Origin of the sequence: Pseudarthrobacter sp. NPDC080039 (genome assembly GCF_040702335.1) — a bacterium.
GTDB lineage: Bacteria > Actinomycetota > Actinomycetes > Actinomycetales > Micrococcaceae > Arthrobacter > Arthrobacter enclensis_A.
Genome location: NZ_JBFBKY010000013.1, coordinates 1 through 106,143, shown reverse-complemented (window position 1 = coordinate 106,143; position 106,143 = coordinate 1). Strand labels below are relative to the sequence as shown.

Annotated in this window: 107 protein-coding genes, 1 tRNA gene and 2 pseudogenes; 37 read left to right on the top strand and 73 right to left on the bottom strand. The window is 66.1% G+C overall.

The annotated features are described in order from the left end of the window. Positions 1-174 precede the first annotated feature (174 nt). Positions 175-1,068: a putative protein N(5)-glutamine methyltransferase gene (locus AB0313_RS14735; protein WP_366306362.1), complete on the bottom strand. Its 894-nt coding sequence runs from the start codon at positions 1,066-1,068 to the stop codon at positions 175-177. A 157-nt stretch (positions 1,069-1,225) separates the two neighbouring features. Here AB0313_RS14735 and AB0313_RS14730 point away from each other — a divergent pair, with 157 nt between their 5' ends. Then, positions 1,226-2,302, top strand: a complete 1,077-nt coding sequence (locus AB0313_RS14730) for a beta-propeller fold lactonase family protein (protein ID WP_366306360.1) — start codon at positions 1,226-1,228, stop codon at positions 2,300-2,302. Positions 2,303-2,387: 85 nt separating this feature from the next. On the opposite strand, the gene malQ is transcribed toward AB0313_RS14730, so the two are convergent. Beyond that, a complete protein-coding gene (malQ, locus tag AB0313_RS14725; RefSeq protein WP_366306358.1) occupies positions 2,388-4,613 on the bottom strand; it encodes a 4-alpha-glucanotransferase in 2,226 nt (741 codons plus the stop codon). A 170-nt stretch (positions 4,614-4,783) separates the two neighbouring features. Then, entirely contained in the window at positions 4,784-5,518 is a 735-nt protein-coding gene (locus AB0313_RS14720) for a GAF and ANTAR domain-containing protein (RefSeq protein WP_366306356.1), read from the bottom strand. Between the two features lie 177 nt (positions 5,519-5,695). Here AB0313_RS14720 and AB0313_RS14715 point away from each other — a divergent pair, with 177 nt between their 5' ends. From AB0313_RS14715 to AB0313_RS14705, 3 genes are all read left to right on the top strand, one after another. Next, positions 5,696-6,742, top strand: a complete 1,047-nt coding sequence (locus AB0313_RS14715; RefSeq protein WP_366306354.1) for an aldo/keto reductase — start codon at positions 5,696-5,698, stop codon at positions 6,740-6,742. Positions 6,743-6,857: 115 nt separating this feature from the next. Beyond that, positions 6,858-7,382: a DUF488 domain-containing protein gene (locus tag AB0313_RS14710; RefSeq protein WP_366306352.1), complete on the top strand. Its 525-nt coding sequence runs from the start codon at positions 6,858-6,860 to the stop codon at positions 7,380-7,382. An 89-nt stretch (positions 7,383-7,471) separates the two neighbouring features. Continuing rightward, positions 7,472-7,768 carry a DUF3040 domain-containing protein gene (locus AB0313_RS14705; protein ID WP_307309745.1) on the top strand — a complete coding sequence of 99 codons (297 nt, stop codon included), beginning with the start codon at positions 7,472-7,474 and terminating at the stop codon, positions 7,766-7,768. On the opposite strand, the gene AB0313_RS14700 is transcribed toward AB0313_RS14705, so the two are convergent. From AB0313_RS14700 to AB0313_RS14680, 5 genes are read right to left on the bottom strand one after another with little or no spacing between them, the layout of a single operon-like run. Beyond that, on the bottom strand, positions 7,679-8,749 hold the full coding sequence (locus AB0313_RS14700; RefSeq protein ID WP_366306350.1) for a DMT family transporter: 1,071 nt from the start codon (positions 8,747-8,749) through the stop codon (positions 7,679-7,681). The genes AB0313_RS14705 and AB0313_RS14700 overlap by 90 nt on opposite strands. After that, positions 8,746-8,901 carry a hypothetical protein gene (locus tag AB0313_RS14695; RefSeq protein ID WP_366306348.1) on the bottom strand — a complete coding sequence of 52 codons (156 nt, stop codon included), beginning with the start codon at positions 8,899-8,901 and terminating at the stop codon, positions 8,746-8,748. Before AB0313_RS14695 ends, AB0313_RS14700 begins: the two co-directional genes overlap by 4 nt. Continuing rightward, positions 8,898-9,971, bottom strand: a complete 1,074-nt coding sequence (locus AB0313_RS14690; RefSeq protein ID WP_366306346.1) for an L-idonate 5-dehydrogenase — start codon at positions 9,969-9,971, stop codon at positions 8,898-8,900. Before AB0313_RS14690 ends, AB0313_RS14695 begins: the two co-directional genes overlap by 4 nt. After that, positions 9,971-10,741, bottom strand: a complete 771-nt coding sequence (locus tag AB0313_RS14685; protein WP_366306344.1) for an SDR family oxidoreductase — start codon at positions 10,739-10,741, stop codon at positions 9,971-9,973. Before AB0313_RS14685 ends, AB0313_RS14690 begins: the two co-directional genes overlap by 1 nt. Next, complete coding sequence (locus tag AB0313_RS14680; RefSeq protein ID WP_366306342.1) at positions 10,738-11,679, bottom strand: 2-hydroxyacid dehydrogenase; 942 nt, start codon at positions 11,677-11,679, stop codon at positions 10,738-10,740. The genes AB0313_RS14685 and AB0313_RS14680 overlap by 4 nt, the downstream gene beginning before the upstream one ends. Before the next feature lie 407 nt (positions 11,680-12,086). On the opposite strand from AB0313_RS14680, the gene AB0313_RS14675 reads away from it, so the two are divergent. Further along, positions 12,087-12,386, top strand: coding sequence for a DUF4193 domain-containing protein (locus AB0313_RS14675; RefSeq protein ID WP_141944270.1), 300 nt, complete (start codon positions 12,087-12,089; stop codon positions 12,384-12,386). Between the two features lie 86 nt (positions 12,387-12,472). Here AB0313_RS14675 and AB0313_RS14670 read toward each other — a convergent pair whose 3' ends face one another. The 5 genes and pseudogenes from AB0313_RS14670 to AB0313_RS14650 all read right to left on the bottom strand — a co-directional run bounded on the left by AB0313_RS14670 (position 12,473) and on the right by AB0313_RS14650 (position 19,275). Further along, positions 12,473-12,955: a hypothetical protein gene (locus AB0313_RS14670; protein WP_141944272.1), complete on the bottom strand. Its 483-nt coding sequence runs from the start codon at positions 12,953-12,955 to the stop codon at positions 12,473-12,475. Then, a pseudogene (locus AB0313_RS14665) lies at positions 12,952-15,416 on the bottom strand (nitrate reductase). Before AB0313_RS14665 ends, AB0313_RS14670 begins: the two are co-directional and overlap by 4 nt. A 92-nt stretch (positions 15,417-15,508) precedes the next feature. Next, the gene (locus AB0313_RS14660) at positions 15,509-16,510 is read right to left on the bottom strand and encodes a bile acid:sodium symporter family protein (protein ID WP_141944277.1); all 1,002 of its coding nucleotides are present in this window, start codon (positions 16,508-16,510) and stop codon (positions 15,509-15,511) included. A gap of 315 nt (positions 16,511-16,825) precedes the next feature. After that, entirely contained in the window at positions 16,826-18,223 is a 1,398-nt protein-coding gene (locus tag AB0313_RS14655) for an MFS transporter (RefSeq protein WP_366306339.1), read from the bottom strand. Positions 18,224-18,339: 116 nt separating this feature from the next. Then, positions 18,340-19,275: a dihydrodipicolinate synthase family protein gene (locus tag AB0313_RS14650; RefSeq protein WP_366306337.1), complete on the bottom strand. Its 936-nt coding sequence runs from the start codon at positions 19,273-19,275 to the stop codon at positions 18,340-18,342. Between the two features lie 166 nt (positions 19,276-19,441). On the opposite strand from AB0313_RS14650, the gene AB0313_RS14645 reads away from it, so the two are divergent. Then, positions 19,442-20,467 (top strand): LacI family DNA-binding transcriptional regulator, encoded by a 1,026-nt coding sequence (locus tag AB0313_RS14645; RefSeq protein WP_366306335.1) that lies wholly within the window; start codon positions 19,442-19,444, stop codon positions 20,465-20,467. A gap of 62 nt (positions 20,468-20,529) precedes the next feature. Here AB0313_RS14645 and AB0313_RS14640 read toward each other — a convergent pair whose 3' ends face one another. Genes AB0313_RS14640 through AB0313_RS14630 form a run of 3 tightly spaced genes read right to left on the bottom strand, consistent with a single transcriptional unit; the run spans position 20,530 to position 23,166 of the window. Beyond that, positions 20,530-21,117 (bottom strand): AAA family ATPase, encoded by a 588-nt coding sequence (locus AB0313_RS14640; protein WP_366306333.1) that lies wholly within the window; start codon positions 21,115-21,117, stop codon positions 20,530-20,532. A gap of 48 nt (positions 21,118-21,165) precedes the next feature. Continuing rightward, positions 21,166-22,461 carry an MFS transporter gene (locus AB0313_RS14635; protein ID WP_366306331.1) on the bottom strand — a complete coding sequence of 432 codons (1,296 nt, stop codon included), beginning with the start codon at positions 22,459-22,461 and terminating at the stop codon, positions 21,166-21,168. A gap of 57 nt (positions 22,462-22,518) precedes the next feature. Further along, positions 22,519-23,166, bottom strand: a complete 648-nt coding sequence (locus AB0313_RS14630; RefSeq protein WP_366306329.1) for a hypothetical protein — start codon at positions 23,164-23,166, stop codon at positions 22,519-22,521. Between the two features lie 91 nt (positions 23,167-23,257). Between AB0313_RS14630 and AB0313_RS14625 the strand changes: the two genes are divergently transcribed. Next, positions 23,258-24,064 (top strand): DeoR/GlpR family DNA-binding transcription regulator, encoded by an 807-nt coding sequence (locus tag AB0313_RS14625; protein ID WP_307309710.1) that lies wholly within the window; start codon positions 23,258-23,260, stop codon positions 24,062-24,064. A 66-nt stretch (positions 24,065-24,130) separates the two neighbouring features. On the opposite strand, the gene menE is transcribed toward AB0313_RS14625, so the two are convergent. The 6 genes from menE to AB0313_RS14595 all read right to left on the bottom strand — a co-directional run bounded on the left by menE (position 24,131) and on the right by AB0313_RS14595 (position 30,719). Then, positions 24,131-25,705, bottom strand: coding sequence for an o-succinylbenzoate--CoA ligase (menE, locus tag AB0313_RS14620; protein WP_307309706.1), 1,575 nt, complete (start codon positions 25,703-25,705; stop codon positions 24,131-24,133). Between the two features lie 7 nt (positions 25,706-25,712). Further along, complete coding sequence (locus tag AB0313_RS14615; RefSeq protein ID WP_366306327.1) at positions 25,713-27,038, bottom strand: MFS transporter; 1,326 nt, start codon at positions 27,036-27,038, stop codon at positions 25,713-25,715. A 119-nt stretch (positions 27,039-27,157) separates the two neighbouring features. Next, positions 27,158-27,613, bottom strand: a complete 456-nt coding sequence (locus tag AB0313_RS14610; RefSeq protein WP_141944295.1) for a MaoC family dehydratase — start codon at positions 27,611-27,613, stop codon at positions 27,158-27,160. A gap of 43 nt (positions 27,614-27,656) precedes the next feature. Then, positions 27,657-28,883 carry an acyl-CoA dehydrogenase family protein gene (locus AB0313_RS14605; RefSeq protein ID WP_366306324.1) on the bottom strand — a complete coding sequence of 409 codons (1,227 nt, stop codon included), beginning with the start codon at positions 28,881-28,883 and terminating at the stop codon, positions 27,657-27,659. 1 nt (position 28,884) lies between these two features. Next, the gene (locus AB0313_RS14600) at positions 28,885-29,775 is read right to left on the bottom strand and encodes an amidohydrolase family protein (RefSeq protein WP_366306322.1); all 891 of its coding nucleotides are present in this window, start codon (positions 29,773-29,775) and stop codon (positions 28,885-28,887) included. Between the two features lie 2 nt (positions 29,776-29,777). Next, entirely contained in the window at positions 29,778-30,719 is a 942-nt protein-coding gene (locus tag AB0313_RS14595; protein WP_366306320.1) for an SDR family NAD(P)-dependent oxidoreductase, read from the bottom strand. Between the two features lie 130 nt (positions 30,720-30,849). On the opposite strand from AB0313_RS14595, the gene AB0313_RS14590 reads away from it, so the two are divergent. From AB0313_RS14590 to AB0313_RS14580, 3 genes are all read left to right on the top strand, one after another. Next, on the top strand, positions 30,850-31,317 hold the full coding sequence (locus tag AB0313_RS14590) for a MarR family winged helix-turn-helix transcriptional regulator (protein ID WP_307309780.1): 468 nt from the start codon (positions 30,850-30,852) through the stop codon (positions 31,315-31,317). A gap of 175 nt (positions 31,318-31,492) precedes the next feature. Further along, positions 31,493-31,852 (top strand): hypothetical protein, encoded by a 360-nt coding sequence (locus AB0313_RS14585; RefSeq protein WP_366306318.1) that lies wholly within the window; start codon positions 31,493-31,495, stop codon positions 31,850-31,852. A gap of 198 nt (positions 31,853-32,050) precedes the next feature. Further along, entirely contained in the window at positions 32,051-32,752 is a 702-nt protein-coding gene (locus AB0313_RS14580; protein WP_366306316.1) for a hypothetical protein, read from the top strand. A gap of 488 nt (positions 32,753-33,240) precedes the next feature. Here the strand turns inward: AB0313_RS14580 and AB0313_RS14575 are convergent, their stop codons facing one another. The 5 genes from AB0313_RS14575 to AB0313_RS14555 all read right to left on the bottom strand — a co-directional run bounded on the left by AB0313_RS14575 (position 33,241) and on the right by AB0313_RS14555 (position 38,750). Next, positions 33,241-33,978, bottom strand: a complete 738-nt coding sequence (locus tag AB0313_RS14575) for a Pr6Pr family membrane protein (RefSeq protein WP_366306314.1) — start codon at positions 33,976-33,978, stop codon at positions 33,241-33,243. 232 nt (positions 33,979-34,210) lie between these two features. Then, on the bottom strand, positions 34,211-35,032 hold the full coding sequence (locus AB0313_RS14570) for a class I SAM-dependent methyltransferase (RefSeq protein WP_366306311.1): 822 nt from the start codon (positions 35,030-35,032) through the stop codon (positions 34,211-34,213). A 106-nt stretch (positions 35,033-35,138) separates the two neighbouring features. Beyond that, positions 35,139-35,606, bottom strand: coding sequence for a DUF3237 domain-containing protein (locus AB0313_RS14565; RefSeq protein ID WP_366306309.1), 468 nt, complete (start codon positions 35,604-35,606; stop codon positions 35,139-35,141). Then, positions 35,603-37,348: a CocE/NonD family hydrolase gene (locus tag AB0313_RS14560; RefSeq protein ID WP_366306307.1), complete on the bottom strand. Its 1,746-nt coding sequence runs from the start codon at positions 37,346-37,348 to the stop codon at positions 35,603-35,605. The genes AB0313_RS14565 and AB0313_RS14560 overlap by 4 nt, the downstream gene beginning before the upstream one ends. A 31-nt stretch (positions 37,349-37,379) precedes the next feature. Beyond that, entirely contained in the window at positions 37,380-38,750 is a 1,371-nt protein-coding gene (locus AB0313_RS14555) for an MFS transporter (RefSeq protein ID WP_366306305.1), read from the bottom strand. Positions 38,751-38,920: 170 nt separating this feature from the next. Between AB0313_RS14555 and AB0313_RS14550 the strand changes: the two genes are divergently transcribed. Beyond that, positions 38,921-39,856 carry a PaaX family transcriptional regulator C-terminal domain-containing protein gene (locus AB0313_RS14550; protein ID WP_366306303.1) on the top strand — a complete coding sequence of 312 codons (936 nt, stop codon included), beginning with the start codon at positions 38,921-38,923 and terminating at the stop codon, positions 39,854-39,856. 43 nt (positions 39,857-39,899) lie between these two features. Here the strand turns inward: AB0313_RS14550 and manD are convergent. Next, positions 39,900-41,066 (bottom strand): annotated as a pseudogene (manD, locus tag AB0313_RS14545) (D-mannonate dehydratase ManD); the annotation flags it as partial. Positions 41,067-41,155: 89 nt separating this feature from the next. Here manD and AB0313_RS14540 point away from each other — a divergent pair. Then, the gene (locus AB0313_RS14540; RefSeq protein WP_366306370.1) at positions 41,156-42,406 is read left to right on the top strand and encodes an IS256 family transposase; all 1,251 of its coding nucleotides are present in this window, start codon (positions 41,156-41,158) and stop codon (positions 42,404-42,406) included. A 175-nt stretch (positions 42,407-42,581) separates the two neighbouring features. Here the strand turns inward: AB0313_RS14540 and AB0313_RS14535 are convergent, their stop codons facing one another. The 6 genes from AB0313_RS14535 to AB0313_RS14510 form a co-directional block, all read right to left on the bottom strand. After that, a complete protein-coding gene (locus AB0313_RS14535) occupies positions 42,582-43,553 on the bottom strand; it encodes a sugar kinase (RefSeq protein WP_366306301.1) in 972 nt (323 codons plus the stop codon). Then, positions 43,550-44,227 (bottom strand): bifunctional 4-hydroxy-2-oxoglutarate aldolase/2-dehydro-3-deoxy-phosphogluconate aldolase, encoded by a 678-nt coding sequence (locus AB0313_RS14530; RefSeq protein ID WP_366306299.1) that lies wholly within the window; start codon positions 44,225-44,227, stop codon positions 43,550-43,552. The genes AB0313_RS14535 and AB0313_RS14530 overlap by 4 nt, the downstream gene beginning before the upstream one ends. 5 nt (positions 44,228-44,232) lie before the next feature. Beyond that, entirely contained in the window at positions 44,233-45,381 is a 1,149-nt protein-coding gene (dgoD, locus tag AB0313_RS14525) for a galactonate dehydratase (protein ID WP_141944311.1), read from the bottom strand. 10 nt (positions 45,382-45,391) lie between these two features. Further along, positions 45,392-46,267 carry a carbohydrate ABC transporter permease gene (locus tag AB0313_RS14520; RefSeq protein WP_366306297.1) on the bottom strand — a complete coding sequence of 292 codons (876 nt, stop codon included), beginning with the start codon at positions 46,265-46,267 and terminating at the stop codon, positions 45,392-45,394. Further along, positions 46,264-47,217, bottom strand: a complete 954-nt coding sequence (locus AB0313_RS14515; RefSeq protein WP_141944315.1) for a sugar ABC transporter permease — start codon at positions 47,215-47,217, stop codon at positions 46,264-46,266. The genes AB0313_RS14520 and AB0313_RS14515 overlap by 4 nt, the downstream gene beginning before the upstream one ends. Before the next feature lie 94 nt (positions 47,218-47,311). Continuing rightward, positions 47,312-48,610: a sugar ABC transporter substrate-binding protein gene (locus AB0313_RS14510; RefSeq protein ID WP_141944317.1), complete on the bottom strand. Its 1,299-nt coding sequence runs from the start codon at positions 48,608-48,610 to the stop codon at positions 47,312-47,314. Between the two features lie 139 nt (positions 48,611-48,749). Between AB0313_RS14510 and AB0313_RS14505 the strand changes: the two genes are divergently transcribed. Continuing rightward, entirely contained in the window at positions 48,750-49,520 is a 771-nt protein-coding gene (locus tag AB0313_RS14505) for an FCD domain-containing protein (protein ID WP_141944319.1), read from the top strand. 14 nt (positions 49,521-49,534) lie between these two features. Here AB0313_RS14505 and AB0313_RS14500 read toward each other — a convergent pair whose 3' ends face one another. Then, on the bottom strand, positions 49,535-50,686 hold the full coding sequence (locus AB0313_RS14500; protein ID WP_366306368.1) for a cation:proton antiporter: 1,152 nt from the start codon (positions 50,684-50,686) through the stop codon (positions 49,535-49,537). A 97-nt stretch (positions 50,687-50,783) separates the two neighbouring features. Continuing rightward, on the bottom strand, positions 50,784-51,710 hold the full coding sequence (locus AB0313_RS14495; protein WP_366306294.1) for a LysR family transcriptional regulator: 927 nt from the start codon (positions 51,708-51,710) through the stop codon (positions 50,784-50,786). Positions 51,711-51,830: 120 nt separating this feature from the next. On the opposite strand from AB0313_RS14495, the gene AB0313_RS14490 reads away from it, so the two are divergent. After that, the gene (locus AB0313_RS14490) at positions 51,831-52,172 is read left to right on the top strand and encodes a hypothetical protein (RefSeq protein WP_366306366.1); all 342 of its coding nucleotides are present in this window, start codon (positions 51,831-51,833) and stop codon (positions 52,170-52,172) included. 30 nt (positions 52,173-52,202) lie between these two features. Here the strand turns inward: AB0313_RS14490 and AB0313_RS14485 are convergent, their stop codons facing one another. Together AB0313_RS14485 and AB0313_RS14480 are read right to left on the bottom strand one after the other, a co-directional pair. Beyond that, positions 52,203-52,667 (bottom strand): phage tail protein, encoded by a 465-nt coding sequence (locus tag AB0313_RS14485; protein ID WP_366306292.1) that lies wholly within the window; start codon positions 52,665-52,667, stop codon positions 52,203-52,205. 57 nt (positions 52,668-52,724) lie between these two features. Further along, on the bottom strand, positions 52,725-53,162 hold the full coding sequence (locus tag AB0313_RS14480) for a universal stress protein (protein ID WP_366306290.1): 438 nt from the start codon (positions 53,160-53,162) through the stop codon (positions 52,725-52,727). 544 nt (positions 53,163-53,706) lie between these two features. Here AB0313_RS14480 and AB0313_RS14475 point away from each other — a divergent pair. Continuing rightward, entirely contained in the window at positions 53,707-53,997 is a 291-nt protein-coding gene (locus tag AB0313_RS14475; protein ID WP_307309669.1) for a hypothetical protein, read from the top strand. Here AB0313_RS14475 and AB0313_RS14470 read toward each other — a convergent pair. After that, the gene (locus AB0313_RS14470; RefSeq protein ID WP_141944340.1) at positions 53,982-54,731 is read right to left on the bottom strand and encodes a GAF and ANTAR domain-containing protein; all 750 of its coding nucleotides are present in this window, start codon (positions 54,729-54,731) and stop codon (positions 53,982-53,984) included. The genes AB0313_RS14475 and AB0313_RS14470 overlap by 16 nt on opposite strands. Before the next feature lie 101 nt (positions 54,732-54,832). Between AB0313_RS14470 and AB0313_RS14465 the strand changes: the two genes are divergently transcribed. Then, the gene (locus AB0313_RS14465) at positions 54,833-56,386 is read left to right on the top strand and encodes a carboxylesterase/lipase family protein (RefSeq protein WP_366306287.1); all 1,554 of its coding nucleotides are present in this window, start codon (positions 54,833-54,835) and stop codon (positions 56,384-56,386) included. Here AB0313_RS14465 and AB0313_RS14460 read toward each other — a convergent pair. From AB0313_RS14460 to AB0313_RS14435, 6 genes are all read right to left on the bottom strand, one after another. Then, entirely contained in the window at positions 56,364-56,804 is a 441-nt protein-coding gene (locus AB0313_RS14460) for an SRPBCC family protein (RefSeq protein ID WP_141944346.1), read from the bottom strand. The two genes, AB0313_RS14465 and AB0313_RS14460, sit on opposite strands and share 23 nt — an antisense overlap. Then, complete coding sequence (locus tag AB0313_RS14455; RefSeq protein WP_141944349.1) at positions 56,801-57,073, bottom strand: hypothetical protein; 273 nt, start codon at positions 57,071-57,073, stop codon at positions 56,801-56,803. The genes AB0313_RS14460 and AB0313_RS14455 overlap by 4 nt, the downstream gene beginning before the upstream one ends. 21 nt (positions 57,074-57,094) lie before the next feature. Next, positions 57,095-57,586, bottom strand: a complete 492-nt coding sequence (locus AB0313_RS14450) for an RpiB/LacA/LacB family sugar-phosphate isomerase (protein ID WP_307309658.1) — start codon at positions 57,584-57,586, stop codon at positions 57,095-57,097. Continuing rightward, positions 57,586-59,331 (bottom strand): dihydroxyacetone kinase family protein, encoded by a 1,746-nt coding sequence (locus tag AB0313_RS14445; RefSeq protein ID WP_366306284.1) that lies wholly within the window; start codon positions 59,329-59,331, stop codon positions 57,586-57,588. Before AB0313_RS14445 ends, AB0313_RS14450 begins: the two co-directional genes overlap by 1 nt. Before the next feature lie 53 nt (positions 59,332-59,384). Further along, positions 59,385-60,158 (bottom strand): SDR family NAD(P)-dependent oxidoreductase, encoded by a 774-nt coding sequence (locus AB0313_RS14440; protein ID WP_366306282.1) that lies wholly within the window; start codon positions 60,156-60,158, stop codon positions 59,385-59,387. A gap of 100 nt (positions 60,159-60,258) precedes the next feature. Further along, positions 60,259-61,083 (bottom strand): sugar phosphate isomerase/epimerase, encoded by an 825-nt coding sequence (locus AB0313_RS14435; protein WP_366306280.1) that lies wholly within the window; start codon positions 61,081-61,083, stop codon positions 60,259-60,261. Between the two features lie 186 nt (positions 61,084-61,269). On the opposite strand from AB0313_RS14435, the gene AB0313_RS14430 reads away from it, so the two are divergent. From AB0313_RS14430 to AB0313_RS14410, 5 genes are all read left to right on the top strand, one after another. Next, positions 61,270-62,607 (top strand): MFS transporter, encoded by a 1,338-nt coding sequence (locus tag AB0313_RS14430; protein ID WP_307309648.1) that lies wholly within the window; start codon positions 61,270-61,272, stop codon positions 62,605-62,607. Positions 62,608-62,643: 36 nt separating this feature from the next. Continuing rightward, positions 62,644-63,540, top strand: coding sequence for a transketolase (locus tag AB0313_RS14425; RefSeq protein WP_366306278.1), 897 nt, complete (start codon positions 62,644-62,646; stop codon positions 63,538-63,540). Next, positions 63,537-64,556: a transketolase C-terminal domain-containing protein gene (locus AB0313_RS14420; protein ID WP_366306276.1), complete on the top strand. Its 1,020-nt coding sequence runs from the start codon at positions 63,537-63,539 to the stop codon at positions 64,554-64,556. The genes AB0313_RS14425 and AB0313_RS14420 overlap by 4 nt, the downstream gene beginning before the upstream one ends. Before the next feature lie 119 nt (positions 64,557-64,675). Continuing rightward, on the top strand, positions 64,676-65,335 hold the full coding sequence (locus AB0313_RS14415) for a GntR family transcriptional regulator (RefSeq protein ID WP_141946618.1): 660 nt from the start codon (positions 64,676-64,678) through the stop codon (positions 65,333-65,335). Between the two features lie 86 nt (positions 65,336-65,421). After that, entirely contained in the window at positions 65,422-65,871 is a 450-nt protein-coding gene (locus tag AB0313_RS14410; protein ID WP_141944363.1) for a DapH/DapD/GlmU-related protein, read from the top strand. A gap of 149 nt (positions 65,872-66,020) precedes the next feature. Here the strand turns inward: AB0313_RS14410 and AB0313_RS14405 are convergent, their stop codons facing one another. From AB0313_RS14405 to AB0313_RS14355, 11 genes are all read right to left on the bottom strand, one after another. Next, on the bottom strand, positions 66,021-66,851 hold the full coding sequence (locus tag AB0313_RS14405; protein ID WP_307309640.1) for an urease accessory protein UreD: 831 nt from the start codon (positions 66,849-66,851) through the stop codon (positions 66,021-66,023). A gap of 224 nt (positions 66,852-67,075) precedes the next feature. Further along, entirely contained in the window at positions 67,076-67,690 is a 615-nt protein-coding gene (ureG, locus tag AB0313_RS14400) for an urease accessory protein UreG (RefSeq protein ID WP_366306273.1), read from the bottom strand. 13 nt (positions 67,691-67,703) lie between these two features. Continuing rightward, the gene (locus tag AB0313_RS14395; protein ID WP_366306271.1) at positions 67,704-68,372 is read right to left on the bottom strand and encodes an urease accessory protein UreF; all 669 of its coding nucleotides are present in this window, start codon (positions 68,370-68,372) and stop codon (positions 67,704-67,706) included. 149 nt (positions 68,373-68,521) lie between these two features. Next, positions 68,522-69,007: an urease accessory protein UreE gene (ureE, locus tag AB0313_RS14390; protein WP_366306269.1), complete on the bottom strand. Its 486-nt coding sequence runs from the start codon at positions 69,005-69,007 to the stop codon at positions 68,522-68,524. An 18-nt stretch (positions 69,008-69,025) separates the two neighbouring features. Next, on the bottom strand, positions 69,026-70,756 hold the full coding sequence (gene ureC, locus AB0313_RS14385; protein ID WP_307309632.1) for an urease subunit alpha: 1,731 nt from the start codon (positions 70,754-70,756) through the stop codon (positions 69,026-69,028). Further along, a complete protein-coding gene (locus tag AB0313_RS14380; RefSeq protein ID WP_141944375.1) occupies positions 70,753-71,106 on the bottom strand; it encodes an urease subunit beta in 354 nt (117 codons plus the stop codon). The genes ureC and AB0313_RS14380 overlap by 4 nt, the downstream gene beginning before the upstream one ends. An 11-nt stretch (positions 71,107-71,117) precedes the next feature. Continuing rightward, positions 71,118-71,420 carry an urease subunit gamma gene (locus tag AB0313_RS14375; RefSeq protein WP_141944377.1) on the bottom strand — a complete coding sequence of 101 codons (303 nt, stop codon included), beginning with the start codon at positions 71,418-71,420 and terminating at the stop codon, positions 71,118-71,120. Between the two features lie 72 nt (positions 71,421-71,492). Beyond that, positions 71,493-72,071: an isochorismatase family cysteine hydrolase gene (locus AB0313_RS14370; protein ID WP_366306266.1), complete on the bottom strand. Its 579-nt coding sequence runs from the start codon at positions 72,069-72,071 to the stop codon at positions 71,493-71,495. Between the two features lie 98 nt (positions 72,072-72,169). Continuing rightward, positions 72,170-73,174: a LacI family DNA-binding transcriptional regulator gene (locus AB0313_RS14365; RefSeq protein ID WP_366306264.1), complete on the bottom strand. Its 1,005-nt coding sequence runs from the start codon at positions 73,172-73,174 to the stop codon at positions 72,170-72,172. After that, complete coding sequence (locus AB0313_RS14360) at positions 73,174-73,761, bottom strand: HhH-GPD-type base excision DNA repair protein (protein ID WP_366306262.1); 588 nt, start codon at positions 73,759-73,761, stop codon at positions 73,174-73,176. The genes AB0313_RS14365 and AB0313_RS14360 overlap by 1 nt, the downstream gene beginning before the upstream one ends. Positions 73,762-73,798: 37 nt before the next feature. Then, the gene (locus AB0313_RS14355; protein WP_366306260.1) at positions 73,799-75,325 is read right to left on the bottom strand and encodes an alpha-N-arabinofuranosidase; all 1,527 of its coding nucleotides are present in this window, start codon (positions 75,323-75,325) and stop codon (positions 73,799-73,801) included. 308 nt (positions 75,326-75,633) lie between these two features. Here AB0313_RS14355 and AB0313_RS14350 point away from each other — a divergent pair, with 308 nt between their 5' ends. After that, a complete protein-coding gene (locus AB0313_RS14350; protein WP_366306258.1) occupies positions 75,634-76,578 on the top strand; it encodes an ANTAR domain-containing protein in 945 nt (314 codons plus the stop codon). A gap of 50 nt (positions 76,579-76,628) precedes the next feature. On the opposite strand, the gene AB0313_RS14345 is transcribed toward AB0313_RS14350, so the two are convergent. After that, the gene (locus AB0313_RS14345; protein WP_141944389.1) at positions 76,629-77,648 is read right to left on the bottom strand and encodes a LacI family DNA-binding transcriptional regulator; all 1,020 of its coding nucleotides are present in this window, start codon (positions 77,646-77,648) and stop codon (positions 76,629-76,631) included. Between the two features lie 135 nt (positions 77,649-77,783). Between AB0313_RS14345 and AB0313_RS14340 the strand changes: the two genes are divergently transcribed. Then, positions 77,784-78,125, top strand: a complete 342-nt coding sequence (locus AB0313_RS14340; RefSeq protein WP_366306256.1) for a transcription initiation protein — start codon at positions 77,784-77,786, stop codon at positions 78,123-78,125. Further along, positions 78,125-78,739, top strand: a complete 615-nt coding sequence (locus tag AB0313_RS14335; RefSeq protein WP_366306254.1) for a M23 family metallopeptidase — start codon at positions 78,125-78,127, stop codon at positions 78,737-78,739. The genes AB0313_RS14340 and AB0313_RS14335 overlap by 1 nt, the downstream gene beginning before the upstream one ends. An 87-nt stretch (positions 78,740-78,826) precedes the next feature. Here AB0313_RS14335 and AB0313_RS14330 read toward each other — a convergent pair. Beyond that, positions 78,827-78,899: transfer RNA gene (locus AB0313_RS14330), tRNA-Lys, on the bottom strand. Between the two features lie 209 nt (positions 78,900-79,108). Here AB0313_RS14330 and AB0313_RS14325 point away from each other — a divergent pair. The 4 genes from AB0313_RS14325 to AB0313_RS14310 all read left to right on the top strand — a co-directional run bounded on the left by AB0313_RS14325 (position 79,109) and on the right by AB0313_RS14310 (position 82,297). Further along, positions 79,109-79,768, top strand: coding sequence for a hypothetical protein (locus tag AB0313_RS14325; RefSeq protein WP_141944395.1), 660 nt, complete (start codon positions 79,109-79,111; stop codon positions 79,766-79,768). A 313-nt stretch (positions 79,769-80,081) separates the two neighbouring features. Continuing rightward, entirely contained in the window at positions 80,082-80,699 is a 618-nt protein-coding gene (locus AB0313_RS14320; protein WP_307309614.1) for a nuclease PIN, read from the top strand. A gap of 1 nt (position 80,700) precedes the next feature. Continuing rightward, a complete protein-coding gene (locus AB0313_RS14315) occupies positions 80,701-81,711 on the top strand; it encodes an inorganic phosphate transporter (protein WP_141944399.1) in 1,011 nt (336 codons plus the stop codon). A gap of 178 nt (positions 81,712-81,889) precedes the next feature. Then, a complete protein-coding gene (locus AB0313_RS14310; protein ID WP_366306253.1) occupies positions 81,890-82,297 on the top strand; it encodes a hypothetical protein in 408 nt (135 codons plus the stop codon). A gap of 21 nt (positions 82,298-82,318) precedes the next feature. Here AB0313_RS14310 and AB0313_RS14305 read toward each other — a convergent pair whose 3' ends face one another. From AB0313_RS14305 to pstS, 5 genes are all read right to left on the bottom strand, one after another. Beyond that, entirely contained in the window at positions 82,319-82,768 is a 450-nt protein-coding gene (locus AB0313_RS14305; RefSeq protein ID WP_307309608.1) for a hypothetical protein, read from the bottom strand. A 92-nt stretch (positions 82,769-82,860) separates the two neighbouring features. Beyond that, complete coding sequence (pstB, locus tag AB0313_RS14300) at positions 82,861-83,640, bottom strand: phosphate ABC transporter ATP-binding protein PstB (protein ID WP_307309605.1); 780 nt, start codon at positions 83,638-83,640, stop codon at positions 82,861-82,863. A gap of 82 nt (positions 83,641-83,722) precedes the next feature. Further along, a complete protein-coding gene (gene pstA, locus AB0313_RS14295; RefSeq protein WP_141944406.1) occupies positions 83,723-84,835 on the bottom strand; it encodes a phosphate ABC transporter permease PstA in 1,113 nt (370 codons plus the stop codon). Further along, positions 84,836-85,768, bottom strand: coding sequence for a phosphate ABC transporter permease subunit PstC (pstC, locus tag AB0313_RS14290; protein WP_141944408.1), 933 nt, complete (start codon positions 85,766-85,768; stop codon positions 84,836-84,838). It abuts the gene before it with no gap. A gap of 104 nt (positions 85,769-85,872) precedes the next feature. Then, entirely contained in the window at positions 85,873-86,994 is a 1,122-nt protein-coding gene (gene pstS / locus AB0313_RS14285) for a phosphate ABC transporter substrate-binding protein PstS (RefSeq protein ID WP_307309598.1), read from the bottom strand. Positions 86,995-87,245: 251 nt separating this feature from the next. Between pstS and AB0313_RS14280 the strand changes: the two genes are divergently transcribed. From AB0313_RS14280 to AB0313_RS14270, 3 genes are all read left to right on the top strand, one after another. Continuing rightward, a complete protein-coding gene (locus AB0313_RS14280; RefSeq protein ID WP_141944412.1) occupies positions 87,246-88,373 on the top strand; it encodes an FUSC family protein in 1,128 nt (375 codons plus the stop codon). Between the two features lie 29 nt (positions 88,374-88,402). Beyond that, entirely contained in the window at positions 88,403-89,776 is a 1,374-nt protein-coding gene (radA, locus tag AB0313_RS14275; RefSeq protein WP_366306250.1) for a DNA repair protein RadA, read from the top strand. A gap of 242 nt (positions 89,777-90,018) precedes the next feature. Continuing rightward, positions 90,019-91,584: a HAMP domain-containing sensor histidine kinase gene (locus AB0313_RS14270; protein WP_366306248.1), complete on the top strand. Its 1,566-nt coding sequence runs from the start codon at positions 90,019-90,021 to the stop codon at positions 91,582-91,584. A gap of 57 nt (positions 91,585-91,641) precedes the next feature. Here the strand turns inward: AB0313_RS14270 and AB0313_RS14265 are convergent, their stop codons facing one another. Next, the gene (locus AB0313_RS14265) at positions 91,642-91,881 is read right to left on the bottom strand and encodes a hypothetical protein (protein ID WP_141944418.1); all 240 of its coding nucleotides are present in this window, start codon (positions 91,879-91,881) and stop codon (positions 91,642-91,644) included. 135 nt (positions 91,882-92,016) lie between these two features. Between AB0313_RS14265 and AB0313_RS14260 the strand changes: the two genes are divergently transcribed. Next, on the top strand, positions 92,017-92,505 hold the full coding sequence (locus AB0313_RS14260) for an NUDIX domain-containing protein (protein WP_366306246.1): 489 nt from the start codon (positions 92,017-92,019) through the stop codon (positions 92,503-92,505). A 104-nt stretch (positions 92,506-92,609) separates the two neighbouring features. Here AB0313_RS14260 and AB0313_RS14255 read toward each other — a convergent pair whose 3' ends face one another. Further along, the gene (locus tag AB0313_RS14255) at positions 92,610-93,839 is read right to left on the bottom strand and encodes a beta-ketoacyl-[acyl-carrier-protein] synthase family protein (RefSeq protein ID WP_307309586.1); all 1,230 of its coding nucleotides are present in this window, start codon (positions 93,837-93,839) and stop codon (positions 92,610-92,612) included. Between the two features lie 6 nt (positions 93,840-93,845). Next, positions 93,846-95,459, bottom strand: coding sequence for a peptide chain release factor 3 (locus AB0313_RS14250; RefSeq protein ID WP_141944424.1), 1,614 nt, complete (start codon positions 95,457-95,459; stop codon positions 93,846-93,848). A gap of 181 nt (positions 95,460-95,640) precedes the next feature. On the opposite strand from AB0313_RS14250, the gene AB0313_RS14245 reads away from it, so the two are divergent. From AB0313_RS14245 to disA, 3 genes are all read left to right on the top strand, one after another. Then, complete coding sequence (locus AB0313_RS14245; RefSeq protein ID WP_366306243.1) at positions 95,641-95,871, top strand: hypothetical protein; 231 nt, start codon at positions 95,641-95,643, stop codon at positions 95,869-95,871. A gap of 60 nt (positions 95,872-95,931) precedes the next feature. Then, positions 95,932-96,420, top strand: a complete 489-nt coding sequence (locus AB0313_RS14240) for a 2'-5' RNA ligase family protein (protein WP_366306241.1) — start codon at positions 95,932-95,934, stop codon at positions 96,418-96,420. 269 nt (positions 96,421-96,689) lie between these two features. Further along, positions 96,690-97,766, top strand: coding sequence for a DNA integrity scanning diadenylate cyclase DisA (gene disA, locus AB0313_RS14235; RefSeq protein WP_141944430.1), 1,077 nt, complete (start codon positions 96,690-96,692; stop codon positions 97,764-97,766). A 147-nt stretch (positions 97,767-97,913) separates the two neighbouring features. On the opposite strand, the gene AB0313_RS14230 is transcribed toward disA, so the two are convergent. After that, positions 97,914-98,621 (bottom strand): hypothetical protein, encoded by a 708-nt coding sequence (locus tag AB0313_RS14230; protein ID WP_366306239.1) that lies wholly within the window; start codon positions 98,619-98,621, stop codon positions 97,914-97,916. Positions 98,622-98,796: 175 nt separating this feature from the next. On the opposite strand from AB0313_RS14230, the gene AB0313_RS14225 reads away from it, so the two are divergent. Both AB0313_RS14225 and AB0313_RS14220 read left to right on the top strand, forming a co-directional pair. After that, the gene (locus AB0313_RS14225) at positions 98,797-99,723 is read left to right on the top strand and encodes an A/G-specific adenine glycosylase (protein WP_366306364.1); all 927 of its coding nucleotides are present in this window, start codon (positions 98,797-98,799) and stop codon (positions 99,721-99,723) included. A gap of 58 nt (positions 99,724-99,781) precedes the next feature. Next, positions 99,782-100,213 (top strand): DUF3592 domain-containing protein, encoded by a 432-nt coding sequence (locus AB0313_RS14220; protein ID WP_141944434.1) that lies wholly within the window; start codon positions 99,782-99,784, stop codon positions 100,211-100,213. A gap of 26 nt (positions 100,214-100,239) precedes the next feature. Here AB0313_RS14220 and AB0313_RS14215 read toward each other — a convergent pair whose 3' ends face one another. The 6 genes from AB0313_RS14215 to AB0313_RS14190 all read right to left on the bottom strand — a co-directional run bounded on the left by AB0313_RS14215 (position 100,240) and on the right by AB0313_RS14190 (position 105,941). After that, positions 100,240-100,413 (bottom strand): hypothetical protein, encoded by a 174-nt coding sequence (locus AB0313_RS14215; protein WP_174237547.1) that lies wholly within the window; start codon positions 100,411-100,413, stop codon positions 100,240-100,242. 35 nt (positions 100,414-100,448) lie between these two features. Then, positions 100,449-101,174: a dihydroxyacetone kinase phosphoryl donor subunit DhaM gene (dhaM, locus tag AB0313_RS14210; RefSeq protein ID WP_366306236.1), complete on the bottom strand. Its 726-nt coding sequence runs from the start codon at positions 101,172-101,174 to the stop codon at positions 100,449-100,451. Continuing rightward, a complete protein-coding gene (dhaL, locus tag AB0313_RS14205; protein WP_141944438.1) occupies positions 101,171-101,803 on the bottom strand; it encodes a dihydroxyacetone kinase subunit DhaL in 633 nt (210 codons plus the stop codon). The genes dhaM and dhaL overlap by 4 nt, the downstream gene beginning before the upstream one ends. 2 nt (positions 101,804-101,805) lie before the next feature. Next, a complete protein-coding gene (gene dhaK / locus AB0313_RS14200) occupies positions 101,806-102,807 on the bottom strand; it encodes a dihydroxyacetone kinase subunit DhaK (protein WP_366306234.1) in 1,002 nt (333 codons plus the stop codon). A gap of 249 nt (positions 102,808-103,056) precedes the next feature. Then, positions 103,057-103,566: an amino-acid N-acetyltransferase gene (locus tag AB0313_RS14195; protein ID WP_141944441.1), complete on the bottom strand. Its 510-nt coding sequence runs from the start codon at positions 103,564-103,566 to the stop codon at positions 103,057-103,059. Positions 103,567-103,820: 254 nt separating this feature from the next. Beyond that, positions 103,821-105,941, bottom strand: coding sequence for an alpha/beta fold hydrolase (locus AB0313_RS14190; protein WP_366306232.1), 2,121 nt, complete (start codon positions 105,939-105,941; stop codon positions 103,821-103,823). Positions 105,942-106,143: the final 202 nt, after the last annotated feature.

Sequence of the window (106,143 nt, the reverse complement as noted above, 5' to 3'; positions counted from 1 at the left end):
ACCCACAACACACCCACATTCATCCCGCCACCCCACATCGACCCCACCCAAACACCCCAACAAAACCACTACTTCAAACCACCCCCACCACCCCACCCACAAGAAGGACATGGGAGCGCAAAGCTGCCTTGAATCAACAGCCCGCTGTCACAACCCGGACAGACACAAGGCTGTTCAGGTTAGTGATCTAGTGCTGCGGGTTCCTTCCGGCGCACGTCCTACCACCACAGTCCCATCCAGTTCCTCCGAATGAACCGTCTCCACGGCGAACCCGGCTGCGGCAAGAAGTGCGGAGGTTCCGGCCGCCTGCCGTTGGCTGGTTTCGATCAGCAGATGACCACCAGGCGAGAGCCATGCCCCAGCTTCTGTGGAAACCCGGCGGTGGAAATCCAGCCCGTCCGGGCCGCCGTCGAGCGACGCAACAGGTTCGTACAGGCGTGCCTCCGGCGGCATGGTGCAAATTGCTTGGGTAGGGACATATGGAGCGTTGAGGGCGAGGACTGCCACATGGCCGTGGAGCGCGGGCGGAAGTGCTTCGAACAAGTCACCCTCGTGGACGTGGCCGCCCAGGGGTTCGAGGTTCCGGCGGGCACACCGCACTGCTGCTGGTTCCACATCAGCCGCATGCAGTTCCAGCTGCGGGACGCATTGAAGGATTGCCGCTCCCACGGCCCCGGATCCGCAGCAGAGGTCAACCACCACCGGGGCTTCTGGCAGTAAGTGGTTCTGCAACAAGGCAAGAGCGCCGTTGACCAGCAGCTCCGTTCGGCGCCTGGGCACGAAGACGCCGGGCTCAACCAGGACACGCAGCCCCGCAAATTCTGCCCAGCCCAGGATGTGCTCCAAGGGGACGCCCTCCATCCGACGCTGGACATTGCGGGAAAGTTCCGCAGGACTGGCCGCTTCCGCCAGCAGGAGCCGGGCTTCCTCTTCGGCGAAAACACAACCCACAGACCTCAACAGGGGGACGATCCGGTCGAAGTCCGCGGGCGGGTACGGGCCATGAATACCCCGTACTCGAAAAGGATCCGGAGCAGCGCCTCCCGGGTAGCGGATGGGCACCTCCATGCCGGCTAGGCCCGGATCTCCGAAGGGCGGAGGGAGGGGTAAGCCAAAACTGGTGCAGCAATAATCGCACCCACCTCCTTCAGCTTTGGCCGGAATTTTATGCTAATCGGTGGCCTGATGCACGGGAATAGGATCAGGGTGTTGGCAGGATGGGACCATGACCACCGGCGCAGCCCACGACAATGCAGCCAACAACAATGCGGCCAGCAGCATCATTTGGATCGGCACCTATACTGCGGACGGCGGCGGCCTCGCAGACGGCATCGGCGCTGTCCGCGAGCGCCAGGACGGCAGTCTCGAATGGCTGGGTACGGCGGTCCAGGCACCTTCGCCGTCGTTCCTGGCCGCCCACCCGCGACTGCCCGTGGTGTACGCGGCAGCAGAGCAAAGAAAGACGGTCCAGGCATACCGGCGCTTGGGTGACTTTGTCCTTGAACAGTCCGGTGCACCGCAGCCGGCCGGCGAAGCCACCTGCCATGTTGCCGTCGACCCACGCGGCCGCTTTGTTACCGCCGCTTGTTGGGGTGACGGGCAGGTCCTCCTTTACGAGTTGGATGCCGACGGCGGCATGACAAGGTGGTACCCCGCTGCGCCGTCGGTTGATCCCCACGCCGGCGTTTCTCCCGGCAGCCCGAGGCAAAGCCGCGCCCACGCCAGCCTGATGCTGCAGGATGGCCGCATCATGACCACCGATCTGGGCCACGACACCCTCCGGATTTGGAAGTACGAGCCGGGCACCGGACTGGCGGCTGACCACGAGGTGGTTCTCCCCTGCGGCAGCGGTCCGCGGCACATGGTGGAGCACCCGAACGGAAATGTCTTCATCGTGTCGGAGTACTCCGTGGAAGTCTTCGTGGTCCGCCCCGAGGCCGGCATATACGAGCTGGTATTCCGCGGACCTGCCACTGCGGGCGGCAGCCAGGAAGGCGACTCCGCCGCTGAGATCTGCCTGGACCTGCAGGGACACTTCGCCTACGCCGGTGTCCGCGGCTCCAACCTCATCAGTGTCCTTGAAGTTGCAGCGGACGGCGCCGAACTGATCCCCGTCAAGGACTTTGACAGCGGCGGGAACTGGCCGCGGCACCACCTGGTCCGGGGAAGATGGCTGCACGTGGCCCATGAACGGTCACACACCATTGCCACCTTCGAACTGGACCCCGCCACCGGCCTTCCCGGCCCGGTGCTGCACATGCTGTCCACCCGGTCTCCGACCGCCCTCGTCGCCGCCAGTTGATCACTGCCGGCCAGGTTAGCCGCCTGACAAGCATCGTGGCCCCGCCGCTTCCAGAGCGGCGGGGCCACGGCGCTTAAGCCGTTACTCAAGACCCGTGCAGGGATCCCTCCACCGCCGCGAGCAGCGCGTTGAACCGCTTGTTGCCGGGAAGGTCATCCAGATAGACGGGTTTGCCGTCCGGTCCGCCCAGCGGAACCTGCCAATTGGGATACAACGCCTCGGTGGTACCTGGCTGGTTTTGCACCCGCCGCTCCCCCACGGCGTCCACCAGGGCCACACCAAGCAGCACGGACGGCGCCTGGGCCAGGAGCAGGTGCAGCGCCTCGATGGTGTGCTCCTCGGCCGCCGCCTGGGCCGACCCGGCGCCGGCAGTCCCCTCGGAGAGGTAACCGCGCTCGCGCAGCAGGGCAAACATCTTTTCAAGGGATGCGTTGTGCTCAGCGCGTTCCTCCTGCTCGGACCGCTCCAGCAGGCCCAACCTGCTTCGCAGCGCCACGTGGTCCCCTGCCAGGTAGCCGGCCGTGGGCGGAAGGTCATGGGTGTTCACGCTGGCGAGCGCCTGCATCCGGTACTTTTCCGGCGCAAGGGGCGAATCGCCGTCGTACTCAAACCACAGGATGGACGTCCCCAGGATGCCGCGCGCCGCAAGGTAGTCGCGCACCCACGGCTCGAAGGTGCCCAGGTCCTCCCCGATCACCACTGCCCCGGCACGGTGCGCCTCGAGGGCGAGGATGCCGATGAGTGCCTCGTGGTCGTAGCGGACGTAGGCGCCGTCCCCCGGGGCGTTCCCCATGGGGATCCACCACAGCCGGAAGAGGCCCAGGATGTGGTCCACGCGGATGCCGCCGGCGTGGCGGAGGACGTTGGCCAGCATTTTGCGGAACGGCTCGTAACCCGCCTCTGCCAGCCGGCCGGGGTGCCATGGCGGCTGGCCCCAGTCCTGGCCCTGCTGGTTGTACATGTCCGGCGGCGCGCCCACGCTGGTGTTCGGGGCCAGGACTCCCCGCAGTGTCCAGGCGTCGGCGCTGCTGTGATCCACGCCGACGGCGAGGTCGTGCACCACTCCGAGCCGCATCCCGGACCGCAGGGCAGCCCGCTGGGCGTTCTCCAGTTGCTCGTCGCAGATCCACTGCAGCCAGCGGTGGAAGCCAATCCGGTCAGCCAGCTTTTCCCGGAGCGCCTCCACCTCCGGCGTCCCAATGGCATAGGCCGGGTCCTTCCACAAGGGATCGCCGGGGGCCAGGTCCTCGCGGATGGCGGACCAGAGCGAAAAATCCTCCAGCCCCTTGCCGGAGATGCGGCAGAACTCGTCGAAGGCGGCCTGCCGGGCGGGCGACCGGCGCGTGTGGTACAGCATTTCCAGGGCCTGCAGCTTGGCGGCATACACGGCGTCCCGGTCCAGGTGTCCGCCTTCCTTGTTAAGGCCCGCAACTTCCTCGTGCAGCTTTTCCAGCGCCGCGCGTTTGCGCGGCCGGAGGTAGGCCAGTTCCGGGATGGCCTCGATGCGGATGTACAGCGGGTTGAAGAACCGGCGGGTGGACGGCGAGTACGGCGAGGGCTGGACCGGCGGAACAGGCTCCGCGGCGTGCAGCGGGTTCACCAGCACGTAATCGGCGCCGCGGGCTCCGCTGATGGCCGCCAGGTCTGCCAGGTCGGCAAAGTCGCCGATGCCCCATGACCTCTTTGACCGGACCGAATACAGCTGCGTGGCCAGTCCCCAGCCGCGACGCTCCTCCAGCGGCTTGGCGGTGGCCAGCCGCGCCGGCGTCACCACCAGCGTGGCAGTGGCCGTGCGGCCCTCCGACTCTGCATGAAGGGTATGCCAGCCCAACGGCAGGTCGGCGGGAAGGGAGAACGTGGCACGGCCGGTGGAGACGCCGTCCACGTCCCTGGGCTGGACCCAGACATCCTGCTGGACGGCCTCCCGGGATCCAACTCCCCCCTCAAGGGCAATGGTCAGGCGTGCGGTGGCACCATCCCGGACATGGACCGGCACTTGGGCGGGCTCACCCTGTTTGATGACGACGGCGGGCGGCAGCACCTGCCGCCAGGGCGCCAGGTCTGCCTCCGCCAATGCAGCTTCAATGTCCCGGTTGGTGCGTGCATCCACGCCCAGGGCGGCCAGCACCTTGACCAGGGTCTCCTGGGAAACGGAGTGTGGCAGCCCGTCCCAGCCCTGGAAGGATGTCCCGACGCCGTGCGCGTCGGCAAGCTGGTGCAGGAGGTGGGGATTCACCGGCTCAGGGGCAGCGGCGGGAGGGTCTGCGGGCAAAGCTGGCCGTGGTGCGTGCTGCTGGTCTGAAGCCGTCATGGGTATCCGCCTCGTCTGTGATGGTCCCGGAACTTACAGTGCTGCTGTTGTACCCGGGCGCTGACACCCCCGTGCACATCCGTTGGTTCAGATTATTGCAGGGCGGCGTGGTGGCGAAACCGGCGCGGTATATGTCCGGGGCAGGACCGGAATGGAGGCGGCGGCCGTTTCTAGGGATCGAAGTGCGTGGTCACCGTTCCGTCACTGACCCGGCCGATGACCTCCCCCGCGAGGTCCCGCAGCTTCTGGTTCCGGTGGCTGGACGCCTTGGTGAGCATGGCCATTGCCTCATCCTGGGTACACCGGTTCTGCGCCATGATCACCCCGCAGGCCAGGTCGATTGCGGTGCGGTTGGCCATGGCAGACTTCAGGTCCTCCGCCAGGGTTTGGGCGTCGGCGATCCGGAGCGCCAGCCTGAGCGCCCGTCCGGCCAGGTCCGCGAACCCCTCCGCACGGCCGATGACGTTGGGGGCAAAGACGTTGGGTTCTGAGGCGAAGAAATTCAGTGCCGCCGCCTGGTTCTCGTCCAGGGCGAGGGGAACACCCAGCACGCTGCGGCAGCCGTTTTCGGCCAGCACCTTCTGGTAGTCGGGCCACCGGGTGTCGGTTTTCACGTCAGGAAGGACCACCGGCTTCATGGCTTCCAGCGATGCTATGCAGGGACCGTCCCCCAGGGCCTGCTCCAGCTTGTCGAGGAGCGCCGCACGTTCGCTGCTGCCGGCGATCGTGGTGCTGCGTTTGCGGCGGCGGAGCGTGACGCCGCATTCGATCAAGACGCCAGCCGCATCGCTGAGGTTTGCAGCGGCCACCGCGGAAAGCTCAGCAACGAGGTCAGCCACGTTGCTGCTGCCGATGACGAGGTCGTGCAGCTGGACGAACTGATCATCGCTCTTAGGGTTGCCCATGCCTCAATATAGGCGCTCTTGCCTGCTGTGTGCGCGCCACAAAACGTCATTCGGACGGCCCCGGTTACTCCGCGCGACGAAAAGAGAAGGACTAAGGCGGAAGTCTGGGGCGGCCCTTCAAATCTGTGTAGCCTCATGACGATCCAGGGCACGGCGATTACATGGAGGAGACCGGAAATGAGCCTTAGCGAACTGCGGTTGTTCGGACGGTCGGGGACGCCTATCAGTCCGCTCACCCTTGGCACCATGAATTTCGGCGAGGGTGCCGGCGGCCCGCACAGCGCCCCGACGGGAGCGGATGAGAGCATCCGCATCATCCACGCGGCACTGGATGCCGGCATCACCGCGATCGATACGGCGGATGTCTACTCCCAGGGAGAATCCGAGCAGGTGGTAGGCCGTGCGCTGCGCGGCCGCCGGGACGACGTCTTCCTGGCCACCAAGTTCCACGGCCAGATGAGCCTCAACCCGGCACACTCCGGAAACTCCAGGCGCTGGATCACGCAGGCCGTGGAGGGCAGCCTCCGGCGGCTGCAGACGGACCGCATCGACCTGTACCAGGCCCACCGGCCGGACTACAACACCGACCTCCTGGAAACCATCACCACCCTCAACGACCTGATCCGCCAGGGAAAGATCCTGTATTACGGAACCTCAGTGTTCACTCCGGCGCAGCTGGTGGAAGCGCAGTGGCTGGCCACCACCAACCACCTCATCCCGCCGGTGGGCAACCAGGTCCCGTACTCCATGCTGGTCCGCGGCAACGAGCGCGATGTCCTGCCCATCGCCCAGCAGTATGGCCTGGGCGTCCTGGCATACGGACCCCTGGCAGGTGGCTGGCTGTCCGGCAGCTTCGTCCTTGAGTCCGGCAGGCCGCCCACACGGGTCCACACCCTGCCCGGCCGGTACGACATCTCCGGGCCTTCGAGTGAGCGGAAGCTGCTGGCCGCTGACTCCTTGGCGCGCCTTGCGGACAAACTGGAGATGCCCCTGGTGGACCTGGCCGTCGGCTTTGCCCTCACCCACCCAGCCATCAGCAGCGTGATCATCGGGCCCCGCAGCGGCGAACACCTCCAGGCCTACCTCCGAGCGGCAGACGTCCAGCTTGGCGAGACGGTCCTCGACGCGATTGACGACCTGGTGCCGCCGGGCACCAACTTCGTGGAGCGGGACGCGGGCGCCATCGTGCCCTCCATCGAGTTCGCGGAATTACGACGGCGGTAGCAGGCATCCGCCCGCCACGCCCCAAGGTGCCGTACCCCGGGAAGGCCAGTGCCGCCGTCGTACGTTCTGATGCCCGCCGGCAGAGCTGCACGGTCCGATGCCTATGATGGCTTCGATGAAGGCCCTGTTCACCGTAGGTCACGGCACCGCGTCCCAGGAGGATTTCACCAGCCTGCTCAGCAGCGCAGGGGTGGCGTCGCTGGTGGACGTCCGGATTGGGCCGGGCAGCCGCAAGTATCCCCATTTCGGCAAGGACCGCATGGCCGAATGGCTGCCCGCCGCCGGCATCAGCTACCGCTGGGAGCGGCGGCTGGGCGGCTTCCGGAAGCTGCCTTCGGACTCCCCTGATACGGCCCTGCGCAATGACTCCTTCCGCGCCTATGCCGCGTACATGCGCAGCGAAGACTTTACGGCGGCCGTTGCCGAACTGGTTGCCGGATCCCAAGCGGCCCGGACGGCCATCATGTGCAGCGAAACCCTCTGGTGGCGCTGCCACCGCAGGCTGATCTCCGACCACTGCGTCCTGCTGGCCGGCCTGCCGGTTGAACACCTGATGCCGCCAAACAAAGCGGTTCCGCACGTTCCCACCAAGGGGGTGCGGGTGCTGGGCACCCAACTGCGCTACGACGTTCCGGAGTGACCGGCGGTTGGCGGCGCTATTGACTAACCGGTAGAAGACTCCTACGGTCGATACCGAATACCGCCTCCCAGGGGAAACAGGGGCCCGCCATGCCGATGTCCGATGAGGAGCGACGCCTGCTCAAGGAGCTGGAACTGGGGCTGATTGCAGACGATCCCCACCTGGCCATGGAACTGCTGTCCGGCTATCCCACGCGCCGCTTCCCCGCCGGCCTGTTCCCGGGGATTGCGGCCGCGCTGATCGGCCTGGTGCTGGTCCTTGCAGGGGCAGGTATCCCCGCCCCTGGCGCGGTGGTCTTAGGGATTCTGCTGCTGGGGCTGGGCGCCTGCTTGTTGCTGGGCTCCACCGTCCTGGCCCGAAGCGCGGGACGGCAGCCCACCGGCTGACCGCTGTCGTCCCCTGCCTCGTCCTGGCACTTCGCGCGGCCGGCGCGGCCCCGGCGTCAGGATGAAAAGGCTGGCCAGTACGACGGCGGCGCCAAGCCAGCCGAGTGCAGGGAGCCTCTCGCCCACCACCAACACGGCCAGAACGGCAGCAACCACTGTCTCCAGCAGGGAGATGCCCGTGGCCGTACTCGCTCCCACCCGGACCAGGCCCCAGCCGAATAGGAGATAACCGGCAAACATGGGCACCGCAGCCATGTACACGCCCACGGCGGCATTGCCCCAGGACTCCATCAGCGGGGCGCCGGTAACGGCCAGGACCGGCAGGAGGAGGAGCCCGCCCGTTCCGAAGACGGCGCCCATGGCAGCCCTGGAAGACAGGCCCTGCCCGGTCAGGCGGTGAGCGGCCCAGGAATACAAGGCATAGGTGGTGCCCGCCAGCAACCCAAGGAGGATTCCCGCCGTCGAACTCCGACCATCGGGGGGCAGACCTGCGCCCGGCAAGCCTCCGGTTTGCATCGCCGCTGCCGGAGCGTGCCCGGCGAAGGACAGCAGGGCGGCCCCGCCTACTCCCAGGAGCGCCCCGAGGATCCATTGGCGGCCCAGGGGTTTCCTGTCCGCGAACCGTTCGATGAGGGCAGCCGCCACGGGGGCGGAGCCGATGGAGACTACGGTTCCCACGGCCACGCCGGAGAGGTGCATTGAGCTGTAGAAGGCCAGTGGGTATACGGCGACGGCCATGGCGCCGAGCAAGACCAGGCGCCACTGTTCGAGCAGGCTGCCCTTTTGGATGGCGATGTGGCGCGCAGCGTACAGCGCCTGGAACAACCCGCCCAGGCCCATCGCAGCGGCGCCGATGGCCAGCGGGCTCACGCCGGCGGCGAAGGTGGCGGCGGTTCCGGTGGTCCCCCAGAGGACGGACGCAGCCACAACCGCCAGCGCTCCCCGCAGTTGGGCCTTCCGGTGGGTTGGGGCAGGGTTCACAAGGCATCCAGGATTTCAGCGGCGATGACCCTGGCCTCCTTGAGCGGGGCGTCGTGTCCTTCCAAGCCTGCCCTGGCTATGGCACCCTCGACAGGGGATTTGCCGCACCCGGAAACGCCCATCACCACCAGTGGTGGCAGCTGCCCGCTCACTGGCCTTCCCCCGGTGCGCCGAAGCTGAGGAGGACCTTGCCGGAGGCTGTGGAGTCCTTCGCTACTTCGAAGGCGTGCAGTGCGTCGGCCAGCGGGAACTGGTGCGTGATGACGGGCTCGATGTGCAGGGAGCCGTCTGTGAGGGCGGCGATGACCTGGTCGATTTCGTCGTTGAAGCGGAACGAGCCCTTGAGGTCCAGTTCGCGGGTGATCGCCAGCGAGATGGGGACCGGTTGCATGCCGGTGGGCAGCAGCCCGACCATGACCACGGTCCCGCCGCGCACCGCACCCTGGATGGCGGAGGCAAGGCCGTGGTGGTTTCCGGATGATTCGATCACGACGTCGGCCTCCACGGCCGCGATCGCCGTGGTGTCCGCGGCGTTGATCACCTCATCCGCGCCGACCGCCGTGGCGATCTCCAGGGGCTTAGGATGCAGGTCGACGGCGGTGATGCGGGCGGCGCCGGCACGCTTCAAGACGGCGACGGCGAGGGCCCCGATGGGCCCGGAGCCGACGACCAGCGCGGTCTTTCCCCGGACATCCCCCGCCCTGGACACGGCATGCCAGGCGACGGACGCCGGTTCGATCAGCGCCGCGGTGCGCAGGCTCATGCCCAGTGGGAGGGGCCGGAGCATCCGCACCGGCAGGGTGACGTACCGGCTGAAGGCGCCGTCGGTGTGCGGGTAGCGGGCCGCGCTGCCCAGGTAAGTGCAGCCCGGGGACAGGTTCGGCCGGTCCGCCGGGTACTTCGCGGCACCAGGGCCCGGTGTTGCGGGATGCACGGCGACGGCGGTCCCGGCCTTCGGGCCGGTACCGTTGGCCGCCGGGCGCACCACCACGCCGGAGATTTCGTGGCCCAGGACCAGCGGGGCCTTCAGGATGGACTCCCCCGCGGCCCCGTCCAGCCAGTAGTGCAGGTCCGAGCCGCAGATGCCGCCGAACGCGACCTCCACCACGGCTTCGTCCGGTGCGGGCTGGGGCAGCGGGACCTCGTCGATGCGCAGGTCCCCGGCGGCATGGGCCACCAGGGCCGGCCCGAAGGCAGGGAGGCTCTCAGTATTCAGCGTCATCAGACCACCACCGTCATTCCGCCATCGATGAAGATGGTCTGTCCGTTCACGAAGTTGGAGCCGTCCGAGGCCAGCCACACCACAGGACCGGCGAGGTCCTGGACGGTGCCCCAGCGGTGCGCGGGCGTCCGGCCCAGGATCCAGGCGTTGAACTCCTCATCGTCCACCAGGTTCTGCGTCATTTCGGTGTGGATGTAGCCGGGAGCGACAGCGTTGATCTGCAGCCCGGAGGCGGCCCATTCGGCGGTCATGGCGCGGGTGAGGTTCCGCAGCCCGCCCTTCGCCGCGATGTAGGGGGCGATGGTGGGACGGGCCAGGTCAGCCTGCACGGAACAGATGTTGATGATCTTGCCCCGGCCACGGCCGATCATGTGCCGGGCGGCCTCCCGGCCCACCAGGAATGCGCTGGTCAGGTCCGTGGAGAGCACCCGTTCCCAGTCCGCCACATCCAAATCCAGCATGGGCACCCGGTGCTGGATCCCGGCGTTGTTCACCAGGATCTCCAGCGGACCCACGTTCTCCTCGATCCACTGAATGCTCCGGGCGGCGGCGACGTCGTCGGTCACATCGAACGCTGCGCTGTGGATCCGGCCCGGCGGAAAATCAGCCGCCATGGCCGCGGCGGCAGCCTTCAGCCGTTCCTCGTTGACGCCGTTGAGCACCACCGTTGCTCCGGCGTCCGCCAACGCCCGCGCAAGGGCCGAACCGATACCCCTGCTGGAACCCGTCACCAGGGCAACACGGCCCGTCAGGTCAAACAGCGCGCTCATGCGAAGGGTCCCTGCTGGACAAGGTTGACGGGGGTTTGGCCGGCGGCCAGGGCCTCGAGCTGGCGCTTCAGGAGCTTGAGGATCCGTGGTTCGAAAGCGGAGGCATTACCGCCAATGTGAGGGGTAATGAGTGCGTTTTCCGCTGACCACAGCGGGTGGCCGGCGGGCAGCGGTTCGGGATCGACGACGTCGATGGCGCACTGCAGGCGCCCCGAGACCACTTCCCGGGTCAGGGCGTCGGTGTCCACCACGGCGCCGCGGCCCACGTTCACCACCAGCGCACCACCGGGCAGGGCAGCCAGGACATCCCGGCCCACCAGGTGGTGGGTCTTGTCGTTCAGGGGCAGGACGGAGACGAGGATGTCGTGGTCCGCGGCGAGCTCCACAAGTTCGTCCGGGCCGTGGACCTGCCCGCCAGCGTCCGTGCGGGCCGCGCTTCCCACCCGGGTCACGGTGACTTCAAAGGGTTCCAGCCGGCGGGCGAGTTCCTTGCCGATCCCGCCGATACCCAGCAGCAGGACCTTGCGGTCGGCCAGGGACTGGCGGCGCTGGGGCTTCCAGCTTTCAATCTGCTGGTCCTTGACGGCCTGGTCGATGCCCCGCAGTTTCGCGAGGATGAGCCCCACTGCCAGCTCGGCCGTGGCAGCTGCATGGACGCCCGAGGCGTTTGCCACCGCGGCGCCCCGCCCGGCAGCCTCGCACACGCCGTCATACCCCGTTGACTGTGTCTGCACGAACTTCAGGCCCGGGACCCTGCCAAGGTTCCCCAGCACTTCCCCGGCGTTTATGTAGGGCAGGATGACGCCGTCGATGCCACCCAGCTCCTCCCCCGGAACGTCCTTCATGTCCCACACCACGCCCCGCAGCCCTTCGGGGAGTGGCGACAGGTCAGCCAAGAGCTGGGGATCCGGGAAACTAACGGTGTGCACGTGCTGCATGGGCGGGCCTATCGGTTGATGGTTGACGTACGGGAGTCACGGGGCTGGCCCGCGACGGCTGAAGGTCAGGCCGCCCGGAACCTGGAACGTGGGCTTGGGTCCAAGCATGCCAACATTTACGTGCGGCGGCGTCTCAATCGCGTCATCGGGGCGTTGACGATGTCATGGATGGTCACCAGCCCGGAGTGCCACCCGTTTGCGGGAGGGCTGCCCCGGCCCATTGCCGACTACGGCATGGCGGGCGCGGGACCCGGTATGTGTATGGGGTCCGCCGGCCCTGGTCCAGGCGGCGCTCGCCATGCGCGGAAACAACCCTGGCCGTCGCGGGAATTTGTTGTCCCCGTCCGGCGTTGTCGATCTGTCCGGAACAATCCGGACACCAGCAGCTGGACAGGAGAACACACCACATGTCAGTTGACTACGACGCTCCGCGGGTGACTCCCGAGGAAGAGCCGAACGTCGCTTTGGAGGAGCTGAAGTCCGACAAGTCCGGCCGGCGGGAGGCCGCCCCGGACCTGGACGAGACGGACCTCGCGGACAGCTTTGAGCTGCCCGGCGCCGACCTCTCCAACGAGGAGCTCCTCATCCAGGTGGTCCCGGTACAGGCAGACGAATTCACCTGTATGTCCTGCTTCCTGGTCCATCACCGCAGCCAGTTGGCCCGCGAGAAAGACGGTAAGAAGTACTGCAAGGAATGTGAGGGATAGCAGGGGGCGAAGGCCGGCCACGGTCGGGTTTCAACTATTGGAATCCATACTCGTGGCCGGAGCGATCAACAAGGTTGGAGATACCCCTAACTGACCAGGACCTGGGTGGCTGACTCCTTCAACTTGCCGTTTGCCCACTTCATCTGGCGGATTGTCTGCGGATGGCATCTCTCGGCCAGGGCCAGCAGGTTCTTGTCCTTCATGCCCTGCGCGGCCTGAGCCAGCAGTTCCCAGTCGGCAGAGACTCCGCAGGCCTTCAGGTAGAGTTCGCGCAGGTCCCGGAGCAGCAGCATGCCGGTTTCGGGGCGCCGTCCCACCATCTCGCTGCCTTTCTCCCGGACAGTTTCCATCAGCCCCATTTCGCCCCGGGGCTCCGGGTCCAGGTCCTGTCCGTAGTTCCCGGCGATGTCCGCGATCTCCCGCACGTGCTGCTGGGACCAGCGGGCCAGGTCCCGGGCCAGGTGGTAGATCTCGTGGTCCACCTTGTGCCGCTCCGAGATGACCAGCAGGTGGTGCGCCAGGTCGTTTTCGGAGCGGTGCATCTCCTCCAGTACCAGCCCGAATTTCATCGTTCCCCTCCTGCCGTTTCAGTGGCTTCATCGGCCAAGGCTGTGGCTATTCCCCTGGTCCTCGCGTCGTCCGGGAAGTCGCCGGCCGGCGCCGACGCTGTGGTGGTGGGCGCCGGGGACGGGCCGTCACCACCGGCAACCCTGGTAATCCTTGCCGCCGCCGTCTTGAAGATGGGCTGCTTGGACGCGGCATCCCAATCGGTGATGGTCAGTTCGTTCGCCGCCCTGCCTGCACCGTCCGGCTGGTGTCCGCCGTCAGTGTCCCAGTAGCCGTAATGGAACGGCAGGAACAGCACGCCGTTCCGGATGCCGCTGATCCGCACCTTGGCACGGACCGAACCGCGGGGTGTCTCCACCTCCGCAAGGTCGCCCTCGGCAATCCCGTACGCGCCGGCGTCGTCCGCCGACAACTCAACCCAGACGTCAGGCGCCGCTGCCTGCAGCTCCGGCGCCCGGCCGGTCTTGGTGCGCGTGTGGAACTGGTAAAGCGTGCGCCCTGTGATGAGCTGGAGTGGGAAGTCCTGGCTGGGCAGCTCGTGCGGCGGCATGTATTCGGCGGCCTTGATGATGGCTTTACCCTCGGGGTTCAGGGCCTTGTACTCCTTCGGCTCCACGGGCGCGCCGGTGATGAGGTCACGGCCATAGGTTTCGCAGTACTCCGGGTGCGCCCAGAACTTCCCGTCCGCGTAGATCCGCTCGGTGCCGTCCGGGTTCTCCTCGTTGCACGGCCACTGGATGCCGGAACCGCCGCGCAGTTTGTCATAGGTGATGCCGGTGTAGTCGCAAGGGCGTCCCCGGGTGCATTCCTTCCAGGCTTCGAAGGCGGACTCGGGATCGTGCCACTTGATCAGGGGCTGCCCGTCCTTGTCCTGGAGGCCCATCCGGTGCGCGTAATCGATGAAGATCTCCAGGTCCGGCTTGGCCTCGCCGGGCGGGTCCACGGCCTTCTCCGAAAGATGGACGGTGCGGTCCACGTTGGTGAAGGTGCCCGTCTTTTCGCCCCAGGTTGCGCGGGAAGGACGACGTCGGCCAGCTGGGCGGTCTCGGACAGGAAGATGTCCTGCACCACCAGGAACAGGCGGTCCTGCTCCAGGATGCTGCGGATGCGTGCCAGTTCGGGGAGCGAGACGGCGGGATTCGTTCCGCTGACCCACAGCATTCGGATGGAGCCGTCCTCCGCGTACCGCATCATCTGCATCACATGCGTGGGCGGGGAGTAGTGCGGGATGGCCATGGGGTCGATGTTCCAGACCTTCGCCAGGTCCTGGATGTGTGCGTCGTTGGACCAGTTCCGGAAGGCGGCCAGGTCGCCGTCGGCCCCGCATTCGCGGGTGTTTTCCGCCGTGGGCTGGCCGTTCATCTGCAGGATGCCGCAGCCGGGCTTGCCCAGCATGCCGCGGATGATGTTGACGTTGTTGACCTGCACGGCGGCAGCGGTGGCCTGGTTGGACTGGTAGAAGCCCTGCAGCACCGTGGACAGCAGCCGCTCGGCGTGGCCGATAATGCTGGCGGCCTCCTGGATCTGCTCCGCCGGGACGCCGCAGATCTGCGCCACCAGGGCCGGCGGATAGTTCTTGACTTCTTTTTCCAGCTCGGAGAACCCCACGGTGTGGGCCTGGATGTACTCCTGGTCCACCCAGCCGTTGGTGATGATCTCGTGCAGGATGCCGTTCATCAGGGCCACGTTGGTGCCTGGCCGCGGAGCGAGGTGCACGGTGGCTGCCTTGGCCACCGGCGTCATGCGTGGGTCCACGCAGATGATTTTGGGCGGGTTGGGACCGGCCAGCCGGTCCAGCATCCTGGTCCAGAGGACCGTCTGGGTTTCCGCCACATTGTGCCCGTACAAGGCGATCACATCGGCATGGTCCACGTCCGTGTAGGAGCCGGGCTGGCCGTCGCAGCCGAACGATTCCTTCAGCGCCTCGCCTGCCGTTGCCGTACACAGCCGGGTGTTGCCATCCACGTGGTTGGTGCCGATGCCGCCGTGCGCCAGCGTGCCCAGGGTGTAGTACTCCTCGGAGAAGAGCTGGCCGGTGGTGTAGAAGCCGAGGGCGCTGGGGCCCTGCTCCGCGAGCAGCGCCTTGGACCTGTCCACGATGCGCTGCATGGCGGTGTCCCAGTCGGTTTCCACCAGCTTCCCGCCCTCGCGGATGAGGGGTTTGGTGAGCCGGTCCGGGGAGGCGTTCGCCTGCCAGCCGAAGAGGTCCTTGGGGCCCAGGCGGCCGTGGTTGACGCGGTCCACCGCCCGTCCACGCACGCCAACGATCCTGTTGTCCTTGACTGCAATGTCCATGGCGTCACCGTTGGAATGCAGGAGTGACGCCGTCTGGACCCAACGGTCCACGTCCTCCTCGGCGACCCCCTCGGCCAGGCGGGTGTCCACCCTGACCGGCCACTGGGCGCCGCTGCCATACGGCGTCCGTGTCCCCCATGGTTCAGCTATTCGGTCAATCCGAGCCATCCGTCCATCTCCTTACAGGAACCGGCGGGCAGCGTCGACGGCGCTGTCCCTACAGGAACCTTTACCCTGAATGGAGGGCTGGAAACGGGAGCTTAGGCCTGTTTGTCCTCCAGCGGGCGCCGCGCCAGCCAGGCGGCCACGATGGCGCCGGAGATGTTGTGCCACAGGGAGAAGACGGCGGACGGCAGTGCGGCCAGCGGCGTGAAGTGGGCGATGGCCAGTGTCGATGCCAGGCCGGAGTTCTGCATGCCCACTTCGAATGCGAGGGCGCGGCGGGCCTTGTCGTCCAGGCGGCCCAGTTTGCCGGCGAGGTAGCCGAGGCCCAGGCCGAAGCCGTTGTGCAGCACCACGGCGAGGAACACGATGGCGCCGGCGTCGATGATCTTGCCGGCGCTGCCGGCCACCACGATGGCCACGATCAGGGAAATCACGACGGCGGACGCCCACGGCAGCGCCGGCAGCACCTTGGCCACGAGCTTCTTGAGGAACAACCGGGCGAGCAGGCCCGCGACCACCGGCAGCAGCACGGTCTTGACGATGTCCTGGACCATGCCGGCGGCGTCGATCTGCAGGTACGAACCGGCAAGGAACAGGACCAGCAGCGGGGTGACGATCGGGGCGATCAGGGTGGAGACGGAGGCCACCGCCACGGACAGGGCAACGTCGCCCTTGGCGAGGAAGGCCATCACGTTCGAAGCCGTGCCGGAGGGAGCGCAGCCCACCAGGATCACGCCGACGGCCAATTCAGGCGGGAGGTTGAGGGCGCCGGCGATGAGCCAGCCGGCGCCGGGCATGATGACATAGTGGGCAACGATGCCCAGCGCCACGGCCCACGGGCGCTTGGCCACGGCGGCGAAGTCGGGCGGGGTCAGGGTCAGGCCCATGCAGAACATGATGATGCCGAGCAGGTAGGGCACGCCCGGCCCCATGGGCTTGAAGGCTCCGGGGAGCAGGAAGCCGAGGATACCTGCGACGACCACCAGGATGGGAAACACCGTCACCGCGATGCGGGCAATCCTGCTTTCTACTTCGAGAGCGGGGTTGACGGGCGTTGTTCCGTCCGGGGACTTCTGGGGTTTAGTTGCCTCAAGCATCCAATAATGGTGGCACCCGCCTATAGGATTCTGCCAATCGATGACCGTGACGGGTCATAAGCGGCCTCACCTGCAGCCCTGCGCCTTTGAGGCCGACGTTTTGCCCGTCTGGGAGCAGCGCGAGCGCCCGCTCACGACGGCGATGCGCCAGCCGTATCGATTCAGCCAGTAGGCCAGGGCCGGCCCTGCGATGCTCGCACTTGCGATCAGGGCAGACCGGGAAGCCATGTTCCGGGCGTAGTCCTTGACTGACAACGGCAGCGCCACGGACCGGAGTTGGTGCGTGGCGCTGCCATTGAGGCGGGTTCGACGGAGTTAGGGCGAGAGTTCCTCAAGGACCCGGCCTTTAGTTTCGATGGCGAAGAAGATAGTCACCAGGCCACCGATGAGGGCGACGGCTGCGAAGACGGTGAATACGAGGCTGATTCCGTAGTTGTCCACGATCCAGCCGACCAGGATGGGGCCGATGGCGGAGCCTGCCCGGAGCCAGGCGCTGCCGAAGCCGGTGCCGATGGCGCGGAGCCGGGTTGGGTACAGCTCGGCGGAGTAGAGGTAGAGCGAGAAGGAGATGGTCTGCAGGATGGCGTAGGCGATGCTGGCGAACACGACCACCTGGGTTGCTGAGACGGCGCCGAGGGCGGTGAGAATGACGAGCGGGACGGTCGCGGCCAGGAAGGCGACGGTGTACCAGCGTTTACGGCCTACGCGGTCGATGAGCAGCGCGCAGAGGACGGAGGCCACAACGCCGACGGCGGACGTGACCCAGCCGTAGGCGAGGCTGGTTTGCAGGGGCAGGTTGAAGGTTTGCTTGTAGAGTGTCGGCAGCCAGGTGACCAGGCCGTTGTTGACCATGTAGACGCAGATCCAGAGCATCCAGATCATGAAGGTGCGCTTTTTGTATATCCCGGAGAACAGTTCGCGCCAGTCGGTGCGGGCCGTGGCCTTGGGGTCAACGGGCCGCACCACGGGTTCGGAGAGTGTATGTCCTGCCTTGACTGCTTCCTTTTCGAGCATGGCGACGACCGTCTCGGCCTTGTGGACGTGACCCCTGGATGCGAGCCAGCGCGGTGATTCAGGCATCAGCCAACGCATGGGGATTGTGAGCAGGGCCGGCACGATGCCGACGATGAACATGGCTTTCCAGCCCACGACAGGGACCAGGAAGTAGCCGGCGATGCCGGCAAACATCAGCCCGACCGGGAAGATCACCTCGTAGAGGAGGAAGAACCTGCCGCGCTTCCTCGCCCCGACGAATTCGTTGATGTAGGCGCTGGCGACCGGTACTTCGCCGCCGGTGCCGATGCCTTGGATGAAGCGGAAGATGATCATGGACGTGGCGCCCCAGGCGAACAGGCAGGCGATGTCCATGGAGACGAAGAGCAGGATCGTAAAGAGCAGGACGGGCAGTCGCCCGATTCTTTCGGCGAGGTGCCCGAAGAAGAGGGACCCGAAGATCTGGCCGACGTACCCGGCGGAAAGGATCATTCCGATTTCCCCGGCATTCAGGTGCCATTCCGAGGACAGTTGGGGCATCGCGAAGGCGATTGCCAGGACGGTGTAGGCGTCGAAGAATGTGGCTGACCCGATGACCACGCGGATCAGGGTCAGGCGGCGGGTGAGCGGGAGCCGTTCGAGTCGGGCTACAAGCTCGGCATTGATCCTGGCGGCATTGGGGCCGCCGGCCATGGTTTTGGTGTTGTTCGGCTCGCGCATGGCGAGTCCTCCTTCTCCAGCAGCGATGCTGGGGTCCTCATTGACCAAGAGTGGAGATGGCTAAAGCTTAGGGGAGGATGGCGGGAGTTGCTCCCGCCATCCTCAGGATCCGTGGATCAGGCGCTGACGGTGACCTTGCCGATGTTTGCGGCGGCGAAGGCTTCCGCAATCTCGGTGTCTGCGCCCTCGGGCAGGGGCAGGAGGGGTGTGCGCACTGTGGCGTGGTCCAGAATGCCGCGGTTCACGAGGCCCCACTTCAGGGCGACGGTGCCCTCCATGTGGGACCCTCGGTGGTAAACGTTCTTGGTTACCGGCAGCAGCCGCTCATGAATGGCGTGGGCACGCGGGTAGTCCTGCGCCTTGCCGGCTTCGATCAGTTCAACGAGCAGTTCGGGAGCAATGTTGCCGTAGCCAACGAGCAGACCATCGACATCGAACATGGTCGGCAGCAGGTACTCATCATGGCAGGACAGCACCTGCAGCTCGGGGTACGCGGCGCGCAGCGCGGGGATCTCGGTGTACCACCGGCGCATGTTCCGGACACCGTTCTTCGTCGCAAAGACCCCCTCCTGGCCGGCGATTTCCAGCTGGGTGTCGAGGTCGTAGCTTGCCTTGGTGTTGTCCGGGTACTGGAACAGGATCAGCGGCAGACCGGATTCGTCGTAGATCTCCTGATAGCGCGACTGGGGCGCGCCCTTCTGGTAGCCGAAGCGCAGCCACCCGTGCGAGGGGTAGACGAGACCAGCTGACGCGCCGGCCTCGACGGCCTTCCTGGCTTCGAGGGCCGCCGTCTTGTTGCCCTCCTTCGTGATGCCAGCCACAACCGGTACCCGGCCGTCGGTCGATGCCACGAACGCGCGGATCACGTCCAGCTGCTCCTCTTCGGTGAGGAACGTGCCTTCGCCGGCGTGCCCCAGAACGACGAGGCTCTTCACGCCCTCAATCGATCCGAGCCACGAACCCAGGCGCTGGATTGCAGCGAAGTCGACAGCGCCATCTTCGGTGAACGGGGTGACAGGTGCGGGGTTAAGTCCCCGGAGATCGAGTGCCATTGCAGCTACCTTCTTGTCTTCTTTGATGTTCGGTAGTCCCGCTATGATGAGAACGTTTGCGGGAACGTTTTCAAGTTTGCGCGTGTCGCAGCTCACTGTCAAGAGAACGTTTGCAAGAAGGAGGAATAGAGTGGCTGTTACACCTTTGCTGAAGAGGAGAACCGCGATGGAACGTCCCGCCCCCGCAGGGATTGTCACGCTCAAGGATGTCGCGGCTGCCAGTGGCGTGAGCATCTCGACCGCCAGCCGTGCCCTTGATGAACGCACAACCTCCAGATCCGCGGCGGCAGCCCATGTCCGTAAGATCGCGGAGGAACTCGGATACCGCCGGAACTCTTTTGCTTCAAGCTTGCGGCGTGGTGAGACCCGAACCCTTGGTGTCCTTGTCCCGCGTCTGAGCGACACCGTTATGGCGCTGATGTTCGAAGAACTCGAAAAGGCAGCGTCCTCCCGGGGCTACTTTGCGATGGTCGCCACCAGCGGAGATGATCCCGTGGATGAGCGCAGGGCGGCCGAAACACTCCTCGATAGAAACGTCGACGGGCTGATTCTGGCCACGGCGCGACTCGATGACGAACTGCCCCGGCTGCTGCGCGAGCGCCGTGTAGCGCATGCGCTAGTGCTCCGAACTGACGGCATCAGCCCCTCGGCGCTCGGAGACGACGAGGTTGGCGGCTACCTCGCCACACGCCACCTCATCGACCTGGGCCATCGCAACATTGCTGTCGTTACCGGCCCCGCCTTCACCTCCACCGGAACTGCACGCTTGGCAGGGGCACGCAAAGCACTCCATGAAGCAGGCATCCAGCCGCGCGAAGAATGGCTTATCGCTGCCGGGTACGGCATCGAAAATGGCTACACGGCCGGCGAAACGCTCCTCGCAGGAACACCGCAATCCCGCCCGACAGCTATCTTCGCCGCCAATGACAACATCGCCATGGGTGTAATGGCGGCGGCCCACCGCCACGGGGTCAGCATCCCCGACCATCTGGCATTGGTCGGATACAACGACACCCCGCTGTCCGCCCGGCTGCCGACGCCCCTAACCTCGGTGCACGTTCCCCTGGACCAGATAGCAGCCACCGCCATCGATCTCATCGTCAATCCAGGTACCGAACCCCTCATCCGCCGATCCATGCCCACACTCATCCCACGCCAATCCAGCGGAACGCCCCAGCGCACCGGTACATGAAACAGCACCCCGGCTGACGACGGCAGTTCGTCCCGCCGTCGTCAGCCGGGGTGCTCGTGACCCTACGCAGCCCCTGCGGTCACCTGGGTTGCGAAGTCGTTGACATCCACGGATGCACCGCTGTTGTCGAAATCGAGGTGGCGCGCCTGCTTCCACCGGCAGGAGTCGCCCTGGGCCCCCGCCCAGAACGATTCCCAGTTGGCAAGCTTCCACTCGTCCCGCGGATAGCCTCTGGCAAGCAGCCGCTGGCGCAATGCGTCCCCGGCGAGCCGGACGTGGACCACAATGAGTTCAGCCTCCGGCCACTGGTGCCGGTCCTTGACCTTCGCCAGATAGTCATCGTCGGAGAAGAACTTACCGAAGGGGGCGTCGAGCACCACAGAGTTGCCCGCCCTCAGGTTGTCGCGGCTGAGGTCAAGGATGGCCCCGTACTCCAGCGGCATTATGGTGTTCTGGTAGAACTCATTGTTGTCCCGCTCGTTGGGATCCGAGCCATTGAGCTTCAACAGCAGCTCGGTGAAGCGGATGGTTGCGGTGTCCTTGTCGATGTGAGCCGCGCCAAACCGCTCCGCAAGGTGCCGGCTGACGCTTGATTTTCCCGAACCTGCCGGGCCGATCACAAAGAACACTCTGGGGATGATACTGGTCAACTGCTTGTTCTTCCTTGAACTGACGGGCCTGGGTTACCAAGGGTCCGGCTACGCGGCGGCGGGGGTGCGGCGGTCCTTGACGAACAAGCCGTAGGAGACAGCGCCCACGATCAGAAGCAGGCCGCCGATCAGGAACACCATGGTGTAGTTGCCGCCGGTCGAATCAAGGATAAGACCGGTGACGATCGGGGCCACTGCGGCTCCCAGGAATCCGCCGAAGTTCTGGATGGCACCGAGGGATGCCACCTGGTTGGGCTCGGCAATGTCCGAGGCCAGGGTCCACAGCACGCCGATGGGCACCTGCGCCGCGAAGTAGCCAAGGGACAGCAGGACGATTGCCAGGGCCGTGTTCTCCACATAGGCAACGGGCAGCACGGCTGCCGCCGCGAGGAGCGCGCCGCCCACAATCGGGATCTTGCGGGCGCGTACCACGGGCACGCCGCGGGCTATTGCCTTGCCTGAGAAGATGCCGCCCGCGAGCACGCCGAGGATGCCACAGAGGAAAGGCAGCCCTGCCAGCCAGCCGATCTGGCTGAGGCTGAATCCGCGCGCGGTCTGCAGGTAGCTGGGCAGCCAGGTGAGGTAGACCCAGACGGTGTAGAAGATGCCGAAGGCTCCGATGACCATGAACCAGGTGTTCTTCTTGGTGAGGAGTTCGCCCCAGCCGGCCTGCTTCTCCTTGGGCTGAAGCTGTTCCTCGAACTCTGCACCCTTGATGATGAGCTGCTCCTTCAGCGTGGGGTCGCGGTAGACGCGGAGCCAGACCAGGGCGATGACAATGCCCAGGGCGCCGATCACCAGGAACATCCCGCGCCAGCTCATGGTGAGCATGAGGAACGTCAGCAGCGGCGGGGCGATCGCGTTGGCAATCTGTGAACCCGTGTTAACGATCGAGACCGGGAGGGCACGTTCGGTCTTGTTGAACCACTTATCCGCAACCTTGAGCCCGGACGTAAAGAACGGCGACTCTGCAACGCCCAGTGCAACCCGGGCCGCGTAGAGGAACCCGAAGGAGTTGGCCATTGAGGACAGCATGGACACAATCGACCAGAGGCCGGCGGCCCAGGCAAACATCTTCTTGGGGCCAAACCGGTCCACCAGGTAGCCGGCGGGAAGATTCGCGATGGCGTAAGGCCAGGAGAACGCGGACAGCAGCAGGCCCATCTGCAGGGCGTTGAGGCCGAACTCCTTGGCGATGGTGGTGTTCGCAATACTCAGGTTGTTGCGGTCCATGTAGTTGATGATGCCGCCAATGACGAGCAGGGCGATCAAGTACCACCTGACCCGCACGTTCTTGACTGGCTGGTCCGGGGCGGTACCTATTTCTGCTGAAGCTTGGCTCATGCAGCTCACTCCTTTGTGTTCTGACGGCACGGGTGCCGGTCTGGGGGGTGCCCGGCCTTAGCGGCGGGCGTCTTCTATTGCTGCGAGGAAGGTGCGGGCAGCCTTCGCAACCCGGCCATAATCGCCGTCCTCCTGGGCGGCCTTGGTGACGAAGCTGCCGACCCCGACGGCGGTGACGCCAGCCGCGAACCACGCTTCAACGTTGGCCGGGCTCACGCCCCCGGAAGGCATCACGGGCGCCTGGGGCAACGGCGCCAGGATGGTCTTGACGTAGGCAGGGCCGCCGAGCTCGGCCGGGAACAGCTTGACTATGTCCGCGCCAGCTTCGAGGGTGTTCAGCACCTCCGTGGGCGTGAACGCGCCGCTGGCGGTGACCACCTGGTAGCGGTTGGCAGTGGCGATCATCTTCGGACTCAGCTGCGGGCTGACCAGCAGCCGCGCCCCCGCGGAAATGGAGGCATAGGCGGCTTCGGCGTCGAGTACGGTCCCTGCTCCAACCACGATCCCCTGGTCGCCGTACTTGTCGGCCAGGCGCCCAATGACGCCCAGGGCGCCCGGAACGGTCAGTGGAACTTCCACGGCGCGGATACCGCCCTCGATGGCAGCTTCAGCCACACGGTAGGCCTCATCAGCAGAATCCAGCCGCGCAATGAGCAGGGCTCCGGTGCGGATGATCGTTTCCTGGGTTTCAAATTTATTTAACATCGCTTAAGAGATTAGACCAAAGATTCACAAAGCGGAACACCCTGTGAAAACTTGTTAAGCTGGAGCTACTTCATTCAAAGGAGAAACGTCTGTGAGCCCGACAGCCCGTCCCCTGATCCCCGAGCAGCGCCACCAGGAAATCCTGCGCCTGTTGCGCCGGGAGGGCGTCCTCAGTATCCGCAGCCTCACCGACTACATGAACGTGTCCCACATGACGGTCCGGCGGGACATCACGGCCCTGGAGGATCAGGGACAAGTGATATCAGTGCAAGGCGGAGTGCGGCTCGCGGACTGGACCAGCCAGGAACCCCCGCGGGAGCGCGAGTTCCGCGCACAGCTGGAACTCCCGCGCAAGCAGGCCATTGCCGAGCTTGCTGCCGGTTCAGTGGAAGACGGCATGGTGGTATTCCTCGACGCCGGCACCACCTGCCAGTCGGTGGTGCCCTACCTCGCCGGGCGCCAGGGCCTTACCGTGGTGACAAACGATTTCTACGTGGTCACCAGCCTGTTCACGTACCCGCACATCGAGACGATCCACACCGGCGGGGCTGTGGATCCGTCCAGTGCCTCGAGCTGCGGAAAAATCGCCGCTGACGTGGTGAAGTCCATCAACATCGACCTGTGTTTCCTGAGCACAGGCACGTGGAACATGGCCCGGGGCATCACCACGCCCGTCATGGACAAAGTCGAGGTGAAGCTGGCTGCCCTGGAGGCCTCGTCGTCGTGCTTCCTCCTGGCGGACAGCACCAAGTTCGGCACGGTGTCGCGTTTCAACGTGGCCCCCCTTGAAAAGCTGGACGGCGTCGTCACCGATGACCAGCTGCCGCAGGAGATGCAGGAGAACATCCGCGATCTCGGAGTCACCGTCCAGGTAGCCGCCCTTGGAAAGGCCGCCTGACAGGGCCCGCTGCCCTAAACCGAACGCCCGCCCCGGGACACCGGGGCGGGCGTTGTACAGCGAACGTCAAAGCTGCTTGCGAAGCTCCATTTTCCGGATCTTGCCGCTGGCTGTGCGTGGCATGTCGTCGACCACCACCAGCGTTTTGGGGATCTTGTAGCGGGCAAGCCGCCCGTCAAGGAATCCGCGCAGTTGCTCCGCGGTCAGCGATTCACCCTCGCGCAGGGTCACGATCGCCTGGGGGACCTCGCCCCATTTGTCATCCGGGACGCCGATGACAGCCACGCTCCCCACGGCACGGTGCTCTGAAATGACAGCCTCCACCTCCGCCGGGTAGATGTTCTCCCCGCCGGAAATGATCATGTCCTTGAGACGGTCCGAGACGAACAGGAAGCCTTCCCCATCCCGGTAGCCCATGTCACCGGAGCGGAACCAGTCCCCGTCCGAGTAGCTTGCCGCGGTGGCTTCGGGCCGGTTCCAGTACTCCATAATGACGTTGGGGCCGGAGATCTGGATTTCCCCCACCTCCCCCGGTGCCACCACGCCGCCCAGGGGATCGGCGATCCGGACGTCCGTGAAGAAGTGCGGCAGGCCCGCCGAGCCGGCCTTGTCCCTGGACCGGTCCACGGGAAGCATGGTGACGCCGGGAGCCGTCTCCGTCATGCCGTAGCAGCTGGTGAAGCCGATGCCGCGGTCCTCGTACGCGTCCAGGACCCTCTGGGGAATGGCGGAGCCGCCGCAGGTTAGCTTGTCCAGGGAGCTGAGATCTGCGGTGTCCCATCCTCGGTCCTCGCAGAGCAGCTGGAACGTGGTGGGCACCCCGTTCAGGGTGGTCACCTTGTGCTCCCGGATCAGTTCCAGGACGCGGGCGGGATCGAACTTGGCCTCGAGCACCACGGTGGCACCCTTGAGGAGCATTGGCAGCAACCCCATGTCCAGCGACGCCACGTGGAACAGCGGCGAGATCATCAGCGCCACGTCGTTGCGGTTGATGTCCATGTCCACGACTGTGTTGATGCAGTTCCACGTAATGTTCCCGTGGGTCAGCAGGGCGCCCTTGGGCTTGCCCGTGGTTCCGGAGGTGTACAGGATCATGGCGCCATCGTCATGGCCCACGGCCACGTCCGGGTGGTCCGGAGTTGCTGCCTGCAGCGCCTCCCCGTAGTGCTCCACCGTGACGGAGTGTCCGACGGCGGCAGGCGGCTCAGCGGCGGAAGGTTCCGTCCCGCCGTCGTCGGCGATGACAAGGCGGTGGGTCACCCCGGTGGCTTCCACGGCGGCGGAGGCGGAGGGCTCGAGGGAACTGGCGTTGACCAGGAGCCGGGCACCGGAATCCTGCAGCTGAAACTGCAGCTCGGGCGGCGCCAGCCGGGTGTTGAGCGGCACGAAGATGGCGCCCAGGAGGCCGCACGCGAAGAAGGTCTCCACGAAGGAGGGATGGTTCTCCCCCAGGTAGGCCACCCGGTCGCCCTTTGCCACTCCCCTGACACGGAGTGCGTTGGCCAGGCGGTCGGTCCGGTCGGCGAGCTCTTCGTAGGTGAGCGTGCCGGCTGCCGTACCGGCAGCGAAAAGAAGCGCCGTCCTGGCACCAGACTTCCGGCGGCGGCGGTGCAGCCAGGAGCCAACTCCGTTGTTGTCCATGGTTCTCCTAACGGACCGTGGTGAGGTCGTTGTTCTTAGATTCCCGCGTCAGGGCGATGAAGACAATCGAGACGAGGGCCATGACGGACAGGAACACCACCACCGGGAGGATGTCCTGGCCGGAGTCCTTGTAGAGTCCTGCGACGAGGCCCGGGGTGAACCCTGCGCCGATGAGCGTGGCCAGCTGGTAGCCCACCGCGGCACCGGTATAGCGGGAGGTGGTGCCGAACTGCTCTGAGACGAACGCCGCCAGCGGTCCATACAGGGAGGAGTGCAGGATGAGCGCCACGGTGAAGGCCAGGAAGACCAGGCCCACATTGCCCGAGCCGAGCATCCCGAACATCGGGAACAGGTAAGCGATGAACAGGGCCAGGCCGGCGATCATCACCGGGCGGCGGCCGAAGCGGTCGGACAGGCGGCCGCCCAGCAGGACGAAAATGATGGAGATGGCCGAGGCTCCCGCGAAGGCGTACAGCACGCCCTGCTGCGGTGCGCCCTTGGACACGGCGTACGTCACGGAGAAGGTGGGCAGCACCACCTGGAGGCCGAACCCGGCGGCGCCGGCGAACATGATCATGATCAGCGCCTTGGGCCGGCGGAGGACGTCCAGCAGCGGGATCTTGCGCTTGGTGCCCTGTTCGCTTTCCTTGGCCACGGCCTCGGCGAAGATGGGGCTTTCGGAGACCCGCAGGCGGACAAACATGCCCACGATCAGGAGCACGAAGGACAACAGGAACGGCACCCGCCATCCCCAGGCCAGGAATGCGTCCTGGGGCAGGGCAGAGAACATGCCCATCACCACCGTGCCCAGCACGGCGCCGGTGGGGGCGCCGGCGTTGACGAAGGAGGCGGCGAAGCCGCGGCGCTTGGGATCTGCGTGCTCCAGCGCCATCAGCGCGGCACCGCCCCATTCACCGCCGACGGCGATGCCCTGGAAGACCCGCAGCAGCACCAGCAGCACGGCTCCCCACGGACCGATCACGCCGGCACCCGGAATCACGCCGATAAGGGTGGACGCGACGCCCATCATGGCCATGGAGATGATCAGCATGCCCTTGCGGCCCACCTTGTCGCCGAAGTGGCCGAAGATCATCCCGCCCAGCGGCCGGGCAACGTACCCGGCGGCGAAGGTGGCGTAGGCAGCGACGACGCCCACCCATTCGTCCGTGCCGGCAAAGAAAACCTTGGGGAAAGCGACTGCTGCGGCCGTGGCGTAGAGCAGGAAGTCGTAGAACTCGATGGTGCTGCCCAGATAGCTGGACAGGATGACCGTACGCGCTTCCTTGCGCTTGGCGGCCGTGCCCGCGGGTGCGAGCGTGGTGTGTCCGGACATGGCTGTTCCTAAAGACGGAGGAATGGGGTGTGAAGGTAAGGCTTTTGGGGTTGCCTGGGGAGGCGGTGCCGCCGGGGCGCCGCCTGTGGCGTGGGACTGCTGTTACGTGAGGAAGCGGCCTACTTGTAGAAACGTGCCAGGAATTCGGCGACGACGGCCGGGCGTTCCTGGCCTTCGATCTCGATGGTGGCGTTGACCTTGATCTGGGCACCGCCCTTGACCTCGGTCACCTCAGCGATAGCGGCCTGCATGCGGACCTTGGAGCCCACCGTCACCGGGGAGGTGAAGCGGACCTTGTCCAGGCCGTAGTTGACCTTGGTGGTGACGCCCTCGACGTCGAACAGCTCGCCCCAGAACGGGATGATCAGGGACAGGGTGAGGAAGCCGTGTGCGATGGGTGCACCGAACGGGCCGTCCTTGGCGCGTTCGGGGTCGGTGTGGATCCACTGGTGGTCATCCGTGGCGTCGGCGAACAGGTTGATCTGTTCCTGGGTGATCTGGCGGTAGTCCGTGGTGCCGAGGTCCTTGCCGGACAGGGTGAGAAGGGTGTCGAAATCGACGACGAGATTGGGCATCGTTGCCTCCTGGCAGTTGTTTGTTGCGTGAGGAAGTAGTGGTTCAGCGGGTGAAGGCACTTTCGCCGGTGAGGGCGCGGCCGATGATGAGGGCGTTAATGTCGTGGGTGCCTTCGTAGGAGTAGACGGCCTCGGCGTCGGCATGGAAACGGGCGACGTCGGCCGCGAGGGTGATGCCGTTGCCGCCCACCACTTCGCGGGCCAGGGCGACGGTGTCGCGCATGAACAGGGAGGTTTGCATCTTGGCCAGTGCGGAGTCCTGGTCGCGGTAGATGCCTCTTGCCTGTTGTTCCGTGAGCCTGACGACGAGGGACAGGCTGGCGGTGACATTCCCCAGCATGCGGGCCAGTTTTTCCTGGACCAACTGGAAGGAACCGAGGGTGCGGCCGAACTGTTGGCGCTGGTTGACATAGCCGAGGGCGGCCTCGAACGCGCCGGCGGCGATGCCGGTGGCGATCCAGGCAACGTCCGAGCGCATGGCCCGGAGCATCGCGGCAACGTCCTTGAAGGAGTTGACGTTCTGCAGCCGCATGGCCTCCGGCACGCGGACACATTCCAGCGTGATGTGGGCGTTCTGCATCATGCGCAGGGCGGTCTTGCCGTGGATTTTGTCCAGGGTAACGCCGTCGGCTGTCCGATCCACCAGGAAGGCCTTGACCTGCCCGTCCGCGGTGTCCCGGGCGAATACTGCGAGGACGTCCGCGGTGGAGGCACCGCCGATCCAGCGTTTGGTGCCGTCAAGGATCCAGCTGCCGTCGGGCTGCCGCCGGGCGGTGGTGGACAGGCCCCCGGCGATGTCCGAGCCATGTTCGGGCTCAGTCAGGGAGAAGACGCCCTTGAGCGAGAAGTCGATGACTTTGGGCATCCATTCGGCCTGCTGTTCCGCCGAGGCACCCACGCGGATGGCCGTGCGGAACAGGCCGGCCTGGGCGGTGTACCAAGTGGCCAGCGACGCGTCGGTGCGGGCAAGCTCGAAGATCCGGAAGCCCTGGTAGATGCCGCGGGCCGGGCTGTGTCCTGCACCGGGGACGCCCGCGAGTTCGGCCGGTTCCATCAGGTCCAGGTCGATCAGCGGCCGGGCCAGCTGCTCCGGAAACTCGCCGCGTTCCCAGTACTCGGCCAGGAGCGGCTTGGCCTCCGTGTCCAGGAAGGACCGCAGCCGGGCCAGGACCTGGCGCTCTTCGGGCGTGAGGAGGGACTCGGCGTCATACCAATCCGCCGCTTCGTACAGGCGGGCACCCAGGGCGGCCTCCGCCGTCGTGCTTCCCATGTCAGTCCCCCAGCCCGAGGAGGCGGACCGCGTTGTCCTTGAGGATCTTGGGCCGGACCTCGTCCTTCAGCGGCAGGTCGCCAAACGCCCCGAGCCATTTCTGTGGGGTGATCAGCGGGAAGTCGGTGCCGAACAGCACCTTGTCCTGAAGGTAGGAGTTGGCGGCCTTCACCAGGGATTCCGGGAAGTACTTGGGCGACCAGCCGGAGAGGTCGATGAAGACATTGGCCTTGTGCGTGGCGATGGAGTTGGCCTCGTCCTGCCAGGGCACGGACGGGTGGGCCATGATGATCTGCAGGCCGGGGAAGTCGGCGGCCACGGCGTCCAGGAGGAGGGGGTTGGAGAAGGCCAGCTTGATGCCGAAGCCGCCTGGAAGGCCGGCCCCCATGCCGTTCTGGCCGGTGTGGAAGACGGCGGGCAGGCCCAGTTCCTGGAGGGTTTCCCACAGCGGGTAGAAGCGCTCGCTGGACGGGTCGAAGCCCTGCAGGGATGGATGGAACTTGAAGCCGCGGGCGCCGAGTTCGATGGCCTGGTGCTTGGCTCCGGCGATGGCGTCCTCGCCGGTGCGCGGGTCCACGCTGCCGAACGGGATCAGCACATCGTTGTTCCGGGCGGCGCCGGCGATGAGTTCCGGAATGCTGTTGGGCTCGTGCCTGAGCTGGGTGCGGGCGTCCACGGTAAAGACGACGGCGGCCATGTTCAGTTCGCGGTAGATGTCCGCGATCCGGTCCAGGGACGGGGTCCGGTCCTCGGCTTTGAAGTACTTGGCCGAGGCTTCGGTCAGTTCCTCCGGCAGGGAGCCGTGGCCGCAGCTGTCCACCTCGAGGTGGACGTGCATGTCGATGGCGTCGAGCTTGGTGGGGTCGACGCCCAGTTCGTAACGGTCGGCCATGGTCAGCGGGCCTCGGCGGGCTGTGCGGGCTTCAGGTCCTCGGGCAAAGGCAGGAATTCCTCACCGTAGCTTTGGAGGGTTTCCGCGGTGAACAGCGTCCCCGCATTTTCCTGCAGTGCCTCGTAGCTCCAGCCGCCCTCGCGGTACTCCGTGGTAGCGGCCTCCGGGTGGGTCCACACCTGCAGGCGGTCACCGCCGGCACCGATGGCCTGGCCGGTGATGTTGGCTGCCTCGTCGGAGGCGAGGAAGGCAACCAACCCCGCAACGTCGTCGGCCGTTCCAAAGCCCAGGTCGTGGCGGAAGAAGGACGGCATGGCTTCACCGCGTTCGTCGGCTTCAACGGCCTTCTGGAAGTAGGGCACGGTCTTGGTCATGGCGGTGGCTGCCACGGGGATGACGCTGTTGACTGTCACGCCGGCCTTCTTCATTTCCAGCGCCCAAGTGCGGACCATGCCCACGATGCCGGCCTTGGCGGCGGCGTAGTTGGTCTGGCCGAAGTTGCCGCGCTGGCCCGTCGGAGAACCGATGGTGATGATGCGGCCCCGGACGTTGTGTTCCTTGAAGTAGGCGTGGGCCTCGCGGACGCAGGTGAAGGTGCCCTTGAGGTGGACGTTGATCACCAGGTCGAAGTCCTCGTCCGTCATCTTCAGCAGGGACTTGTCGCGAAGGATGCCGGCGTTGGTGACCAGGATGTCCAGGCCGCCGAAGGTGTCCACGGCTCCGGCCACCAGCGCCTTGGCGGCGTCAGTGGTGCCCACCGGAACCACCACGGCGGTGGCACGGCCGCCGTCGGCCTCGATCTGCGCGACGGCCTGCGCGGCGGTTTCAGCGTTCACGTCATTAATGACGACGGCGGCACCCTGGCGGGCCAGTTCCCTTGCGTAGGCAAGGCCAAGGCCCTGCCCGCTGCCGGTGACGATTGCAACCTTGCCGTTCAAGCTCATGGCCTGCTCCTTCGCATGCGCCGGCCGAAGCCGTTGGGATGGTCCCACTGCGGTGTGAGATCCTTGTTGAGATCAATGAAATTACGCATCATTGAAAAAGTCAACGATTGTTTTTTACACCGGAGTTGTGATGGCCACCTTGGGCACGGAAGTTCAGACCCCCCGCCTTGCGGCAGCAAGGATTGGCAGCGATGTGGGCTTGCTGCTCGCCAAGCTGCATGCCGCCGGCTCGGTGTTGAACAACAAGGCCCTGGCCGACTTCGGCCTCAGGGAGCGCTCGTTTTCTGTCCTCACGCTGGCGTGCAGCGGGCTGGAGCCTACCCAGCGGGAGCTGGCGGACTTCCTCAGCCTCGACCCCAGCCAGGTGGTCACCCTGGTGGACGACCTGGAGCACCGCGGCCTGGTGGAGCGCGCACAGGGAAAGCAGGACCGGCGCGCCAAGATCATCGTCTCCACCGCGGAGGGGCGGAAGATGCACGCCAAGGCCCGCGCTGCCATGGACGCAGCGGAACTGAATCAGCTGGCCGTGCTGTCAGGGGAGGAGTCGCAGGAGTTGAAGCGGCTGCTGCGCAAGGCACTGTGGGGCGCGGCGGAGTAGGCAGGAGCCCCGAGGCCAAGAGTACGGGTTGGGACCGGCGAATGCGCTCTTTGAGGTTTGAAGTGAGACAAGTGCTTCATGTCCGGTGAGGGATCCGTCAACGATCCACTTCAAGTCAGTCGAACTGTCGCCCCGGAACCTTCAATGCCGACGCAAGAAGTGAAAGACTCCACGCATGGCGAATGCTCCAAATTTTGCGATCTCCAGTGATCGGGAAATACGCAAATACATTCTCGTTTTGCAGTGGCCAGCAACATCTGAGGCCGACTTTGATGCGCTTATCTCGATGGAGGAGGCTCTGCTTCAGTCCGATCTCCTGGGCCCGTACAGCATCGTAGACGGGCACGACTTTGGCGCCGGCGAGATGAACATCTTCATCCATACTGATCAACCACTGGAAGCCTTCCAGCACGCGATGACATCACTGGCTACCAACCGGCGATGGGTCAGCGTACGGGCGGCATATAGGCCGATAGATGGCGAACGTTTTGTGGTTGTGTGGCCGAAGGAGCTTGAGGTCTTCTCAATGAGGTGATGCCAGACGTACTAGGGCCGAAAGGAACCTTGCAGTGCGAGCATTTTCGGCATGAGGACGCATTCGTACCTGCTTTAGGACCGGATTCTTTCCCTCGGGCTGAAGAATTGCCACCGGTAAGCCGGTGGCTCAACGAATGCCACTGTGTCCCTTTGAGGATGGCCTTCGGGACGCGTTGCGGCAGGTAGAGTGCGGCCCATGACATTGGGGGATGCCACGCCGAGCCATAGCCAGCACCCGTGGACCTTCGCCGCCGTTTGCGTGATGGTCGCCTCGCTGACACTGTTGGTGTTTGGACTGTCCCAGGCGCCGGTGATCCGACTGCTTCCTTGGTATGCGGCCGCTTATCTCCTGATCGGTGCTTGCATCTTTGTCCCGACCGGGAAGCTTCCGTCGCTGCGACAAGCCGCGGCATTCCTGCTGCCTGGTGCCCTGCTCGTGGTCCTGGCGTTGCTGAACTTGGGCCTCTGGGCCGGTGGCTGGCTGCTTGGACTGCCGGCCTGGGGGCTGATGCTGAACCGATGGACACCGGAGAACCGCCTCCCTGTGCTGCAGGTCCTGAAGTTCTTGGGCCTGCTGGTGCTCGGCCTGCTCATCTTCATGTTCAACGTGATCTTCGTGGTCTTCAGCCCCGGATTATTCGTACTGCAGATCATCCCCTTGGTCCGGCTGGCCTACCCCGAGTACCGCTCCCGGCCATTGCAGGCCGGTGTGGAGGTTCTGCTGGGGCTCGCGGTGGTGGTGGTTGCCTTTGCGATTCCCGCCCCGGGAGGATCTTGGTCGTCGTCCTGGATTGACGCGGGAGGGGCCGCGACAGCCGGGCTTATGATCACATTCTGGGCAGGCGGACTGCCCCGCCGCTCCAGGCGTCTACGGCTTAACAACGGGGCCGTCGTCTAGCCCATGCCCATGCCCATGCCCATGCCCATGCGGATCTCATCGGCTCCCGGTAAGGGATCCCCCTGGCATGACAGGTGCGACCGTCGTTGCACACCTCGCCATCGCTTCAGGACCGGGCGCCGGAGCCGACGCACCAGAGTGCTTGGCGACCTTTAAGCCCACTCACCCAGGCCCTCATCATGCAGCTTTCCTTATCACGGCCCTTGCCAGCGAGATGAGCGAATTTGCCAGAACGCGGATGCTCTCGGGCCTTGCTGACACCCTCAAATCCATCAGCGTCACGCAAGGCACGGCACATCACGTGAACATCGACGGCGGGCCTGTCCTCGGTTGGGCCCTAATCGCGGCCGGTGCCACCGGAATAGCTTGCCAATACCTTGATCGGGTAGTCATGTGGCTTGGAACGGAGCAAGCGGTCATGCCCGGGTCGATCCGTACGACGATGGGCATGCCCCACATGGCGGGGCGTATCTTCTGAGTCCTGCCAGTCAGTGTGCCGGGACTGCCGGCTGGGCAGGGGTTTCCTTTCCGGGTCCGCGGGCGAGACCCACCCGGGCATTGCCGGCGACGTGCACGAGTATGCCGACCGCGAGAAACGCGGCGAGAACCAGAGCGCTGGTGGCGATGACCGCCGGCCAGCCGCCGTCGAGGCTCGGGTTGAGGAAGTCGTAGGGGTACCAGCCGTCCAGGGCACCGCGCACCCAGGAGAAGATCAGGAACACCCCCGGGTAGCAAAGCCAGACGACGGGCCGTCGCCACGGGCCTCGGACGGTGCGCGTGACCAGGAGCCAGTCGAGCCCTGCGACCAGCGGTGCGATGCGATGGGTGACCATCCACGGCCAGTACATGTCCAGCGTCCACCATGGTTCGTCAGGCGGAGCCACGAGCACCACATAAATAATGCCCGTCATCACCAGGTAGAACGCGAGTGCGCCGAAGAGGTGATCCCACCATTGCGGCAGCCGCGCACGCGGCCGCGCGGCAGACACAAGGAACACGAGCCCGAGGACGAGGTTTGACTGGAATGTGAACTGGGAGATGAGCTGGGGGATGTCGACGGAGTTGCCGGGCTGGGTGGCGTCGTATAGCTCCTGGCCGAGGGCCGCGAGCATGGCAAGTCCGGCGCCGCCGCGTACTAGACGGATCCAGAGACGGTCCGGATGCAGCGCCCGGTTGGCGCCCACGTTGCGTTCAACCGGAGGACTCAGCGTCAGCACGTCGCTCATGGCATCAGCGTAGTGTTGCGCCAAGCCGGGCCCCAGGGTCAAAAGGACCGGATTGCCACCGACCGCCGCGTCCGCCACGAGTCCTGTCAGGAGACACGCGGCTTGGGCTGGTGCTGTGACACCCTCCCCAGCTCCGCGAAGCCACAACCCCGCGCACGCGACTGGGAGCACACCCTAAAGGCGGGCGGAAGCTATGCGATCGGGCGGCTTGGTGAGGCGGCGGCTTTGACGATCAGGGCTTAGAGCACGCAAACATAACGGTCCGGATGCGCCGCTCGGCGAGGTTGGCCACCTGGTTGGCCGTCATCTGCGCGAAGCTGGCGCCAAGGAAGGTCGCGAAGGTCACCGGCGGCGGCCCCTCCCGCTCGATTTTGGCACGCATGTGCTGAAACCAGGCAAGGCTTTCGTCTGACGAGTCGACTTCCGAGGCGACATCGAAACCTGCCGACGGGAGGAGGTGGCGCATGTCTTCCAGGGTCGCGGGGAAACTTGTTGACGAGTCAGTGGCCCACGGCACTGGGTAATGCACCTCGCCGCCTTCACCCTGCAGCACGTCGTAAACCACAAACCTTCCTCCCGGCCGGAGGACCCGGAAGGCTTCCGCGTACAGCGCGTGCTTGTCCCGGATGTTCATCGCCACGTGAACGGTCATCGCCGCATCGACAGACCCGTCGGGCAGACCGGTCGCTGTGGCGTCCCCAACCTGGAAGCGGGTGCGGTCCGCCAGGCCTGTCCACTCAGAGAACGCCGTCGCTACATGGCAGAACTCCGGCGTGAGGTCGACGCCCGTGACCGTGCACCCGGTTAACTCGGCGAGCGTCCGCGCGGGGCCGCCCAGTCCGCTGCCGAGGTCAAGTACGTGGGAGTCGGGAGAGAGGGCCAGAGCCTCGACGATTTCCAGAGTCGCCCGACGTCCCCGGATGTGGAACTCGTCAACAGCAGCGAGGTCGGCCGGCCGCAGCGCCGTACGTTCCACGCCGGCCGCATCCAGGGCAGAACTGATGGCCGCCAAAAGCTGACCAGGGCCGGTGTAAAAGGCAGAAACCTCATTCATGGCGCCATCCTCACACCGGGTGACGGCGGGGTCAACGGGAAGCCTTTGCCAGGTGGCGGCGCGGAGCAGGAATGGAGCCCGACGGCGACAAAGCTCCGTCACGGCGTCAGCGGACGATGAAGACGGCGATCCTCACTTCGTCCGGGTACCGCTCGCCGGTACCGACGGCCACCACGTGGTTGAGCCACGACCATTCCTTGGACGCCGAGGAAAACCGGAGTGAACACCGGAAATAGATGGCGGCCGGATCCACCGCTTCACCCCGGTTGAGACTTGCGATGTCCGCCGCCGAGCCATGCCGCAAGGCGCTGTTGTGCACGTGGATCAATGCCCCGTCACCGGTTTGGAGCATGTAGCGGGCGTCGAGCTCGGTCAGTTCCGGGCTGTGCAGGAGCTGGAAGTCGGCACCGCCGGGCAACACTGTGCCGGTGAGCGAGGGCCCGGTTACGGTTCCCCCGGTGATCGGCACAATCCTGCGGTGGCCGGTGGGGGCCGGCCCGGCGTCGATGGGTGACTGCACGTTGACGCTGAGCTCGGCGAGGAACTCCAGCGGCGGCGGGGCGGGCGCCCTCACAGGATCCCCACCGTCAGGCGGCTGGGGAACGCGGCGCCCACGTGGATCCGCTGGTTGGCGGTGACAGCCGCCCCCGAGTCATACGCCAGCATGCCGGTATTGAGGTTCCGGTCCCAGCGCGGATGGCAGCTCGAGGTGACCTGGACCCGGAGCCGCTCCCCCGGGGCGAAGGTCAGGGCTGTCTCCCACAGGCTAATGGTGTACTCGTAAATCCGGCCGGGCTCGATGGGTGCCGGCGGACGCCCCTCCGAGAAAAGCCCGGTTCCGGCATAGGCATTCCGCCAGGACGCGCGGACGATTCCGTCGGCGATTCCAAGGGAGACCCCGTCTGCCGACACTCTGCAGAGCCTGACCACCCAGTCAGTGTCCACGGCGCTCGACGATGCGAAAAGTGTGGCGGTCACGGCGCCAAATATAGTGGTTTGTTCCTCGAACGGCCGGGAGGTAAAGACTGCCACATCGGCGCGCGCCTCGACCACGTCCTGCCGCGCCGGACCAGCCGGAAACGCTCCGGCCAGCATGGTGGCCCCTCCCGTGGTGGGCACTGGATCCAGAGGATCGTAGGCGTAGTCGATGGCACCATCATCCGGGGCGTCGCCAAGCAGCTCCCCGGCGGCGGAAAGGAACCACGACTGTTCTCGTGACGGTTCCGGCAACGCGTCGAAGGCCCGCCAGCGGTTCTCGCCCAGGAAATAGACCAGCACGTTGGGGACGTCCGCCATTGCTTGTTCATCCGCTTTGAGGACGGCGTCAAACCATGCGGTGTGAAGGGAAGAAAGGTCTCCGTGGCCATCGACGATGCCGGCGGAAGCGGCCGCCCCGAAGTGGATGTCCGGATAGCCGCCGGAGAGGTTGGTGTGCGTCCAGGGCCCCAGGATGAGGCGGGGTTCGATGCCGCCGCGGGTGCGGCTGAGGGCTGCCTGGCGGCGGTATTGATCCAGGGTATTCGGCGCGAAGATGTCGAACCATCCTCCGATGTGGAGGGTTGGCAGCGGCACGGGTTCGGCCGACTCGGCATCCCACAGCCGGCAGGAGCTGCTTCCCGGATCCTGGCCGGCGGACGGCGTCACATGGGTGCGGAGGAAGGTCCCCACCCGGGGTTCAAGGTCCCGCAGCGGCAGGACCCCGTAGCAGGAACCGTCGGCGAAGCCAGCGTCCAGGGCAAGCCATTCCCGGAGTTCCTTGCCGCGCCGTTCGGGATCGTCGCCATGCTCACGCATGAGCTCGTTGAGCGATATCGAGGCGTGGCCCCACGCGAGGCGGCTGCCGAGCTCGTGCGCGCCGCCACGGTACAGGCCACCGTTGTTAGCATTGCCGCCCGCCGAGACACCCAGCGCCAGGGCCTTGAGCCCGGCGGGGGCCAAGCAGGCGGCCCGCCACTGCGTTTCCGCGAAGTAGGACCGGCCCCACATGCCAACCGTGCCGTTGGACCACGGCAGGTGCGCGGCCCACTCGACCGTTGCGGCGCCGTCGGATGCTTCATTGACGGACGGTTCAAAGATGCCGTCCGAGCCGAACCTGCCGCGGCAGTCCTGCATCACCACCACGTACCCGGCCGCCGCAACGGTGACGGGATTGAAGTAGGCCGAGTTGACCGCCAGGTCCCGCCCATAGGGAGTCCGCGTCAGCAGCACCGGGAAGGTGCCGCCCGGCGCGTCCGGCCGGTAGACGGTGGACCGGAGGATGGTTCCGTCGGTCATGGTTGCTTCAATATCGCCGTCGACGACGACCGGGTAGCGCACGTGCGTGCCTTTCGTTTGCGTTGTGGGGTGCCTAGGCCGTGGCGGCAGGCTGCCTGCCAAGGTCTTCGGTGCGGGTACGGTATGTTTCCTTGACCCACACGGCTGTCACGAGGGCCGAGATGAGGCAGCATGCGGCGGTGAAAATGGCCACCGGAAGCCAGCCGACGGGGCCGGGCTGGACAATTCCCGCGGCAATGGCGGGCGCGAAGCCTGTCACCACCAGGCCCAGCTGGGATGCGGTGGCGGCCCCCGTGTAGCGGATCCTGGTTTCAAACATTTCCGCTGTCATGGACGGGCCCAGCGGGTTGACCATGCCGTAGCCCACCGTCATGAAGAGGATGGCGGTGGCAAAGATCAGCGGGACCGATCCGATGCTGATTGACCAGAAGAAGGCGAAGGCTGCCAGCGCACAGATGATGTTGCCTGTGATGAACACCGGTTTCCGTCCGCTCCGGTCCGCGAGGATGCCGGCGTAGGGCTGGACGACGATGCCTAGGGCGGCGGTGACGATGGTGACGGTGAGCATCACGGCGGCGGGAACTCCGAGCTTTCCGGCGTAGGCGAGGCCAAAAGCCGCAAACACCGAGGAGACGACGCTCCACAAGCCGAACAAGATCACCTTGAGGATGGTTGCCCAGTGGTCGCGAAGCACTACCTTGATGGGCAGCTCCCGCTGGCTTCCTGTTTCCTTGGCGGCTTCGAAGACTTCGGATTCGGGCAGGCGGAGGCGGATGTAAAGGCCGATGCCGACCACCAGCAGGCTGGCCAGGAACGGGAGCCGCCATCCCCAGGAAAGAAGTTCCTGCTCCGGAAGGAGTGACACGGCCAGGAAGGCGAGGGACGCGAGCATGATGCCTGCCACGGCGCCGGTATTGACCCAGCTGGCATAGAAGGCGCGCTTGTTGCTGGGGGCATGCTCCATGGTCATGGTCACGGCGCCAACGGATTCGCCGGCGGCCGATGCCCCCTGCACGGCCCTGAGGAAGACAAGCAGGACTGGCGCGGCGGCCCCGATGGCCGATGCCGGCGGCAGGCAGCCGATCAGGAACGTCGCGATGCCCATCAGGACGAGTGTCAGGACCAGCATCTGCCGCCTGCCAACGCGGTCACCAAAGTGTCCAATCACGGTTGCGGCAACGGGCCGCACAACATATCCGATACCGATGGTGGCCATGGAAAGCACCATGCCCAGTGACGGGTCGATGCCCGGGAAGAAGATCTTGTTGAAGATCAGGGCTGAGGCTGATCCGTAGATGAAGAAGTCGTAGTACTCAAGGGTGCTTCCGATGAAGCTGGCCATGGCGGCCCGGCGGGCGTTGGCGCTGCCTGCCTCCGCTGGTGTGGAAACTGGTGTGGCACTCGGGGACAACGGTGTCACCGGGCCGATGGGACCTGCGGTCATTGCGGATCTCCTGGAAAGTGATGATTCAGCAGGCGCCTGCTGGGGACTGTGCGTGCCGGCGCGGGATGTGGGCCGGATCACTGGGCTAAATGTTATGCGCTTATTAAGACGACCGTCAATAAATGTGCAAAGTAAATTTGCTGCGCCTTGTCCGCCTGCGAAGATGGGGTGTGACTTCTGAGCCGCATCCTTTCCCTGGCGGGCCCACCGAGCCCCGTGTTGCCGCCGAGGAAGTCAACTTCCCGCGCCCGTTGAAGGGCTCGGCGTCGCAGCACCTGGTGGTCACGATGCTGGCGGACTATTGGCGCGACTACACCGGCTGGCTGCCCTCCCGGCTGATTGTGTCCCTGGCCACGGCCCTGGGCCTCAGCTCTTCCGCTGCCTCAACAGCCCTCAGCCGGCTCGCAGGGCGCGCCGTCCTGGAACAGTCGAGTGCGGGGCGTGCTTCCCGCTACAGGTTCACTCCCGAGGCGAGGGCCCGCCTGGAAATCGGGGTGCGCCAGATCAGCGGCTTCGGCTCCGAGGACCGCCCCTGGGATGGCATGTGGACCGTGGTTGCCTTCAGTGTTCCGGAGCGCTCGCGCGAACTGCGCGAACTGCTGCGCAGCAGGCTCAAATGGCTGGGGTTCGCTCCCCTGTATGGGGCGGTGTGGGTTTCCGCGTGGGACACCGCGGACGATCTGGAGGATTCCTGCCGGCACCTGGGCGTGGAGAACTACGTCATCTTCCGCACTGCCGGGGAAGGGCTCCGCGGGCGGCCGCTGATCGAGGCCTGGGACTTGGACGAAGTGCGCCGGCAGTACACCCCCTTCATCAACGCCTACCGCCAGAAAGCGGAGGCCCTGGCCGGTGGACGCCTCCCGGGGGAAGAGGCTTTTCGGCTGAGGACCCAGGTGATGGACGCCTGGCGGGCATTCCCCTGGGAGGACCCCGGCCTCCCCCCGGAGCTGCTGCCCCGCGATTTCCCCTTGTTCGAGGCGCGCCGCATCCTTGTCGCCCTCTACAACCCGTTGCTGGAGGATGCCCGTTCCTTCGCGGAGGAGGAGGCTGCGAGGCTGGCGCCCGAGGTGGCCGGGCACAGCAGGGCCTTCGTGCTGAAGGGCTAAAGCCTCCCTGTCGGTGGGCCGCTTTTACCAGTCGTGGCTTGTTTTACCAGTCGTGGACGGTGCCGTCGACGAGGCGGTTGTAGGGCAGGTAGGCCTGCTGGTACGGGTAGGCTGCGGCGGCTTCTTCGTTGAATTCGACCCCGATGCCGGGCTTGTCGCCCGGGTGCAGGTACCCGTCCACAAAGGTCATGGACTGCTCGAAGACCTCGTTGGTCTTGTCCGAGTGCTGCATGTACTCCTGGATCCCGTAGTTATGGATCGCCAACCCCACATGCAGCTGCGCCGCGAACCCCACCGGGGAAATATCCGTCGGCCCATGGAACCCCGACTTGATCTGGTACTGCGCAGCGAAATCCATCACCTTCTTCAACGGCGAAATCCCGCCAAAATGCGTCGACGCCGCCCGGACGTAATCGATCAATTGTTCCTTGATCAGCGTCTGGTAATCCCACACGGTATTGAAGATCTCCCCGATCGCCAACGGCGTCGTGGTGTGCTGCCGGACCAGCCGCAAACCTTCCTGGTTCTCCGCCGGCGTACAGTCCTCCAACCAGAACAAGTCATACGGCTCCAACGCCTTGCCCAGCTTCGCCGCCTGGATCGGCGTCATCCGGTGATGCCCGTCATGCAGCAACGGGATCTCCGGACCAAACTCATTCCGCACCGCCTCAAACACCCCCGGCAGGTGCCGCAAATAAGCCCGCGTGTCCCAGTCCTCCTCCACCGGGAACGCACCCCGCCCGGCCGGCTCATAGTCATACCGCTCCCCCGACGCCTGCGCCTGCGCCGCAACCCCATACAACGCCTTGATCCCCGGCACCGCTGTCTGGATCCGGATCGACTTATACCCCAGTTCCAAATGCTCCCGCACCGAATCGAACAACGACTCAATATCCGCCCCCGAGGCGTGCCCGTACGCCCGCAACCCATTCCGCGACGCACCCCCCAGCAACTGATACACCGGCATCCCCGCCAGCTTGCCCTTGATATCCCACAACGCCATATCCACCGCAGCGATCGCCGCCATCGTCACCGGACCACGCCGCCAATACGCACTCCGGTACAGGAACTGCCACGTGTCCTCGATCCGGTGCGGATCCTTCCCGATCAGCAGCTGCGCCACATGCTCCTTCAAATACGCGGCAACAGCCAACTCACGCCCATTCAGCGTCGCATCACCAATACCCCTCACACCCTCGTCCGTGGTGATGGGACTGTAAGAAAAACGGTGTGTGAGGGTCCGGCCTGATCCGAAAGGAGACGGCCGTGTCAGAGTCTACGACCGAGATGACAGGGGTGATGATCGATCCTGTGACGGGAGAGATCATCGATCAGAAGGAGCTCGCGGAGCGGTTGCTCGCGCAGGCCAAGGAGCAGGGCGTGAGCCTGGTGGGCCCTGGCGGGCTGCTGAACCAGCTCACGAGGAATGTGCTGGAGACCGCGCTGGAAGCGGAGCTGACCGAGCACCTCGGGCACGAGCATGGCCAGACGCCGATCGCAGCCAACATGCGCAACGGCACCAGGTCAAAAACCGTGCTGACCGAGATCGGACCGGTCGAGATTGAGGTGCCCCGGGATCGGGACGGATCGTTCGAGCCGGTGATCGTGCCCAAGCGAAAACGACGTTTGGACGGGATCGACCAGATCGTCCTCTCGCTCTCTGCCCGGGGATTGACCACGGGGGAAATCGCCGCGCACTTCGAGGAGGTCTACGGGGCCAAGGTCTCCAAAGACACCATCAGCCGCATCACAGAAAAGGTTGTTGGCGAACTCACGGACTGGTCAGCCCGGCCGTTGGATCCGGTCTATCCGGTGCTCTTCGTGGACGCGATCGTGGTCAAGGTCCGTGACGGGCAGGTGCGCAACACCCCGTTCTATGTCGTCATGGGCGTCACCGTGAACGGGGAGCGGGAGATTCTGGGGATCTGGGCCGGCGACGGCGGCGAGGGTGCACGGTTCTGGCTGCAGGTGTTCGCCGAGCTGAAGAACCGCGGTGTCGAGGATGTGTTGATCGCCGTCTGTGACGGGCTCAAGGGCCTGCCGGAGGCGATCACGACCACGTGGGAGCGGACGGTCGTGCAGCAATGCATCGTGCACCTGATCCGCAACAGCTTCCGCTACGCCGGGCGCCAGCACCGCGACGGCATCGTCAAGGCACTCAAGCCCGTCTACACCGCCCCGTCCGAGCAAGCGGCGAAGGACAGGTTCGCTGAGTTCACCGCCGAATGGGGCCAGCGGTATCCGGCCATCGTGCGGCTCTGGGAAGCCTCGTGGGCCGAGTTCGTGCCGTTCCTTGAGTATGACGTGGAGATACGGAGGGTGATCTGCACGACGAACGCAATCGAGTCGATCAACGCCCGCTACCGGAGGGCGGTGAGGGCCCGCGGGCACTTCCCGAACGAGACCGCTGCCCTGAAATGCCTGTATCTGGTTACCAGGTCTCTTGATCCGACCGGCGGCGGCAGGGCACGCTGGGTCATGAGGTGGAAGCCTGCGCTGAACGCATTCGCGATTACCTTCGCCAGCCGGATCGAAAGAACCACTAACTAATGAAAACCGGCCGGACCCACACACCGTTTATCGGACAGTCCCGTGGTGATCCGCAAGGTCACGAAGTTGCGGGTGGGGCTGGTAACGAACACTTCGGCGGCAATGATCTTCATGGCTGGCTTTCGGGTCGGGTTGGTTGGGAGAGTGCGGAAGTTCGGGGAACGACGGCCTTAGGTCAGCGAAGGGTGCTGCCCCGGACGGCGTCGAGCAGGGCAAGTTCGTCGGGTCGGGGCAGCCCCTCCCAGTCGCCGCGGGTGCTGACGGCGAAGGCTCCGGCCAGGACGCCGCGGTGCAGGCGGCCCGGGACACCGTCGCCGTCGAGCAGTGCTGAAAGGTAGCCGGCGGTGAACGCGTCGCCTGCTCCGACGGTGTCCACACAGGTCACGGCGATGGCCGGGGCCTCAATGACGGCGTCAGCGGTGTACACCGCAGCGCCCGCTGCGCCGCGCTTCACCACCACTTCCCGGACTCCGGCCTCCAGCAGCCGGCTGGCAGCGGCAGCTTCGCCACCAGCAGCCCCTGCCGCCCCGTTACCCGCCTGGGGTGGGGCAATCAGGTCGAGTTCGTCGTCGGACGCAATGACAATGGTGGCGTGCCGCGCCAAAGGACCAAGCACCGACCGCGCCTGGTCCCGGGACCACAGCTTGCTGCGGTAGTTCACGTCGAGGCTGACCACCATCCCGTCACCGGCAGCCCGTTCGGCCGCGTACTCCACCGCGTCCCGCGCCTCCGCGCTGAGCGCCGCGGTGATGCCGGTCAGGTGCAGGATCCGGGCCCCGCAGTCCATGGCAGCCGCAACCTGGCTGCGTGCGATGGCGGCTCCGGCCGATCCGGCACGGTAGTAATAGGCCCTGCTGAGGTCTGCGGTTCGCTGTTCCAGGAACATCACGCCCGTGCTGCGCTCCGGGTGGACGCTGAGGTGCAGGTGGACGCCCTCGCCGCGCAATTGCTTCAGAATGAATTCACCGTGCGGATCCGCTCCCACGGAGCCGGCCCAGGACGCCGTGTGGCCAAGCCGTGCAACACCGATGGCAACGTTCGATTCCGCGCCGGCCACCTGCATGTTCAGTGTTCCGCCGGAGGCCAGCGGGCCGGTGGACCGGAGCGAGACCATGGACTCGCCGAAGGTCAGCAGGTCCACAGTCATGAAGGGGTCCCGGTACGGGCTGCGAATTCGGCAGCGAGGCCCAGGAAGCTCCGGGCCCGGTCCCGCATGTCCGTGAGGTCGCCGCCGGATGCTGCCTTGCCGAAGAGCGGACCACCGAGGCCGACGGCGATGGCCCCGGCTTCCCAGTACCCGGCGGCTTCATCGAGGCCCACGCCGCCCACGGCGATGAAGGGAATGTCCGGGAACGGATCGCGGACGGCTTTCAAATAGCCGGGGCCGCCGATGGATGCGGGGAAAAGCTTGATGGCGGTGGCGCCGCGCTCCATCGCCTCGTAGGCCTCGCTGGGGGTCAGCGCGCCCGCCAGGACCGGGATGCCGGCGCCGGCCGCCTCGCTGATGGACGGGGCCAGGGAGGGGGTCACGATGAACTGGCCGCCGGCAGCCGTGACGTGTTCGACGTCGGCCTGGCTCAGGACGGTGCCGGCGCCCACCAGGCAGCCGGCCGGGGCAGCCGCACGGACTTCGCGGATTGCCTCCAGCGCGTTGGGCGTGGTGAGCGCGATCTCCACGTACCGGAAGCCTTCCTCCATCGCGGCCAGCGCGGCCTTGGCGGCAGCACCGCCGGCGTTCCCGCGGACGATGCCCACAAGCCGGGCCTGCCTGATGCCGTCCAGGAGGCCGGCCGGGGTGACAGCTGAATTCGGGGATGTCATGGGGTTCACCATTCTGCGAAGGATCCGTCGGGGTGGCGCCACACCGGTCCGCGCCAGGCATGGCCGCGCTTGTCCGCTGCACGGACCACGGCCTCGTCGATGTCGACGCCGAGCCCGGGCCCGGTGAGCCGCTCGATGTGGCCGTTCACGAATTTGAAAGGCGTCTTGTCAACCACGTAGTCCAGGACTTCAGCGCCCTGGTTGTAGTGGATCCCGATGCTCTGTTCCTGGATGAGGAAGTTCGGCGTGGCAAAGCCGACCTGCAGGCAGGCCGCGAGCGCCAGGGGGCCGAGCGGGCAGTGCGGGGCGAGCTGGACTTCGTAGACCTCGGCCAGTGCGGCGATCTTGCGCACCTCGGTGATGCCGCCGGCATGCGAGAGGTCCGGCTGGGCCACGGCGATGCCTGCCTGCAGTGCAGGGAGGAACTCCTGCCGGCTGTAGAGCCGCTCCCCCGTGGATACGGGAGTGGTGGTGGATGAGGTAAATTCCCGCAGCAGGTGGGTGTTTTCCGGAACCACCGGCTCTTCGAGGAAGAAGGGCCGGAACGGCTCCAGCAGCGGCGCTACCCGCCTGGCGTTGGCCAGGCTGAACCGGCCGTGGAAGTCCACTGCCACGTCCCGGTGGTCGCCCAGCACTTGGCGGGCCGCGGCGACACGGCGGATGACGCCGTCGATCTCCGCCACCGAGGCCACCGGGCTCATCTTGCCGCTGGCGTTCATTTTGACCGCGGTGAGCCCCACTTCCAGCTGGGCGCTGATCTGGTCGGCCACCTCGTTCGGTTCGTCGCCGCCCACCCAGCCGTACATCCGGATGCGGTCGCGGACATGGCCGCCAAGGAGCTGGTGCACGGGGGTGTTGAAGTGCTTGCCCGCGATGTCCCACAGCGCCTGGTCCAGGCCCGAGACGGCGCTGGCCAGGATGGGGCCGCCGCGGTAGAAGGACCCCTTGGTCATGACCTGCCAGTGGTCTTCGATCCGGAGGGCGTCCCTGCCGACGAGCAGTTCGGAAAGTTGTCCGACGGCGGCGCGCACCGTCTCGCTGCGGCCCTCGCAGGTTGCCTCGCCCCACCCCACGATGCCGCTTTCGGTTTCGACCCGCACAAAGAGCCAGCGGGGTGGAACGAGGAATGTTTCGATCCGGCTGATGACGGTCACGCGGTGGTTCCTAACCCTTGGTGGCGCCGGCGGTCAGGCCGGAGACGATGTACTTCTGCGTGAAGAGCGCAATGATCATGATGGGGATGGTCACGACGGTTGCCGCCGCCATCAGGCCGCCCCAGTCGATGCTGGCGTAGGAGACGAAGTCGAAGATCGCCACCGGCAGGGTCTTGGTCTTCGCCCCGGAGAGCACCAGCGCGAACATGAAGTTGTTCCACGAGAAGATAAAGGACAGGATTCCGGCGGTTGCGATGCCGGAAACGGCCAGCGGAAGCGTGATCAGCCGGAACGCGCCGATGGGCGTGAGGCCGTCCACTTCCGCCGATTCCTCGAGCTCCAGGGGCAGCGAGTCGAAGTAGCTCATCATGATGTACACGATCAGCGGCAGCGCCACGAACATGTGGCTGAGGATCAGGACTTCGAACTTGCCCACCATCCGCAGGTTGGAGAAGACGTAGTACCAGGGCACCAGGAGCGAAACCCCGGGGATGACGCGGGCCATGAGGACCACCAGCGCGGAGCGGTGCATGGTGAACCGGCTCATCGCGTATGCGGCAGGGACGCCCAGGACGATGGACAGCGCGGTGGAGACGAACGCCACCCAGAAGCTGTTGACCACGAAGACGAAGTAGTTGTTGCGCTGCAGCACGTTGGCGTAGTTCTCGAAGGTGGGCGAGAACACGAAGGCCTTGGCGGTGTCGTAGATGTCCACGTTGGTCTTCAGCGAGGCCAGGAGCATCCAGAACAGCGGTGCCAGCAGGAACAGCACCACCACGATGAGCGCCACCACCCGGAAGACCTTGTAGGCGCGGGTGCCCAGGGGCTTGCGGCGGCGCGGGGCCCTGTTGATGGTGGGTGCGGGGGAATCTGTCATGACGGTCATTTGCTTACCGCTTTCTTGCGCATGGTGAGCAGCCACATGGAGCCGATGATGATCATGAAGAACAGGATCAGCACCGCGGAGGAGAGCCCGTACTGGTTGTAGTCGAAGCTCAGGCCGTAGGCGTAGACGTTCAGCGTCTCCACTTCGTGGAAGGAGCCGCCGCCCTTGCCCTTGGTGGCGTAGAGGATGTCGAAGGTCTTCAGGGCATCGATGCCGCGCAGCAGGATGGCCACGATCACGGTGGGCATCATGAGCGGCAGGGTGATGTAGAAGAACCGCTGGAAGGCGTTGGCGCCGTCCACGCGGGCGGCCTCGTCCGGTTCGTCGGACAGCGAGGTCAGGCCGGCCAGGAGGATCAGGACAACCATGGGAGTCCACTGCCATACGTCCATGAAGATGGTGGTGCCCAGGGCGGTGTCCTGTCCGGAGAGCCACGGCTGGGGCGGGATGCCCACCATGCCCAGGAGCTGGTTGGCGAAGCCAATGTTGGGATCGAAGATCAGGCGCCACATCATGCCGACGGCGACGGGGGTGGCCACCAGCGGCAGCAGGATGGCAACGCGGACCCACTTTTCGCCCCGGAAGGGCCGCCACAGGAGCAGCGCGACGCCCATTCCCAGCACCACTTCAAAGGCCAGCGCGACGCCGGTGAAGGAGAGGGTGCGTCCCACGGCAGGCCAGAAACGCTCGGTGTCACTGAGGACCGTGAGGTAGTTCTGCAGCCCGATGAACTCGGTCGCGGCCCGGACAGAGCCCTGGGAATCGGTGAGGCTGAGGTACAGGGTCCAGGCGAGGGGGAAGACGATCAGGACGCCGACAAAGATCATGGCCGGCGCGGCGAACAGCCACTTGCGGTGCCGGTTGGCCCAGGCGGAAAAGCTGCCCCCGGAACGGGCGGGGCCACCGGTCCGGCGGGTGCCGGCGCTGCGGGGCGGGTTCAATACAGACATGGTTCACCTAAGGAGTTTGGGGGTGAAGTGGGCCGCGCCGGGACGGCCGTGGAGCCGTCCCGGCGCGGGATGTGGCGCATGGGGCGCCTGTCGCCTACTTCTTTTCGCTGTCCAGGAAGCTCTGGAAAGCGGTCTGGGCGTCGTTGGCAGCGGCGGCAGGGTCCGATCCGGTGATGGTGGACACGATCGGAGCTCCCACGATTTCGCGTGCCTTGCCTACCGTGACAACCTCAGGGCGGTCATGGCCCACGCCGTTCTTGGCGCTGGTGGAAATCGCGTCCGCGAGGTCCTTCGGGTAGGTGGAGGTTGCGTCGGGGTTGGCCCAAACGGATGTGCGCGGGCCGGGGACGCCTGCCTTCTGGGCTTCCAGCGTGCGCTCCTTGCTGGTTGCCCACTGGATGAACTTCCAGGCGTTCTCCTGGTTGCTGGAGTTCTGGTTCACGCCGAGGGCCCAGGAAGGGATGTTGTACGGTTTGGAACCGGCCGGGCCGGCGGGCAGCGGGGCGAAGCCCACCTTGTCAGCCACCTTGGACTTGGCGGGGTCGGTGGCGTTCTTGTAGAGCGAATCAGCCTCGGTGTAGAAGGCCGCGCCGCCCTGGGTGAAGATGGCCATTGCCTCCGGCCAGCTCATGTCGGTGCTGACGTTGGCGGGGCCGTAGTTGCGGATCAAACCGCCGTAGAAGGAGTAGGCCTTCTTGGCTGCATCGGTGTTGACGGAAGCCTTGCCGTTGGAGTCGACGAAGTCACCGCCGAAGCTGTACAGGAAGCTGGAAAACTGGGTAACTGCGGCAGATTTGTTGGTGCGGGCCACAAAGCCGGCGGTGCCCGGGTTCGATGCCTTGATGGTCTTCGCCGCCGCTTCCAGTTCATCCATGGTCTTGGGGACCTGGAGCCCTGCGGCCTGCAGCAGGTCCTTGCGGTAGTACAGGACCTCGCGCTCGGTGATGATCGGAACGCCAACCACCTTGCCGTCAGCGGTGGTGGCCTTGACCGGGCCCTCCTGGTAGTCCTTCCAGTCCCAGTTGGGGTCCGCGGAGACATTCTTGGTCAGGTCGGCGAGGTAGCCGTTCTTGGCGAAGGCCTTGCCTTCCTGCAGCGGGCGGTACATCATCACGTCGATTTCATCGCTGCCTGCGTTGAGTTTGACGTTGTACTGGTCCGAAAGCTGGTCCTCGCCCAGCTGGGTGAGCTCAACCTTCAGGCCCGTGGACTTTTCGAACTCCGGGATGGCGGCCTTGATGCCGTCGGTCCAGACATGGTTGGCCAGGGTAACGCGGACAGTCCCGGACTGCTTCGCCTGGTCGCTGCCACCTCCGCCGCCACCGCAGGCGGTCAGCCCCAGCGACATGGCCGCGGCCACTGCCGCGTACTTCACAATCGAACGCCGCTTCATTACGACTCCCTTTGCCTTCAGGGCCCGCAAACTTCGCGGGCCGGATGCAAACGCCTCTTTACGTCTGCTGTGTTCTGCGAGCATAAACAAATAAGGCAGACATATACAAGGGCTTGCGGTAGCCCCATATGATTTATTCATGACAATCCCAAAGGCGGCATTGGCCCCGGACCTGCACTCGTCGCTGGTCGAGAACCTGGGGCTCGCCATTGCCGAGGGAACGCTGGCACCCAATTCCATCCTGCGGCTGGATGAGCTGGAGGCGCAGCACAAGGTGTCCCGCTCCGTAATCCGGGAAGCCACCCGGGTCCTCTCCTCCATGGGGATGCTTGAGTCCCGCCGGCGCCTGGGAACAGTGGTCCGGCCTGAGGCAAGCTGGAACCTCTACGACCCCCAGGTGATCCGGTGGCGGCTGGCATCGGCCAAGCGGCTCGAGCAGCTGCGGGCCTTGAATGAACTGCGCGGGGCCATCGAGCCACAGGCTGCCCGCCTCGCAGCCGAACGCGCCTCCCTGGACCAGGCCAGCGACCTCGTGTCCATGGCCGCGCGGCTGTGGGCCGCCGGGCAACGGGGGGACCAGGATGAATTCCTGCGCCTGGACATCGAGTTCCACGCCGCAGTCCTCAACGCCTCCGGCAATCTGATGTTTTCGCAGCTCCATAAACTCGTGGCCGAAGTGCTGGCGGGCCGCACCCAGCACGGCCTGATGCCCCATCTTCCGGACCATGAGGCACTGCAGATGCATGTGGACGTGGCCAGCGCCATCCAACACCGTGATGCCGGCGCCGCCCACGCGGCCATGAGCCGGATCGTGGAGCAGTCCACGGAGGAAATGGGCGACATCTGGTCAAGCAGCCACGCGTCGGATACGGATGGCGGCCCGTCGGAGGGCGTCACCGCAGGCACATAGCGCGGAGGAACCCGCTACCCCGCCGGCGCCGGGGCCTTCCGTGCGAATGAACGGGCAGCACCTGAGCCAGCCGCGGCGCTTGCCCCGATGGTGATGAGGGCACCCAGGATCAAGGCCGAGGCTTCACCCGGCTTCAGCAGATCCGTCTGGGACCCGATGGCGGCCGCCGCAACCGGCACGCCCAGCTGGGAGGCCGAAAGCACCGCGAGCGGGAGCGGTTGGCCGAGCAGGCGCAGGCTTCCGTGGACCAGGAGGGTCCCCGCTCCAAGGCAAATGCCGAGAAGCACCATTCCTGGAGTGCCGGCGAGCGCGCGGAGGTCCAGCGATGCGCCGAGCCAGACGAAGAACACAGGCCCGAGGAAACCATCACTGACCGCGAAGAGCTGGTGCGCCAGGCGCCGGGGCTCACCCACTGCCGCCACCACCAGTCCAAACGAGAACCCGGCGAGCATGACCGACACGTGCCCTGCAACGGCGATGCCGGAAAGCGCGAAGAGCAAGGCAAGCTGGATGCGCAGTTCCAGGGCGAACTTCCGTTCCTCGGACACGTCATGCACCCGCCCGCGGGTGCCGCTGCGCTCCAGCCACCGGAGCCCGAAGAACAACACCACGGAACATGCCGCGACGGCGGCCGCCCCTGCTGCTGCCCTCGGAGCGTTGGGCGGGTCCACGGCCAGCGGAAGGGCCACAATGCAGGCGATGTCCGCCACCGCCACCTGTGCCGTCGTCGTAAGGACTTTCGGTCCCTCCAAGCGCAGGGAGTCGACAATCGGCAGGACCAGTGCCGCTGACGAGGATGCCAGCAGGACGACGTAGAGCGGGGCATGTCCGGTGCTGAAGACAAACGCAATGATGGTTCCTACGGCGGCCGCAAGGGCCGCGGCGATGGCAGCACGCAAAGCGCCGCCGCCCAGCGCTGGTCGGATGGCACGGTCCCGTACCGGCACATGCGTTCCGGCGACGAACATGATGAGGGCGAATCCCACGTCGGCGACGAACGTGAACGTCGGATCTGCGGAATCCACCAGCCCCAGGCCGGTCCGTCCGATGGCGATGCCGGCCAGCAGTTGCCCGAGCACCATGGGAAGGTGCCATGTCCGGGGGAATGCCAGCAAAGGTCCGAGGAGCGCGACGGCGGCGATCAGGGAAAGCTGGAAGAACGACACCTGCCTCCTTTTTGCCGGCGCCCGGCGGACGGCTGGTGCGGCCACAGTACTCATGCCGCCGCCTTCGGTCAACGGGGCTGGCAGGCCTGCAGGCAGGTCAGGATGCCGACCGCGTGTCGAACGCCGCCGCTGATTCGCGCAGCAGCCGTGCCACGGTATCCACGGGCAGGCTGCTGCGCCGGCGGCGTCCGCCGAACCGCCGCAGGACGATGCGCCGCGTACCCAGCCCGGGAACGTCCAGGACCTCCACCCCGTCCTGGACCACGCCGGTCAGGGCAAGGGTGGGGACGATTGCGACGCCTTCGCCCGCGGCGACGAGAGCGAGCGCCGTCAGGGTGTCCAGGTACTGGTGGACCGTTTCCATCTGCGTTCCCGCGGCGCGGCCCAGCCGGCTGAGCACGGAAACGTTGGCTGCCGAAGGTTCCACTCCCAGCCATGGAAGCGGCAGGCGCCCGAGGTCGATGTTCTCGGTGGTGAGCAGGGAGCCGGACGGCACCACCAGTTTCCACGGCTCATCCAGGAGTGGCTCCTCAATCAGTCCCGCCCCAAGCGCACGCTGCCCGGCCGCCGTCGAATCAAGCTCCACCACGACGGCGTCAAGCTCGCGCTGGCGCAGCAGCCGCATGAGGACGGGAAAGTCGTCTTCCACAATGTGGATCTGTAACTGGGGGTACTGGGTGCGCCATGCCGGCAGCCACGGGATCACGACGGTCCGTACGAAGCTGGTAAATCCGCCCACGCGCACCACCCCTGCCACCTTGGCCCCTCCTTCCATCCGGGCCAGGGCAGCGCTGAGCGCGCGTTCGATCTCTTCACCTGCTTCTGCTATCGCCACGCCCGCCGGCGTCAGCACTGAGCCCTTCGGCGTGCGCAGCACCAGGGCATGACCGGTTTCGTCCTCCAGCTTGCTGAGTTGCTGGGGCACAGCCGAGGGGGTGATTCTCAGTTCCTCGGCGGCCGCCAGGACGCCGCCGTTCCGGGCAACCGCGAGAAGGACGCGCACGCGGCGCGGATCGATGTCCATGTTAAGTAGTTCTAAACCATAGCTTCAGAAGAAAGCAATTGAACTAAATGAATTACGGAGCCAATAATGGCCATGGACCGGACTGAAGGCCGAAGGAGAATTCGCGTCGGGAGGCAACGCATGGAACTGGTATGGGAAATTTCCGGTTGGGCCGGTGCGGTTGCGATTCTCAGCGCCTACCTGGCCGTTTCGATGGGATGGCTCAAAGCCGGCAAGGGCTTCCAAACCGCCAATCTTTTGGGGTCCTGCGCCTTTATCGTCAACGGCGCCTTCCACGAGGCGTGGCCGTCGGTGGTCAGCAATGTCGCCTGGTTCCTTATTTCCGCCACGGCACTTTTCCGCATGCGGGCTGCCCGGGTATCTGCTGTTGATGAGACGGCGCCGGTGCAGCTTCCGGGCGTGCCCGAGACAACAGGCCAGCTTGCCGTCATTGAACCGCCGCGGGCGGCCTGTCCCCTGTAAGTTCGGCCTGCACCGGGGAAGCCGAACGTTTCAGTACTCGCCCTTGATCACGAAGTAGGAGCCGCGGATGGTGCCGGCGAGCTTGGATTTCTGGCGGGCGAACTTGAAGCTGGCGGCCAGCTCTTCCGGGACTTCCATCCCATCGGAGAGCTTAAAACCCACGGCCCGCTTGCCGCCCTCCTCGATCGCGTACATGACGTTGATGGCCAGCCCGGATTCGTAGAACACGTAGGCCATCCGCAGCCCGTCCACTTCGAAGGCGGATACCTCAAGCGGCTTTGATGCGATGACCAGGTTCCGCTCGGTGGACAGGATGGTGTTCACGTAGTCCAACACCTCGGGAGCCTCGGCCGCCGGGACTACAGTGAAATCGTGGCCGTACTTGTTCTTGTAGTACCGCGCCTCGTTGGCCCGCAGGCCGGCCAGCGCGTCCGCCACCGGCGATGATTCCAATCCGGCGGTGGACACGTTTTTGAAATCCACGGTGTACGGCATCGGTCCTCCTGGGGATGGTTTTTCGCCCATCCTTCCAGACGCAGCCCCATGCCGCAGCTAGTCCGTGCCTGGCTCCCGGATCACCAGCACCGGGCAGTGCGCGTGGTGGATTGTCTGGTGGGATACGGAGCCGAGCAGCATCCCGGTGAATCCGCCGTGGCCGCGTGATCCCACTGCCACAAGGTCGGCGTCCCTTGAGGCATCGATGAGCGCCGCGGCCGGATTGCCCTCCACAATGCGGCCCGTGAGGGGCACGCCGCGGTCTTTGACGCGTTCGAGTTCCGCTTCGAGGATGGCCTGCGCATCCTTCTGGAAGATTTCGTAGTCCCAGGCTGTGCCCATGGCGTCGCTGACATAGGGGAAGCTCCAGGCGGTTATTGCCTGCACCTCACCCTTGCGCAACCTGGACTCCTCCACCGCCCAATCCATGGCCGCCTTGGACTGGGCGGAGCCGTCCACGCCCACCACGATTTTGAAACTTCCGCTGCCAGCCACAGTCTTCCTTTTCCTCCTGCGCCGATGGGATCGGGGCTATCCCTGGCCCGTTGATGGGCCTTGCGCCGGCACGGCCACTGTCGAGTGTTCCGCCGCAGCTGCCTTGTGGGGGTTGCCTGCTTCCCTGGCGCAGTGCAGGCAACAATAGACTCCGGCTTCGCTCTGGACCGGGTGCCCCAGGATGCGGCAGCCGCAGTGCTCGCATGCGGGAGCCATCATATGAATGGCGCACTCAAAGCTGTCGAACGTGCCGGTCTGGTTCCCCATACTGACGGTGAACATGCGGCCCTCGCTGCTGCCGCAGACATCACATGCGCCCATGGTCCCTGCCTCCTGTTGTACTCGCCTGCTCCAGACACTCAAGTTGACTGCGCGGGCGGGTTTCCTGCCTAGGGGCGAAGGTCCCACGGCATCCGCACTGGGCAGGACAGCCGGGTATGCCAGAAGGTGGTTTACCGGAAGAAATTTTTCGGATCCCGCCCATCCGGCGGGCGGCTGGCTTCGAAACCCAATTGACGGAGTACAACCAAGCTAGGACGGGACAATGGATGCCTTGGACCAGCAGGCCCTGACCGGTGCTGTCATCAAGGAACACCGGCTGGATCTGGCGCAGCTGTGGCTGGAATTTGTTGGGCTGGGCGGGGACGCCTCCGAACAGCTTCTCCGGGATTATTGCGCGGGTGAAGCCGGCCTCTCCACGAAGGAGCGGGACGCACTGGCGCAGGCCGTTAATGAACACTGCGCCGCGGAGGGGCTGCCGCTGCGGGCTCCCCTCAGCAGCTCCGCCCTGTTCCTCTGCCAGCCGAAGCGGCAGGACCCCTACTCGTCAAAGTAGGTGAAGGTGTCTGCGGCGCCGGCCACAGAGGCGACCACCGCCGCGGCAACCTCGCGGAGCTTCATGTTCCTGCTGTTGGACGCGTCCCGGAGCAGCTTGAATGCTGCGGCCTGGCTGCAGCGGTTCTGCGCCATGATGGCCCCTGTCGCAAGGTCGATCACGGTACGCGTCTGCATTGCAGCGCTCATGCCTTCCTTGATCTCCTCAAGCTTCAGCATGCGCAGGGCCAGCTTGAGCCCCTTGGACGCCTGCCGCACAAAGGCCTCGGCAACATGGATTTCGTCCCTGATGTCGACAGGCTGTGAGCAGTAGAACGTCAGCACGCCCCGGGCATCGCCCTCAAGCATCGCGGGAATGCTCAGCACCGAAAGGATGCCCTGCCGCCGGAGCGCGCGGACGTACTCCGGCCAACGCTGTTCCCGCCGCAGGTCTGCCACCAGGACAGTACTGGCGGTCCGTATGGCCAGCAGGCCCGGTCCGTCACCGTGTTCGGATTCCAGCGGGCTCAGCAGCGCTGCACCGGTGTTGCTTCCGGCAGTTGCTGCGGGTTTCTTGGGCCGCAGCACCGTAATCTCGCAGAAGCATTCATGGTCCGGCGGAGCCAGCCTGAACGCGGCATACGCGGCAAGGTCCCGGAGGAATGCCTCAACCTCAGGGTTCTGCAGGAACGACTCCTGGAGATGCAGGGCAACGTCTGCGAAGTCCCCGCGTTCGGGGACGCCGGCGTTGGGCACGGTCTTACCTCCCGGACAGTAGTTAAAGCAACAGCACTGTGGCCGCACACTGCCGAACGGTGATGACAGCCTACCCCTGGTGAGGCCGTAATCTGTCAACCATGACGCGCCTCTCCACGCCCAGTGGGCCTGTCCGCGGGAGCCATCTGGAAACTGACGGGACCACCATCCACCGGTTCCTTGGCATTCCCTACGCCGGGCCGCCGTCGGGAGCCAGCCGCTTCAGGCCTCCTGTCCCGGTCGTCCCCTGGACCGAAGTCCTGGATTGCCTGGCACCCGGCCCCGCTGCGCCCCAGAACCCGGAGTCCCCTGCGCCTCCCGGGACCGAGCCCCGACGCTGGAACGAGGGAGGCTGCCTCAACCTCAACATCTGGACGCCGGGGACGGATGCTGCCGCCAGGCCGGTGATGGTGTGGATCCATGGCGGCGCGTTCCTTGTGGGCGGCAACGCTGACGGAATGTACGACGGCGCCCGGCTCGCCGCCTCGGCGGGCGTGGTGCTGGTGTCGGTCAACTACCGCCTTGGCGCCCTGGGTTTCCTGCACCTGGCCGACCTGCTGGGCGCCGCGTATGAGGACTCGTCCAACCTTGGCCTGCTGGACCAGCTGGAGGCCCTCCGCTGGGTGCGCCGGAACATCGGCGCGTTTGGCGGCGACCCGGACAACGTCACCGTTTTCGGCGAGTCCGCCGGCGCCGCAGCGGTCGGCACCCTGCTGGGCATGCCGGCGTCGGAAGGGCTGTTCCGCCGCGCCATCATGCAAAGCGGCACCGCGGAACGGTTCCGCCCGCCGGCGGACTCCGCCCGGGTCACTTCCCTGTTCCTGGAACTGTGCGGGCTTGGGGCCTCCTTCGCCAGGGAACTGCCCGCCCTCCCCGTGGAGCAACTGCTGGGCGCCCAGCAAAAGCTGGAACGGCGCATTGCAGCTGAATCCTTCGCGGTTCCGTTGCCGTTCCAGCCAACGGTGGGCACACCATCGCTGCCGGCCCCGCCGCTGGACAGCATCCGCAACGGGCTCAACGGCGGCGTGGACCTGCTGATCGGGACCAACCTCAATGAGGGCTCCTTCGCCGTCGAGATGCGGCCGGCTGCCGGTGACCCGGCCTACCCTGAGCGTGCTGCAGCCGTGCTCGCAGGCTCAGGGATCCCCGCCACCGAAGCACCCGGCTACGCGTCGGCTCTTGCACAGGTGCTGAAGCGCGAGCCATCAGGAAAGGAACTCCTGGAGGCCGCCATTGCCGATTCCATCTACCGCCAGCCCAGCAACCGGCTCCTGGCCACCCGCCACCTGGCTGTGGAAAACAGCGCTGCCGGACACACTTTCGCCTACTTGTTCACGTGGCGCAGCCCGGCCATGGGCGGAAAACTCGGCGCCTGCCACGCGCTGGACATCCCCTTCGTGTTCCGGCACCTGGATGCGCCCGAAGCCGCCTTCCTCACCAGAGGCAAGGCACCCCACGCCCTGAGCGACGCCATGAGCGGTGCCTGGGCCGCCTTCGCGCGCACGGGAAGGCCAGGCGTCCCGGGGCTTGAGTGGCCCGGGTACGGGGAGCAGCGCACCACCATGGTGCTCGACGCCGACACCCGGCTTGAGGATGATCCGCGCCGGGAGATCCGGGAGTTCTTCGAGTGGGTCAGGCCGCTGCCAGCGAATTGAGCTTGTCCCGGATCCCGTTCAGTGCGGGATCGCGCAGGGAATTGAAGGCAGGCTTCAGGAGCGGCTGGATGATCCTGGCCGGCCCGTGGATGCTGAACTCGGCCGTGTACTTCACTACCGAACCTGTCCCATTGGGGCTGACGTCAATGGAATCGAACGAGGTAACGGTCTTGTTTTCGCCGCGCAGCTTGATGTGATTGGCGGTCAGCTCGATGACTTCGTATTCCAGGGACTGGCGCTTTCCCCGAAACTCGGACTCCGCGTGATACTTGTGCCCCACCGCCACCGGCCCCGGGGTGATCTTGTCCATGACAGGGGTGTTGGGGTCCCACTCGCTGGTGTTTTCAAACTCACTCAGGAAGGCAAAGGCCTTCTCCGCGGACAGATTGGTTTCCACACTTCCGGTGACTGTGATCATCGTCCCAGTGTAGGAGCAGGATGCAACTGGGCGGCAGCCATTTTGTAGCAGAGCCTGCCGCCAAGCGCCTGCGGCCTGATCCATGCCTCGTAGCCTTCGGCGGCGGTGAACAACGCCCGGCCACCGGACGCGTCGGCGGCGAGCCACAGGGCGGCCGGGAACGGCATGGCATCATCCACCACGCCGGCCCGGACCACCTCTGAGTCCTTCCGGATTTCCACGGGAACACCGATCAACCGGGCCCAATCGTGGGAGGGGTAGGGCTTCATGGCGTTCCCTGATGCTTCCGGCTAGCAGGACTCGAAGTCAGTGAGGACCTTAACCTTGCCCGCCGAGGCCGACGACGGGTCGAAGGTGTAACCAATCCATTCCTTGGCAAGCCGGCGGGCGAGTTCGACGCCCACCACGCGCTGGCCCATGGTGAGGACCTGGCAGTCGTTGGACAGGATGGACCGTTCGACGGAGAAAGAGTCGTGCGCGGCGGCAGCGCGGATGCCTTCCACCTTGTTCGCGGCGATGGCCACGCCGATGCCCGTCCCGCAGAAGAGGATGGCCCGGTCCGCTTTGCCGTCCCGGATCATCTCGCCGGCTGCAATGCCCACATAGGGGTAGGGCCTCGTGAAGTCGTTGGGTGCATCGGTCCGGTTGACGCCGATGTCGATGACCTCAGAGACGCGCGGATCGTTGCGCAGATCCGCCAGGACCTTGTCCTTGTAGTCGACGCCGGCTTCGTCCGCGCCGACAATGAGCCTCAGCCCCATGGTGGTTTCCTCCGTCGTCATTACTTAGCTCCTGCCTGGGCAGCGGTTGTGCTTGCGGTGAAGTGTGGGCCCATCACGGCGAACACCATCGCCAGGGAGGTGGCGCCGGGGTCCGGCGTGCCCAGGCTCTTCTCCGCCAGGGGGCGGGCGCGGCCCTTCAGGGGCAGCAGGTCGGCTGTTGCCTCTGCCGCGCAAGCAGCTTCGCGTGCAGCGTCCTGCCAGGCTTCGCCCGGGTCCGCCCCGCCGGCCACGGCATGGCCGAATGTGGACGCGAAGGGCAGCAGTGCGTCCACCATGGTCTTGTCCCCGATTTCGGCCTTGCCCAGCTGGACAATGCGGTCCGCGAACGCGGTCACTGCGGCCGCGAGGACGGCAGCTTCGGGCGCGGAGGCATTCCCCACGGTCTCACCGAAGGCGCGCAGCCCGGCACCCCACAGCACCCCGGAGGTTCCGCCGGCTTTGTCCGCCCAGGCATCGCCTGCAGCGGCGAGGACATCGCCCGCTCCGGCGCCTTGACCGACAGCATCCGATGCTGCCGCGGCTGCGGCGTCTACGCCCCGGACCATGCCGCGGCCGTGGTCGCCGTCGCCGGCAATCGCATCCATCCGGCCCAGCCGTTCCTCGGCCCCGTGCAGCGACTCCCGGGCGGCAGCAATGGCCTCGACGCAGGCGGCGGCGTACTCACGGGAGGCGTCCGTGGCGACGAACGCGGCCGCGGAGGCGCCGCCGTCGGCCGCTTCTTCTTCGGCGGAAGTGCCCGTCTGGGCCGGGACGGCACCCCGCCGGTACGCCGGGGTCTCCGCGGGGGCAACCCACAGCGGCTCCAGTTCCTCATCAAGCCAAGTAACGGTCAGCGAGACGCCGGCCATGTCCAGGCTGGTGACCAGTTCGCCCACTTCCGGCATGACCAGGGTGTAGCCGGCGGCGCGCAACAGCGGCGCCACGGTCCCCCAGAGGACGAACAGCTCCTCATGTTTGGTGGAGCCAAGCCCGTTCAGGATGACCGCGATCCGCTGGCCCGCGTTGGCCGGGGTCTCGGAGAGCACGCGGGCCACCAGCTCCTGGCCCAGTTCCTTGGCGGAGGGCAGGCCGGTGTCGTGCAGGCCCGGTTCGCCGTGGATGCCAAGGCCCAGGCCCATTTGCCCTTCCGGCAGGGTGAACAGCGGGGCGTCGGCGCCCGGGAAGGTGCAGCCGGCGAAGGCACTCCCAATGGTGCGGGTCAGGCCGTTGGCCTTGCGGCCCAGGCGGACCACCTCGGCGAGGTCAGCACCGTTTTCGGCGGCGGCGCCCATCACCTTGAAGACGGTGAAGTCACCGGCGATGCCGCGGCGCTTGGCGGATTCCGACGGCGCGGCGCTGGCGATGTCGTCCGTCACCAGGACGTTCTCCACGGCGATGCCCTCGGCGGTGAGCCGCTCGCTGGCCATGCCGAAGTTCATCACGTCCCCGGCGTAGTTGCCGTAGGTGAAGACGACGCCGGCCCCCGACTCGGCGGCTTTGGCCACGGAGTAAGCCTGATGGGCGGAAGGTGAGGTAAAGATGTTGCCCACCACCGCGCCGTCCGCGAAGCCGGTGCCGATCAGGCCGGCGAAGGCGGGGTAGTGGCCGGAGCCACCCCCGGTCAGGACGGCAACCTTGGGCTGCGCTGGCCGGTAGCGGCGGACGGCACCTCCGGGGACCTGGCGGACCAGGTCCGAGTGGACGTCGCAGAAGCCGGCCAGGGCCTCCTCGGCAAACTCTGAGGGGTCATTGAAGATTTTGGTCATGGTGGATTCTCCGCCGTCCGGGGTGCTGTCAGTGCTGGGGCTGTCAGTGGCTGCTAGTGGATGTGGCTGCCGCCGTTGATGTCGATGGTGGTGCCGGTGAGGTAGGCCGACTCCTCGGAGGACAGGAAGGCGATCACGGAGGCCACTTCCTCGGTGGTGGCGTTGCGGCCAAGCGGGATCCCGGCGTTGATGGCCGCTTCCTGCTCTTCGGTGCTGCCGACGCGGATGTTGGTGTCCACGGCGCCGGGAGTAATGGCGTTGACGGTGACGCCGGTGGTGCCGAGTTCACGGGCCAGGGCCTTGGTGAAGCCGAGGATGGCTGCCTTGGCGGCTGAGTACGGGACCTTGCCGAAGACGCCGCCGCCGCGCTGGGCGGACACGGAGGACATGTTGACGATCCGGCCCCAGCCGTTGGCGATCATGTCCGGCAGGAATGCCTTGGTCACCAGGTAAGTGCCGGTGGCGTTGACGTCCATGACCTTGTGCCACAGCTCGAGGGTGGTCTCCAGGAACGGGATGGGCGAGGTGATCCCGGCGATGTTGGCCAGGGCGCCGACGGGCGGGAGGTTGCCAGCGGCCACTTCGGCGGCGACGGCGGCCTGGGCGGCGGTGACGGAGGCCTCGTTGGCGACATCGATCTCGTGGCCGAAGGCGGGAACGTTGAATTCGTTGCCGATTTCAGCTGCGACCTTGGCGGACTTCTCGCCGTCGAGGTCCAGGATGACGATGCCCCAGCCGTCACGGGCGTAGCGGCGGGCGGTGGTGATGCCGATGCCGCGGTCCGAGGTTGCTCCGGTGAGGACGGCGGTGCGCTGGATGGTGGCCATGGTGGTGCTCCTTGAATTGTTATTTGTGGATCGATTGCTCCGTATTTGTCGTTATGAGGCGTCAAAACGACGTTTACGGAGCAATCGATGAGGGTTCAGGTCAGATGAGGTCGGTGATGAAGCTGGCTGCCTTCGCGGCGGCTGCAGGGCGTTCGTCGTTGGTGACGTCCCGGGTTTCCAGTTCGAGCGAAAAGTGGCCGGTGTACCCGTCCGCGGCGAGCCGCTTCAGGCCGTCGGCGAAGTCAGCGTCGCCGTTGCCGATGCTGAGGTTGATGTTCCCGGGCACGGCGTCGCGCAGGTGGACATGGCTGATGCGGCCCCGGTGCCGGTCCAGGTAAGCCTGGATGTCCTCGCCGGACGCCACGATGTGGCTGAAGTCCATGACGATTCCCACGCCGGACCCGGCCAGCCGGTCTGCGAGCCGCCCCGCGCGGTCCAGGTTCCAGCAGAACCGCAGAAAGTGCAGGGATTCAGTCCAAAGTTCGACGCCGAACCCGGCCGCGCGCCGTCCGGCGGCAACGAGCTGGGCGGCAACGAGGTCCAGGTCCTCTTCGACGCTGCGGACCGGGGTGTGGTCCAGGGCGCCGCAGGGAAGGACCAGTGCCTTCGCACCGGTGTTGGCAGCGAGCGTGAGCAGGGCGTCAAGGTGGCGGTGCCGCGCTGCCCGGGCATCAACGTCGAGCACCCTGTTGAGGTCCCCAATGTCCCCGTTGACCGAACGGACCCGGACGCCGGCGGCGTTGACCTCGGCGGATACGGCTTCCACGGCGGCGGCGTCCAGTTCATAGGGAACGTGGTCGCAAACGCCGGGAAGCGCGCCAAGGTCGATTTCGTCGAAGCCCAGGCCTTTCATGGTGCGCAACGCACTGGCCAGGTCCTGGTGCCGGAAGCTGATGGATGAGCACCCGAGTCTGGAATGGAACATCGTTGATCCTCTGGTTCGTGCCGAGCTTTAGTGATGGGGACCACAATAGCTTCGTTAACTGTCAACAGTCAACTCCTAGAGTCGACTGTTGACAGTGGAGATGATGTGGGTCACACTGGGGCATATCATTTGTTAACAGTCGACAGCGGCGGACTTCCTTCAGCCGCTTTTCGAAAGGGAACCACCATGAGCAAAGATGCTCTGACCATGCGCGGTCCGGTCCACGGCACCAAGGACGCCAGGCGAGTCGCCATCGGGTCCGGCGTGGGGGCCGTAATCGAGACGTATGACTTCATCGGCTTCGGCACCGCTGCCGCACTGTACTTCGGCACCGCATTCTTCCCCGGAAGCGATCCGGTTACGGGCACCCTCGCGTCCTTCGCCACCCTCGGCGTCGGCTTCGCCGCCCGCCCCCTGGGCGGCATCATCGGCGGACACCTCGGTGACAAGGTGGGCCGCAAGCCCGTCCTGGTCGCCTCCCTGATCCTGATGGGCCTGGCCACTTTCGCCATCGGCCTGCTCCCCACCTACGCGGCGGTTGGACTGCTGGCCCCCGCACTGCTCGTGTTCGTCCGCATTGTCCAGGGCCTGGCCTTCGGCGCGGAGTGGGGCGGCGCCATCCTCATGAGCTACGAGCACGCCCCGTGGAAGACCAAGGGCAAGTACACCGGCATCGTCCAGGCCGGCTTCCCCGTGGGCCTGCTGCTGGCCAACCTGACCTTCCTGGCAAGCACCGGCCTTGGCGGTGAGCTTGCCTGGCGCGTCCCGTTCCTGGCCAGCATAGTGCTGGTCATCGTCGGCCTGATCATCCGGTCCAAGGTCCCGGAGTCCCCGGTCTTCGACGAGGTCAAGGACACCGGCACCATCGTCAAGGCACCCATCGTCGAGGTCATCAAGACGGACTGGCGCAACATCGTCAAGGGCATCGGCCTCCGTATCGCCGAGACCGCCGGCTACGCCGTATCCATCACCTACATGATTTCCTACCTCAACAGCCAGCACCTGGCGGACAAGACCCAGACCCTGATCGCCCTCTGCATCGCCTCCGCCATCGGCATCTTCGCCACCCAGGCCTGGGCTGCGCTGACGGACCGCATCGGACGCCGTCCCCTCTACGTGTGGTCCACCGCGTTCGCAGCCCTGTTCGCGATCCCCATGTTCCTGCTGGTCAACACCGGCCTGTTCATCGCCATCATCCTCACCATCGTGATCTCCTACGCGGTCTGCCAGAACTCCCTGGCCGGCGCCCAGGGTGCCTGGTTCCCCGAGCTCTTCCAGGCCAAGACCCGCGCCTCCGGTGCCAGCCTGGCCTACCAGATCTCCGCCATGGTGTCCGGCTTTACCCCCTTCATCACCACCCTGCTGTTCGTCAGCTTCGGCTGGATGGGCCCGGCGCTGCTCTTCGGCGCCTACGCCCTGATCGGCCTCTGGGCCGCCGTCGCCACCAGGGAAACCTGGGGCAAGCGGGAACGCGAACTGGCGGATGAAGCCACCAAAAGCACCCCGAACACGGTCAACGCCTGAATGATCACCACGTACAAAACGACCACGGAGCCAGCAATGCCTACAGATACCGTCCATGACACCGCACTGCAGACCGCAGTGACCCAGGAGCGGGTGGACAAGATCAGCGCCGCCGCGTACCGGATTCGGCACCACGCCCTGAACATGGGCGAGGTACAGGGCCAGGGGTATGTGGGCCAGGCGCTCGGCGCCGCCGACATGCTCGCCACGGTGTACGGGGACCAGCTGCGGTTCCGCGCCGAAAACCCGCACTGGGAAGCCCGCGACCGCTTCCTGCTCTCCACCGGCCACTACGCCATCGGCCACTACGCGGCACTGGCCGAAGCCGGCATCGTCCCGGTGGAGGAACTGGAAACCTACGGCTCGGATGACTCGCGGCTGCCGATGTCCGGGATGTCCACCTACACGCCCGGCATGGAAATTTCCGGCGGCTCGCTGGGCCACGGCCTGACCATCGCCGTCGGGATGGCCCTCGGCCTCCGCTACCAGGGCTCCGGTGCCCGGGTGTTCAACTTCCTCTCCGACGGCGAGCTGGACGAGGGCTCCACGTGGGAGGCCGCCATGGGCGCGCACCACCACCAGCTGGGCAACCTGACCGCCATGGTGGACATCAACGCCCTGCAGGCGGACGGCAAGACCGACACCGTGCTGCGCACCGAGCCTGTGACGGAGAAGTGGGAATCGTTCGGCTGGTACACCCAGCGGGTGGACGGGAACGACGTCGCCGCGCTGCTGGCGGCGTTTGACAACGCAGCTTCCCAGGCGGCCGCCGTCGGACGTCCCTCCGTAATCCTGTGCGACACCAAGGTGGGCCGCGGCGTCCCGCTCCTCGAAAACCGCGAAAAGGCGCACTTCATGCGCATCGAAGAGAACGAATGGCAGATCTGCCGCGAGCAGCTCACTGCCGGCTATGAAGGAAAGGCTTCAGCATGAGCACCACCACCGAGGCCCCGGACACCGCAGCGGCGGCCAAGCCAAAGCTGAAGACCTCGGCGATGATCGCATCGTTCGCCGACCCCGGCCAGAAGACCTCCTCCGCGCCGTTCGGGCACGCGCTGGTCAAGGCCGCGCAGGAAAACGACAAGATCGTTGGCCTGACCGCAGACCTGGGCAAGTACACGGACATGCACATCTTCGCCAAGGCCTTCCCGGAACGGTTCTTCCAGATGGGCATGGCGGAGCAGCTGCTCTTCGGGGCCGCCGCCGGCCTGGCCGAGTCCGGCCTGGTGCCGTTCGCGTCCACCTACTCGGTGTTCGCCGCGCGCCGCGCCTACGACTTCCTCTGCCTGGACGCAGCCGAACCGAACCTGAACGTCAACATTGTGGGCGGACTGCCCGGCTTGACCACAGGCTATGGCCCCAGCCACCAGGCCACCGAGGACATGGCGATCTTCCGCGGCACGCCCAACCTGACCATCGTGGACCCCTGCGACTCGGTGGACATCGAACAGGCCGTCCCGCAGCTTGCTGCCTCAGAAGGTCCCACCTACCTGCGCCTGCTGCGCGGCAATGTGCCCACGGTCCTGGACGAGTACGGCTACACGTTCGAACTCGGCAAGGCCAAGGTCCTTCGCGGCGGCAACGACGTCGTGTTCATCTCCTCCGGGCTGATGACCATGCGCGCCCTCCAGGCAGCCAAGGCGCTTGAAGCACACAACGTGGACGTCGCCGTCGTGCACACCCCCACCATCAAGCCGTTCGACGCCGAAACCGTCCTCAGGGAGGTCAACACGGACCGCCTGGCCGTCACCTTGGAAAACCACTCCGTGGTGGGCGGCCTGTTCGAAACCGTCGCCTCCGCCGTCGTGACGGCCGGCCTGGGCAAGCGCGTGGTGCCCGTGGCTCTGCCGGACCAGTTCCTGGACGCCGGTGCCCTGCCCACGCTGCACGACCGTTACGGACTGGCGGTGGACCGCATCGTGGCCAAGGTCCTCGCGGAACTCGGCTAAGGCAGTATCCAATGCAGAAAGCACGGCACCGGTCCTACGCCGGAGCCGTGCTTTCTGCCGTACTATCGAAACCACTACCGACTGTAAACAGTCGACTTATGACATTGAGGACAGAAGCCATGGCCGGACTGACCGCCCCGCTGCTGGGACTGGAAAAGAAAAGCCTGCGCGAGCAGGCGCTCTCGGCGCTGAGGACCGCCATCACCAGCGGCGAACTGGAACCCGGCCGGCACCTGGTGGAAACCGAACTGTCCGAAATGCTGCAGATCAGCCGCGGCACCCTTCGCGAGGCCCTGCGCCAGCTGGAACAGGAAGGCCTCCTGTCCGCCGGGCCCCGCGGCCGCCTCTCCGTCCGGCACCTGGATGAGAAAGAAATCCGGGACATCTACGCCGTCCGTGCCGCCCTGGAGTCCCTGGCGGCCCGGACCCTGTGCGAGCTGCCGGACCGGCAGCACGTCACCGAATCGCTCCACCAGGCCATCGACGCGATGACCGCGGCAACCGGCGGAAGCCTTGAGGAACGCATCGAATCCGATCTTGAGTTCCACCGCACCCTCTGCCGCCTCACCGGCAACGAAACCCTCCTGCATTCCTGGGAATCCCTGGAGGGCTCCATTCGCATGTCCATCATGTTCGCGGGCCTGGAAAAGGGCGTCAGCAACATGAGTGTGGACCGCCACAAGGACATCGTGGCCGCCATCGACACCGGCGACGCCACCCTGGCACGCAAAACCATCCTGGAGCACATGGACACCGCAGCGGCCAACCTGGTTGCCTGACCCCTCTTGACAGCCGGGAATCCCAGCGCGGTCCCGGCCGTTAACTTACTGCGCGGTAAATAACCGCGGCGTTAACGAGGGATGGTATGACCGCAAAGTTTGTGTCATTTGAGGACGACGCCGGCAAGGTCACCCGGTATGCCCGCCATGACAACGGCGGCGGGCTCATTGCTCCGGGAGCCAGGGTGGCAGACAGCGCCCGGATTGGTCCCATGACCTACATCGAACACGGCGCCCAGGTGGGCGCCGGCTGCCGGATTGGACACGGCAGCTGGATCGACCGGGACGCCACCATCGGTGACCGGACCGTTATCGGCGACGGCGTGCATATCGGCCGGGGCACGGTCATCGGCAACCGCGTGCACATTGGCAGCCACTCAAGGATCGGTTCGAGCGTCCTGATAGAGCATGGTGTCCACCTGGATACCGACAGCAGGGTGCCGGACGGCAGCGAGATGCTTGCCGGGGCACACTCACGCCTGGCACGGGCAAAGCACCGGCCGCACCGCAAGGCGAAGGGCGGGCTGGCCGCCTGAGCCGCCCTTGGCGCGTGGCCCGGCGTTGCCTGCGGGCAGGAGTACGACGGCGGCAGCGTGCGGCGCGGCCACCGCACCGGAAGTGCACAGCACCCGGGTCCGCAGCGGCAGGGCGTCCCGGTCCCGGTAGAGGGCGCCGATGCTGGTCGTCAGTGCTTCCTCAGGTCCAGCGCTCCCTGGCCGTACCAGCGCTCCCGGAGGAGGTTGGCGCAGGTGCCGAGCAGGCGGTTCAGTCCACCGGTGCTGTTGGACAGGGCGCGAAGCACCAGGCCGGTAGTTCCTCCGACGGTCCGGGTCAGCGATATGCCGGTCAGCGCGTCGAAGCCGGCGGTGAGCCGGTGCAGTTCGTCGGCGAGCGCCTGGTCCACCCTTGCGTCCACCACCACCAGCGAGCCCAGATGGCTGTACCCCTCCATGAAACCAAGCCCTGCGACGTCGCCGAGCGGCGGCCGGATCAGCAGGTTGTCCAGCGCCAGCAGTTGCGTGCCATGGCCTGATTCAACCCGGATCTCGTTGCGCAGCCGGACCTCCTGGTACCGGAAGGCGGCTCCGTCGGGCGACCAGCCGGGAGTCACCACCTCGGCCATGACCAGCGACGACGACGGCCGCAGGGTCACCGAGGTCCGTTGCCGGTAGCTGGCTTCCCGGTAGGCGATGAGCTGATCGGGCATGAGTTCCAGCCGCGCCCCCTCCCCCAGCCGTACGGTCATGCACTGCTCGGCAAAAGACCCGGGGGTCCGATAAACCTTCGTCGCGGACTGAGTGGTCAGCAGCAGGGAAGCAGAGTCCTCCACCTCAACATCAATGAGAAAGAGGTCCGCCCCCAGATAAGCCCCGCCAGGATTGACGACGACGTAGCAAACCTGCCCGGAGTCATCCAGGTAATGAGGCCGGAGCACCCGAAGCGCCCCTTGATGAAACTGGTGCGAGGCAACCGACCTGCCGTGCCGCAAACTGACGCCCAACTCAAGCCGCCCCATCGGTGACTTCTCAGCGCGAGCGGAGTCGGGGATAGGGGGCCGCGGCGTGGCGGGCCTCGTGGGGGGCCCACTGGCGCGAGGGCCCCGACCCGAGCTTGCGAGGGTTGGGAGCGCCTGGGGACGGGCACGGCCCCCTGTCCCCGGCGAAGCGCCGGAAGCGGACTCACCCGCGGGTGGAAGCCCCGGTGAGGTGCCTTCTTGAGGTGATCCGACCGCCGTCGTGCTCATGCCAAATCGAGCATCAGGACGTCGTGCCGGATCCATTCGATGACCTTGTTGAGCCCCTCGTCAGTCTTGAGGTTCGTGAAGCAGAACGGTTTGTTGCCGCGGAACTCTTTGGAGTCCCGTTCCATGACGGCGAGGTCCGCGCCGACGTGGGGTGCGAGGTCGGTTTTGTTGATGATGAAGAGGTCGGACTTGATCATGCCCTGGCCGGCTTTGCGGGGGATCTTCTCGCCTTGGGCCACGTCGATGATGTAGATGGAGAAGTCGACGAGTTCGGCGCTGAAGGTGGCGGAGAGGTTGTCGCCGCCGGATTCGACGAAGATGACCTGCAGGTCCGGGTGCCGGGCCTTGAGTTCCTCGATGGCGGCGGTGTTCATGGAGGTGTCTTCGCGGATGGCGGTGTGCGGGCAGCCACCGGTTTCGACGCCGATGATCCGGTCCACAGGGAGGATGCCGTTGGCGGCGAGGATTTTGGCGTCCTCGATGGTGTAGATGTCGTTGGTGATGGCGGCCATGGAGATGTCGCCGCTCATGTGCCGGGTGAGCCGTTCCACGAGCTGGGTCTTGCCTGCTCCGACGGGTCCGCCGATGCCGATTTTGATGGGCTCAGTCATGGTGTTCCTCCTGCTAGCTCATGAACATGCGGGCACGTTGGCGTTCGTGCCGCATTTGCGAAATTTCCAGTCCGGGGCTGACGGCCCCAAGGTCGTCCGGCGTGAGGCGGGCGATCGTGTCGGTGGCGGCAGCGACGTCGTCGTGCGCTTTCCGCAGCACCCGCTGCCCGGCGTTCTGGCCGAGCGGGATGGCCCGGACGGCGTTCTGGGTGAGGGACGTAACGGTGGCGAAGAGGTAGGCGGCGAGCGCCTCCTGCAGCGGCACTCCCAGGGAACGGGCGACGACGGCGAACGCGAGGGGCTGGTGCCCGGCGGCCCGGCCGGTGGCCACCAGGTCCCGGTAAAGTTCCAGCGCGGGCGAGAGAAACACCTCAGCCCCGATCTCCAGCAGCCGGGACCCCATCTTGAGGCTGGCCTCCCGAACCTGCCGCGGCAAGAGTGAAGCAGACAAAAGCGAATCCAGCTCCCCAAGATCACCCCCCTCATACAGAAGCCGAACAGCCAACCCATCCGAATAAGTCAGCGACTGCGCCACAAAAGCCGAGAGCCAGTTTCCAAATGACACTTCATCAAAAACGAGCTCCCGCTCGATGTACGTCTCAAACCCAAGGGAGTGAGCAAAAGCCCCAGTAGGAAGCGCAGAGTCAACCAACTGCTGCAAAGCAAGCTGGTAACTAATCACCGCACTGCCGCCCAACGGAACGGAGCATCGCGACGGCCCGGATTGGGGGCCGCGGCGTGGCGGGCACCGCGAAGCGGGCACGGCCCCCAATCCGGGCCGGCGCACCCAAGCGACGCCTCCCGTGGAGCCCCAGCGCTGCCCCAGGGTTACTAGTGCGAGTGTTCAGCATGGCGGAAAGGCACAGGCATGACGCGTTCCTGGCGGGTGTAGGGCACGGAGTTGTGGCGGAGGTAGTCCTCGACGGTGTGGTCGTAGGCGCACACCATGACGTCTGCTTCATACTCCGAGGACGCGTCGAAGAACTGTGCCTGGAGGTGCCGGTTGCCGAGGGAGTGTGCGGTGACGCCCATTTCGTGGATGGTCTGTGGCGCGATGACCAGGACGTCGGTGGGCAGGACGGATACCACGATCATGTTTGTTGCTTCGACGTGGAGGATGTCGCCGTCGCGCAGGTCGCCGCAGCCGGAGGGGAGGCGGATGCCGATTTCCTTGCCGTGGTCGGTGGTGGCGCGCTGGATGCGTTTGACCAGGGAGGCGCTGGGCAGGATGACTTTTTCGCGGTGCAGCCCGGCGTAGGCGGCGGCTTCGGTCTCGGGCAGGTCGTGCAGGTTGCCGAGGACTTTGTCGATGATCATGGGGATTCTTTCGAGGTTCTAGAAAAGGAAGTAGCGCTGCGCCATGGGGAGCACATCGGACGGCTCGCAGGTGACGTCCTCGCCGTCGACCGTTACTTGGTACGTTTCCGGGTCCACCTGGATGTCGGGGGTGGCGTCGTTGTATTTGAGGTCGGCTTTGGTGAGATGCCGGATGCCGGCGACGGGCCGGATCACCTTCTCGAGCCCCAGTTCCTCAGGGACGCCGGCCTCGATCGCGGCCTTGGACAGGAAGGTGATGGAGGACTGGTGCACGGCCTTGCCGAAGGTGGCGAACATGGGCCGCATGGTCCGTGGCTGCGGGGTGGGGATGGACCCGTTGGAGTCACCCATCAGGGCGTAGGCGATCTGGCCGCCCTTGAGCACCAGTTCGGGTTTGACGCCGAAGAACGCCGGATCCCACAGCACCAGGTCGGCGAACTTGCCCACTTCCACGGACCCCACGGAGTCGGCGATGCCCTGGGCGATGGCCGGGTTGATGGTGTACTTGGCCACGTAGCGCTTGAGGCGGAAGTTGTCGCTGTCCGAGCTGCCGTGCGTGCCGCCGTCGGAATCTTCCAGCACCCCGCGCTGCCTCTTCATCTTGTCGGCCACCTGCCAGGTGCGGGTGATGACCTCGCCCACCCGGCCCATGGCCTGGGAGTCGGAGGAGGTGATGGAGAAGATGCCCAGGTCCTGCAGGACGTCCTCGGCGGCGATGGTCTCGGCGCGGATGCGGGAATCGGCGAAGGCCACGTCCTCGGGAATGTCCGGGTTGAGGTGGTGGCACACCATCAGCATGTCCAGGTGCTCTTCGATGGTGTTGCGCGTGTACGGCAGGGTGGGGTTGGTGGAGGCAGGCAGGACGTTGGGCATGCCCGCGATCCTGATGATGTCCGGGGCGTGGCCGCCGCCCGCGCCCTCCGTGTGGAAGGTGTGGATCACGCGGCCGTCGATGGCGCGGATGGTGTCCTCCACGAACCCGCACTCATTCAGGGTGTCGGTGTGGATGGCCACCTGGACGTCGTACTCGTCGGCCACCCTCAGCGAGGTGTCGATGGAGGAGGTGGTGGCGCCCCAGTCTTCATGGACTTTCAGCCCGATGGCACCGGCGCGGATCTGCTCGGCGAGGGGTTCGACGGCGGACGCGTGGCCCTTGCCGAACAGGCCGATGTTCATGGGCAGCCCCTCGGCTGCCTGCAGCATCCGTTGGATGTGCCACTTCCCGGGGGTGACCGTGGTGGCTTTCGTGCCCTCGGCAGGGCCGGTGCCGCCGCCGATCATGGTGGTGACGCCGCTGGCCAGGGCGGTGGGGACCTGCTCCGGGGAGATGAAGTGGATGTGGGTGTCGATGCCCCCGGCGGTGAGGATTTTCCGCTCCCCTGCGATGATCTCCGTACTGGAGCCGATCACGATGTCCACGCCGTCGGTGATCTGCGGGTTGCCGGCCTTGCCGATGCGGAAGATATGTCCGTCCTTCAGGGCTAGGTCGGCTTTGTAGATGCCGGTGTAGTCAAGGATGACGGCGTTGGTGATGACGGTGTCCGGAATGTCCTCTTCGCGGGTGGCCTGGCCGTTTTGGCCCATGCCGTCGCGGATCACCTTGCCGCCGCCGAACACCACTTCCTCGCCGTACACGGTGCGGTCCTGCTCGATCTCGAGGAAAAGGTCGGTGTCCGCAAGGCGGATTTTGTCACCGGTGGTGGGCCCGTAGAGGTCTGCGTACTGCCGGCGTGGAATCTCGAAGCTCACTTGCCATTCCCTTCCGCAACGGCCGCACCCTGGTGGGTGCCGCCGTCGAGCTTTCCGTTGACAGCGTTGCTGAGTCCATACACCTCGCGGGCGCCTGCCAGTTCGATGAGCCGGACGCTGCGGGAGTCGCCGGGTTCGAACCGGGCTGCCGTTCCTGCCGGGATGTCCAGCCGCCGCCCGTACGCAGCCTGCCGGTCAAAGGACAGGGCGGCGTTGGCCTCGGCGAAGTGGAAGTGGGAGCCCACTTGGACGGGCCGGTCGCCGGTGTTGGTCACGGCAACCTCGATTGCCTCCCTGCCGGCGTTCGCGGTCACGGGATCCGGCCGCAGGACGTATTCGCCTGGAATCATGGCTGCGCTCCTCAGCGGATGGGGTTGTGGACGGTGACCAGCTTGGTGCCGTCCGGGAAGGTTGCCTCGATCTGGACGTCGTGGATCATCTCCGGGACGCCTTCCATCACATCGTCGCGGGTGAGCAGCGTGGTGCCGAAGCTCATCAGGTCGGCAACGCTCCTGCCGTCCCGGGCCCCTTCGATCAGCTCGTAGCTGATGATGGCCACGGCTTCGGGGTAATTGAGTTTGAGGCCGCGGGACTGCCTGCGCCGGGCAAGGTCGGCGGCCACCACGATCAGGAGTTTTTCCTGCTCACGCGGCATCAGATGCATGGGGTTCCCTTCGACGGCCTGGGGCGTGCTGCCAGAGTAAGCGTGTCACGTTTCCACCAGGTTTCAGGAGTGTCAGTGGAGGCTGTCCGCCTGCTGGTTCGCCTCGCTGAGGCGCCCCAGGATTTCGCCGCTGGACTGGATGGGCTGGCGATAGGTGGCGGAGAGGATGCGGAGCATATCGGCGGCATCCTGGTGGGCTTCGGAGGCCATGGCGTCCTTGGCGTACGTGACGCGGATGTTGTGCGCGAACGCGTCAGCGGCGGTTTGGGCGATGCAGTTGTGGGTCGAAACGCCGGCGAGTACCACTTCCCCGGCGTCCCAGTTCCGCAGCCGCGCCAACAGGTTGGTGCCCACAAAGCCGCTGTCCCTGGTCTTGTTCAGCTGTGGAAGGTCCTCGGTGATGAGGCCCGGTACCAACTGGGCCTGCTCGCTGCCGCGGAAGATGAACCCCTGGTCATCGTCGAGCATGCTGAGCGTCCAGGTGGACTTGTCCCGCTCGTGCTCGGTGCCCACCAGGAGCGCTTTGTGTCCGGCCGCCTTGAACCCTTCCAGCAGCCGGTTGCACTCACCGACCACCCGCTCCTGCTGGGCTGCCAGTTCGGGCGTCTCGAAGAATGCGTTCTGCATGTCGATGACCAGGAGGGCAATCATGTGGGCACCTTTCCTCATTGAACCGGTTCGGGAAAAGTACCCGTCCATATCCGGACAAAACGTGCACCTGCCGGAACAAGGGGCTCCGGAAGGCGGGTTCAGGGTGCCGATTCCCGGATCTTCAACTCGAATCCGGCCGCCACGTGCACGCCCTGTGCGGCTGTTTCCCGGGCGCCGATCCGGTCCAGCAGCAGGTCGACGGACCGCTCCGCGATCTCCTCCATCCCCGGCGACACCGTGGTTAGCGAGGGTGATGCAAAGCGGGCCTCGTCGATGTCGTCGAAGCCGGCCACTGCAACCTCCCCCGGCACCTTGACGCCGCGGATCAGCAGTTCGTGCAAAGCGCCCAGTGCCAGGACGTCGTTCAGCCCGAATACGGCATCGAACTCAACCCCTGCTTCCAGGAGGCCGGCAACGGCGGCAGCACCGGCGTCACGGCGCCATTCGGCGGGGGCGACCAGTCCGGCGTCGAACGCGATGCCCGCATCTTCCAGCGCCTTCCGGTACCCGTTCAACCGCAGCCCGGCGCTTCCGGCGGACTCGTCCGGCCGGGCTCCGATCACGGCAATCCGACGGCGGCCGCCGGCCAGCAGGTGCCGGGTGAGGGCAGCCGCCGCTTCCCCGTTCTTCATGGTCACCAGGTCGAAGCGCGGGTCCATGACGTGCTCGCCCAGCATCACCAGCGGTTTCCTGCCCGCCCGGGCCGCGATGGCGTCCGCATCCGCAACCAGCGGCGTGAACAGCAGGCCATCCGTGAGCTGCCGGAAAGTCCCCTGCAGGGCCCCGAGCTCGGCGGCAGCCCCTGCGTCGGACTGCTCCACGATGACGCGGTAGCCGCGACGGGCAGCGGCCTTCATCAGCTTGGACGCCAGCTCCGCGTAGTAGGGCGCGGAGAGGTCCGAGAGGACAAGGCCCAGCATGGAGGTCTTGCCGGACCGGAGGCTGCGGGCAGTGAGGTTTGCTTCGTAGCCCAGCTCGGCGATGGCGTCCTGGACCCGCTGCTTGGTGGCCGGACGAATGAATTCGTAGTCGTTCAGGACGTTGGAAACCGTTTTAAGGGAGACGCCTGCCGCCCTCGCCACATCGTTCATAGTGACGGCCATTAACGCTCTTTTCCAGCCTTCGCGGCTGCCTTGGCGGCCTGCTTGCTGGCGCGTACCTTGGCCAGGGATTCCGGGTCCACGATGTCCGCCACCGAAAGGTAGCTGCCCTCTTCACCGTAGTGGCCCGCTGCTTCACGCCACCCTGGCGCGTCGAGGCCGCGCTGCTTGCCCAGGAGCGCCAGGAAGATTTTGGCCTTCTGGTCCCCGAAACCGGGCAGGGCCTTGAGCCTGCGCAGCACCTCCGCGCCGTCCGGCGAACCTTTGGTCCAGATCGCGGCGGCATCGCCGTCCCACTCGTTCTGCACCGCCTCGGCGAGCGCCTGCACGCGGGCAGCCATGGAACCGGGGAAACGGTGGACGGCCGGCCGTTCCTTGAACACTTCGACGAAGGCAGCGGGATCCTGCCCAGCGATGGCCTCCGGCTTCAGTGAGCCGATCCTGGACCTGATCTTCTCCGGGCCGGCAAACGCGGACTCCATGGTGACCTGCTGGTCCAGCAGCATGCCGGTCAGCAGGGCGAAGGCGTCCTCACTCAGCAGCTTGTCCGCGGCAGGGTCCCCTGTGATGTGCAGTTCCATGCCGTCCATCCTCCCACCTGCGGGCCGCCGTCGTCTTTCTCCCGGATCAGGCGTCCATTGCCAGCCGGATCATGGACCAGGACACGGCGGGGAGCTCTGCCGTGAGCTGGCCGCCGTCCACGCGGGCGGTGCCGTTTTCGGACGGCAGGACGGAAGTTGAATCATCGGCACTGGCCTGCCAGTACGGGTCCTTGTTGGCATAGGTGAGGGCCTCCACCACCCGGACGTTGCCCAGCGCGGCTACCGCGGCATCCAGGGTGAGGGCGTCGGTGGCGGATCGGTTCACGGCGAACACCACCGCCTCGCCCTTTTCCGCATCAAAGGTGGCGACGGCGGAGAGCGCCGCGACGTCCGCCGTCGTGCCACCGCTGACCAGCGGGGATTCGACGGCGAGCTGCAGGACGGTACCGGAGGCGTGGCGGGACGTGAGCGCGAACGGGTGGAACGTGGTTTGTTTCCAGGACCTGCCCCCGGGCTGGGTCATGATCGGCGCGATGACGTTGACCAGCTGCGCCAGGCTTGCCGAATGGACGCGGCCGGTGTTCCGGAGCAGCGTTACCAGGAGGTCCCCCACCACCACGGCGTCCGCCACGGTATAGGTATCCTCCAGCAGGACGGGGGCCACGGGCCAGTCATTGCCGGTGGGCACCTTGGACTCGTCGCGGCTCATGTGCCACACGTTCCATTCGTCGAAGGAGATGTTCACCTGCTTGGTCGACTTCTTCACGGACTTCACATGGTCGATGTGGCTCACCAGGTCGCGGATGAAGGCCTCCATCCTGTGCCCGGCGGTGAGGTGTTCCTGCAGGTCGCCGAAGTCCTCAAAGTACTGGTGCGCCGAGACCAGGTCCACCAGCTCATAGGTTTCGGACAGGACAACGCGCTCCCACTCGCCAAAAGTTGGCATGGTGGGTCCGGAGCTGCCGCAGGCCACCAGTTCCAAGCCTGGGTCGATCATGCGCATCCCCCGTGCCGTATCAGCGGCAAGGCGGCCGTACTCCAGGGCGTCTTTGTGCCCGATCTGCCAGGGACCGTCCATCTCATTGCCCAGGCACCACATCCTGATCCCGTATCCGTCAGCGGCCCCGTTGGCCCGGCGCTGTTCCGAAAGGGCCGTGCCGCCGTCGATGTTGCAGTACTCCAGGAGGTCCAGCGCCTCCTGGAGTCCCCGGGTACCGAGGTTGACGGCCATCATGGGCTCCACACCGGCCTTGGCTGACCACTTGGCGAACTCGTCCACACCCACGGTGTTGGGATCCGTGGAGTGCCAGGCCAGGTCCAGCCGGACTGGACGCCGGCCTGCCGGACCCACGCCGTCCTCCCACCGGTAGCCGGATACGAAGTTGCCGCCCGGGTAGCGGACCGTGGAGACGCCCAGCTCGCGGGTCAGCTCCAGGACGTCCTTGCGGAAGCCGTCCACGTCGGCGTCCGGGTGGCCCGGCTCGAAGATACCGGTATAGACGCACCGGCCAAGATGCTCCACGAAGGCACCGAAAGTACGACGGCGGACGGGCCCAACAGTGAAGGAGGGATCGACGGTGATTTTTGCTGCGGCGGGTCCAGGCTGGGTCACGGAATATCCTCGGCTTCTTTTTTACAACGTTATAGAACTCCTATTCTTGAGGGCTCCGTTCCACGCGTCAAGAATTTTCCGGCGTCCTCCACTAACCATTTGCAGCGGCCGGGCCACGCACCCCGGCTTGGCCTGCACTGATGCCGCGCATGCCGCCCGCGCCCGGGTTTCCAAGTACTGCCTGCCGGGAAAAACAGGTACCGGTTACGCATTCGCCGGGGCCTCTGTGCCAACTAGGTTTTTCCCAGAGACAAGAAGACCTGTTCTGGCTCTCGGTACTTGGCTCACTAGGGGGTGTGAGACTGGAAATGCACGTACGACAGGTAGGCCCAGGCTTCCCGGTCCACCGGACGCGGGTAGTAGGCGGGGCCGGCGACGAGGAGTCCTTCGAGACCAAGGACTCTCCCCCAGCCGTCGCCGGCCCTTTTGACCGCCAGAGAGCCCGCACCGGCCATGCACCCGTGCAGGCCGGCACCCAGGGGCAGGCCGCAGCCGGGACCCCGGCCCTTTTGCTCGACCTTGTCAACGGCGCCCACTCACTGGCCGACTCGCTGGACCTTCTGGTTGCTGCTTCGGCAGGACATGTGATGCGGACCGCGGGCCTGGAAGTTGGCTGCGGCCTGGTGCTGCACCAGCCCAAGCGGAGTCTTGCCATTGCGGGCACCACCGGCGACGTGGTCCGAATGCTGGAGTGGGAACGGGACGCAGCCGAGGGGCCGGTCACCGATGTCATGGCCGGCGGACACCCCGTGGCGGTGCTCCAGAGAAACGGTGACTTCCGCTGGCAGCACTATTCGGACCAGCTGCAGTCGGCCGGCTATGGCAGTTCCCTGGCCGTGCGGCTCCGCCTGGATGCAGGGGTGCCGGCGGATGACGGCCTTCCCGGCCACAGCGGGCTGGGGCAGTCCAGTGCCGCCCTCGCCTTCTTTGCACACGACGCAAAAGCCTTCCCGCTCCAGGTCATTGCCGAAGCCCGCACTTTCGCAGTCCTGGCAACCAAGAGCCTCCAGATGGCCATCAATATGCACACCGCGCGTTCCCTGGCCACCGACCTGCGCTCGGCCCTGGACAGCCGCACCTCCATCAACGTGGCCTGCGGCGTGATCATGGCGCAGAACAGATGCTCCTACCAGGAGGCGTTCACCATCCTCGCGAAGGCGTCGAGCCACCGGAATATCAAGGTGCGCAAGGTGGCCGAAGACATCCTGGATAAGCTGCCGGATGGTGCGCCGCACTCACACTTCGGCCACTGACTGCCGGGCCCCGCGGCCGCTCCACTGGGCGCCGGCGTAAAGCGCGTGGCCTAGGCGGGAGCTGGCGGCGCAGTACTGGCACGGACCACGAGTTCGGGCGGGACCACTGTGGAGCTCACCGGGGCGCCGGACTCGATTTCCTTGAGCATGATGTCCATGCAGCGGCGGCCCAGTTCTTCGAAGTCCTGGCGGACGGTGGTCAGCGGGGGCGTGAAGTAGCCCGCTTCCGGCTGGTCGTCGAAGCCCACCACGGAGACGTCGTCGGGCACCCTGACCCCCGCCTCGGTGAAGGCGCGCAGCACGCCCAGTGCCATCTGGTCGTTCCCCACGAAAATGGCCGTGGCGGTGAGCCTGGAAGCAAGCCTGCGGCCGATTGCGTAGCCGCTGCCAGCGCTCCAGTCCCCTTCCACCAGCAGGGACTCGTCCAGGCCTGCTTCCCGGAGCACGGCACGCCATCCTTCCGCGCGCTCGGCACCGTCCGTCCAGTCGGGCGGACCTGCAATATGACCGATCTGCCGGTGCCCCTCCCTGACAAGGTGTTCGACGGCGAGCCTGGCACCCGCGCGCTGGTCCACCATCGCCCCGCTGACCTTCGCGCTGCCGGCAGAGCCCACAGCCACCACCGGGACGGGAAGGTTCATCTGCTCCAGCACGGCGAGGGTGTCCGAGTGCGGCACCAGCACCGCGATCCCGTCCACCGCCTGGTCCATGAAGTGGCCCACGGCATTGGAGATCGCATCCCTGCTGACCTCCCGCAGGGCAGCGATGCTGACAAAGTAGCCCGCATTGCGGGCGGCATGTTCAACCCCCAGCAGGGTGTTGGCCGGGCCGTACTGGGAAAGTTCGCTGGCCAGCACCCCGATGGTCTGCGAGCGCCGCGTGACCAGGCTCCGGGCCGCGGTGTTGCGCCGGTACCCCAGCTCCGCAATGGCGGCCTCCACCTTTTCCCGAGTCGACTTGCTGACGCTGGGATGGTTGTTCACCACACGGGAGACGGTCTGGTGGGAGACGCCCGCCACTTTGGCCACGTCTTCCAGGCGCGGCATCCGGCCCTTGCTGGTATTTGCCATGTGCCTATTGTGCCTGCTCGGCGGCGCTTCTCCCGTGGTACATGGCCGCGGACGGAATGCGGCGGAATCCTTGCGCGGCACGGGCACCCGGAGAAGGATGAAGGCACCCCCGTTTGCACAGAAGGAGCCGGTGGAATGACCAAGTACCTGATCTCTTTTCCCAGCGCGGCCATGGACATTCCCCACGACGGCCTGCAGGAGGTTGCGGACGCAGCGCACGCAGTGGTCCGGGAGGCAAAGGACGCCGACGTCTGGGTCTTCGGCGGCGGCATCGATGAGAGCGTCCCGCCCGTCATGGTCAGCGGCAACGGAACCGTAAGTGAAGGGACCTATCCCCAGACGGCGCACATCGAGGGCGGTTACACCGTGCTGGAACTGCCCACCTACGACGCCGCACTGCACTGGGCCGCCAAGATCGCCGCCGCCTGCCGCTGCGCGCAGGAGGTGCGCGCCTTCCAGTACGATCCCGCCAGCTAGTGGAAGCAGGGCAGGTGGACCTGGAGTATCCGTTTGCCGGCCGCTGGCTGGTTCAGAACTCGCCCGCGGACCGGGTGCCCAGCCATGGAACAGAGCTCTTCGGTACAAGCTGGGCCATCGATTTCACCCCGGTGGATGGCAGCGGGCGGTCCGCCCCGATCAGCCTTGCAGCATTCTTCCGGCCGGAGCCGCCGGAACGCTTTGCAGGATTCGGCAGGCCTGTCACGGCACCGGTTTCAGGGGTGGTCCGCGCCGCCCGGGACGGCGGGCCTGACCACGCTGCCTTCCGTGGCCTGCCCTCGGTCAGGTATGCGGCAACCCAGGCGTGGCGGGCGCGGGAGGGGTGGATGGGGCTGGCCGGCAACCACGTGATCATCGAGGGCGAAGGGGTGTTCATCGCCCTGTGCCACCTGAAGCGTGGGAGCGTCTGCGTCCGCCCGGGCCAACTCGTCGGGGTTGGGGACGCGATCGGCGCCTGCGGCAATTCCGGCAACAGCACCGAGCCTCATCTGCACATCCAGGCCATGGATTCGGTGGATCCGGGGCGGGCTTCCGCCGTCCGCATCTCGTTCCCCGGCGGACTGCCGCGGAACGGGACGATTGTCTCCGCCTAAGAGGGGGATTTCACCACAACGGGCGTTCAACCGCTTAAAGCGGAAAGTCCGCCGTCGTACGCGGCGGACTCCCGAAGTCACTGTGGGTGGGCCCTGTGGGGCTCGAACCCACGACCCACGGATTAAAAGTCCGATGCTCTACCAACTGAGCTAAAGGCCCCTGCCGGTCAGTCAAACACGCTGTGTCCGCCCGTCCGGCCCAATCCATTTCTGGACGTTAATACTCTAACCCATGGTTCCGGCGTCTTTGCACATGCTCCGGACGCCGCCGTCGGCCGCTTTAACCGCCCGGCCGCGGCTCCTACCGCCGGTGTTGGCCGGGCGTCCGGATGCTCGATTTCCATCGGCGCACAGGAGTAGCGTGGGGGCATGAGCGAGCAAGCAGGAACCAGTCCGTACGGCGGCAGCAACCGGCACCACAAGCCCAAGCCATTCGCGCCGATGGACTTCGAGCCCTTCGCAGGCGGCGCCGACCCCGCCCGCGTCTCGGAGGCCGCCCACCTCGCCGCCCAGGCCCTGGTACGCCATGGCCGTGACAGCGACGATCCCCAGGTGACCGAACGCCTGGTGCGGCTCGCCGACGAGCAGGGCCTGGAAGCCATCGCCGAGATGTGGGCCGAGAGCCCCGCCCGATCCCTTCCCGGCGCACTGTGGCGGCTGTACGCCCTGCGCGCGGCCACCGTCCAGGACCCCGAACGCATCTCGGTCTATTTCCGCGCCGGCAAGGACACAGCGCAGGTCTCCAACGTGGTGGCCGGTGCTGCCGAGCCCCCTGGCGCCGATGAAATGCGCAGCATGGCGGACGCCATCCTCTCCGGCGCGTTCGATGGCGACTTCGACGTCGCGCTGGAACGTTCCGCCGCGTTCTGCCGCGTGGTGGCCCTCGGCCAGGCCACCCTCGCCGACGGCGCCGAGCACGCCAACGAAGCACACGCCAGCAAACTCACCCGCAACTCCCACCAGCTGGTGAAGACCGCGGAGGACCTGGAGCACGCCGCCAACGCGTGGCGCCTTGGCGAACTGGACTGACCCCGGCGGGGGCAAAGACCGCTTCTTTCCGGACAAACCAGGGCCTCCGCTGTCAAGATTGACTTGCACGGGGTGAAGTAGAAGACTGAAACCGGTGCCGAACCGCGAAACCCCCGGGCTTCAACAATTAGCCGCCTAGAGCGGCCTACCGCCGAGAGGCGTATCCGGTTCGGCACCATTTTTCTGCCCTCTTCCAGGGGCCGATTCAGAGGGTGCAGTTACGGGCCGGTAGAGTAGGCGACAGCTGCCCGCCGGAGTCAAGTCACACGGCAGCAGCCCCCGCCCTCATAAGTCCCCGGAGACCGGTAAACACGTGAAGCTGCGCCTTTTTCCCCAGGAGCCCGCAGGGCTGAACCTGCTCTCTCAGATGGCACACCAAATCGTGCTGGCCAGCGCCACCCTGGCCGAGATCCTTGGCGTACCTGCGGACGAGCACGGCGGCCTCGTGGAAGACATGCACAACATCGAGGCCAAGTCCGCCGAGCTGCACTTTGCTCTCCTGACCCACATGCGCACCAGCTTCGTGAACCCCCTCCCCCGCGAAGACATGTACGCCCTGTCGCGGTACCTCAACGAGGCCATGGAAAAGATGGATGCCGCCGCGGAACTGGTGGCCCTGTACAGGCTTGACCGGTTACCCAAGCGCGCGGCGGACCAGCTGGAAATCATCAGCCGCCAGGCCGAACTGACGGTCGACGCCATGCGCCGGCTCAATGACCTTGATGACCTCGAGGACTACTGGATCGAGATCCTGCACCTTGCCAAGCGGGCCGAGCGGACCCACCGGGTCTGGGTGGCGGACATGATCGCGGACATGAAGTGGGCCCAGTACTCCCGCAACAGGGACATCGCCAACCAGTTGGTGGAGGTCACCAAAGACATGCGCCGGGTGGCCACCCAGGTAGGCAGCATCATCGTCAAGGAATCCTGAGGTGTCGGGGGTCATCTTCGCCGCAGTGGTCGTGCTGGCGGCGGTCTTTGCCTTCCTGAACGGCTTCCGGGATGCATCCACCTCAGTGGCCCTGGCCGTGCGGAACAGGGCCCTCACTCCCAGTGTGGGCATACTGCTCGCCACGTTCTTCAACTTCGTCGGCGCCCTCCTGAGCGCCATGCTGGCGGTCGCGGCCAGCCAGACCTGGATCAGCCTTCCGGCCGGAAGTGACGGGCTCTCCATCCTGGTGGCCGGACTCGCGAGCGCCTGCGCCTGGGGCCTGCTGACATGGCACCGGGGGATCCCGGCGTCCTCCACCCATGCCCTGGTGGGTGGCCTTGCCGGAGCAGGCCTGGCAAGCCTGGCCGTCGGCGGCCCGGGAGTGGCCGGCGTGGACCAGTCGCTCCTGTTCCAGGTGGTGCTGCCGCTGGTGCTGTCTCCGCTTGTGGCCTACAGCGGTTCGTTCCTCCTGGTCTACCCGGCCACGTGGGTGGCCCGCTACACGCAGCCCAACGTGGTGAACCAGCGCTTCCGCCGGGGCCAGGCGGTGGCGGCAGGGGCGGTGGCCTTCGGCCACGGCCTGCAGGACGGACAGCGCGTCAGCGCGGTACTCCTGCTGGCCCTCCTGGCGGCCGGACATTCCGACGGCGGGATCCCGCCGTGGGTGGCAGCGCTCTCCGCCGTGATGATGACGGCCGGCACATTGTTCGGCGGGTGGCGCATTTCGCACACCATCGGCTACAAGATCACCAGGATTGATCCCCTGCGCGGCTCCGTGGCCCAGACCTTCAGCGCGCTGATGCTCTTCGTGGGCGCCATCGGGCTCCACTGGCCGCTGTCCACCACGCACACCGTCACGGCGGGAGCGCTGGGCGCCGGAGAGAACCAGCATTTTTCGGTGACCAACCGCAAGCTTGTCATCCGGATCCTGTGGTACTGGGCCCTCACGCCCCTGGCCACTTGCGCACTGGCCTTCGTGCTGGCGCTGGCATTGTCCCCCGTCTCCATCTAGTCCGGGCAACCCGGGGTGCAGTTCCCCTATACAGGCCCAAAGCCGTGACGTAGATTCGAAAGTGCGTCCCGGCCACGGTGCCGGGGACCGGCCGTCCGCGCCATGTGCAGGGCTGTGGACGGGCGCCGCTGCAGCAACACGGCGGCTTGGATGCACATCGCGGAAAAGAGCAGGCACCATGTCTCTCCCGTATTCCCGAGGTCCGCTGCCCCAGCCCCGGCAGCTCCAATGCGAGGCCTGCGGAACCGAGAACCAGCTGACCATCCACGCCATCACGGCGATCGGCGCTGCCGGAGGGGATTTGGTCACGGTCTCCTACACCTGCAACGACTGCAGCCTCTTCCAGGAACACACCGCTTACGCCACGGACGTGGCAGCTGCTCTGAACCAGGTCCGCTGGATGGCCAAGGTGGTCCTCTTCGGGGGCGACTACATCCACTGCGGGTTCCCCATGGAGGAAGCGGAGTTCGAGGTGGAGCGGCTCTGCTACCGCAGCAGCAACACGGGCAGCGGACTCAACGCGGTGTCCCTGCCCACCCGGGTCCTGCGCTGCCACTGCGGGTTCCAGCTCGAAGTACCGGAGTGAACCGCCCAGCCCGGCTACAGGCTACAGCTGAATGCCCTCTGTTCCACCCGGCGCGGCCATGAGGACGGTTGCAAGCTCGTCAGGTGACAGGTTCGCAGCCGCGCAGAGCTCAACGTGAGCGATTCCGGAAGCGGAGGCGTTGCGGACCGCCTGCCGCAGGGACTCCTGGGCGTTGTCCAGTTCCCACTGCATGCTTTCAAGGAGCGAACTGGCCCGCCAGACCACTGACAGGACATCCTCCTCCGCAGCGGCTGCCGCCACCGCAAGGTGGGGTTCGAGTTCCGGGGCCAAGGGACCTGCCGCCAGGGGTCCCGCCAAACTGGCTGCCGCGGCAAAACCCTCCGCGGGCAGCACGGGATCCGACAGCACTGAGTCCTGCAGTACGGCATCCTGTGCCGCTGCACCTGCGCCCGCTCCAGGCAGGGACACCGTAAGCGGGGGGCCCAGGGGGCTGCTGGCCGTCTGCGTCATGGCAAAACTCCTTAAGCTGGCTTACTACTAGTCCCGAAAGTATCTAGTTCAGCGTACTAAACGGGTTGGCAGATAGCCAACGGGAGCGGTGTTTATCCGAAGCGTCCGGAGACGTAGTCTTCGGTGGCCTTCTGGACCGGGTTGCTGAAGATGGTGTGGGTGTCGCCGTATTCGATCAGCTTGCCGGGCTTGCCCGTGCCGGCGATGTTGAAGAACGCGGTCTTGTCCGACACGCGAGCCGCCTGCTGCATGTTGTGGGTCACGATGACCACCGTGTACTGGTCCTTGAGCTCATTGATGAGGTCCTCGATGGCCAGGGTGGAGATGGGGTCCAGGGCGGAGCAGGGCTCGTCCATGAGGATCACCTGCGGCTCCACCGCAATGGCGCGGGCAATGCAGAGCCGCTGCTGCTGGCCGCCGGAGAGCCCGGAGCCGGGCTTCGCCAGCCGGTCCTTGACCTCGTTCCACAGGTTTGCGCCCTTGAGCGAGCGCTCCACCAGGACATCGGCCTCGCCCTTGGAGATCTTCTTGTTGTTCAGCTTCACGCCCGCCAGCACGTTGTCCCGGATGGACATGGTGGGGAACGGGTTGGGGCGCTGGAAGACCATGCCGATCTGCGAGCGGACGGTCACGGGGTCAACGCCGGGGCCGTACAGGTTGTCGCCGTCGAGCAGGACCTCCCCCTCCACACGGGCGCCGGGGATGACCTCGTGCATGCGGTTCAGGGTGCGGAGGAAGGTGGACTTTCCGCAGCCGGACGGCCCGATGAACGCGGTGACGGACTTGGCCTCGATGTTGATGCTGACGTCCTCCACGGCGAGGAAGTCGCCGTAGTACACGTTCAGGTCCTTGACGTCGATGCGCTTAGACATGGTGTTCCTTCACTTACTGGGTATGGGATGAAGTCTAGGATCCGCCGCGGCTGGGCGGAAGGAGGTGCCGCAGGCTCGCGGGTTACCGGCCTTTTTTGGGGGCGAAGATCCGTGCGATCAGTCGTGCCACCAGGTTCAGGACCATGACCAGGATGATCAGCACCAGCGCCGCACCCCATGCCCGCTGCGATGACGGACCGGGGTTGGAAGGCGAGGTGGGGTTGAGGATCTGGGTGTAGATGAAGGTGGGCAGCGAGGCCATCCAGCCGCCGAACACGTTCGAGTTGATGCTGGTGGCGAAGCCGGCGGTGACCAGGATGGGGGCCGTCTCGCCGATGACCCGGGCGATCGCCAAAGTGACGCCGGAGGCAATGCCGGAAATCGCCGTCGGAATGACCACCTTGAGGATGGTCCGCCACTTGCGGACGCCCAGGGCGTAGGCGGCCTCGCGGAGTTCGTTGGGGACGATCTTGAGCATTTCCTCGCTGGAACGGACCACCACGGGGATCATCAGCACTGAGAGCGCGACGGCGGCCACGGCGCCGGTTTTGGTGCCCGGGCCCACCACCGCGAAGAAGAACGCAGCAGCGAAAAGGCCGGCCACGATGGAGGGGATGCCGGTCATGACGTCCACGAAGAACGTGATGGCCTTGGCAAGGCGTCCGTCGTGGCCGTACTCCACCAGGTAGATGGCGGTGAGCAGCCCGACGGGCACGGAGATCACGGTGGCCAGAAGGGTGATCTGCACGGTCCCCAGGAGGGCGTGGTAGATGCCGCCCATCACGGGGCCCCCGCTCTCCACGGCCTTGTTGTCGAAGGCGCCCGTCACGCCGTTCATGGAAGTGGTAAGGAACCCGGGGTCGAGGAGCCCGGGAATGCCGTTGACCAAAACGGTCCAGATGACCGAGACCAGGGGCAGCAGCGCCACCAGGAACGAGCCGACCACCAGGCAGGTGGCCAGCTTGTCCTTGGCCTTGCGGGAGCCTTCGACGGCTGCGCTCCAGGAAACCAGGCCCACGGCGAACAGGATCGCGGAGACCAGCCCCCAGCCAAACGGATTGAAGCCGATCAGGGCAAGGACGGCGGCACCGAGGATCAGGGCTCCAGCGAGCACCGCATAGGGCGCGTACTTGGGCAGCTGGCCCTTGGTGAGGGCAGACCGCTTGCTGCGGACCGGGGTGAGGGTGGAGGTCATTTAGTTGGCTCCCGAGAAGTCCTTGTGCCGGGTAATGACCCAGCGGGCGATCATGTTCACGGCCAGGGTGATGACGAACAGCACCAGGCCGGCAGCGATCAGGGTGCTGACCTTGAGGCCGCTGGCTTCCGGGAAGTTCAGGGCGATCTCGGCAGCGATGGTCTGGTTTCCGGACTGGATGAGGCTGGCGGTCAGGGCGCCGGAGGAGAGCACCAGGGCAACGGCCATGGTCTCGCCCAGCGCGCGGCCAAGGCCCAGCATGATGGCGCTGATGATGCCCGGCCGGGCGAAGGGCAGCACGGCCATCTTGATCATTTCCCAGCGGGTGGCACCAAGGGCCAGTGCGGCTTCCTCGTGCAGCTTGGGGGTCTGCAGGAAGATCTCGCGGGACAGCGAGGTGATGATCGGCAGGACCATGACGGCAAGGACGATGCCCGCGGTGAGGATGGTCTTGCCGGTGGTGGAGGCCGGGCCCTCGAAGATGGGCAGCCAGCCCATGTTTGCGGCCAGCCAGCCGTATGCCGGTGAGATCTCCTTGGCCAGGAAGGCTGCGCCCCACGCGCCGTAGACAACGGACGGGATGGCGGCGAGGAGGTCCACTACGTAGCCCAGTCCTGAGGCCAGCCCGCGCGGCGCGAAATGGGAAATGAACAGTGCCACTCCGATGGCGATGGGGGTGGCGATGACCAGCGCAATAACCGCGGCAATCAGCGTGCCGATCACGATGGGCCAGATGTAGGCGAAGAAGCCCTGGCCGCCCTGGATCTTGTCGGCGGGTGCGGTAAGCGCCGGTACTGCCTGGACTACCAGGAAAAGCGCGACGCCGAAGAGGACGGCGAGGATCAGGCACCCGGCTGCCAGTGCGGCACCGGAAAAGACTTTATCCCCGGCGCGCCCGGCGCCCTGGGTACTGGTCAGCGTGGTGGCGGTCATTCGACGGCCCTTCGGTTCGTTGCTTGGTTGAGGAGGCGGGGTGCAAAAGCCAAGTTCCCCGCACTGCCTTCCGGCAGGCGGGGAACCCGGTTTTACAGTGTCTGCTAGGACTTGACCTTGATCGAGTCAATGGCCTTGGCGGCCTTGGCTGCGAGGTCGGAGGACAGCGGAGCGGACTTGGCCGAATCGGCTGCAGCCTTCTGGCCGTCAGAGGAAACTACGTAGTGCTCGAAGGCCTTGACCAGGTCAACGGTCTCCTGCTTGTCGTACGTGGTGCACAGGACGTGGAAGGACACCAGGACGATCGGGTAGGCACCGGCGATGGTGGTCTTGCGGTCCAGCTTGATGGAGAGGTCGTTGGCGGCGCGGCCGTCAACGGGCTTGCCGGCGTCCACTGCCTTGGCCGCGGCATCGGCGGAGATCTTGGTGAAGGAGTCGCCAACCTTGATCTGCGCGACACCCAGCTTGCCGCTCACGGCGGAGTCGTCAGCGTAGGTCACGGCACCGGGGGTGTCGGTGACGGTCTTGACCACGCCGGAGGTGCCCTTGGCGTTTTCGCCCTGGAGGCTGGAGGGCCAGACACCGGCTGCCTTGTCGGTCCAGACGTCGGAGGCTGCGGCGGACAGGTAGTCGGTGAAGTTCTGCGTGGTGCCCGAGTCGTCGGAGCGGTTCACCGGGGTGACCTTCAGGTCGGGCAGCGAGACGCCTGCGTTCAGGGCGGCGATGGCGGGATCGTTCCACTTGGCGATCTGGCCGCGGAAGATCTTGGCCACAGTGTTGGCGTCCAGCTTCAGGTCCGTGACGCCGGGAACGTTGAAGGCCACGGCGATCGGGGAGATGTAGACGGGAACGTTGATGGCGCCCTCGGGGCCGCAGACGGACTTGGAGGAGGCGTACTCGTCATCCTTCAGGTAGGCGTCGGACCCTGCGAACTGGGCCGAGCCGTCGAGGATGGCTTTACGGCCGGCGCCGGAGCCGTCCGGGGAGTACTGGACACTGGCGCCGGGGTTGGCGGAGGCGAAGTTGGTCTTCCACGCGTCCATGGCGGCGCCCTGCGCGGAAGAGCCGATGCCGGTCAGCGTGCCGGTGACCTTGGGGCCGGAGGCGGACTGGCCGGCGGCAGGCGACGTGCCGGTGGCGTTGTCTGAACCGCAGGCGCTGAGCGCGAGAGCGCCGGCTGCGATAACAGCGATAGCCGCGTGGCGGCCAAAGCGGAGTGCCTTCACTAGATGTACCCCTTCCAGGGTTATTCAGGTGCGGACAGGGACGGAGAACCCTGCAGCGCGATGCGTACGTTTTGTACCTTCAAGAAAGGTATGGGCCGCAGGTAACGGGATGGGCTGTGGAAGGTGAACGGAGGATTAACGACGGCGGGATTTTGGCTTACAAATGCCGGGTCACCATTGCGCGGATCACATGTCCGGCCGTAGTGGGGACACGGATCTGGAAAGACCGGGCAGCAAATAGACTGAACGGCATGGCTCCAGCAGCAGGACTCTCAGCAGGCAGGCGGTTCCTGCACGGCCGTATCCGCACCGGACTCATCCGGAGCCGCAATTCCCTGGTTCCGGCCATCCAGATGACGATCTGCGCCGTGGCCGCCTATGCGTTCGCAGAGTACGTCCTGGGCCACACCGGACCCCTGTTCGCGGCCACCTCGTCCCTCATCGCCCTTGGCTTCTCGCGGGAGCCGCGGCTGCGGCGCGTGGTGGAGGTGGGCCTCGGCTGCACCCTAGGAATAGCCGTCGGCGACCTGCTCCTGCACTGGCTGGGCAGCGGAATCTGGCAGGCCGCCGTCGTCCTTCTTTTTTCCATCCTTCTGGCCAGGTTCCTGGACAGCGGCAACATCTTCACCACCCAGCTGGCACTCCAGTCGCTGCTGGTGGTGCTGCTGCCGGCGCCGTCGGGCGGCCCTTTCACCCGCAGTATCGATGCCGTGGTGGGCGGCCTGTGCGCGTTGCTGGTGACCATCCTCATGCCCAAGGATCCGCGCCGCGAGCCGCGCCGCGATGTCCAGAAGCTGCTGCATGAACTGGCCGAGGTGCTGCGCGAGTGTGCGGGAGCCCTGGCCAACAGCGACTCCACGCAGGCCTGGCACGCGCTGATCCGCGGCAGGAACTGCCAGCCCCTGGTGGACGCCATGCGCCAGTCGCTCCGCGCGTCCGGGGAGGTGGCTACCCTGGCACCTGCCTACCGGCGGCACCGTGATGAACTGGAGCGGCTGAAGCAGTCGCTGGATTTCATCGACCTGGCGCTGCGCAACAGCCGCGTCTTCGCCCGGCGGCTGACCAGTGCCATCAACCATGCGGCCCTCTCGGACGAGGCGACTGACAGCATCGCCGGGGTGCTCCAGGAGACCGCTGCCGCAATCGACGAGCTGTCGCTGGGCCTTGCGGAATCGCACGACGGCGTCCGCCGCGCCCACCTGCGCACGGCCCGCATGGACTTGAGTGAGATCGCCCTGCGCCTGCACCCGAAGCTGCTGGAGGTGCAGCGGCTGGAAGGCGAAACGGTGGTCATGCTGTTCCGTCCGCTGATGGTTGACCTCCTGGAGGCCACGGGCATGGACGCGGACGAGGCCAGGGACGTGCTGCCGGCACTGTAGTGTCAGTGCCCGCCACTAGGGTTGAACGCATGGCAACAAAGACTTCCCGGGCCTCCAAGACGCCCGCCTATAAATGCGCCGAATGCGGCTGGACCACGGTCAAGTGGGTGGGACGCTGCGGCGAGTGCCAGGCCTGGGGCACCGTTGAGGAAACAGGCACCGCGGTTGCACGGACGACGGCGGCCACAACCGTGGCGGAGCCGGCACGGAAGATCGCGGACGTCGATGCCACCACGGCGGCGTTCCTCCCCACCGGCGTTGACGAACTGGACCGGGTGTTGGGCGGCGGCCTGGTTCCCGGCGCCGTCATCCTGCTGGCAGGCGAGCCCGGCGTGGGCAAGTCCACCCTGCTGCTTGACGTTGCGGCCAAATTCGCGCGGACTGCCCAGGACGTCCTCTATGTCACAGGGGAAGAGTCGGCCGCCCAGGTGAAACTGCGCGCGGAGCGGATCGACGCCGTCGCGGAATCCCTCTATCTGTCCGCCGAGACCGACCTGGGCCAGGCACTGGGGCAGGTGGAGAAGATCGAACCGCGGCTGCTGATCGTTGACTCAGTGCAGACGCTCAGCAGTGCTGATGTGGACGGCAGCGCAGGAGGCGTGTCCCAGGTCAGGGAGGTGGCGGCCTCCATCATTGCCGCAGCCAAGCGGCGCAACATGACAACGCTGCTGGTGGGCCATGTGACCAAGGACGGTTCCGTCGCCGGCCCGCGGCTGCTGGAGCACCTGGTGGACGTGGTGTGCCAGTTCGAGGGTGAACGGCATTCGCGGCTGCGTCTGCTCCGGGCCGTCAAGAACCGGTACGGGCCCACCGATGATGTCGGCTGCTTCGACCTCAATGAGAACGGCATCGAAGGCCTGGCTGATCCCAGCGGGCTATTCGTAAGCCGCACCAAGGACCCGGTGTCCGGCACCTGCATCACCGTCACCATGGAGGGCCGCCGCCCCCTGCTGGCGGAAGTGCAGTCCCTGCTCGCCGAAAGCCCAAATGCGCAGCCCCGGCGGGCCACCAGCGGCCTGGACAGTTCGCGCGTCTCCATGCTGTTGGCCGTGCTGCAGCAGCGTGCGGGGACCCTGTTGCACAAGGACGACTCCTACGTTGCCACCGTGGGCGGGGTGAAGCTCAGTGAACCGGCAACAGACCTTGCCGTTGCCCTTGCGGTAGCCTCCGCCAAGGCCCGCAAACCACTGCCCATCCGGCTTATTGCCTTCGGTGAGGTGGGGCTGGCCGGGGAGGTCCGCCCCGTCCCAGGCATCAACCAACGCATACAGGAGGCCCACCGGTTGGGATTCACCCATGCGGTGGTTCCCGCCAGCCATGCAGGCCCCGGACCGGTGCCTGCAGGGTTTTCCGTGCGCGAAGTGGAGCACCTGACGGAAGCCCTCAGCCTCCTGATCGGCTAGCATCGGCGTCGTGTTGGCGCCAGGGGATGTACGGGGCCCGGCAGGGCCGCCCCTGCCGGGTAATGTAGGTCCAGAACCTTCTCGCAGACGGAGGCTTACACTTCTGTGCCGGGGGCAGCGTGGTAATTGGGGAAGAGCAGGAAACCGCCCGCGCGGTTGACCATGGGCGCAGGGCGCCGTTACAGCCGGTGGTGTCCGACCGGCTCGATGGGCTCTTCGGCAGCCTGAGCGCCAGGAGGCGAGTGGCAGCAAGCCAATCGCCGGTCACGTTGGCCATGGTCCTCGTAGTGGTTGCCACGGCCGTTTTCAGCCCGGAGACCCTCAGCAGCAACCTGTTCACGGCCGCGCTGCTGTTCCATCTGGTCATCGCCACCTTGTGTTTGGCCATACCCTGGGCCCGGCTCCCGGCAGAGGCGTTTGCCGTGATCCCGCTTATGGATTGCATTGCCATCGGTCTCACCCGGCAGGCGGGTGGCCCCACCTTCAGTGTGATGAGCGTAATGCTGGTGTTTCCCGTCATCTGGCTCTCTGCGCAGGTCCGGTCCCTCATGCCTGCCCTTGCCATTGCCGGCACCATCCTCAGCATCGTTGTTCCCGCGGCCGTGCAGGGGTCGCCGCCCGCCGGGGGTTCGATGATCCGGACCCTGATCCTTCCCCTGGTCATGTCCGTCATTGCGGTGACCGCGCATGTGGTGGCCACCACCATCCGCCGCCAACGCCTCAGCCTGGTCGAAAACGAGCATGACCTGGCACGAACCCTTGGTGAAAGCGTCCGCCGCCAGAACCTGCTCGATGCTGTCCTCAAAGCCGTTGGGGTAGGCGTATGGGTGGTGGACCCAAAGGGCAACACAGTGCTCGCAAACAAGGCCATGCGGGGGGACCCCGTCCTGGCCGGCGTCAGCGGGTCGGCAAAAGGGCAGCAGCTGCTGATGTCTGCGGACCGCTCAACCCCGGTACCGGCAGGTCTGCTTCCCGCAGCCCGCGCTGCCGCAGGGGAAACGTTCACGGACGAGTTGTACTGGGCTGGCCCAGCCGACAACCAGCGCGCCTACTCGGTCAGTTCGCATGGATTCCCACCGGCGGGTGGCCAGGAAGGAGGTGCCGTCATAACGTTCGTGGACGTGACCAGCCTGATCGCAGCACTGGCGGCAAAGGACAACTTCGTCGCTACGGTGTCGCACGAGCTGCGGACCCCGCTGACTTCCATCCTTGGTTACCTGGAACTGGTCCTGGAGGAACCGGGGCATGAGGACATCCAGTATGAGCTTCTGGTGGTGCGCCGCAACGCGGAGCATCTGCTGAACCTGGTCAATGACCTGATCGCTGTTGCGTCGGAGCGCGTGGACCTCTCCCAGGAGGAGGCTGATCTGGCCCGGCTGCTCACCCTTGAGGTTGACGCGGCCTTACCCAAGGCAGCCAGCAACGGCCTGCAGCTGGTGCTGGACGTGGAGCAGCCACTGCCGGCAAGGATGGATACGCGGCGAATCAGCCAGGTGATCCGGAATCTGCTCTCTAATGCAATCAAGTACTCCCCCAACGGCGGCCTGATCACAGCCAGTGCCGCCAAAACCAAGGCGGGCCTGGCGTGCTCCATCACGGACACCGGCCTGGGAATGACCGCCGAAGAGCAGGAACAGGCGTTCACCAAGTTCTTCCGTTCGGCTCGGTCCAGGGAAACAGCCATTCCCGGCGCAGGCCTGGGACTGCCGGTCAGCAAGACCATCGTGGAAGGCCACGGTGGCTCAATCAGCCTGGAGAGTAAGCCCGGGGTGGGCACCAAGGCTACCTTTACGCTGCCTGGATCCTGACCGCGTCCGCCAGCTCACGCCGCAGCAACCCGGGTCCGGGCCGGGGCCGGGCAGCAGTCAGGAGCCCGGGGCCGCCAGCCAGCGGGAGACGTCGCTGCGCAGCACCAGCAGCGGTCCCCCGGTGGCGCTGACGTTTCCGTTCGAGACGTAGTACCCGCGGCCCGAACCGGCTCCCCCTGCCGCCCGGTCCAGGGCATCAACCAGATGCCGCGGCAGGTGGCCCTGCGGACCAAGGTTGCGGAGCTCATCCACTTCTTCCGGCGTCAGCCGGCCCAAAACTTCAGCAATGTTGGCCATGGGTGGTCCCGTCCCTTTCGAGCAGAGTGCCTGGCAATGTGCCTGAGGGAATAACCTAGAGCAGCGCCGTGAACGCCACGTTAACGGCGGAAGGCAACTGCACTTCGTCTGCGAAGTGACCCGTTTGGAGGATCGATGCCCGTTCGAAGCGCAGGCTTGCTGCTGTACAGGCAGGACGTGGCCGGCTCCGGGGGCACGCGGGACGCGCTGGAGGTGTGGATAGCGCACATGGGCGGCCCGTTCTGGGCCCGTAAGGACGTGCACGCCTGGTCCATCCCCAAGGGCGAGTATGCCGACGGCGAGGACCCCCTGGCCGCCGCACTGCGCGAGTTCGCAGAGGAGATGGGAACTGCCGCCCCCGAAGCCGCCTACCGGCTGCTGGGCGAGTTCCGGCAATCCTCCGGGAAGCTCATCACCGTCTACACGGCGGAGGCCGATTTCGCCCCCGAGGTGATCAGCAGCAACACCTTTCCGCTGGAGTGGCCCAAAGGGTCCGGCCGGATCCAGCACTACCCCGAGATTGACGACGCCGGCTGGTTTCCGGAGCAGGAGGCCCGGCTGAAGCTCGTGAAAGGCCAGCTGCCCGTCCTCGAGGCACTGGTTGAGGACATGGCGGACAGCTAGTTCACCCGCTTGGAAGCCCTGCTGCATCCGGATCGCCGGATCGGTGCCGGGACGCCGGACCGTACCGGCGTTCCCGCACCGTACCGGCGTTGTCGGCGTTTTGGCTAACCAGCGGTGAGGACCAGGGCCACGCTGTGGCCGCCGAAGCCGAAGGCATTCACCAGCCCTGCCGGTGCATAACCCGGCGGGAGCTCGTGGGTGGCCGCGGTGATGACGTTGAGGTCCACCTCCGGGTCCAGCGCGTCAACGTTCAGCGTGCCGGGAAGCCGGCCCGTGCGCAGGGCTTCCAGAGCCACGACGGCGGCCAGCGCACCTGCGCCGCCCAGCAGGTGGCCTGTATGCCCCTTTGTGGACGTCACGGGAACGGAGGCCCCGAAGACGTCGCTGATGGCCTGGCCCTCCAGCCGGTCTCCCACGGGTGTGGAGGTGGCATGCGCATGGACGAATCCGACGTCCCCCGGCTGCAGGCCTGCAGAGGCCAGCGCTTTCTGCATGACGCGGCGCTGCATGGCGGGATCGGCAGCCACGATGTCGTTGGCGTCGGAGGTCACGGCCCCACCGGCGACGGCCCCCAACACTGCTGCGCCGCGGGAACGGGCGTGCGCTTCGCTCTCCAGCACCACCACGGCGGCACCCTCGGCCAGCACAAAGCCGTCCCGGCCGGCGTCGAACGGACGCGACGCAAGCTGCGGGTCGCCGGAGCGGGTGGACAAAGCCCGGATCTGTGAAAACCCGCTGATCACCAGGTCATTCACCGAGGCATCCACGCCACCGGCAATCACGACGTCGGCGGCGCCGGACCGGATCAGCTCGGCTGCCTGGACAATCGCCTCCGCCCCGGAGGCGCAGGCACTGACGGGGGTGCGGGCGCCGCCGCGGGCTCCGAGGTCGATGGACACCCACGCGGCGGGGCCGTTGGCCATGAGCCGGGTCAGGGTGTGCGGCGAGACCTTGCGCGGACCGGACTGGTTCAGCGTGCGGTCCTGCTCAATGGTGGACCCCAGGCCGCCGTACGCTGACCCAATCACCACGGCGAACCGCTCGGGATCCACTTCCGGTGCGCCTGCCTGGGACCAGGCCTCGCGCGCAGCGATCAGGGCCAGTTGCCCGCAGCGGTCCATGCGCTTCATTTCGCGGGTGCTGAGGTGGGCCGACAGATCCGCCCTGACCTGCCCCGCGATCTTCACCGGCAGCTGTTCCGCCCAGTCCTGCCCAAGGTTGCCTATACCGGAGCGCCCGTCCAGCAGGGCCTCCCATGTTTCCTTGACGCCGGCACCGATGGGGTTGATGGTGCCGGCACCGGTGACGACGGCGCGGGGTGCGGGAGTGTTCACGGTGCCTTACTTAGCGGGGTTGTGGGTGCCGATGGGCACGAGGGTCAGGTCCGGGTGGTTCTTCTCGATCCGGCGCAGCGCCCACACGTCGTTGAACAACGCAAGGTACTCGCCGTCGGACCGCAAAAGTACCTCCGCGCCCGGTACGTTTGCCAACGCCGGCATGGCATCCGCCGTCGTAATCCTGGCCAGGGAGTAGGGCAGCCGCTCCAGGCGCATGGGGGCGCTGAAGTCATGCGCCATGCGGTCCTCCACCACCTCGAACTGCATGGGCCCGACGGCGGCAAGCACCGGCGCCTGGTCTCCGCGGAGGTCGGAGCGGAGCAGCTGGATGACGCCCTCGTGTTCCAGTTGCTCGATGCCGCGGCGGAACTGCTTGAACTTGCTGGGGTCCTTGGAGCGTGCCACCTGGAAGTGCTCGGGGGCGAACAGCGGGATGGCCGGGTACTCCACGGCTTCGTCAAGGAAGAGGCTGTCCCCTACACGCAGCGATGAGGCGTTGACCAGGCCCACAACGTCCCCGGGGTAGGCCTCGTCGATGACTTCGCGTTCTCGGCCGAAGACCTGCTGTGCGTATTTGGTGGCGAACGACTTGCCCGTCCGGGTCTGGGTGACCACCATGCCCCGTTCGAAGACGCCGGAGCAGACCCGGATGAAGGCCACGTGGTCGCGGTGGGCCTTGTTCATGCCGGCCTGGACCTTGAACACGAAGCCGGAGAACGGGGACTCGACCGGGCGGGGGTTGCCGTCGATGTCCGGCCGGGGTGCGGCCGGCGGGGCAAAGTCCACCAGCGCGTCCAGCAGTTCCTTCACACCGAAGTTCAGTGCGGCCGAGCTGAACAGGATGGGGGTTGCCTGGCCCGCGTGGAACGCCTCCACGTCGAACTCAAGGTTGGACTCGACTACCAAACCGGCTTCGTCCACGGCGTCGGACCAGTTGCTGCCCTGGTCCTCCGCGGCTTCCTCGGGAGTGAAGTACTCGGTGATGGCGATCTGTGCCCCGGCGTTATTGCGCTGGAACCGGGCGAAGCGGTCGTTGCGCAGGTCCCAGACGCCGCGGAAGTCGCCGGAGATGCCCACGGCCCACGTCAGCGGCATGGGCTGCAGGCCGGTGCGTTCGGTGATTTCGTCCATCAGTGCCAGGGCATCCAGGCCCGGGCGGTCCCACTTGTTAATGACGGTGATGATGGGCAGGTTGCGCTGCTTGCAGACCTCGAAGAGCTTCATGGTCTGGGTTTCCAGGCCTTTGGCGGCGTCCACGAGCATCACGGCGCAGTCGACGGCGGCGAGCACGCGGTAGGTATCTTCCGAGAAGTCGGCGTGTCCGGGGGTGTCCAGGAGGTTGATGACAGTGTCGCGGTAGGAGAACTGCAGGGCGGCCGAGCTGATGGAGATGCCGCGGTCCTTTTCCATCTGCATCCAGTCGGAGACAGTTTCCTTGCGGTTGGCCTTGCCGCTGGAGGCACCCGCCGTACCGATCACTTTTGCATGCAGGGCCAGCGCTTCGGTGAGAGTGGACTTTCCGGCGTCCGGGTGCGAAATAACGGCAAAGGTCCTGCGGCGGCCCGCTTCCTTGTGAATCGCGGAGATCCGGGCGGGGGTCAGGACATCTTGGGACACGGTGCTACTTTCGCTGCGGTTGTTTCTGCCCGGGGCGGTGTGCGACTCGAGGGCGGGAATGTCATTGGCAAACGGCCAAAGTACAAGTTTATCGCAGGGCCGCAAACGGGACCGGTTCCGCTTAACGCGGGCGAAACGGGACGTTCAAGGCCGCGAAATGCAGGCCGGATAGCGTGTGCGCATGATCCATGGCGCCACCTTCTCCGGCAACCTTTTCTTCGACCCCCTGGCCACCAAACTGGCCAACGGTCCCCGCCCGGCTGGCGACCAGGGCTCCACCTCCGGCGCATCGTCAGATGGCGCCGGAAAGCCAGGGGTCCAGACGCCCGCGGAGCACAGGGCGCTCAGGGCCGCGTCCCTTTCGAAAGTCAGCAGGGACCTGGAGCGGATGCTCAGGGAACGCAGGCGCTGACCCTGCCCGGCCGGGCACCTTCTCCGGCGTACCAACCCCCGGTGACGGCATGATGGGTCCATGCGCAGCGTCGAGTTGGTCTTTGATGACCCCACCGATTCCCTCATCAGGGCGGATTGGGCGCGGCTCCAGGCCGCGGGCGTGCCCAGCCTGGCAGCCCACACCTCCCCCAGCAACAGTCCGCACATCACGCTTGCCGCCGGCGGGGAGCTGGAATTCACGGAGGGCGGTCCGTGGCAGGCGCTTCCCCTGGACATCGCATTCTCGGGAGTGATCGTTTTTCCAGCGGGCCCAGGCAAGTACGTCCTGGCCAGGTCGGTACTGCTGAGCACTCCCCTGCTGCAACTGCACCGGCAGGTCCACTGCAATCTGACCGGCGGGTTGCCGCTGACGCTTCCGGGAGGCTGGACGCCGCACGTCACTCTTTCCCGCCGCATCCCGGCCGGGCAACTGGGAACAGCCATGGAGTTGCTGGACCTGCGCGTGGAAGGACGGTGCACGGCCGCGCGTCTCTGGGACAGCAGCACCAGGACGGTCACTCCGCTGTAAACCCGAGCGTGGGCATCCGGGCACGTGCCGCCGCGTCCGGGACCTAAAAGGGACAAAAGTGCCTGTCCGGCCCGGTGTGAAAACTGCGTTTTGCCAGCGGTTCCGGGTACCCCCTAATGGGGCACTTTGGGGCTTGCCCGTGCGGAACTCGGGTTTCTTACCCCTATCATTGAGCTTGCGGGAATCAGAGCATTTTTCGATCCTGCCGGCCAACTGCAGAAGCCGGCATTCCTGCGGGCGGCGGTCCGCACCTTTGAAGGGAAACACCTATGGCGCGGAGCCCCGAAGAATCGCTGAGGGCAACTCTGGGCAGGGTTGCCCCCGGAACTCCCCTTCGCGACGGCCTGGAACGCATCCTCCGGGGACGTACCGGCGCCCTGATCGTCCTGGGCTCGGACCGCACCATCGACTCCATTTGCTCCGGCGGGTTCGATATCGGCATCGAATTCTCGCCCACCCGGCTGCGCGAACTGGCCAAGATGGACGGTGCCATCATTTGCGACAAGGACGCGGGCAACATCCTGCGCGCCGCGGTCCAGCTGGTGCCTGATTCGAGCATCGAGACGCAGGAATCGGGTACCCGCCATCGCACCGCCGAACGGGTGGCCAAGCAAACCGGTGTCCCCGTTATCTCCGTAAGCCAGTCCATGCAGATCATCGCCCTGTACGTCAACGGCCTGCGGCATGTCCTGGAGGGGTCAGAAAACGTCCTTGCCCGTGCCAACCAGGCTCTCGCCACCCTGGAGCGCTACCGCGCCCGCCTGGACCAGGTGACCAGTTCGCTGTCTGCCCTCGAAATCGAGGCAATGGTGACGGTGCGGGATGTGGCCGTGACCCTCCAGCGGCAGGAAATGGTCCGCCGCATTTCCGAGGAAATTTCACAGTACGTCCTGGAACTGGGCGAAGACGGCCGGCTCCTCTCCCTTCAGCTCGACGAGCTCACCGTGGGCCGGGGCCCGGGCAGTGACGTGATCATCCGCGACTATGCCAGCCCCAATGCCTCCGCGGAGGACATCGAGAAAGCCGTCCATGAACTGGTCAGCCTGGGTCCCACGGAGCTTATTGACCTGGGGAAGATCTCGGCGATCGTAGGGTTCGCCGGTGGTGAAGCAAACCTGGACGCGGTGGTCCAGCCCCGTGGCTACCGCCTGTTGTCAGGGCTCAAGGCAGTTCCCAAGGCGGTGGCGGACCGCCTGGTGGACCATTTCGGTGGTTTGCAGTACCTCATGGCCGCCACGATCGACGACCTCATGACAGTGGACGGAATCGGCGACCAACGTGCCCGCACGGTGCGGGAGGGCCTGAGCCGGATGGCCGAGGCCAGCCTCCTGGACCGCTTCCTCTAAGCCCTGCGCGGCCGAACCCAGGACCATGCCGGCCCGGTCCCCTGCAGCACCAGCCCAGCGCTACGGCTAAACCACATCGATTGCTGACTAGTTGTCGTTTTCAGCCCCCACAACGACAACTACGGAGCAATCGATGGGGTGCGAAAGTCAGTTCAGCTGGAAGACGGCCTTTGGGCTTGCACGGGAGCCCAGCTTCGCGGTGAAGATGTAGTAGGCACCCCCGCCGCCGGGAGCTGCTGCCACTGCCTTGCAGCCGTCCGTGCTGCGGTTCCGGCCCCAGGGGAAGTTTGCGGTTTCGCTTGCGCCGGGAGCAATCACCTTCACCAGGTCCTCGCTGGAGGCCTGGCAGTCCTTTGACGAGAAGATCCGGTCCGAGCCGCTGGTCACCAGGAATTCCATTTGCGACGTTCCGATGTTGACCTCGCAGGGGACGGTCCCGCCGTTGGTCACCTTCAGCGTGAGCATGGGGTTTTCGCCGGGGCCGTAGGCCGGCTTGTCCGTGGAAGCGGCCACCGTGACCTGGTTCTGGTTGCAGGTGGCCGTTGCGGAAGCGGTGGGCGACGGCGTTGCGGAAGGTGCTGCCGATACTGAAGCGGAAGGCGCGGCGGCAGCAGAGGGGGTGGCTGCGCCGGTGGCAGCAGGGTCGGGGGAAGAAGGCTGCGCGGATGATGCCTGCCGCGAGCCGCCAGTGAAGGCACCCGCCAGCGCAAACCCGCTGACCAGCAGCACGATCACCAGCAACAGGGCGCCGCCAACAACCAGCCGGCGGCGGCGGTAGACCGCGGCGCTCGGCTTCCGGACGGTGCTGGAACCCGTTGCCGTGCCGCGTGCTGGTGAATTGCCTTGCCTGCCCATCCTCCTAGGCTAGGGAAACCCGCCGGTTCTGCACTGCCACCACGCCGCCGCGCGCCCATTGCTCTGGTCACACCCGGTTTGCGGCGCGGCGGAGCCCTTCCATTACAGTGTTGGCATCGACACTCAAACCTCCCCCTCCACCGCTGCCGCGGATGCCGCAACGGGCCATGCAGACCTGCAGGTGCTCCACCGCCGGGTCACCTCCTGGTTCGACGGCATCGCACGCGACCTGCCCTGGCGCGAGCCGGACTGCTCCCCCTGGGGCGTGCTGGTCAGCGAAATCATGCTGCAGCAGACCCCTGTGGTGCGCGTGCTTCCGGTCTGGCACCAGTGGCTGGAACGCTGGCCCACCCCCTCCGCCCTCGCGGGAGAACCGGCCGGAGAGGCTGTGCGCTCCTGGGGCCGGCTGGGGTACCCCCGGAGAGCGCTTCGGCTGCACGCCGCGGCAACTGCCATCGTGCAGGACCACGGCGGCAAGGTTCCGGACACCTATACGGAGTTGCTGGCCCTTCCCGGGGTGGGCAGCTACACGGCTGCAGCCGTTGCAGCCTTCGCCTACGGCCGCCGGGAAACGGTGGTGGACACCAACATCCGCCGGGTGCACGCCCGGCTGGTTTCCGGCGCCGCGCTTCCGGCTCCGGCCCTGACGGCAGCGGAGATGCGCCTGGCGGCGGCCCTGTTGCCGGACGACGACGAAACCTCAGTGCGTTGGAACGCAGCAGTCATGGAACTGGGAGCGCTGGTGTGCACTGCCCGGGCACCCAAGTGCGCTGCCTGCCCGGTGAAGGATTCCTGTGCCTGGCTCGCGGCGGGCGAGCCGCCGCCGTCGTACGTTCCAAAGGGCCAGTCCTGGCACGGCACGGACCGGCAGGTGCGGGGCGCGGTCATGGCCGTGCTGCGGCTGGCTGAGGCACCGGTGCACCCGGATATGTTCCAGCGTGAACCTGCCGACCTTGGATACGCCGCGGAAGGGATAGGCGTGCCCCTCGCCGCGCTGCACCGGCTCAACTCCGCCCCGGAGCAGCTGGAGCGGGCGCTGGCGGGGCTGCTGGCGGACGGGTTGGCGGAAATGCACGACGGCGGCTTCCGCCTCCCAGCCTGACCGGCCGGCCGCGCGGGCCGGGATGGCATACTTCTTGGTGACCGGAGCCGGGGGAACCATGAAAACCATTCTGTACATCGTGTGGGCGCTGTTCATTGCTGCCGCGATTTTTTCGCTGGTCTATGCGGGGCGGCGGACCAGGCGTCAGGCACGGTTGATGGCTCAATGGCCCAAGGCGCAGGCCACAGTCACCGGCAGCACCACCGGCTGGACCGGCGGCGTGGGCGGCGCCAGCCGGAATCTCCGCTACTACCCCACGTACCAGTTCACGGATCCACAAGGCACCCTCTTCATGGGCAAGTCGGAGATTTCCGGCGTGAAGCAGCCGTTGCCCGGATCGCTGATCGAAGTGGCCTACAACCCGGCTAACCCCAACGAGTCACTCCAGGTTTCATCCGAGCCGCGCACGGCAATGGGATGCCTGATTGCGTTCTTCGCCGTGTTTGCCGTCGCCTCGTTCTGGTTCATCGGCGTCTTCCCGCTGGGCTAGGCCAAGGCCTCCCGGAAGACGCCGGGCTAGAAGAGCGCCGGCTGGGTGAAAGTTTCGCCGTCTGGATTTTCAAGCGCCCCGCCGCTGGCCGCCTTTTCAGCACTCCAGTCGAAGCCCAGTTCCGCGAGCAGTTCCTCCACGGAGATTTGGCCGTCCAGCACTTCAATTTCCTGGGAGTTCTCTGTAAACGGCCGTTCCATGCCATCGAGCTTATTCCCAGGGACGGCCGGGGAGCCTATGGCTCGCCGAAGCCGGCCTCCACCAGGCCGCCCACGTACTCCACGGCACGTTCCGCGTCCGCCCCCCACGCTTCCACATGCAGCACTGTGCCCTTGCCTGCGCCAAGGGTCATCAGTCCGGTCATGGAGGCGCCGTCAACGCCGTTGATGGTGACCTCGGCGTCAAGGGAGGCCAGGCCTCCTGCCACCTTTGCGGCAGGCCGCGCATGCATGCCCGCCTGGTTCACCAGCTCAAAGTCCCCCGTACAGTCGGGGGCTGCGCTGCTGACAGGCTCCGTCCCCGAGTCCGCCCCTCCCGGCCCCGGCTGGGCCGCCGCACCCCGCGCCGCTTCAGCCGCTTTCCTGACGGCATGCACGTCCGCCCCGCCCTGGGCGGCGACGGCCGCCGCCACCAGTCCTTCCACCAGCGGCGCGTCGGCAAGCAGGACGCCGGCGGGGTTTTCCAGGAACTCCAGCGCCGATTCGGCGGTCATCACGGCCGAGCCCAGGTCGGTCAGGACCACTGTCCCGGTTGCACCCATCCCGGTCGTCCCGGTCCCGTCCCCGCTGGTGCCCGCCTGTTCCAGGGCAGCAAGGACTTTCTCCAGGCTGGTGCCGATCCTGCCGTCATCGGTGCCTCCGGCGGGCAGAATGACGACGTCGGGCGCCATTTGGGCGGCAAGCTCCACCGCTCCGTCGGCAATTTTTTCGCTGTGGGACACCACGACGATGCTGACGGTCACGCAGCCGCCCCGACGGCGGCGCGCAGGATCAGCGCACTGGAGACAGCACCAGGGTCCCGGTGGCCGGCGCTGCGTTCACCCAGGTAGCTGGCGCGGCCCTTGCGGGCCACCATGGGATCGGTTGATACTGCCCCTGCTTCGGCAGCCTCGGCGGCCGCAACCAGGACGCCGAGGACGTTGGTGCTGCCGCCGTCGGCCGCTGCCCGTGCAGCGTCAACGGCCGGGGTCCACGCGTCCACCATGGTCTTGTCCCCGGACTCCGCTTTTCCGCGCGCCACGATGCCATCGCGCGCGGCAGCAAGGGCAGCTGCCAGCGTTGCGGCATCGATCTCGGCAGAATCCCCAAGGGCGGTGGCGGCGCGAAGGAACGCGGTGCCATAAAGGGGGCCGGCTGCCCCGCCCACCTTGGACATCAGCGTCATGGCGGTCATCTTCAGCGCCGCCCCCGGCGTCTCCGGAGTGGATTCACCAAGCTTGGCCAGGACGGCCTGGAAGCCGCGGTCCATATTCTCGCCGTGGTCCGAATCCCCGATGGCCCGGTCCAGTTCAATGAGTTCAACACGGTGCTCAGCCATGGCCTGCGCGCACAGGGTAAGCCACTTCACCGCCCAATTGACGTCCAGGTGCATGGTTACACGCCCCAGCGAAGCGCGGCGGTGTGCACGGGCGCATCCCAGAGTTCCGTCAGCTCGTCGTCGAGCCTGAGCACCGAGATGGAGCAGCCCTGCATCTCCAGCGCGGTGATGTAGTTGCCCACCAGCGAACGTTCCACCGTGGCGCCGGCGTCGGCCAGTACCTGCACGGCCCTGCGGTATACGATGTAGAGCTCGCTGAGCGGGGTGCCGCCCATGCCGTTGACGAACAGCAGGACCTTGTCGCCGGATGCGATCTTCAGGTCCGCCAGGACGGGTTCCAGCAGGCGGTTGGTGATGCTGTCCGCGTTTTCCATGGCGATCCGGTGCCTCCCCGGCTCACCGTGGATACCGATGCCTATCTCGATTTCGTCCTCGGCCAGGTCAAAACTCGGCGTCCCCGCGTGCGGAACCGTGCAGGCAGACAAGGCGACACCCATGGTCCTGACGTTGGCGTTGACCCGTTCACCGACGGCGGCAACGGCGTCGAGATCGTCACCGCGCTCGGCGGCGGCGCCGGCGATCTTTTCCACCAGCACGGTACCGCCCACGCCGCGGCGGCCTGCCGTGTACAGCGAATCCTCCACCGCTACGTCGTCATTGACCAGGACGGTGCGGACGCTGACGCCTTCCGCCTCCGCCAGCTCGGCGGCCGTTTCGAAATTCAGGACGTCCCCGGTGTAGTTCTTGACGATATGCACCACCCCGGCGCCCGAGTTCACCGCGAGGGTGGCCGGAAGGATCTGGTCCGGCGTAGGTGAGGTGAATACAGCCCCCGGCACGGCGGCGTCGAGCATACCCTGTCCAACGTAACCGGCGTGCAGCGGCTCGTGCCCGCTGCCGCCACCGGAAACCAGCCCCACCTTGCCGGCCACAGGCGCGTCCTTGCGTGTGATGTAAATGGGGTCTTCACTGACATTCACCAGCCCTGCGTGCGCCAGGCCAAAGCCCTGGACGGTTTCCTGGACGACGGCTTTTGGATCGTTGATGAGTTTCTTCATGGCGGTGCTCCTGGCTGTGCTCCTGAAGGATGTGTCTCCGACCCTACTACCGGGGTCACCACGGGCGGTAGGTTCGGTCAGCCCGGGTTTTTCGCCTGCAAGAGTGGAGCGCTGGGCCGGACGCAGGAAAGGGACAGCCCCCAATGACTGTCCCTTTCCTGAGGCCCCCCACATATCGGCCTCGGCCAGTTTATCCATCAAATCGAATAAAACCAAGAGGGGTCCGCAGGAAGTGGACACTACATCTTGCTAGAGGGTCCGGATCATCCGGGTGTTGCCGAGAGTGTTCGGCTTGACGCGTGCCAGGTCCAGGAATTCCGCTACGCCTTCGTCATGGGAGCGAAGAAGCTCGGAGTAGACCTCAGGGTCCACCGCTGACTGGTCCGCCATTACTTCGAACCCATGGCGCTTGAAGAAGTCCACTTCAAAGGTGAGGCAGAAGACCCGTGAGACTCCCAGCGCACGCGCTTCCTCCAGCAGGCTCTCCACCAGGACATGTCCCACGCCCTTGCCGCGCCACTCCCCGGATGCTGCCAAGGTGCGGATTTCGGCGAGGTCCTCCCACATGACGTGCAGCGCCCCGCAACCGATCATTTCGCCGTCGCTGGACTCTGCGATGCGGAATTCCTGCAGGCTCTCGTAATAGGCCACCGTCTCCTTCGCCATCAGGATGCGCTCCTCGGCCAGGGGCGCCACCAGCCTCTTGATGGCAGGGACGTCGCTGGTGCGTGCTGGGCGGATGTGGAAGGAGTCGGTCACAAAGCCATCCTACGAGGCGCGACGGCTGCTATTGGTTGCGGACGGGCTGGGGCATTCGGGTACCGGCGCCATTTGCCGCTTGCTGCTCCTTCGTCGCTCTGACGCAAGCTACACAAATAGCACCGGCGCCCTCACTTCGCTAATGGTGGTCCGCCCTCAAGCATCGGCGGTCAGGCATTTGTGTAGGCGCCGTCAAGGCGAGGAACGTGCAGGCGCCGGCAGATGTCTCGGCCGACGGCGCGATGACCACGAATCTAGATGCCTAGTTCGGCCGGCAGGTCGGTCTCTTGGCCCAGGACGTTCCTGGCCAGGAACCACTCCACCACCTGATACCAAACCTTGGCGTGCTGCGGCTGCAGGACCCAGTGGTTTTCGTCGGGGAAATAAAGGAAGCGGTGGGGCGTCTGCCCGTCCTGGTCAGCCGCGAGGCGGGACTTGGACAGCAGCTCGTACCAGAGCCGCAGGCCTTCCCCGATGGGAACGCGGTAATCCTTGTCCCCATGGATCACCAACATGGGGGTGCTGATGTTCCCGACGTGCAGGTGCGGCGAGTTTTCCAGCGCCATTTCCTCGGTCATTTCCTTCAGCCAGTACTGCGAGGCATCAGTGGTGGGGCCGAACTGGTCCAACGCCCACAGGCTGGCGTGGGTGACAACCGCTTTGAACCGGTCGGTGTTGCCCGCCACCCAGTTGGCCATGTACCCGCCGAAGGAGCCGCCCATCGCGGCAGTCCTGGTCTCATCGATGTCCGGCCGTGCGACGGCCGCGTCGGCAACGGCCATGAGGTCCGTGAACGGCGCGTTGCCCCAGGAGCCCCAGCCGCGCTGGATATGGGACTGCCCGTAACCGGTGGACAGCGCAGGATCCGGCAGCAGCACGGCGTATCCCTTTGCTGTGAGGAGCCAAGGGTTCCAGCGCCAGGTCCAGGCGTTCCATGACCCCAGCGGACCGCCGTGGATCCACAGGAGCAGAGGCGCCGGATTGTCTGCCGATGCGCCCTCGGGGAGGGCGAGGTAGGCGGGGACCCGGGAGCCGTCCCGGGCCGTGGCCGCGATCCGTTCCAACCGGCCGGGGCAGGACGGTCGTTCAGCGGGGGCAGGAAGTCGGGTGGTTTCCCCTGTGGCGAGATCGATCTTCACGGCTTCGGCGGGGAATTGGTAGGAGCTGCGCAAGGCATACGCACTGCGTCCCTCAGGCGAGGCTACGACGTCGGAATATGCCGCGGCGTCCTGCGTCAGGCGGGTGACGCCTACTTCAACGGCAGCCGACGGAACGCTGATCCGGAAAACCGGTGACGCGCCGTCGTCGTCCGCTGTGACCAGGATGCCGGAGCCGTCCGGAAGCCATGCCGCCGGTTTTGGCCAGCGGTCCCAGTCGTGGGCCAGTGGCTGCAGGCCGCTGGCATTCCCGGCGGCCCCGGAGACGTCCAGCAGGTGCATCTTGATTTCAGGGGCCCGCCGGGGCGTGGAATCGCTCTCGCTGACAACCACAAGGGTCCTGCCGTCCGGGCTGACCGGGCCGGGGAAGTAGCTCATTCCTTCGTGGTCGAGCAGGACCTTGCGGCTGCCTGATGCCACATCAATCGCCACCAGGATGGAACGGCTGTCCGCCCTGGCCAGGGGTTTCGTATAGCTGCTGTAGATCGTTTTACCGTCCGGGCTGACCACCGTCTCTGCCTCCCTCAGCCGCGGACCGGCGTCCGGCGTGAGATTGCGCAGTACCAACGGCGCGGTGGCGTCAACAGTCGCCGGCCTGCCGGCACCTTTGTCTTCCCCTTGCTCCACCGCAAAGATCCGGGGCTGGCCCGGGCCCAGGTCGGCGTCCCAAAAACGGACCGGGTACTCGCTGTGCAGGATGGCCGAGACCTTCATATCCTTGCGGGACCCGCGCCGCGCGGCCTCGTCTTCCTCGTCGGCGGACCCGGCCAGTACCTCGGCCGTCACGAACGCCGCATCGGCATCCCTGGCCGTCATCACCTTGCTGACGCCGCCCGGACGGCTGAGCACCACCCGGGCTTCGCCGCCATCCGCGGGAAGGAGCCAAAGTGCGTTGACCGGCTCTTCGTCCGGGCTGTCCGGGTCGGGACGCGCGGACGTGAAGTAGACGTCGCCGTTCGCGGCGAAAGCCGCACCCGCCTCGCCCTTGGCGCTGCGGGTGATGCGCCGCGCGCGCTTCTGCCCGGCCGGGTCAAGCTCCCACAGGGCAGTGGCAAACTCGGTGCCCTTGCCGTTCAGGGTGGCGACGGTGGTCACCAAACGCGAACCGTCCGGGCTGAGGGCCAGGCCGCTTACCCGCGGGATGGACAGGTAGTGGTCGAGGTCGTGGAAAGGGGTCAGTGGTTGCTCGTCCGGGATCGCCGGATTCTGATTAGCCATGCCCCGATTCAACACGGCTTGTGCCGCCCGTCACAGCCGCCACGCGCCTCTGCGGTCCAGGCAGCCACGGGAGTGACGTGGCAACGCGAAAGCCCCGCCGCTCCGTGTGAACTGCTCCCCGGAAGTTGGACTGAAAATTCAGTTTCGACTTCCGGGGAGCAGTTTTGCGTTCAAGTAGTTCTTTGTCGGCCGATCAGCGCGC

Bases quoted from the DNA above. Each gene is read 5' to 3' on its own strand.
- AB0313_RS14505 (WP_141944319.1), top strand. From the start codon at position 48,750: ATGACAATCCCAAAGGCGGCATTGGCCCCGGACCTGCACTCGTCGCTG.
- menE (WP_307309706.1), bottom strand. From the start codon at position 25,705: ATGGACAACAACGGAGTTGGCTCCTGGCTGCACCGCCGCCGCCGGAAG.
- radA (WP_366306250.1), top strand. From the start codon at position 88,403: ATGGCAACAAAGACTTCCCGGGCCTCCAAGACGCCCGCCTATAAATGC.
- AB0313_RS14215 (WP_174237547.1), bottom strand. From the start codon at position 100,413: ATGGAACGGCCGTTTACAGAGAACTCCCAGGAAATTGAAGTGCTGGAC.
- AB0313_RS14440 (WP_366306282.1), bottom strand. From the start codon at position 60,158: ATGGCCACCATCCAGCGCACCGCCGTCCTCACCGGAGCAACCTCGGAC.
- AB0313_RS14485 (WP_366306292.1), bottom strand. From the start codon at position 52,667: ATGCCGTACACCGTGGATTTCAAAAACGTGTCCACCGCCGGATTGGAA.
- AB0313_RS14425 (WP_366306278.1), top strand. From the start codon at position 62,644: ATGCCTACAGATACCGTCCATGACACCGCACTGCAGACCGCAGTGACC.
- AB0313_RS14280 (WP_141944412.1), top strand. From the start codon at position 87,246: ATGGCTCCAGCAGCAGGACTCTCAGCAGGCAGGCGGTTCCTGCACGGC.
- AB0313_RS14535 (WP_366306301.1), bottom strand. From the start codon at position 43,553: ATGACTGTGGACCTGCTGACCTTCGGCGAGTCCATGGTCTCGCTCCGG.
- AB0313_RS14420 (WP_366306276.1), top strand. From the start codon at position 63,537: ATGAGCACCACCACCGAGGCCCCGGACACCGCAGCGGCGGCCAAGCCA.
- AB0313_RS14705 (WP_307309745.1), top strand. From the start codon at position 7,472: ATGCCGATGTCCGATGAGGAGCGACGCCTGCTCAAGGAGCTGGAACTG.
- AB0313_RS14580 (WP_366306316.1), top strand. From the start codon at position 32,051: ATGACATTGGGGGATGCCACGCCGAGCCATAGCCAGCACCCGTGGACC.
- AB0313_RS14435 (WP_366306280.1), bottom strand. From the start codon at position 61,083: ATGTTCCATTCCAGACTCGGGTGCTCATCCATCAGCTTCCGGCACCAG.
- AB0313_RS14555 (WP_366306305.1), bottom strand. From the start codon at position 38,750: ATGACCGCAGGTCCCATCGGCCCGGTGACACCGTTGTCCCCGAGTGCC.
- AB0313_RS14455 (WP_141944349.1), bottom strand. From the start codon at position 57,073: ATGAAGCCCTACCCCTCCCACGATTGGGCCCGGTTGATCGGTGTTCCC.
- AB0313_RS14585 (WP_366306318.1), top strand. From the start codon at position 31,493: ATGGCGAATGCTCCAAATTTTGCGATCTCCAGTGATCGGGAAATACGC.
- AB0313_RS14675 (WP_141944270.1), top strand. From the start codon at position 12,087: ATGTCAGTTGACTACGACGCTCCGCGGGTGACTCCCGAGGAAGAGCCG.
- AB0313_RS14670 (WP_141944272.1), bottom strand. From the start codon at position 12,955: ATGAAATTCGGGCTGGTACTGGAGGAGATGCACCGCTCCGAAAACGAC.
- ureG (WP_366306273.1), bottom strand. From the start codon at position 67,690: ATGACTGAGCCCATCAAAATCGGCATCGGCGGACCCGTCGGAGCAGGC.
- AB0313_RS14630 (WP_366306329.1), bottom strand. From the start codon at position 23,166: ATGTTAAATAAATTTGAAACCCAGGAAACGATCATCCGCACCGGAGCC.
- AB0313_RS14685 (WP_366306344.1), bottom strand. From the start codon at position 10,741: ATGAGCGCGCTGTTTGACCTGACGGGCCGTGTTGCCCTGGTGACGGGT.
- AB0313_RS14595 (WP_366306320.1), bottom strand. From the start codon at position 30,719: ATGAGCTTGAACGGCAAGGTTGCAATCGTCACCGGCAGCGGGCAGGGC.
- ureE (WP_366306269.1), bottom strand. From the start codon at position 69,007: ATGATCATCGACAAAGTCCTCGGCAACCTGCACGACCTGCCCGAGACC.
- pstC (WP_141944408.1), bottom strand. From the start codon at position 85,768: ATGACCGCCACCACGCTGACCAGTACCCAGGGCGCCGGGCGCGCCGGG.
- AB0313_RS14365 (WP_366306264.1), bottom strand. From the start codon at position 73,174: ATGGCCGTCACTATGAACGATGTGGCGAGGGCGGCAGGCGTCTCCCTT.
- AB0313_RS14600 (WP_366306322.1), bottom strand. From the start codon at position 29,775: ATGGCCGACCGTTACGAACTGGGCGTCGACCCCACCAAGCTCGACGCC.
- AB0313_RS14575 (WP_366306314.1), bottom strand. From the start codon at position 33,978: ATGAGCGACGTGCTGACGCTGAGTCCTCCGGTTGAACGCAACGTGGGC.
- AB0313_RS14690 (WP_366306346.1), bottom strand. From the start codon at position 9,971: ATGACGCTGAATACTGAGAGCCTCCCTGCCTTCGGGCCGGCCCTGGTG.
- AB0313_RS14735 (WP_366306362.1), bottom strand. From the start codon at position 1,068: ATGGAGGTGCCCATCCGCTACCCGGGAGGCGCTGCTCCGGATCCTTTT.
- AB0313_RS14445 (WP_366306284.1), bottom strand. From the start codon at position 59,331: ATGACCAAAATCTTCAATGACCCCTCAGAGTTTGCCGAGGAGGCCCTG.
- AB0313_RS14510 (WP_141944317.1), bottom strand. From the start codon at position 48,610: ATGAAGCGGCGTTCGATTGTGAAGTACGCGGCAGTGGCCGCGGCCATG.
- disA (WP_141944430.1), top strand. From the start codon at position 96,690: ATGGCGCGGAGCCCCGAAGAATCGCTGAGGGCAACTCTGGGCAGGGTT.
- AB0313_RS14655 (WP_366306339.1), bottom strand. From the start codon at position 18,223: ATGCGCGAGCCGAACAACACCAAAACCATGGCCGGCGGCCCCAATGCC.
- AB0313_RS14415 (WP_141946618.1), top strand. From the start codon at position 64,676: ATGGCCGGACTGACCGCCCCGCTGCTGGGACTGGAAAAGAAAAGCCTG.
- malQ (WP_366306358.1), bottom strand. From the start codon at position 4,613: ATGACGGCTTCAGACCAGCAGCACGCACCACGGCCAGCTTTGCCCGCA.
- AB0313_RS14465 (WP_366306287.1), top strand. From the start codon at position 54,833: ATGACGCGCCTCTCCACGCCCAGTGGGCCTGTCCGCGGGAGCCATCTG.
- AB0313_RS14590 (WP_307309780.1), top strand. From the start codon at position 30,850: ATGGCCACCTTGGGCACGGAAGTTCAGACCCCCCGCCTTGCGGCAGCA.
- pstB (WP_307309605.1), bottom strand. From the start codon at position 83,640: ATGTCTAAGCGCATCGACGTCAAGGACCTGAACGTGTACTACGGCGAC.
- AB0313_RS14380 (WP_141944375.1), bottom strand. From the start codon at position 71,106: ATGATTCCAGGCGAATACGTCCTGCGGCCGGATCCCGTGACCGCGAAC.
- AB0313_RS14660 (WP_141944277.1), bottom strand. From the start codon at position 16,510: ATGCTTGAGGCAACTAAACCCCAGAAGTCCCCGGACGGAACAACGCCC.
- AB0313_RS14520 (WP_366306297.1), bottom strand. From the start codon at position 46,267: ATGACCGTCATGACAGATTCCCCCGCACCCACCATCAACAGGGCCCCG.
- AB0313_RS14715 (WP_366306354.1), top strand. From the start codon at position 5,696: ATGAGCCTTAGCGAACTGCGGTTGTTCGGACGGTCGGGGACGCCTATC.
- AB0313_RS14340 (WP_366306256.1), top strand. From the start codon at position 77,784: ATGACCAAGTACCTGATCTCTTTTCCCAGCGCGGCCATGGACATTCCC.
- AB0313_RS14360 (WP_366306262.1), bottom strand. From the start codon at position 73,761: ATGGACGGCATGGAACTGCACATCACAGGGGACCCTGCCGCGGACAAG.
- AB0313_RS14230 (WP_366306239.1), bottom strand. From the start codon at position 98,621: ATGGGCAGGCAAGGCAATTCACCAGCACGCGGCACGGCAACGGGTTCC.
- AB0313_RS14475 (WP_307309669.1), top strand. From the start codon at position 53,707: ATGGATGCCTTGGACCAGCAGGCCCTGACCGGTGCTGTCATCAAGGAA.
- dhaL (WP_141944438.1), bottom strand. From the start codon at position 101,803: ATGCACCTGGACGTCAATTGGGCGGTGAAGTGGCTTACCCTGTGCGCG.
- AB0313_RS14635 (WP_366306331.1), bottom strand. From the start codon at position 22,461: ATGAGCCAAGCTTCAGCAGAAATAGGTACCGCCCCGGACCAGCCAGTC.
- AB0313_RS14570 (WP_366306311.1), bottom strand. From the start codon at position 35,032: ATGAATGAGGTTTCTGCCTTTTACACCGGCCCTGGTCAGCTTTTGGCG.
- AB0313_RS14345 (WP_141944389.1), bottom strand. From the start codon at position 77,648: ATGGCAAATACCAGCAAGGGCCGGATGCCGCGCCTGGAAGACGTGGCC.
- AB0313_RS14265 (WP_141944418.1), bottom strand. From the start codon at position 91,881: ATGGCCAACATTGCTGAAGTTTTGGGCCGGCTGACGCCGGAAGAAGTG.
- AB0313_RS14515 (WP_141944315.1), bottom strand. From the start codon at position 47,217: ATGTCTGTATTGAACCCGCCCCGCAGCGCCGGCACCCGCCGGACCGGT.
- AB0313_RS14460 (WP_141944346.1), bottom strand. From the start codon at position 56,804: ATGATCACAGTCACCGGAAGTGTGGAAACCAATCTGTCCGCGGAGAAG.
- AB0313_RS14245 (WP_366306243.1), top strand. From the start codon at position 95,641: ATGATCCATGGCGCCACCTTCTCCGGCAACCTTTTCTTCGACCCCCTG.
- AB0313_RS14530 (WP_366306299.1), bottom strand. From the start codon at position 44,227: ATGACATCCCCGAATTCAGCTGTCACCCCGGCCGGCCTCCTGGACGGC.
- AB0313_RS14540 (WP_366306370.1), top strand. From the start codon at position 41,156: ATGATCGATCCTGTGACGGGAGAGATCATCGATCAGAAGGAGCTCGCG.
- AB0313_RS14605 (WP_366306324.1), bottom strand. From the start codon at position 28,883: ATGGGAAGCACGACGGCGGAGGCCGCCCTGGGTGCCCGCCTGTACGAA.
- AB0313_RS14305 (WP_307309608.1), bottom strand. From the start codon at position 82,768: ATGACGCAGACGGCCAGCAGCCCCCTGGGCCCCCCGCTTACGGTGTCC.
- AB0313_RS14490 (WP_366306366.1), top strand. From the start codon at position 51,831: ATGGAACTGGTATGGGAAATTTCCGGTTGGGCCGGTGCGGTTGCGATT.
- AB0313_RS14730 (WP_366306360.1), top strand. From the start codon at position 1,226: ATGACCACCGGCGCAGCCCACGACAATGCAGCCAACAACAATGCGGCC.
- AB0313_RS14370 (WP_366306266.1), bottom strand. From the start codon at position 72,071: ATGATTGCCCTCCTGGTCATCGACATGCAGAACGCATTCTTCGAGACG.
- AB0313_RS14410 (WP_141944363.1), top strand. From the start codon at position 65,422: ATGACCGCAAAGTTTGTGTCATTTGAGGACGACGCCGGCAAGGTCACC.
- AB0313_RS14680 (WP_366306342.1), bottom strand. From the start codon at position 11,679: ATGCAGCACGTGCACACCGTTAGTTTCCCGGATCCCCAGCTCTTGGCT.
- AB0313_RS14405 (WP_307309640.1), bottom strand. From the start codon at position 66,851: ATGGGGCGGCTTGAGTTGGGCGTCAGTTTGCGGCACGGCAGGTCGGTT.
- dhaK (WP_366306234.1), bottom strand. From the start codon at position 102,807: ATGAAGAAACTCATCAACGATCCAAAAGCCGTCGTCCAGGAAACCGTC.
- AB0313_RS14720 (WP_366306356.1), bottom strand. From the start codon at position 5,518: ATGGGCAACCCTAAGAGCGATGATCAGTTCGTCCAGCTGCACGACCTC.
- AB0313_RS14650 (WP_366306337.1), bottom strand. From the start codon at position 19,275: ATGGCACTCGATCTCCGGGGACTTAACCCCGCACCTGTCACCCCGTTC.
- AB0313_RS14610 (WP_141944295.1), bottom strand. From the start codon at position 27,613: ATGCCCAATCTCGTCGTCGATTTCGACACCCTTCTCACCCTGTCCGGC.
- AB0313_RS14375 (WP_141944377.1), bottom strand. From the start codon at position 71,420: ATGCATCTGATGCCGCGTGAGCAGGAAAAACTCCTGATCGTGGTGGCC.
- AB0313_RS14190 (WP_366306232.1), bottom strand. From the start codon at position 105,941: ATGGCTAATCAGAATCCGGCGATCCCGGACGAGCAACCACTGACCCCT.
- AB0313_RS14710 (WP_366306352.1), top strand. From the start codon at position 6,858: ATGAAGGCCCTGTTCACCGTAGGTCACGGCACCGCGTCCCAGGAGGAT.
- AB0313_RS14645 (WP_366306335.1), top strand. From the start codon at position 19,442: ATGGAACGTCCCGCCCCCGCAGGGATTGTCACGCTCAAGGATGTCGCG.
- AB0313_RS14615 (WP_366306327.1), bottom strand. From the start codon at position 27,038: ATGTCCGGACACACCACGCTCGCACCCGCGGGCACGGCCGCCAAGCGC.
- AB0313_RS14220 (WP_141944434.1), top strand. From the start codon at position 99,782: ATGAAAACCATTCTGTACATCGTGTGGGCGCTGTTCATTGCTGCCGCG.
- AB0313_RS14310 (WP_366306253.1), top strand. From the start codon at position 81,890: ATGTCTCTCCCGTATTCCCGAGGTCCGCTGCCCCAGCCCCGGCAGCTC.
- AB0313_RS14430 (WP_307309648.1), top strand. From the start codon at position 61,270: ATGAGCAAAGATGCTCTGACCATGCGCGGTCCGGTCCACGGCACCAAG.
- AB0313_RS14260 (WP_366306246.1), top strand. From the start codon at position 92,017: ATGCCCGTTCGAAGCGCAGGCTTGCTGCTGTACAGGCAGGACGTGGCC.
- AB0313_RS14325 (WP_141944395.1), top strand. From the start codon at position 79,109: ATGAGCGAGCAAGCAGGAACCAGTCCGTACGGCGGCAGCAACCGGCAC.
- AB0313_RS14495 (WP_366306294.1), bottom strand. From the start codon at position 51,710: ATGGACATCGATCCGCGCCGCGTGCGCGTCCTTCTCGCGGTTGCCCGG.
- AB0313_RS14240 (WP_366306241.1), top strand. From the start codon at position 95,932: ATGCGCAGCGTCGAGTTGGTCTTTGATGACCCCACCGATTCCCTCATC.
- AB0313_RS14450 (WP_307309658.1), bottom strand. From the start codon at position 57,586: ATGACGACGGAGGAAACCACCATGGGGCTGAGGCTCATTGTCGGCGCG.
- AB0313_RS14350 (WP_366306258.1), top strand. From the start codon at position 75,634: ATGCACGTACGACAGGTAGGCCCAGGCTTCCCGGTCCACCGGACGCGG.
- pstA (WP_141944406.1), bottom strand. From the start codon at position 84,835: ATGACCTCCACCCTCACCCCGGTCCGCAGCAAGCGGTCTGCCCTCACC.